Origin of the sequence: Cytobacillus sp. IB215665, assembly GCF_033963835.1 — a bacterium.
In the GTDB taxonomy this organism is placed as follows: domain Bacteria; phylum Bacillota; class Bacilli; order Bacillales; family SM2101; genus Nanhaiella.
Genome location: NZ_JAXBME010000010.1, coordinates 1 through 115343, shown reverse-complemented (window position 1 = coordinate 115343; position 115343 = coordinate 1). Strand labels below are relative to the sequence as shown.

At 33.0% G+C, this 115343-nt stretch carries 106 protein-coding genes and 1 pseudogene (1 of these 107 running past the window's edge); 26 read left to right on the top strand and 81 right to left on the bottom strand.

Annotated elements, in window-relative coordinates:
* From SLH52_RS13240 to gshAB, 8 genes are all read right to left on the bottom strand, one after another.
* On the bottom strand, positions 1-217 hold the 5' end (the start) of the coding sequence (locus SLH52_RS13240; protein WP_320209751.1) for a carbohydrate ABC transporter permease. 632 nt of this gene lie to the left of the window's left edge; 217 of the gene's 849 nt are visible here — the first part of the coding sequence; the start codon lies at positions 215-217; its stop codon lies beyond the left edge, outside the window.
* Positions 218-226: 9 nt separating this feature from the next.
* A complete protein-coding gene (locus SLH52_RS13235) occupies positions 227-1135 on the bottom strand; it encodes a sugar ABC transporter permease (protein WP_320209750.1) in 909 nt (302 codons plus the stop codon).
* Between the two features lie 394 nt (positions 1136-1529).
* Positions 1530-2783: an ABC transporter substrate-binding protein gene (locus tag SLH52_RS13230; RefSeq protein WP_320209749.1), complete on the bottom strand. Its 1254-nt coding sequence runs from the start codon at positions 2781-2783 to the stop codon at positions 1530-1532.
* Between the two features lie 230 nt (positions 2784-3013).
* Complete coding sequence (locus tag SLH52_RS13225; protein ID WP_320209748.1) at positions 3014-3991, bottom strand: LacI family DNA-binding transcriptional regulator; 978 nt, start codon at positions 3989-3991, stop codon at positions 3014-3016.
* A 141-nt stretch (positions 3992-4132) separates the two neighbouring features.
* Entirely contained in the window at positions 4133-5662 is a 1530-nt protein-coding gene (locus tag SLH52_RS13220) for a glycoside hydrolase family 30 protein (protein ID WP_320209747.1), read from the bottom strand.
* Positions 5663-5911: 249 nt separating this feature from the next.
* On the bottom strand, positions 5912-7594 hold the full coding sequence (locus SLH52_RS13215) for an AMP-binding protein (protein ID WP_320209746.1): 1683 nt from the start codon (positions 7592-7594) through the stop codon (positions 5912-5914).
* A gap of 148 nt (positions 7595-7742) precedes the next feature.
* On the bottom strand, positions 7743-9431 hold the full coding sequence (locus SLH52_RS13210) for an AMP-binding protein (protein WP_320209816.1): 1689 nt from the start codon (positions 9429-9431) through the stop codon (positions 7743-7745).
* A gap of 171 nt (positions 9432-9602) precedes the next feature.
* Positions 9603-11924: a bifunctional glutamate--cysteine ligase GshA/glutathione synthetase GshB gene (gene gshAB, locus SLH52_RS13205; protein WP_320209745.1), complete on the bottom strand. Its 2322-nt coding sequence runs from the start codon at positions 11922-11924 to the stop codon at positions 9603-9605.
* Between the two features lie 886 nt (positions 11925-12810).
* Here gshAB and SLH52_RS13200 point away from each other — a divergent pair.
* Both SLH52_RS13200 and SLH52_RS13195 read left to right on the top strand, forming a co-directional pair.
* The gene (locus tag SLH52_RS13200; RefSeq protein WP_320209744.1) at positions 12811-14184 is read left to right on the top strand and encodes a tryptophanase; all 1374 of its coding nucleotides are present in this window, start codon (positions 12811-12813) and stop codon (positions 14182-14184) included.
* A 1401-nt stretch (positions 14185-15585) separates the two neighbouring features.
* Positions 15586-15843, top strand: a complete 258-nt coding sequence (locus SLH52_RS13195) for a DUF3006 domain-containing protein (protein ID WP_320209743.1) — start codon at positions 15586-15588, stop codon at positions 15841-15843.
* An 82-nt stretch (positions 15844-15925) separates the two neighbouring features.
* On the opposite strand, the gene bioC is transcribed toward SLH52_RS13195, so the two are convergent.
* The 8 genes from bioC to SLH52_RS13155 all read right to left on the bottom strand — a co-directional run bounded on the left by bioC (position 15926) and on the right by SLH52_RS13155 (position 25107).
* The gene (bioC, locus tag SLH52_RS13190; RefSeq protein ID WP_320209742.1) at positions 15926-16768 is read right to left on the bottom strand and encodes a malonyl-ACP O-methyltransferase BioC; all 843 of its coding nucleotides are present in this window, start codon (positions 16766-16768) and stop codon (positions 15926-15928) included.
* Positions 16765-17502 (bottom strand): alpha/beta hydrolase, encoded by a 738-nt coding sequence (locus SLH52_RS13185; RefSeq protein WP_320209741.1) that lies wholly within the window; start codon positions 17500-17502, stop codon positions 16765-16767. Before SLH52_RS13185 ends, bioC begins: the two co-directional genes overlap by 4 nt.
* A gap of 1 nt (position 17503) precedes the next feature.
* On the bottom strand, positions 17504-18691 hold the full coding sequence (gene bioF, locus SLH52_RS13180; RefSeq protein WP_413785530.1) for an 8-amino-7-oxononanoate synthase: 1188 nt from the start codon (positions 18689-18691) through the stop codon (positions 17504-17506).
* 88 nt (positions 18692-18779) lie between these two features.
* Positions 18780-19778: a biotin synthase BioB gene (gene bioB, locus SLH52_RS13175; RefSeq protein ID WP_320209740.1), complete on the bottom strand. Its 999-nt coding sequence runs from the start codon at positions 19776-19778 to the stop codon at positions 18780-18782.
* Between the two features lie 198 nt (positions 19779-19976).
* Positions 19977-20678 carry a dethiobiotin synthase gene (gene bioD, locus SLH52_RS13170; RefSeq protein WP_320209739.1) on the bottom strand — a complete coding sequence of 234 codons (702 nt, stop codon included), beginning with the start codon at positions 20676-20678 and terminating at the stop codon, positions 19977-19979.
* A 4-nt stretch (positions 20679-20682) separates the two neighbouring features.
* Positions 20683-22032 carry an adenosylmethionine--8-amino-7-oxononanoate transaminase gene (gene bioA, locus SLH52_RS13165; RefSeq protein ID WP_320209738.1) on the bottom strand — a complete coding sequence of 450 codons (1350 nt, stop codon included), beginning with the start codon at positions 22030-22032 and terminating at the stop codon, positions 20683-20685.
* 882 nt (positions 22033-22914) lie between these two features.
* Positions 22915-23325: a thiol-disulfide oxidoreductase DCC family protein gene (locus SLH52_RS13160; protein WP_320209737.1), complete on the bottom strand. Its 411-nt coding sequence runs from the start codon at positions 23323-23325 to the stop codon at positions 22915-22917.
* 816 nt (positions 23326-24141) lie between these two features.
* The gene (locus tag SLH52_RS13155) at positions 24142-25107 is read right to left on the bottom strand and encodes a nitronate monooxygenase (protein WP_320209736.1); all 966 of its coding nucleotides are present in this window, start codon (positions 25105-25107) and stop codon (positions 24142-24144) included.
* 391 nt (positions 25108-25498) lie between these two features.
* On the opposite strand from SLH52_RS13155, the gene SLH52_RS13150 reads away from it, so the two are divergent.
* A complete protein-coding gene (locus SLH52_RS13150; RefSeq protein WP_320209735.1) occupies positions 25499-26086 on the top strand; it encodes a TetR/AcrR family transcriptional regulator in 588 nt (195 codons plus the stop codon).
* Between the two features lie 20 nt (positions 26087-26106).
* Positions 26107-27375 carry an S-layer homology domain-containing protein gene (locus tag SLH52_RS13145; RefSeq protein WP_320209734.1) on the top strand — a complete coding sequence of 423 codons (1269 nt, stop codon included), beginning with the start codon at positions 26107-26109 and terminating at the stop codon, positions 27373-27375.
* 150 nt (positions 27376-27525) lie between these two features.
* Here SLH52_RS13145 and SLH52_RS13140 read toward each other — a convergent pair whose 3' ends face one another.
* The gene (locus SLH52_RS13140) at positions 27526-28197 is read right to left on the bottom strand and encodes a hypothetical protein (RefSeq protein ID WP_320209733.1); all 672 of its coding nucleotides are present in this window, start codon (positions 28195-28197) and stop codon (positions 27526-27528) included.
* Positions 28198-28618: 421 nt separating this feature from the next.
* A complete protein-coding gene (locus SLH52_RS13135) occupies positions 28619-29323 on the bottom strand; it encodes a MerR family transcriptional regulator (protein ID WP_320209732.1) in 705 nt (234 codons plus the stop codon).
* A gap of 107 nt (positions 29324-29430) precedes the next feature.
* Between SLH52_RS13135 and SLH52_RS13130 the strand changes: the two genes are divergently transcribed.
* Both SLH52_RS13130 and SLH52_RS13125 read left to right on the top strand, forming a co-directional pair.
* Positions 29431-30744 carry an MATE family efflux transporter gene (locus tag SLH52_RS13130; RefSeq protein ID WP_320209731.1) on the top strand — a complete coding sequence of 438 codons (1314 nt, stop codon included), beginning with the start codon at positions 29431-29433 and terminating at the stop codon, positions 30742-30744.
* Positions 30745-30962: 218 nt separating this feature from the next.
* Positions 30963-31409: a GNAT family N-acetyltransferase gene (locus SLH52_RS13125; RefSeq protein ID WP_320209730.1), complete on the top strand. Its 447-nt coding sequence runs from the start codon at positions 30963-30965 to the stop codon at positions 31407-31409.
* Between the two features lie 590 nt (positions 31410-31999).
* On the opposite strand, the gene SLH52_RS13120 is transcribed toward SLH52_RS13125, so the two are convergent.
* From SLH52_RS13120 to SLH52_RS13050, 17 genes are all read right to left on the bottom strand, one after another.
* Positions 32000-32884 (bottom strand): metal ABC transporter permease, encoded by an 885-nt coding sequence (locus SLH52_RS13120; RefSeq protein ID WP_320209729.1) that lies wholly within the window; start codon positions 32882-32884, stop codon positions 32000-32002.
* Positions 32881-34263 carry an iron chelate uptake ABC transporter family permease subunit gene (locus SLH52_RS13115; protein WP_320209728.1) on the bottom strand — a complete coding sequence of 461 codons (1383 nt, stop codon included), beginning with the start codon at positions 34261-34263 and terminating at the stop codon, positions 32881-32883. The genes SLH52_RS13120 and SLH52_RS13115 overlap by 4 nt, the downstream gene beginning before the upstream one ends.
* Before the next feature lie 12 nt (positions 34264-34275).
* Positions 34276-35022 (bottom strand): metal ABC transporter ATP-binding protein, encoded by a 747-nt coding sequence (locus SLH52_RS13110; protein WP_320209727.1) that lies wholly within the window; start codon positions 35020-35022, stop codon positions 34276-34278.
* A gap of 20 nt (positions 35023-35042) precedes the next feature.
* Positions 35043-35978, bottom strand: coding sequence for a metal ABC transporter solute-binding protein, Zn/Mn family (locus SLH52_RS13105; RefSeq protein ID WP_320209726.1), 936 nt, complete (start codon positions 35976-35978; stop codon positions 35043-35045).
* A gap of 767 nt (positions 35979-36745) precedes the next feature.
* On the bottom strand, positions 36746-37312 hold the full coding sequence (locus SLH52_RS13100) for an AAA family ATPase (RefSeq protein WP_320209725.1): 567 nt from the start codon (positions 37310-37312) through the stop codon (positions 36746-36748).
* A 27-nt stretch (positions 37313-37339) separates the two neighbouring features.
* Positions 37340-37534, bottom strand: coding sequence for a hypothetical protein (locus SLH52_RS13095; protein ID WP_320209724.1), 195 nt, complete (start codon positions 37532-37534; stop codon positions 37340-37342).
* Between the two features lie 248 nt (positions 37535-37782).
* The gene (locus tag SLH52_RS13090) at positions 37783-38184 is read right to left on the bottom strand and encodes a hypothetical protein (protein ID WP_320209723.1); all 402 of its coding nucleotides are present in this window, start codon (positions 38182-38184) and stop codon (positions 37783-37785) included.
* A 121-nt stretch (positions 38185-38305) separates the two neighbouring features.
* A complete protein-coding gene (locus SLH52_RS13085) occupies positions 38306-38434 on the bottom strand; it encodes a hypothetical protein (RefSeq protein ID WP_320209722.1) in 129 nt (42 codons plus the stop codon).
* A gap of 69 nt (positions 38435-38503) precedes the next feature.
* The gene (gene proC, locus SLH52_RS13080; protein WP_320209721.1) at positions 38504-39328 is read right to left on the bottom strand and encodes a pyrroline-5-carboxylate reductase; all 825 of its coding nucleotides are present in this window, start codon (positions 39326-39328) and stop codon (positions 38504-38506) included.
* A 609-nt stretch (positions 39329-39937) separates the two neighbouring features.
* The gene (locus SLH52_RS13075; RefSeq protein WP_320209720.1) at positions 39938-40972 is read right to left on the bottom strand and encodes an alpha/beta hydrolase; all 1035 of its coding nucleotides are present in this window, start codon (positions 40970-40972) and stop codon (positions 39938-39940) included.
* A 490-nt stretch (positions 40973-41462) separates the two neighbouring features.
* Positions 41463-41723, bottom strand: coding sequence for a hypothetical protein (locus tag SLH52_RS13070; RefSeq protein ID WP_320209719.1), 261 nt, complete (start codon positions 41721-41723; stop codon positions 41463-41465).
* A 40-nt stretch (positions 41724-41763) separates the two neighbouring features.
* Positions 41764-41952: a hypothetical protein gene (locus tag SLH52_RS23400; protein ID WP_413785524.1), complete on the bottom strand. Its 189-nt coding sequence runs from the start codon at positions 41950-41952 to the stop codon at positions 41764-41766.
* Between the two features lie 445 nt (positions 41953-42397).
* Positions 42398-42598: a hypothetical protein gene (locus SLH52_RS13065; RefSeq protein WP_320209718.1), complete on the bottom strand. Its 201-nt coding sequence runs from the start codon at positions 42596-42598 to the stop codon at positions 42398-42400.
* A 210-nt stretch (positions 42599-42808) separates the two neighbouring features.
* Positions 42809-43264, bottom strand: coding sequence for a nucleoside deaminase (locus SLH52_RS13060; protein ID WP_320209717.1), 456 nt, complete (start codon positions 43262-43264; stop codon positions 42809-42811).
* Between the two features lie 733 nt (positions 43265-43997).
* Complete coding sequence (locus SLH52_RS23395) at positions 43998-44201, bottom strand: hypothetical protein (protein WP_413785529.1); 204 nt, start codon at positions 44199-44201, stop codon at positions 43998-44000.
* 1223 nt (positions 44202-45424) lie between these two features.
* Positions 45425-45949, bottom strand: a complete 525-nt coding sequence (locus SLH52_RS13055; protein WP_320209716.1) for a hypothetical protein — start codon at positions 45947-45949, stop codon at positions 45425-45427.
* A gap of 761 nt (positions 45950-46710) precedes the next feature.
* The gene (locus tag SLH52_RS13050) at positions 46711-47253 is read right to left on the bottom strand and encodes a hypothetical protein (RefSeq protein WP_320209715.1); all 543 of its coding nucleotides are present in this window, start codon (positions 47251-47253) and stop codon (positions 46711-46713) included.
* A gap of 421 nt (positions 47254-47674) precedes the next feature.
* Here SLH52_RS13050 and SLH52_RS13045 point away from each other — a divergent pair, with 421 nt between their 5' ends.
* Positions 47675-48751, top strand: a complete 1077-nt coding sequence (locus tag SLH52_RS13045; RefSeq protein ID WP_320209714.1) for a glycosyltransferase — start codon at positions 47675-47677, stop codon at positions 48749-48751.
* Positions 48752-49620: 869 nt separating this feature from the next.
* On the top strand, positions 49621-50655 hold the full coding sequence (locus SLH52_RS13040; protein ID WP_320209713.1) for a beta-propeller fold lactonase family protein: 1035 nt from the start codon (positions 49621-49623) through the stop codon (positions 50653-50655).
* 213 nt (positions 50656-50868) lie between these two features.
* Here SLH52_RS13040 and SLH52_RS13035 read toward each other — a convergent pair whose 3' ends face one another.
* Positions 50869-51231, bottom strand: a complete 363-nt coding sequence (locus SLH52_RS13035; protein ID WP_320209712.1) for a hypothetical protein — start codon at positions 51229-51231, stop codon at positions 50869-50871.
* A 387-nt stretch (positions 51232-51618) separates the two neighbouring features.
* On the opposite strand from SLH52_RS13035, the gene SLH52_RS13030 reads away from it, so the two are divergent.
* Both SLH52_RS13030 and SLH52_RS13025 read left to right on the top strand, forming a co-directional pair.
* Positions 51619-52647 carry a YncE family protein gene (locus tag SLH52_RS13030; RefSeq protein ID WP_320209711.1) on the top strand — a complete coding sequence of 343 codons (1029 nt, stop codon included), beginning with the start codon at positions 51619-51621 and terminating at the stop codon, positions 52645-52647.
* A 510-nt stretch (positions 52648-53157) separates the two neighbouring features.
* Positions 53158-53295, top strand: coding sequence for a hypothetical protein (locus tag SLH52_RS13025; protein ID WP_320209710.1), 138 nt, complete (start codon positions 53158-53160; stop codon positions 53293-53295).
* A 110-nt stretch (positions 53296-53405) separates the two neighbouring features.
* Here the strand turns inward: SLH52_RS13025 and SLH52_RS13020 are convergent, their stop codons facing one another.
* The 7 genes from SLH52_RS13020 to SLH52_RS12990 all read right to left on the bottom strand — a co-directional run bounded on the left by SLH52_RS13020 (position 53406) and on the right by SLH52_RS12990 (position 63340).
* Positions 53406-53540, bottom strand: coding sequence for a hypothetical protein (locus SLH52_RS13020; protein WP_320209709.1), 135 nt, complete (start codon positions 53538-53540; stop codon positions 53406-53408).
* A 700-nt stretch (positions 53541-54240) separates the two neighbouring features.
* On the bottom strand, positions 54241-56208 hold the full coding sequence (locus tag SLH52_RS13015) for a translation factor GTPase family protein (protein WP_320209708.1): 1968 nt from the start codon (positions 56206-56208) through the stop codon (positions 54241-54243).
* A 285-nt stretch (positions 56209-56493) separates the two neighbouring features.
* Positions 56494-57978, bottom strand: coding sequence for an amidase (locus SLH52_RS13010; protein WP_320209707.1), 1485 nt, complete (start codon positions 57976-57978; stop codon positions 56494-56496).
* Between the two features lie 101 nt (positions 57979-58079).
* Positions 58080-58931 (bottom strand): AraC family transcriptional regulator, encoded by an 852-nt coding sequence (locus SLH52_RS13005; RefSeq protein WP_320209706.1) that lies wholly within the window; start codon positions 58929-58931, stop codon positions 58080-58082.
* Positions 58932-59201: 270 nt separating this feature from the next.
* Entirely contained in the window at positions 59202-60821 is a 1620-nt protein-coding gene (locus SLH52_RS13000) for an ABC-F family ATP-binding cassette domain-containing protein (protein WP_320209705.1), read from the bottom strand.
* 118 nt (positions 60822-60939) lie between these two features.
* On the bottom strand, positions 60940-62403 hold the full coding sequence (locus tag SLH52_RS12995) for a methyl-accepting chemotaxis protein (RefSeq protein ID WP_320209704.1): 1464 nt from the start codon (positions 62401-62403) through the stop codon (positions 60940-60942).
* 235 nt (positions 62404-62638) lie between these two features.
* The gene (locus SLH52_RS12990; RefSeq protein WP_320209703.1) at positions 62639-63340 is read right to left on the bottom strand and encodes a hypothetical protein; all 702 of its coding nucleotides are present in this window, start codon (positions 63338-63340) and stop codon (positions 62639-62641) included.
* 452 nt (positions 63341-63792) lie between these two features.
* Here SLH52_RS12990 and SLH52_RS12985 point away from each other — a divergent pair, with 452 nt between their 5' ends.
* Entirely contained in the window at positions 63793-64629 is an 837-nt protein-coding gene (locus tag SLH52_RS12985) for a putative glycoside hydrolase (protein ID WP_320209702.1), read from the top strand.
* Positions 64630-64813: 184 nt separating this feature from the next.
* Here the strand turns inward: SLH52_RS12985 and SLH52_RS12980 are convergent, their stop codons facing one another.
* From SLH52_RS12980 to SLH52_RS12930, 11 genes are all read right to left on the bottom strand, one after another.
* Positions 64814-65494 carry a DUF4956 domain-containing protein gene (locus SLH52_RS12980; protein ID WP_320209701.1) on the bottom strand — a complete coding sequence of 227 codons (681 nt, stop codon included), beginning with the start codon at positions 65492-65494 and terminating at the stop codon, positions 64814-64816.
* 17 nt (positions 65495-65511) lie between these two features.
* Positions 65512-66210, bottom strand: a complete 699-nt coding sequence (locus SLH52_RS12975; RefSeq protein WP_320209700.1) for a polyphosphate polymerase domain-containing protein — start codon at positions 66208-66210, stop codon at positions 65512-65514.
* Between the two features lie 122 nt (positions 66211-66332).
* Positions 66333-68036: a CotH kinase family protein gene (locus SLH52_RS12970; RefSeq protein WP_320209699.1), complete on the bottom strand. Its 1704-nt coding sequence runs from the start codon at positions 68034-68036 to the stop codon at positions 66333-66335.
* A 27-nt stretch (positions 68037-68063) separates the two neighbouring features.
* Positions 68064-69500 carry an exopolysaccharide Pel transporter PelG gene (gene pelG / locus SLH52_RS12965; protein WP_320209698.1) on the bottom strand — a complete coding sequence of 479 codons (1437 nt, stop codon included), beginning with the start codon at positions 69498-69500 and terminating at the stop codon, positions 68064-68066.
* Positions 69500-70915, bottom strand: a complete 1416-nt coding sequence (pelF, locus tag SLH52_RS12960; RefSeq protein WP_320209697.1) for a GT4 family glycosyltransferase PelF — start codon at positions 70913-70915, stop codon at positions 69500-69502. Before pelF ends, pelG begins: the two co-directional genes overlap by 1 nt.
* A 1-nt stretch (position 70916) precedes the next feature.
* On the bottom strand, positions 70917-72749 hold the full coding sequence (locus tag SLH52_RS12955) for a DUF2194 domain-containing protein (RefSeq protein WP_320209696.1): 1833 nt from the start codon (positions 72747-72749) through the stop codon (positions 70917-70919).
* A gap of 1 nt (position 72750) precedes the next feature.
* Positions 72751-73641 (bottom strand): hypothetical protein, encoded by an 891-nt coding sequence (locus SLH52_RS12950; RefSeq protein ID WP_320209695.1) that lies wholly within the window; start codon positions 73639-73641, stop codon positions 72751-72753.
* Entirely contained in the window at positions 73634-75811 is a 2178-nt protein-coding gene (locus SLH52_RS12945) for an NAD-dependent epimerase/dehydratase family protein (protein ID WP_320209694.1), read from the bottom strand. The genes SLH52_RS12950 and SLH52_RS12945 overlap by 8 nt, the downstream gene beginning before the upstream one ends.
* A 405-nt stretch (positions 75812-76216) precedes the next feature.
* The gene (locus SLH52_RS12940) at positions 76217-77341 is read right to left on the bottom strand and encodes a response regulator (protein WP_320209693.1); all 1125 of its coding nucleotides are present in this window, start codon (positions 77339-77341) and stop codon (positions 76217-76219) included.
* A gap of 41 nt (positions 77342-77382) precedes the next feature.
* Positions 77383-80466, bottom strand: coding sequence for an ATP-binding protein (locus tag SLH52_RS12935; RefSeq protein WP_320209692.1), 3084 nt, complete (start codon positions 80464-80466; stop codon positions 77383-77385).
* 666 nt (positions 80467-81132) lie between these two features.
* Positions 81133-82773: a lamin tail domain-containing protein gene (locus SLH52_RS12930; RefSeq protein ID WP_320209691.1), complete on the bottom strand. Its 1641-nt coding sequence runs from the start codon at positions 82771-82773 to the stop codon at positions 81133-81135.
* Positions 82774-83288: 515 nt separating this feature from the next.
* On the opposite strand from SLH52_RS12930, the gene SLH52_RS12925 reads away from it, so the two are divergent.
* A complete protein-coding gene (locus tag SLH52_RS12925) occupies positions 83289-84179 on the top strand; it encodes a GNAT family N-acetyltransferase (protein ID WP_320209690.1) in 891 nt (296 codons plus the stop codon).
* Between the two features lie 199 nt (positions 84180-84378).
* Here SLH52_RS12925 and rraA read toward each other — a convergent pair whose 3' ends face one another.
* Entirely contained in the window at positions 84379-84861 is a 483-nt protein-coding gene (gene rraA / locus SLH52_RS12920; protein ID WP_320209689.1) for a ribonuclease E activity regulator RraA, read from the bottom strand.
* 340 nt (positions 84862-85201) lie between these two features.
* Positions 85202-85939 carry a metallophosphoesterase family protein gene (locus SLH52_RS12915; RefSeq protein WP_320209688.1) on the bottom strand — a complete coding sequence of 246 codons (738 nt, stop codon included), beginning with the start codon at positions 85937-85939 and terminating at the stop codon, positions 85202-85204.
* Between the two features lie 381 nt (positions 85940-86320).
* Here SLH52_RS12915 and SLH52_RS12910 point away from each other — a divergent pair, with 381 nt between their 5' ends.
* The 3 genes from SLH52_RS12910 (at position 86321) to SLH52_RS12900 (ending at position 88394) form a co-directional block, all read left to right on the top strand.
* On the top strand, positions 86321-87247 hold the full coding sequence (locus SLH52_RS12910; protein ID WP_320209687.1) for a GTP-binding protein: 927 nt from the start codon (positions 86321-86323) through the stop codon (positions 87245-87247).
* Positions 87248-87432: 185 nt separating this feature from the next.
* A complete protein-coding gene (locus SLH52_RS12905) occupies positions 87433-87573 on the top strand; it encodes a hypothetical protein (RefSeq protein ID WP_214482237.1) in 141 nt (46 codons plus the stop codon).
* A gap of 320 nt (positions 87574-87893) precedes the next feature.
* A complete protein-coding gene (locus tag SLH52_RS12900; protein ID WP_320209686.1) occupies positions 87894-88394 on the top strand; it encodes a sigma-70 family RNA polymerase sigma factor in 501 nt (166 codons plus the stop codon).
* 227 nt (positions 88395-88621) lie between these two features.
* Here SLH52_RS12900 and SLH52_RS12895 read toward each other — a convergent pair whose 3' ends face one another.
* Positions 88622-88816 (bottom strand): hypothetical protein, encoded by a 195-nt coding sequence (locus SLH52_RS12895; RefSeq protein ID WP_320209685.1) that lies wholly within the window; start codon positions 88814-88816, stop codon positions 88622-88624.
* A 360-nt stretch (positions 88817-89176) separates the two neighbouring features.
* Between SLH52_RS12895 and SLH52_RS12890 the strand changes: the two genes are divergently transcribed.
* On the top strand, positions 89177-89365 hold the full coding sequence (locus SLH52_RS12890) for a YkvS family protein (RefSeq protein WP_214482234.1): 189 nt from the start codon (positions 89177-89179) through the stop codon (positions 89363-89365).
* 472 nt (positions 89366-89837) lie between these two features.
* On the opposite strand, the gene SLH52_RS12885 is transcribed toward SLH52_RS12890, so the two are convergent.
* From SLH52_RS12885 to SLH52_RS12870, 4 genes are all read right to left on the bottom strand, one after another.
* Positions 89838-90011 (bottom strand): hypothetical protein, encoded by a 174-nt coding sequence (locus SLH52_RS12885; protein WP_320209684.1) that lies wholly within the window; start codon positions 90009-90011, stop codon positions 89838-89840.
* Positions 90012-90154: 143 nt separating this feature from the next.
* Positions 90155-90307: a hypothetical protein gene (locus SLH52_RS12880; protein WP_320209683.1), complete on the bottom strand. Its 153-nt coding sequence runs from the start codon at positions 90305-90307 to the stop codon at positions 90155-90157.
* The gene (locus tag SLH52_RS12875; protein ID WP_320209682.1) at positions 90304-91452 is read right to left on the bottom strand and encodes an AimR family lysis-lysogeny pheromone receptor; all 1149 of its coding nucleotides are present in this window, start codon (positions 91450-91452) and stop codon (positions 90304-90306) included. Before SLH52_RS12875 ends, SLH52_RS12880 begins: the two co-directional genes overlap by 4 nt.
* Before the next feature lie 246 nt (positions 91453-91698).
* Positions 91699-91869, bottom strand: a complete 171-nt coding sequence (locus tag SLH52_RS12870) for a hypothetical protein (RefSeq protein WP_320209681.1) — start codon at positions 91867-91869, stop codon at positions 91699-91701.
* 385 nt (positions 91870-92254) lie between these two features.
* Here SLH52_RS12870 and cspD point away from each other — a divergent pair, with 385 nt between their 5' ends.
* Complete coding sequence (gene cspD, locus SLH52_RS12865; RefSeq protein WP_320209680.1) at positions 92255-92455, top strand: cold-shock protein CspD; 201 nt, start codon at positions 92255-92257, stop codon at positions 92453-92455.
* 142 nt (positions 92456-92597) lie between these two features.
* Here cspD and SLH52_RS12860 read toward each other — a convergent pair whose 3' ends face one another.
* The 3 genes from SLH52_RS12860 to SLH52_RS12850 all read right to left on the bottom strand — a co-directional run bounded on the left by SLH52_RS12860 (position 92598) and on the right by SLH52_RS12850 (position 94613).
* Complete coding sequence (locus tag SLH52_RS12860) at positions 92598-92849, bottom strand: hypothetical protein (protein ID WP_320209679.1); 252 nt, start codon at positions 92847-92849, stop codon at positions 92598-92600.
* Complete coding sequence (locus SLH52_RS12855) at positions 92804-93214, bottom strand: histidine phosphatase family protein (RefSeq protein ID WP_320209678.1); 411 nt, start codon at positions 93212-93214, stop codon at positions 92804-92806. The genes SLH52_RS12860 and SLH52_RS12855 overlap by 46 nt, the downstream gene beginning before the upstream one ends.
* Before the next feature lie 316 nt (positions 93215-93530).
* Entirely contained in the window at positions 93531-94613 is a 1083-nt protein-coding gene (locus SLH52_RS12850) for a transposase (RefSeq protein ID WP_320209677.1), read from the bottom strand.
* Positions 94614-94920: 307 nt separating this feature from the next.
* Between SLH52_RS12850 and SLH52_RS23390 the strand changes: the two genes are divergently transcribed.
* The 3 genes from SLH52_RS23390 to SLH52_RS12840 all read left to right on the top strand — a co-directional run bounded on the left by SLH52_RS23390 (position 94921) and on the right by SLH52_RS12840 (position 97269).
* Positions 94921-95004, top strand: a complete 84-nt coding sequence (locus tag SLH52_RS23390) for a hypothetical protein (RefSeq protein ID WP_413785528.1) — start codon at positions 94921-94923, stop codon at positions 95002-95004.
* Positions 95005-95029: 25 nt separating this feature from the next.
* Complete coding sequence (locus SLH52_RS12845) at positions 95030-95095, top strand: hypothetical protein (RefSeq protein ID WP_320209814.1); 66 nt, start codon at positions 95030-95032, stop codon at positions 95093-95095.
* 530 nt (positions 95096-95625) lie between these two features.
* The gene (locus SLH52_RS12840) at positions 95626-97269 is read left to right on the top strand and encodes a hypothetical protein (RefSeq protein ID WP_320209676.1); all 1644 of its coding nucleotides are present in this window, start codon (positions 95626-95628) and stop codon (positions 97267-97269) included.
* 683 nt (positions 97270-97952) lie between these two features.
* Here SLH52_RS12840 and SLH52_RS12835 read toward each other — a convergent pair.
* The 3 genes from SLH52_RS12835 to SLH52_RS12825 all read right to left on the bottom strand — a co-directional run bounded on the left by SLH52_RS12835 (position 97953) and on the right by SLH52_RS12825 (position 99880).
* Positions 97953-98825: a GNAT family N-acetyltransferase gene (locus SLH52_RS12835; protein ID WP_320209675.1), complete on the bottom strand. Its 873-nt coding sequence runs from the start codon at positions 98823-98825 to the stop codon at positions 97953-97955.
* Between the two features lie 53 nt (positions 98826-98878).
* Positions 98879-99217 (bottom strand): NIPSNAP family protein, encoded by a 339-nt coding sequence (locus tag SLH52_RS12830; protein WP_320209674.1) that lies wholly within the window; start codon positions 99215-99217, stop codon positions 98879-98881.
* A 264-nt stretch (positions 99218-99481) separates the two neighbouring features.
* Positions 99482-99880 carry a VOC family protein gene (locus tag SLH52_RS12825; protein ID WP_320209673.1) on the bottom strand — a complete coding sequence of 133 codons (399 nt, stop codon included), beginning with the start codon at positions 99878-99880 and terminating at the stop codon, positions 99482-99484.
* Positions 99881-100043: 163 nt separating this feature from the next.
* Between SLH52_RS12825 and SLH52_RS12820 the strand changes: the two genes are divergently transcribed.
* Entirely contained in the window at positions 100044-100511 is a 468-nt protein-coding gene (locus SLH52_RS12820; RefSeq protein ID WP_320209672.1) for an immunoglobulin-like domain-containing protein, read from the top strand.
* 122 nt (positions 100512-100633) lie between these two features.
* Here SLH52_RS12820 and SLH52_RS12815 read toward each other — a convergent pair whose 3' ends face one another.
* From SLH52_RS12815 to SLH52_RS12805, 3 genes are all read right to left on the bottom strand, one after another.
* Positions 100634-100906: an HU family DNA-binding protein gene (locus SLH52_RS12815; RefSeq protein ID WP_214482222.1), complete on the bottom strand. Its 273-nt coding sequence runs from the start codon at positions 100904-100906 to the stop codon at positions 100634-100636.
* Between the two features lie 184 nt (positions 100907-101090).
* The gene (locus SLH52_RS12810; RefSeq protein ID WP_320209671.1) at positions 101091-101675 is read right to left on the bottom strand and encodes a TetR/AcrR family transcriptional regulator; all 585 of its coding nucleotides are present in this window, start codon (positions 101673-101675) and stop codon (positions 101091-101093) included.
* Entirely contained in the window at positions 101650-102438 is a 789-nt protein-coding gene (locus SLH52_RS12805; RefSeq protein ID WP_320209670.1) for an alpha/beta hydrolase, read from the bottom strand. Before SLH52_RS12805 ends, SLH52_RS12810 begins: the two co-directional genes overlap by 26 nt.
* 445 nt (positions 102439-102883) lie before the next feature.
* Between SLH52_RS12805 and SLH52_RS12800 the strand changes: the two genes are divergently transcribed.
* Positions 102884-103219 (top strand): hypothetical protein, encoded by a 336-nt coding sequence (locus tag SLH52_RS12800; RefSeq protein ID WP_320209669.1) that lies wholly within the window; start codon positions 102884-102886, stop codon positions 103217-103219.
* On the opposite strand, the gene SLH52_RS12795 is transcribed toward SLH52_RS12800, so the two are convergent.
* Entirely contained in the window at positions 103216-103401 is a 186-nt protein-coding gene (locus tag SLH52_RS12795; protein WP_320209668.1) for a hypothetical protein, read from the bottom strand. The two genes, SLH52_RS12800 and SLH52_RS12795, sit on opposite strands and share 4 nt — an antisense overlap.
* A 357-nt stretch (positions 103402-103758) precedes the next feature.
* Between SLH52_RS12795 and SLH52_RS12790 the strand changes: the two genes are divergently transcribed.
* Together SLH52_RS12790 and SLH52_RS12785 are read left to right on the top strand one after the other, a co-directional pair.
* Positions 103759-103866 (top strand): putative holin-like toxin, encoded by a 108-nt coding sequence (locus SLH52_RS12790; RefSeq protein ID WP_320209667.1) that lies wholly within the window; start codon positions 103759-103761, stop codon positions 103864-103866.
* Positions 103867-104859: 993 nt separating this feature from the next.
* On the top strand, positions 104860-105213 hold the full coding sequence (locus SLH52_RS12785; RefSeq protein WP_320209666.1) for a hypothetical protein: 354 nt from the start codon (positions 104860-104862) through the stop codon (positions 105211-105213).
* Between the two features lie 65 nt (positions 105214-105278).
* Here the strand turns inward: SLH52_RS12785 and SLH52_RS12780 are convergent, their stop codons facing one another.
* The 7 genes and pseudogenes from SLH52_RS12780 to SLH52_RS12750 form a co-directional block, all read right to left on the bottom strand.
* Positions 105279-105554, bottom strand: a complete 276-nt coding sequence (locus SLH52_RS12780; RefSeq protein ID WP_320209665.1) for an HU family DNA-binding protein — start codon at positions 105552-105554, stop codon at positions 105279-105281.
* A 237-nt stretch (positions 105555-105791) separates the two neighbouring features.
* Positions 105792-106379, bottom strand: coding sequence for a TetR/AcrR family transcriptional regulator (locus tag SLH52_RS12775; RefSeq protein WP_320209664.1), 588 nt, complete (start codon positions 106377-106379; stop codon positions 105792-105794).
* Between the two features lie 15 nt (positions 106380-106394).
* Complete coding sequence (locus tag SLH52_RS12770) at positions 106395-106709, bottom strand: multidrug efflux SMR transporter (protein ID WP_320209663.1); 315 nt, start codon at positions 106707-106709, stop codon at positions 106395-106397.
* Position 106710: 1 nt separating this feature from the next.
* On the bottom strand, positions 106711-107049 hold the full coding sequence (locus tag SLH52_RS12765; RefSeq protein WP_320209662.1) for a multidrug efflux SMR transporter: 339 nt from the start codon (positions 107047-107049) through the stop codon (positions 106711-106713).
* Between the two features lie 249 nt (positions 107050-107298).
* A pseudogene (locus SLH52_RS12760) lies at positions 107299-107508 on the bottom strand (helix-turn-helix domain-containing protein); the annotation flags it as partial.
* A 34-nt stretch (positions 107509-107542) separates the two neighbouring features.
* On the bottom strand, positions 107543-107746 hold the full coding sequence (locus tag SLH52_RS12755; RefSeq protein ID WP_320209661.1) for a hypothetical protein: 204 nt from the start codon (positions 107744-107746) through the stop codon (positions 107543-107545).
* A 266-nt stretch (positions 107747-108012) separates the two neighbouring features.
* Positions 108013-108729, bottom strand: a complete 717-nt coding sequence (locus tag SLH52_RS12750; RefSeq protein ID WP_320209660.1) for an endonuclease/exonuclease/phosphatase family protein — start codon at positions 108727-108729, stop codon at positions 108013-108015.
* Between the two features lie 492 nt (positions 108730-109221).
* Here SLH52_RS12750 and SLH52_RS12745 point away from each other — a divergent pair, with 492 nt between their 5' ends.
* Positions 109222-109506: a hypothetical protein gene (locus tag SLH52_RS12745; protein WP_413785523.1), complete on the top strand. Its 285-nt coding sequence runs from the start codon at positions 109222-109224 to the stop codon at positions 109504-109506.
* Positions 109507-109951: 445 nt separating this feature from the next.
* The gene (locus SLH52_RS12740; RefSeq protein WP_320209659.1) at positions 109952-111763 is read left to right on the top strand and encodes a family 16 glycosylhydrolase; all 1812 of its coding nucleotides are present in this window, start codon (positions 109952-109954) and stop codon (positions 111761-111763) included.
* Between the two features lie 326 nt (positions 111764-112089).
* On the opposite strand, the gene SLH52_RS12735 is transcribed toward SLH52_RS12740, so the two are convergent.
* From SLH52_RS12735 to SLH52_RS12725, 3 genes are all read right to left on the bottom strand, one after another.
* Positions 112090-112557, bottom strand: a complete 468-nt coding sequence (locus SLH52_RS12735) for a hypothetical protein (RefSeq protein WP_320209658.1) — start codon at positions 112555-112557, stop codon at positions 112090-112092.
* Between the two features lie 1266 nt (positions 112558-113823).
* Entirely contained in the window at positions 113824-114402 is a 579-nt protein-coding gene (locus SLH52_RS12730; RefSeq protein WP_320209657.1) for a hypothetical protein, read from the bottom strand.
* Positions 114386-114919 carry an RNA polymerase sigma factor gene (locus tag SLH52_RS12725; protein WP_320209656.1) on the bottom strand — a complete coding sequence of 178 codons (534 nt, stop codon included), beginning with the start codon at positions 114917-114919 and terminating at the stop codon, positions 114386-114388. The genes SLH52_RS12730 and SLH52_RS12725 overlap by 17 nt, the downstream gene beginning before the upstream one ends.
* Positions 114920-115343 lie beyond the last annotated feature (424 nt).

Sequence of the window (115343 nt, the reverse complement as noted above, 5' to 3'; positions counted from 1 at the left end):
TACCTAAATTTAAATATTCAAAGGCGTACTTGTAGTTATCAAAACTGAAATATATACTGCCATCATCGTGTCTTGGCAAAAGAGAAAAAGTAGTTGAAAATATATCTTTACTTTCTTTAAAAGACGAAGAGGCTAACCAAATAAATGGTCCTACAAGAATCACTGCGAATATTGACAAGAAAATATATAAAAATATTCTATCCAATTTAATCTTCATCACATTCACCTACTCATCCATCTTTTCTGGAACAAACTTAAAGTTAATCCAAGTAACGATTAATATGATAACTAACAAAATGTAAGACATAGCCGATGCAGTTCCCATTTCAAAATAACGGAATGCATGGTTGTATAAACTCAACATGTACGACATCGTTGACCCATCAGGACCACCCTTTGTCATTAAATACATTGGGTCGAAAACTTGAAAGCTTGCTATTAGTCCTGTAACGAGTAAAAAGAATATCGTCGGTTGAATCATAGGTAATGTAATATAGATGAAGCGTTGAATTGGATTAGCTCCATCGATTTTGGCCGCTTCATAAACACTATCTGGAATTCCCTTCATCGCTGAAATAATAATCAAGATGTTATAACCTAATCCTGTCCAAATACCCATCACCGCTAATGCAGGTAACGCAGTTGTTACACTACCCAGCCAACTATGATTGATTCCCAATAGTTGATTAACCATCCCAATGAGGGGATCTAATAAAAACACCCACATAGCTGCGACAGCAACAAATGAAGTTACATTTGGAACGTAATATGCTGTTTTAAAGAAACCTTCTCCTTTTACATTTGCATTTAATGCAGATGCCAAAATAAGTGCAAGAAGTATCCCAACTGGTAAACTAAAGAGAATATATTTTAACGTTACCAATAATGAAGGCCAAAAATTTGGATATTTCACCGAATCAAAAAGTAAATTCGTATAGTTTTCAAAGCCAACAAACTTAGGTGTGCTTCTCATGTTCCATTCTGTGAAACTTAGCACAAATGATAATAAAATAGGTAGTAATAAAAATATACTAAAATAAATGATCATTGGTAAAATGAATAAATAACCAATCTTAGTTTGATCATTAAGGGAACCTTTTTTGATGCTTTTACCTTTTTTTCTAGACATACTCATACTCTAGATTCACCTCTTTTTCCCCGCAAATTAATTATTAATTGTCTTATGTTCACATGAATCTCATTTGCAATTTAGGAAAATGCCAAGATCTTTTCCTAAATTGTGAACAAATCATACAAACAATTTGATTATTTACATGACTAAATTTTGTTAAGTATAACTATAACGCTTTAGCATTGATTGTTTTCGCCACATCACCACAACAAACAAATTTAACTTACCCTCGATGATAGTAAAATATCAAGCCAATTTACAAAAATGAGCCTTTTGAAAAGAAGGGGATGTCCAAAAAGTCAATTCACGACTTTTAGACGCCCCTAGTTGAAAGTGTAGAACATTGATATATCAGTGTCTTTATCAAACGGTATATTCTACCAACAAACACTTTAGATTATTCACTAAATAAAATATCGTTTGCTCTATCTTGTGCTGCACCTAATGTTTCTTTTGCATCTTTACCACTTAATGTTATTTCTTCTAAAGCAGTACCAATAACCTCATCATTAACTTTTAACCAATCTGTTAAGCGTGGACGTGCAACAGCTGTTTCCATTTGTTGTAAAAATACTGATAGATTTTCATCTTCTGCATATTTAGGATCTTCAGCTGCTTCTAATTGAACAGGGAAATTACCTGTAATATCAGCAACTGCAATTGAATTTTCTTTAGATGTTAAAAATTTAACTAATCCCCATGCCGCTTCAGGACTATCACTATTTTCATATACTACGATGTTATCTCCACCGATATTTGAATAAGATTGAACACCTTCTTTAGAAGGAATTAATGCAACACCAAAGTTTAAGTCAGGGAAGTTGTTTTTGAATGCGTCAATTTCCCATGGGCCACTAATTTTCGTTGCAAGTTTACCATTTCCGAAAGCATCTTGGCTGTCACGAACTGCTAAATCCGAGTATTTGTATAAGCTGTTCAACAATTCTGCAGCTTCAACTCCTGCCTCTTCACCAAATGTCGCTTCAGTCTCATCTGCATTTACCATACTTCCGCCTCCACTATGAACAAAAGCAGGGAATAACCAAGCTGCCCAGCCACCAGTACCGACTCCTTCATAAGCACCGATTTGATCCTTCACATACACCTCTTCTGCCATTGCTACCCAATCATTCCAAGTTGCTGGTGGTGTAGGTACTAAATCTTTATTATAGAAAAGAGCTACAGTCGTTTGATTAAGTGGTAATCCAAATAAGTTTCCATCTACTACATTCGTATCGAATGCGCCTGTGAAATATTGCGTACGATCAATACCATTTTCACCATCTGCATATTCATCTAGTTGTAGTAACGTACCATCTTCAGCAAACTTTGGCACTAACGGTTGGTCTAAATATGAAACGTCAGGGTTTTTCCCAACAGCAATTGCACTATTTAACTTCGTATTAAAATCATCCTTTGGAATATATGAAGTTTTTACTGTTACGTCATTTGCTTCTTCATACTCGTCAATTAGTGCATTTAAAGAGTCTTTATGTTCTTTTGAACCTGGCTCATAAGCCCAAAATTCAATTTCATTGCCCCCTTCGGCACCTCCAGCTTTATCTCCTTCATCAGCAGTACCACAACCGGCTAAACCAATTGTTAGAGCAACAGCTGACGCAAATGGCATGAATTTTTTCATGTTAATCATTGTTAAGTTCCTCCTTATAGTTCAATATTTTCTATTAGTTTGTAGAGATTTCACTAATGGTATTCAAAAATATGACAATCATCTTTAATAGGACGTCCTACTAAAATATGAGTTAATCCACCTCCTTAAGGTGTTAACGTTAACATTTAATTGAAAAACTTTATAGACCCATAGCATGAATCCAAAAGTTTTTTTCAGTATCTAATAAGCATACTACTAATGATGTATCACTAATCTAACTGACTCTGGTTAATGCTGCTAACAGAATTTCGTTTAACTAATGACGGCTTCATCATCTGTTGAACGACTGCACCTTCTGGGTTCTCAATTCTTTCTAAGACCATTCTAGCTAGCTGTTTCCCAGCATCATAAACAGGTTGCTCAATCGTAGTTAGTGATGGATAAGATAATAAATCTATGCCTAACCCATCAAACCCTGAAATCGATATTTCTTCAGGAACTTTCCTTCTTAATGTCCTAGCTGCTCTCATCGCACCTAATGCGAGTACATCGCTTGAACAAAAGAGTGCGGTTACATTTTCTTTTGTTAGTAAATCAAGTGTTTTTTCATATCCGCAATTTTCTTCATTTGCTGTAAATCTCATAAATTTATTCTCGACTCTAATTTCATGATCATGGAGTGCTTCACAAAAACCGTGCAATCGATCAGTTGCAAAACGTTTGTTTTCATTAATACCAATGAAACCAATCCGTTGATGACCTTGCTTAATAATATGGTCAGTCATTAAATAAGACCCTTTTTTGTTGTCAACATCTAACCAATCAATATTTAGGTCGGTGTGTCCGAATAACACAATAGGTATATCCATTAAACTAGCCAGCCAATCGTCATCTGTCTTATCTAAACCCATTGCAATAATACCATCACATTTCAAAGGGATGTCACGATCTCTTCTCAAAAGGAATGAATAGTAAGATTTACTTAACTCCTCACTAATACCGGCAATCACATTCATTACGAATGGATTAGCAGCTTCAAGCCTAATTGGAATGTATACGTGAATCACCTTTGTTCGATTAGAAACAAGAGCCTTCGCAGCATGATTCGGTTTAAAGTCAAGTTCTTTCATATATTTCATTATTTTTTCTCTCGTCTCTAGCTTCACCTTCTCAGGTGTATTAATCACCCTTGAAACGGTTATTATCGAGACACCAGCGGCTTTCGCCACATCCTTCATTGTGGCCATGTTTTCCCCCTATGCGACTGTTAACGTTTACATTGATATTATACTCCCGACGATAATTAACGTCAATAAGTTTCACTTGTTTTTTTCATACAATTATATGAATTGAATTATCTTTTCACCTGATCGACATTTATATAACTATCATTTCCATTTTAACGTAACAACACTTGCAGGTGGAACTGTGTATTCTCCTATGTTTCCTCTCCAACGAATTGATATATTTTGATCGTTTTCTGAATTCTTATTTGCAATTGAAACTACGATTGATTGATCAGGATTCATAAAGGCAACTACATCTAATTGTGAATTATCATTTTTTGCGTCTATTCGAATAGGGTTTTCATCATTTATCGGATGAACAAATTTACTTACTTGCCCAAGCGCATAATATTCGACTTCTTTTCTAACTATATTCTCATCATTATCAACTGTATACACACCACGGCAATTACCACAGCCTCCTAAATGAGGCCCAGATTGCTCATCTAATGCTAGGTTCCATAATAATACCATACTTGAATTATGTAATGGAGTACCTAGAATGATATTTTCCATATTCCACAGAAGATTGTCTTTAAAATTCGTAGCCCAACCTCCACCTGTTATTTCTGTCATATATAGTTCAGCATTAGGAAATTGTTCACTTATTTTATCAAACGCTTTACCGAAATCCTTAATCCCATCAGCTTCGTAACCATGAAATGCTATGCCTGAAATATACTTTGAAGCATAATCATCTTCAAGGAGAACCGAACCATAATTAGCGATGTCTTCTTCAGCTCTAGTATTGTTATCTGTAAAATTGTGATCCCAGCCCATAATTTTTGTTTCAATCCCATTTGCTTCAAAGGCTGGACCTAAAAAATTCCCAACAAAATCAGCCTGTTCAAAATGCTCCATATACATAGTTGGGTAATCTCCATGCATAAAATGAGGTTCATTTTGAACAGAGACATAATCGATCGTAAGTCCCTCATTTTCATATGCCTTAATATATTTGACAAAATAATTTGCATAAACATCATTAAATTCTGTCAAATAAGCTCCACCTAATAACGAATGCGTTGTTTTCATCCAAGCAGGGGCACTCCATGGAACAGATACTATCTTTACATTAGGATTGATTTCTTTAATTTGTTTGAGAACTGGAATGATAAATTCTTTGTCTGGTTCAATTGAAAAATTTGTTAATTCATTGTCAGTTTCATATGAATCCTCTAGGTCATTATAAGTATAATGCTTTCTTTCTCCAAATACAGGTCCCACAAAATCACTTGAGCCCATAGGCACTCTGACAACTGAAAGTCCTATTCCATTTTCTGTTGAAAATAAACTTTCTAATATTTCATTACGCTCGGGGGAATTGACTATATTGTACGCTGAGCTATGTGATACAGCAGCACCGTATCCGTAAAATTCTTGATATTGATTTTTACCATCAACAAGAATTTCTGTGTAATCATCATCCTCCTTTGATAAACCTTTACCCCACACAAGGTCTTCTTGACGTTCTAATAGAATGCTTTCATCACCTTTTGTAACCCAAACTTCAGCAGGTTCCGCTTTTTTATTACTTAATATATTATTACCCGATACAATCACTACTCCTATACCAACAATAATACAAGTAAGTAGGATCGTTATAAACAAACCTCTCTTCTCCTCTAGCATCAATAACCCTCCCTCGATTCTTTTTATGATAACGTTATCATAATAAAATAAGTGTGTATGTAAAACACGATATTAAATTACATTAGAATTTTATAAAATGGATGTCACAACGTCAATACATATTTTTTCTTAATTCTTTTCTGACTATAGAATTCAATATTTCTAAGTTTCACTTTCATTTTTATAAATATACATACTGAGTTAAAAAAATCGGTACTACCAAAACTAATGGTAGACCGACTTTAATAATTAGGCTTGCAGCTTTGCTTTATCTTCGTCCACTAACGCTCTACGTAAGATTTTTCCAACTGCTGTTTTTGGAAGTTCATCACGGAAGTCATAAATTCTAGGAACTTTATAAGCTGCCAAGTGCTTTCTACAATAGGCATCCAGCTCTTCTTCTGTACAATGTTGACCCTCTTTAATTACTACATATGCTTTTACGGTTTCACCACGATAAGGATCTGGTATACCAGCTACAATCGCTTCTTGGATCTTTTCATTTTCATATAGAACCTCTTCTATTTCTCTAGGGTATATATTATAGCCGCCTGCAATGATCATGTCCTTTTTACGATCGACAATGAAGAAAAATCCATCTTCGTCCATATAGCCTAAGTCTCCAGTATATAACCAGCCATCTTTAAGAGTTGCTTCAGTTTCTTCTGGTCGATTCCAATACCCTTTCATGACTTGTGGTCCTTTAACTAAAATTTCACCAATTTCATTTACTTCAGCAGACTTGCCAGTTTCCATGGAAAGTATCATTGCATCAGTATCTGGCCAAGGCACACCAATACTCCCAACTTTCCTCTTATCCCATACCATGTTAGCAATAACAGCAGGTGATGTTTCAGTAAGTCCATACCCCTCTACTAGACGTCCTCCACTAATTTTTTCAAATTGTTCCTGAACCTCTACAGGTAAAGGTGCCGAACCACTTATACATGCTTCAATGGACGATAGGTCATACTCATTGATTTTTGGGTGGTTTAATAAAGCTATATAAATTGTTGGAGCACCTGGAAAGATTGTAGGCTTGTGTTTATCAATAGCTTTAAGTGTATCTTGAGCATCAAACTTTGGTAATAATATCATTTTAGCTGCATACATAATCGAATAATTCATAACCGTTGTCATTCCATAAACGTGAAAGAAGGGTAGTAAACCTAAAACGCTTTCATTTCCTTTTTTGGATTTATATATCCAGTAATTACACATTGTTGTTTCAGACACTAAGTTCATATGTGTTAGCATTACTCCTTTGGATAAACCGGTAGTTCCTCCTGTATATTGTAGTAATGCCAAGTCTTCGTAAGGGCTGAATTTAATATGGATTTCTTTTGGGTCATAATTTTTCAACACGTTCTTAAATAAATGTGTCTTACTATTTTCTTCAATTTTAACTACAATACCTGATTGCTTTTTTTGTATATAAGGAAAAATCATGTTTTTTGGAAATGGAAGATAATCTTTGATGGAAGTTACAATGACGTGGTCTATATTTGATTTCCCTTTTACGTTCATTACTTTTGGATATAATAAATCAAGACACAAAATGAACGTTGCACCTGAATCAATAAGCTGATGTTCTAGTTCTCTTTCCATATATAAAGGATTTGTTTGAACTACTACTCCCCCTGCAAGTAGTACTCCATAATATCCAATAACCGCTTGGGGACAGTTCGGAAGCATAATTGAAACTCGATCCCCTTTTTTTAACCCCTTGTCGACTAAAAAATTTGCAAATGATAATGACTGGTCATAGACTTGACGAAATGTCATTTCTTTCCCAAGAAAATGAAGCGCTTTCTTTTCTGGGTACTCTAATGCCGATTCCTTCAAATACTGGTGTAATGTTTTTTCCTCATATGCAATAGAAGTCGGAATTTCCTTCGGATAATGCTGAAACCAGACTTTTTCTTTTCCCATCTTTTTTCCCCTTTCGACATTACAAGACATATACACATTACTAGTATAAAACAAAATTGTTAGTTTTTTAATATATTTTTGAATTTTTTTAATATAATAGGTTTGACCCCCAGCACTTTATTACATTAACGTACTGGGGGTCAAACTCCTAATTAGCTTTTTTCTGTTTTTCTTTTTCTTCGTCAACTAAAGCACGACGCAGTATTTTTCCTACTGCTGTTTTCGGTAATTCCTCCCGGAACTCATAGATTTTCGGTACTTTATAAGCAGCCAAGTGCTTGCGGCAAAAAGCATCTAGTTCTTCTTCGGTACACTCTTCTCCCTCTTTAAGTACAATGTATGCTTTCACGGTTTCACCACGATAAGCGTCTGGAACTCCTGCGGCAACTGCCTCTAGTATTTTGCTATTTTCATATAGCACCTCTTCTATTTCACGAGGATAAATATTATAGCCACCAGCAATAATCATATCTTTTTTGCGGTCGACTATGTAGAAAAATCCTTCTTCATCGACATATCCTAAATCTCCTGTTAAAAACCATCCATCTTTGAAAGAAGCCTCATTTTCTTCCGGACGATTCCAATAACCTTGAGTAACTTGCGGTCCTTTAATAGCGATCTCACCAATTTCATTTACTTTTGCAGGTTCTCCTGTCTCCATAGAAAAGATGATGCCATCTGTATCAGGAAATGGGATACCAATACTTCCTAATTTGCGCTTTTCCCACACGGTATTTGCTAGAGCAACCGCTGATGTTTCAGTCAGTCCATAACCTTCAACAAGCCTTCCACCACTTACTTTTTCAAATTGTTCTTGTACTTCTAATGGCAGAGGTGCTGAACCCGATATACATGCTTGAATCGAAGTCAAATCATAATCCTTAATTTTTGGATGATTCAATAATGCAATAAATATTGTCGGTGCCCCTGGAAATACAGTTGGCTTATGTTTATCAATTGCTTTTAATGCATCACCAGCGTCGAATTTAGGTAACAAAATCATTTTTGCTCCATATAATGCTGAGAAATTTAAGACTGTGGATAAGCCATAAACATGAAAAAATGGTAAAATACCTAAAACTATATTTTCTTTATCATTATTTTTATATAACCAATGATGGCACATAGTTGTAACTGATGTTAAATTATTATGTGTGAGCATTACTCCTTTTGATAAACCAGTTGTACCACCCGTATATTGTAGTAAAGCGATTTCATCTGGAGATACTTCGATGCTCAACTCATTGGCTTCATAGTTCTTGAGAATACTCTTTAATTTATGGGTATTACTATCTTCTTCTATAGTAACTACAATTCCATGTTGTTTTTTCTGAATGTAAGGATAGATGAGGTTTTTCGGAAATGGCAGGTAATCTTTGATGGAAGTTACAATGATGTGTTCAATTTTTGTCTTACCTTTTACATTCATTACTTTGGGATATAGTAAGTCAAGGCATAAAATAAAAGTTGCACTAGAATCTACTAGCTGATGCTCTAGCTCTCTTTCCATATATAAAGGATTTGTTTGGACAACTACTCCACCTGCCAAAAATACTCCAAAATAACCAATAACAGATTGAGGACAATTAGGTAGCATTATGGAAGCTGTGTCACCCTTCTTAAAGCCCTTTTCTTTTAAGAAATTAGCAAACTTAAGCGCTTGTTCATACAGTTCAGCAAATGTCATTTCTTTCCCTAGAAAGTGAAGCGCTTTCTTTTCTGGCATTTTGTTAGCAGTTTCCTTCAAAAATTCCTGCATCGTTTTTTCTTCATATTTAAGTGATTTTGGTACTTCCTTAGGGTAATGCTCAGTCCAAATCTTTTCTACTTGTTCTATATTCTCCACATTTCATCCCCCTTTTTACCTATTTTCAATTAGGCTCTTATTTTAAGTATAAATGAAATTTGAAAGTTGTCTATTATATTTTGAATTTTTTAATTATTTAGTAATTAACATCCCCCCATCTCACTAATGCGTAACATCTTAGTGGGATGAGGGACTATCCCTTTAGAACCCGAGAGCTTTTATAATTTTTTGTCCAGGCATTCTATTCCTCCCTTTATACGGGAAGCTATGGATGTGTATAGCAGGATTAAAGTTCAATTCTATGATTGCATAGTTTTCTTCAATATTTTTTTTAGTTATATCAGGAATCACCATGTCTACACCACAAATAGTTGCGCCAGCTGCTTTAGCCGCCTTTATTGCAACCATTTTATACTCGACTGGAATCTCATCAGTGTAGTCAATACTGTCACCACCCGTGCTAATATTAGAATTTTCTCTTAAAAATATTCGTTCACCATGCTTAGGTATATACATAAAGTCTTTTCCTTGTTCTCGTAAAAACAACTTTTCAGGCTCCCCTAAATCTATTCTTTCCAATGGAGTCTTATATCCCTTTCCTCTCAAGGGGTCTTTGTTTTTTTCTACGACTAATTTCGTTATGTTACTATATCCATCTCCAATGACATTAGCAGGAACTCTATTAAGTATCCCAACAACATCATCACCGATAACAAGAAATCTATATTCTTTTCCATCAACAAATTCTTCAATAAGGATAGAAGCGTCATGTGTAAAAGCTATTTCTACTGCTTTTTCAAATAAGTGTTGCGAGAACCCGTTTTTTAAAATTGTAATTCCTATTCCAAAGTTTGTTGACTTTGGTTTAATAACTATATCCTGATTGCAAAACAAATGATAAGCGTTTTTTGCCTCATTTATATTATTATAGTATTCACCATTAGGAACCTTTATCCCCGCATGGTTTAGTACTTTCTTAGTTACTAGTTTGTTCTCCATAATTAAGACTGTGCTATATGAATCCAAAGACGTTTTGGTTGCTTGCTTCACATACTCTTGTTGAATTCCATTGTCCAATAATACAAAATTTTCCTGTCTGTCTAAAATCTCAAATTTCACGCCCGATTTAATCGCATTCATTAGTAGTATTTGTGTTGATAATTCAAGATCTTCATGGTGTAATAAGTTAAATTTCTTTTTTTTACTTTCCTTCAAATGAAGTTCTGCTAAATTTAAGTGATAATCAATATACGAGTCCTCCTTTACCCCCTTCGATATCACAGAAGAAATAGTTATTTCTGGATTATCAATCTTCTCTTTGGCACTTCTAATGATTTCTTTATACATATTTTCTTTTATTCCAAGTTGGCGGGCTAGATCTAACATCTTATCCAATATGTTATGTCCCCAATCATGCATACTTATTTTTTCGTGTTCATTTTTTAGCAACATTAACTGTGGCTTTCTACCTAAACTTGCAACGAGATTATGATTCTTTAACGCTATATTTTGATCAATGCTCTTCGTTTCCTTTTCATTGATAAAGAATGTGTACAGGATAAAAAGATGGAAAAATTCTAGTGTATTTAGATCTATTCCCACTTTTTGCAATGGGTTAAGATCTAAAATCCTAAATTCTACATAAGCAATGCCATCTTTACTTAATGAGCTTAAATAATTCTTTTTATCATGAGGTTTTAATTTAACTGGGCTGTAATATTCTTCAACTCCACTGATCTCTCCCGTTTTAATTAACGTGTTAAGATCACGTAAGTACTCTTCAACATTACGGTGAGAAATATGAAAGTTTGTTTTATTTCTATAACCACAAAGCCCATTTCTGAAAGAGCTTCCATATTCTAAGTTATTATGTGAACGATCATTACATGTCGAATCAAAACATTTTTCAGACACACTAGCCCCAAATAAATAGATAAGAAGCCATCTATATTTCAAGAAATTTCTACTGACTTTTAGATAAACCTCATTTTTAAACTCTTTAAATGAGGGCCCATTGCTTAATTGTTGATGTATCATTTGTAGAAAATGGTCTGTAAAAGAAAAGTTAAAATGGATACCAGAAATGAGCTGTTTTTTCTTCCCATATTTTTCAGCCAACTTCATTCTATACTCTTCAGCTCGGTGACCTTTTGCAGATGAATCATATCGAGCTATAGGAATCGATTCTTCATTAGGTAATAGAGGAGGAGCGCTTTGAGGCCATAAATATTCATCCTCAAGCTCAAGTGAGACGATATGGTTAATATTTTCAAGAAAGTTATAGCTTTCTTGTAATGTGTTACATGTAGGTGTAATCATTTCTATTTGACTTTCAGAAAAATCAGTTGTGATAAAAGGGTTTTGAAGCTTGTTTCCAAATCCTACTGGATGAGGTGATAAAGCTAATTTACCTGTACGATCGACTCTGACATTTTCCTTTTCTAATCCAAAATTCCCTTCAAATACTTCTTTTTCAAGCCCTAATGTTTTTATTGTATTTAACAAGTTTATTGTTTCCAACATCCTCATACTCCTTCTGATGTTTATTTCATCTAAATATGTTGCTCTTTTTGTAAGACTGTTTTCGCATTGATTGTTGTTTTTCGTACTAAAAAATAAATACGAAGAAGCGAAGCGTTCGTTGCATCTTATTAGGATAATTGCATAAATTAGTTTTTGTTTCCTAAATAAACGCAATCACAACAAAGTTTACGAAAATAGTCTTTTATAAACAATGTTACTATTGTTACCAAATAATAACTGTCAATAGATGTTTTATGTGGTGACATCATTGTAACGAAGAAAAATGCCACGTGAAGCTTATTTATAGTAAAAAACAATCCATGTACAGCAGCTTTAATACAAATTATTGTACATTAATCAAAAATATTTGATGATTATCTCAAAACTTAAAGTTCCCGGAAGTTTAGTACACTTATTTATCAAAGTCGATTATGATCATTAAAAACGTCTGTTAGATGTATAAATGAAAGCTTAATGCCGAGGATTCAAGTTCAAAATTCGTAACCACTTCATATGTATGAACAACATTACTAGACATTGCACTCTTTAATTAGTATTAATCAAATATTTTTGATATATGTACTCATCTTATTATGATAACCTCTAATAGTCAACTATAATTCAACTTAAATTATCAGATGTACTTTAACACACTACCGTACTGGTGTTCTGACGTTGATACATATTTCAAATTGTAGGGCATACAATCTAGTGTTATCTATCTATTGGCTGTTTTCGAATGAATTGTTTTCTCCCACCTAGCAAGCATTTCATTCTACCTTTCTACGTATAATACTCTCTGTAGCCTGACCTAGTATTTTACTTTTTATAAATGTACCATTTATCGAAAGGAGCCTAACTATCTTAAAAGGGGGATAATTTCCTTATGAGTAGATTACCTGAACCATACAAAATAAAAATGATAGAGCCAATTCGGTTGATTTCTAGAGAAGAAAGAAAACAAAAGTTAATAGAAGCCGGTTACAATCCTTTTTTATTAAAAAGTGAAGATGTATATATAGACCTGTTGACAGATAGTGGAACAGGTGCTATGAGTGACAGACAATGGTCTGGACTCATGCTTGGGGATGAATCATATGCTGGAAGTCGTAGCTTCTATTACTTAAAGGAAACAGTCCAACAATTGACAGATTATCAATATGTCATCCCCACTCATCAAGGTCGTGGTTCAGAGCAAGTTCTATTCTCACAATTAATTAAGCAAGGTCAAGCTGTGTTAGGAAATATGCATTTTGATACAACAAAAGCACATATAGAGTTGAATGGTGGAACCCCAGTGAACCTCGTTATTTCTCAAGCATACGATACATCAAATCAGCATCCTTTTAAGGGGAATTTTGATACAAATAAATTAGAATCTTATATACAACAGCACGGTGAGGAAAATATTGCTTTTATTAATGTGACGATTACGTGTAATAGTGCTGGGGGACAACCTGTTTCTATGGAAAACATAAAGGCTGTTTCCAAAATCGCCAATAAATATCACATACCTGTCATTTTCGATGCAGCCCGCTTTGCAGAGAATGCATATTTTATCAAAATGAGAGAAGATGGCTATAAAGACAAAGATATACGTACCATTGTAAGAGAAATGTTTGCCTACGGAGACGGTTTAACGATGAGTGGCAAAAAGGACGGACTTGTAAATATTGGTGGACTCATTGTAATTAAGGAAGATGAGAAATTATTTCAACAGTGTACTTCAACAATTGTACCATTAGAAGGTTTTCCGACGTATGGAGGGTTAACTGGTAGAGATATGCAAGCTCTTGCTGTTGGATTAAATGAAGTTGTTGAAATTGATTATTTACACCATCGCATAAGCCAAGTACAGTTATTAGGAAAACTATTAGTAAATTATGATATCCCCATTCAAGAGCCTATCGGAGGCCATGCCGTTTTTGTTGATGCAAAAAAGCTGTTACCACACATTGAACCTAGCGAATTCCCAGCTCATGCGTTGGCATGTGAATTATACATTGAAAGTGGTATTAGAGGTGTTGAAATCGGTTCTCTTTTATTTGGAAGAGATAATAAATCTGGAAAAGACGGATTGTCAAAGTTAGAATTACTTAGATTAACTATACCGAGAAGAGTATATACTGACAATCACATTCAATATGTTGCAGAATCGTTAGGAAAATTAGCTCGTAAGCGTTCACAAATTACTGGAGTTAATTTTACTTATGAACCAACTATACTTCGTCACTTTACAGCTCGCTTTAAACCTATCTAGCCACAAAATACACAATAATCGCCTTTTTCTATGAATGATCCATTTCATTAGAAAAAGGTTTTTTCATGGGCTGTTTTCGAATTAATTGTTCCTTTCCGTAACAATATCTAAATACAAATATAACTAACATTCTTGGCATCTCTCTCTTTTATAAAGAATATAAAAATCATATAATAGACTTCAGTATCTCAAATGTCAGTGAGAAAAGCAGCAGAGTTTTCGAAAAGAGCTTTTTCATTTATCCCCTCCTTTCAACAAAGGCAGAGCACCCTCTCTTCACGCACACAACTAATGAAAGTTGACCTGCTTAAGCACAGCTAACATTATTTTTCATCTAAGCATGAAAACTGTTCCTGTTGTTAACCACCCTGTACAGTATTTATAATAACAATTCACTGTTTTCATATTAAGTTGACCCTATTTCCCAAAGGAGGATGAAAAGTCCCAGTTACACTCATTGTGTAAGTGACTACCCTTAGTAAGAAAACATCAAATAATCATAGAGTTTTAACATTAAATGGTTACTGATTAAAATAGTTTAAATTGTTAGAAAAGTAGAAATATTTAAAATAGTTATAAAAACCTAAGGATTTATGAGCAATCTTTGCTATTTATTCATAAAATGAGGAAATTGTAGTGTTGACTCTCAACCGTTAGAATGATAAATTTTAAGAAAATTACAAAATAAAGTAAATCCAAGGATACCTTCATGTGAATGAGATCTCTTTATTTATGCTGGATGAATGATTGTATTCCTTCAACGCATTGTGAATAAATATTATTTCAGTGAAATAAGCTTCTCTGTAACGAAATACAAGCTTGTAATGACTTTACGTCGTATTACAATTAAAGTACAGAGAATTATGATGAAATATCAGAGTTTGAAGAAATAAGTACAAATTTAAAGAATTAAGTTTAACTTAACAAATATAGAACGAACATCATTCTTGTTCTATATATGAAATAAGTATGCGAACAAAAGAATCTAGTGAACTTGGTCACAAGTAACGTAGATCATGTCGACAATCTTTCCGTGGGGATTTTGAAGCAATCAACGGATATTTAATCTTTTGAAAATGCTGACCCATTGATTGTTGTGTTACGTATTAAGAAATTAACACGGATACGACTCTAGTTTCGTTGCATCTTTTGTTATGTAAAACGGTGGCAATTGTATAAAGCTTTGTTTTTTTTGTGGAATTTTTGCGTTATTAACTTGTCTTTGATAAAGCATCAAATAAATATGTTATAAATCCATTTCTTTTGTTATTTTCTCATAAAGTTTGTATTTCGAATAGCTAAACAAAATTATAGCCCTTATCCAACGTATTTAAATAATTAGTAACAAAGTATACGAAAAGAGACTCATTATTTTACTCTTAACGAATGGAGATGTTATGTATGCTTTTTAATGACAAACCTTGTGGAAATTATACGATTGATCGAATCGAAGGTGCGATCGCTGTCCTATTGTATAGGGAAGATACTTCTAAAGAAATAAATTTACCGTGTACGATGTTACCTGTTGATGCAGTGGAAGGAAGCTTGTTGGAATTATCTCTTGATAACCAAGATCATGTGCAAATTAAATTATTTCTCGAAGAGACAGAAAATGCAAGAAAGAGTGTAGAAGCATTACTACAGAAGTTAAGAGGTTGAATAAAAGCAAGCTAGCATCGTAAAGAATTTCATGCTAGCTTCAAGAAATACATGGAAAAACCCAATATATTTTTCTTATTTTTTAAACTATCTCCAAATTGCCTTCAGATTTTTTATATGTTACAAATAAACATTGATACGTAGCTCTTACTCCATGCTCATCTCGATAATTATTATCATATTGTTTAATTACTTCTTTAAAAAACGATGGTTTCTGACAAGATTTTCCTACATTACTATTATTAGCTCCTATTTTCTTTATTGCAGTAAAAAATTCATGTACTGTCTGAAAGTATTCTATTTGAATGTCTTGTTCGACCTGAAAATTTTCACTAGGTATCTTATGTTTAGTACTAAATGCTCCCTTACTCACGTTTGATAGCTCTACCATCGAGAAAAATGATTGCCCTGGTGCAGTTTCCATTCGAAGATTCAATTTCTGTTTTGCGTTCTCGTAACTTGAATGAAGCTCTCTGAAAGTAAGATTTCCAAAGGTGGAAAATGTGATTACTCCTCCTTTATTTAATGCTTTTCTTAGCTTTGTTAGCACAAGTGGCAAATTATTTAACCATTGGAAGGTTGCATTCGAAATAATTATATCGTAACCTTCTTGAAGCTCTATGTCTTCGATATCTTCGCATAGAAATGTGACGTCCTTGCCATTCAATCGCTTTCTCGCTATGTCAATCATTCCTGGAGCTAGGTCTACAGCTGTAATTTGTGCATGAGGAAAATTGGTAAATATTAAATTTGTTAAATAGCCAGTTCCGCAACCAATTTCTAAAATATTTAAACTATCCCCATGTGTAAATGATGAAAGCTTATTAATTAATTTTTGCGCCATCTTTTTCTGTACGATTGCGTAATTATCATAGGTTTCTGCTCGTTGACTAAAGCGCTTTTTTAATAGCTTCTTATCAATCATCGTCTTTCCCTTTCTTCTATAAATTCCTTAATTAAATGTGCACATGTTTCTATATTGGTAAAAAATGGCATATGGCCAGAATGATGAAGAATGTGTAGAGTTGAGTTTGCTAACTTTGTGTGAATATACTCGGAAGCTTCGACTGGGCATATATTATCTTCCACCCCATGAATTAATAAACTCGGGACATCAATGCTTGCTAATTCTCCCCGAACATCTTGCTCAATGAGGTAATCTAAACCTTTTATGAGAGAATTTAAGTCGTTATCAAGACCACCCGCTGTACACAATCGTAAAAATTTATCATAATCTCCCATTTCATGCTCATGAACAGAAAACATTGAGTGATAAAACGTCTGTAATGTTCTGCCTTTATCTCTTCTCAGTTGCTTCTTCATACGTTCTACAATTCGTGGATTCCATCCCAAGAGATAATTGTCCATAATCGTAAAACGACTCGTTCCTCCTACTAAAATTAAACCATCAATATTTTTATGTTTAGTAGCAATATTTATTGCAGCTATTGAACCCATTGACCATCCAAGAAGATAAACCTCTTTAGTTTTATCATTTTTTAAAGAGTCCACTCTTTCTTCCAGGCTTGCTCCAGAGATGATATCTTGCCAGTCAATAAAATTGAAATGAAACAATGGCTCTAGATGATTAGTCAACGAAAAAAATACTTCTTTTTCCATCCCCCAACCTGGTAACAAAACAATATGTTTTTTCGACATATTAAATCACCCCTAGACTTTTCCCAACATAAATTATCCTATCCAAAGCCCAATTAATATCTTCTCGTGCTTGAGCTGAAGTAATTGTAAAACGGACTCTCGACTCCTTCTCAGGAACTGTAGGGGGTCGAACCGGGATTGCAGCAATACCTTCTTGTTGAAGTAACTTAGCAAATTGTATTGACCGGTCATTTTCTCCTACAAGTATCGGTACAATCTGTGTTTCACTACTACATATATTAAATCCATTTCGTAATAATTCGCTACGAAAATAATAAGTTAGGTCATGTAACGACTGTCGCTCCTTACCTGCTTGTTGAACAATTTCAATTGACTTAATTATCGAGCCTAGGACAGCAGGTGGTAATGCAGTTGTATAAATCAAACTACGCATTCGGTTAATTAAATAGTCAATTAACCACTTTTCACCAACAACATATGCACCATATGAACCTAGTGCCTTGCTAAAAGTACCCATTTGGATATCCACCTTACTTTGCAGGTGCTCCATTTCTGCATAACCTGTGCCATTTTCCCCATAAACACCTGTTGCATGCGCTTCATCAACCATTAACAATGCATTATAGCGTTCTTTTAATTCGACAAGTCCTTTGAGGTCTGCAATATCTCCATCCATACTAAACACCGTATCTGTAACTATTAATTTTCTTTTCTCTATTGGTTCCCTCTGTAATAAAGCTTCTAAGTGATTTAAGTTTTTATGTCGATAACGTCTATGCTTTGCTCGACTTAAAACAATTCCATCGACTATACTGGCATGGTTTAATTTATCACTAAACACTACATCATCTCGACCGGTTAAGGCTGAAATAACCCCGACATTTGCTACATATCCACTATTAACAATTATTCCCGCTTCTGCGTGTTTCCATTTTATGAGTTCTTTTTCGGCCTTATCGTAAAGGGGGTGACTTCCAACAATTAATCGTGACGATGTAGATCCTACACCATAGTGTTGAATAGCTTCAATCATAGCATGTTTTAAACGTTCGTCTCCTGCCAACCCTAGATAGTTATTTGAGGCAAGGTTTAACATTCTTTGCCCTTCTATCGTTAACCATGTTTGATCAGCATTTTCTGTCAATACGAGAGACCTTCTCGCGGATTGGTTTTCTAATGCTAATAATTCATCTGTAATGTCTTTTTCCCATCTACTTACGTGTTCGATCGTTATTCTACCTCCTACACCATATACGTAAAGAGGCTAACTCTGAACGTCTGAGCTCGCCTCTTTTTTCTAGTATTTTATATGACTACTAAAGGGAACCTTCCTCAATTTCAAAGCCTAGGTCTTCGATCATTTGATGATCAATTGTTGCTGACTGCCCTTCTGTCGTTAGATAATCACCTACAAAGATTGAATTCGCTGCATACAATCCCATTACTTGAAGAGAACGTAAATTAATTTCTCTTCCACCTGACATTCTTATTTCTTTTGACGGATTTATCAAACGGAACAAGGCAAGAACTTTTAAGCAAAAGCGTGGATTTAGTTCATCCATTTTTTCTAGCGGCGTTCCTTCAATAGCATTTAAGAAATTTACTGGTATTGAATCAGCATCAATATTACGAAGCTCAACAGCTATGTCATATAAATCATCATGTGATTCTCCCATACCAATAATACAACCAGAACATGGCGAAATGCCGGCTCTTTTGACATTTTCCACGGTCTCAACTCGATCATCATATGAATGAGTCGTTGTTATTTTTTCATGATGTCCAGCACTAGTATTCAAATTATGGTTGTATCGATCTACTCCTGCTTCCTTTAATTGGTCCACTTTATCATTAGAAACAATACCTAAGCAGGCACATATCTTTAATGGCATATCTTCCTTAATTTCCTTTACCGCAGCAACTACTTGTTCTACTTCTTTATCTGTTGCACCACGTCCGCTTGCGACGATACAATATGTTCCTGCTTTCCTTGCCATAGCTTCACGAGCTCCACTTAAAAGCGTATCCTTATCAAGAAGTGTATATTTTTCGACTGGTGCATTAGAAACAATAGATTGAGAGCAATAACCACAATCTTCTGGGCATAACCCACTTTTAGCATTAATAATCATATTTAACTTCACTTTATTACCGTAAAAGTGCTTTCTAACTTTGTATGCTGACTGTAAAATAGGTAATAGTTCTTCATCTGGAGCTGACAGTACACTTAGTGCCTCATCTCTTGTAATTAACTCCCCTGCTAACGATTTTTCTGCTAACTTATCCCACTGTGAAACATGAATTAGATTTTCCATATAATGTCCTCCTATTTACCCTTATCTTTTATCGTAATTAATATTGTTATAGGCTTTTTTACATGTATTGCTATTAAGACTAATTTAGGAAATTAAATTTATGCAATTGACTTTATTTAAAATGAGAAAAGATATATAACTTTTTCTACAAACGGACAATCGAATGAATTTACTTACGGTTTTATTATTTTGAACTAATTACGAATTTATTGCCTTTAATAAACTAGTAATCTTTATTTTTTCATTTACCATGTCCACGACTTGTTCTCGAGTGGCCCTCTCCATCCAAGGCATAACTCCTAGTACAGGAACATCAGTAAACTCTTCAATTAAAGCTGGGTTCGTTTCTTCAGCAAGCCCGTATTCGTCTTCTTTCAAACCATTTATAATTACACCTAAAACATGAAGCCCAGATCTTTTGGCAAATTCAATTGTTAGTAACGTATGGTTAACAGTACCTAGGTTTGGTCGTGCGACGATTAATAATGGCAGACCAATCTCTTTTGCAACATCAGACACTAGATAGTTTTTGCCAAGAGGAACTGCCAAACCACCAGCACCTTCTATTAAAAAAGTACTATGTGTTTTTTTTACGCGATGCCATGATGCAATTACATCATCTAGCGATACATGTCTTCCTTCTCTCCTTGCAGCAACATATGGTGCAAGTGGTTCTTCGAATTGATATGGATTAATATCTTCTAATGAATTGCCATCAAGTGACATCTGCTTTAAACATGCTGCGTCACTTTGTGGATCTTCACGACTCATTCCACTAAGCATTGGTTTAAACACACCGACGTCATGACCTCTATCTTTTAATACAGCTGCTAAAGCCCCCGTAACGAAAGTTTTTCCTATTTCTGTATCTGTTCCCGTTACAAAAATACCGCTACTCATTATATTAAGACCCCTCAGTTATTGTATAAATTGCTTCTTTCATAATTGACATCATCGCTTGAAGATCGTCATTAGTACTCGCCAATGGTGGCATAAACACGATAACATCTCCTAGTGGTCTCGTAAGCATTCCTAGTTCCCTCATTTTCAATGTTACGTTGTAGCCAATACGCTTTTCCCACTGAAACGGCTCTTTTGTTTGTTTGTCTTTTACAAGTTCTATTCCTGTCATCAAGCCCACTTGCCTAATATCTCCAACATGTTTTAACTCATGAAATTCTTCAAATATTTGATGGACATCTGCTGACTTCTTTTTAACATTGCCAACTATATTTTCATGCTCAAATAACTTAAGGTTAGCTAAAGCTACAGCACATCCTAATTGATTTCCTGTATAAGAATGACCATGAAAGAATGCTTTCATTTTCGTATAATCATCATAGAAAGCCTCATAAATTTTCTCGCTCGTCATCGTAATTGCAATTGGAAGATATCCCCCTGTCAGCCCTTTACCAGCTGTCATAATATCTGGTACGACCCCTTCATGATTACAAGCAAACATCTCCCCAGTTCTACCGAAGCCAGTGGCAACTTCATCAGTAATGAGGAGTACATCATATGATTTACAAAGCCTTTCGACTCCTGATAAGAAACCCTTTGGCATGTTAATCATGCCTCCGGCACCTTGCATCATTGGTTCTAATATTAAGGCAGCAATCTCGTTATGACGCTCTTCAAGTAGTAATTGCAATTTGTTTAAGCATTCGTCACGACAAACATCAGCATTACCAGATGGGTGTCGATATATGTATGGATACGGTGTTTTATAGCTGTCAAACATTAATGGTTTATACACTTTATGAAATATATCTATGTCGCCAACACTTACAGCACCAACAGTATCACCATGATATCCGTTGTTCATTGTAATAAACTTTTGCTTTGATGTTTTACCAATGTTTCTCCAATATTGGAAAGCCATTTTTAGCGCAATTTCAACTGATGTTGCACCACTATCTGAATAAAATACTCTATCAAGTCCAGTAGGTGTTAGGTTAACGAGCTGTTCAGCAAGCTCCGTTGCTGGTACATTTGTCATTCCTAGTAAGGTTGAATGTGCTATTTTGTCAAGCTGCGAACGAACCGCATCATCTAGCTCTTTTTTTCTATGTCCATGAACGTTTAACCATACAGAAGAAAAGCCATCATAATAGACCTTTCCTTCAGTATCTTTTAATGTAACCCCCTCTCCACTTTCAATAATGAGAGGATCCCTTTCATAGTCTTTCATTTGTGTAAAAGGTAGCCACAAATGCTTTTTACTTTTTTCAATTAATTGCTCATGATCATTCATTAACAATACCCACCCCTTTTGTTAACCAAAATTAAAAATTAGTTAACATATAGCTATTTTAATCTAACCATGTCGCTATTAATCTGTCAAGATTACTTACAATATTATGTAGGCAACGTACATTTATAGCCTAAGATTATTTCAACTGAACAACCTAAGAATCTAAGTAAACATTAACCAGCTGACATTCTATTGCTTTGTGGCTAATGTTAATATTTGTGATATAGTAGAACATTTTTGGTATGACGCAATTCAAAGTTGAATTAATTTCTTATGGAGATTAAAACAATTATTGCTCAAAAAAGTATTGTTGTTAGTAGCAAAACGAAGAGAATTGCAAGAGGATGGATATTAATGTTAGTATCGTAGTCATCTGCATGGCTTCATCTATATTAATGAAGGACAAAGGGATAAAAGACATAATGATGATCCAAAAATGACCATTTTTAGAATGAGAAATGTAGTTTAACGAGTTATACATAGCTACAAGTAGGAAAAGTAGAATTACACCTCCCATTGTGGTTGAATGATGAAATGGTCGTAACTGATTTTCTAAGACATTTTCTTTTTCATTACGACTTTGTGAAAGATATAAAAAATCACCTCAAAGCGTACACCAAATTTTAGACGTGGAATTCTTGAAAGTAATATAATAATTTATCTCCATTTAGATAAAAGTATGTATTGAATCGAGCTAAAAAATATTCAAACCGTTTCATTAATTATGATACATATTGCATGAAATTGATATAAACACCCTAGGACAGAGATACATACTAATAAAAATGCTTGGCATATAATATAACATCTCCTTTCATTTTAAGACCTTCCTTAATTTTTCATCATTTTTTTCTGGGGAGGTCTTTTTATTTGTTCATCAAATTAATTTAGGAATTTCTTTTTGATTTCTGGCGTAGGTAACATACATTCTGTTCTACGCCCAAACCATTTAAAGCGGTTTTTTGCTACCCAATCGTATATATAATCACGAATTGGGACAGGTATGATCATACACAGATAGAACACCTTCCATAAACCTGACAAATATTTAGACACTTGAAGTGCTGCGGTTGACTTTATATAATATTTATTCCCATCTATAAAAACGAAGCTATCAACATTCGTTGGAATTTGATATGTGACTAACAATTCCTTTGCAGCTTCTGACTGCATAGCTGTAAAACGCAATGCATCTCTCTTATCTCTCTTTAATAAAAACTGGACAGCTCCGTTACATAAATTGCAAACCCCATCAAAAACAATAATCGGAGTGGTGTTGTCTTTATTCATCATTCATCTCCACCTTGTTGTTTATTATGTTGAACTTATTCGACTTTAGATTAAATAACGGTACCATTATCAAATGGTAAGTTCTAGTTAGCACATAAAATTTAATACTAATGCCAAGAGTATTGATCTTTTTCAGTCAATTCCTGAAACAGATTGTTTTCACTATGGTTGTTATGTATTTCGTATGAAGATATACACAATAATAGAACTAGCTCATAGTGGCGTTTTTTCACATGAAATTGTTCAACCTTTTATTAAGTACTTTTCGTAAACTTTGTTGGTATTTTCAAAATAGGCATTATGATAAGTTTTAATAGAGCTCCATAATTGTAAGAGAAGACCTGATATCACGAACGCTAGTTGTTTACGTGCTGATGTTAGAACGTATTCAACAATCAATACGAAAACCACCTTAAAATAACTACTATCGCAAAAAAGGATTAATGTCTACAATACATACTTTATACATTAAATGTAATATATGTCCATACACTAAATACTACTTCTACAACTTAGACTGATGCTTGTGGAAGATTTATTAAAATTTGGAGGGAAAATTGTGACGAAGAATACGGTAAGCTTGATCGTTACTATTGTTGTTGTAATTATCATTGTTATTTTACTTCGATAATGCTTAAACATAATGTATTATCATTCGATTTATATACGTAATTAATAACACCTATAATATATATACTCATAAAACGTAAAAAAGGGTATTCCTTATGTCGATTATGAACGACTAGGATACCCCTTTTCATTTATATACTTGTCAATAATCTTCTGTACTGAAAATCATCTTCGTAATAGTTTCTTTGGCTATCTTTTACTTAATTCAGAAATGGTGTTTTGGGCATCGACATATTCTTTGTACATATTGTTTACAATTGTATCTACTGATTCAACAGCTTTAATTGACCCTACACCATGACCTGACGACCAAATATCCTTCCATGCTTTTTTATCAGATTGTGGGTTATTAAAGTCAACACTTGCTTTTGCTGTTAGTTTTTCCGGATCGAGACCTGCTAATTTAATGCTAGGTGTAAGCATATTTGCAGGGATACCTGTAAAAGCATCAGTACAAATTATATCCTCACACGAAGAGGAGACTAACATGTCCTTATAATCTTCTGTCGCCATGCTTTCGCTAGCAGAAATAAACCTTGTCCCCATATAAGCGAGGTCAGCCCCAAGAGCCTGTGATGCTAAAATTGCCCGTCCATTTGAGATTGATCCTGCTAGTACTAAAATACCATCAAAAAATTCACGAACCGCTTGAACAAAAGCGAATCCAGAAATTGCCCCAGTATGTCCTCCAGCACCAGAGCTTACAAGTACAAGTCCATCTACATTAAGAGAAGCTGCTTTCTTAGCATGTTTTATAGAATTAACATCCGCAAAAACTTTACCTCCATATGAATGTACAACTTCAATTACTGCAGCTGGATTACCAAGCGCCGTAATAACTATTTGTGGTTTATATGTTTTAATTAATTGTAATTCTTGATGCAACCGTTCGTATGTCGAATGGACAACTAAATTCGCTGCCCAAGGCGCAACTTTTTTATTAGGATTTGCAGTCTTATAGTCACTTAACTCTTTTGTAATGGTAGCCATCCATTTCTCTAATATGTCAATTGTACGAGCATTAGGTGCTGGAAATGATCCAATTATTCCTGCTTTACACTGTGCTAAAACTAGCTCAGGTCCAGAAACTAAAAACATTGGTGCACCAATTACAGGTAGTGTTAGTTGTGAGCTAATTTCGTTAGGTAATTTCATTTCAATCACTCCTTAATCATTTACTTACTTGTAAGTAAATATTGTTATTATTCAGAAGATTAACATAATAATTATTATTGTGCAATTATTGGTGCTTCATATTGAAGAATCATACAAAATTTTTACTAGCTACAATTAATACTAGATCATTGAGATATTCGAATGGTAATTAGGTCGAAATTGTGCTAAATCGGACAAATTCCATGAAATTTTCTGTCCTATTTTTATTAATCTCATGTACAATAGGAATAAAAGTATTTTTCAATAGAATTTGTGTAAATGGGTTGTGTATAATCTAGCCTACTTCGTTAATTACCCTTTTAAAGTTATTAATTTTACAGTTCTTCACGTAAACACCGTAGAAGAGAAATTATAAAGAAGGATGAGAAATTTGAAAAGAGGATCAAAAGACGTAACTCCTGAAAAAATTATAGATGTAGCAAAAGAATTATTCTTTAGAAATGGATATAAAACAACTAGTTTAAAAGAAGTAGCTGATGCTCTCAATGTGACTCGACCAGCAATTTATCATTATTTTAAAAGTAAAGATGAAATTATTTTTTCAATTATTGATAAAGTTACTTGGAAAATTACTGATTTTGCAAAAATCACTTTAGCAAGAGAAGATATCAAGGATCATGAAAAATTTCATTTGCTCGTGAAACAGCATATTTTATTAATCTTGGAAAACAAAATGGACATTGGCTTGTTTTTTGATGAAAAAAAGAATTTATCAAATGATTTAATTAATAACTCATTACAGCATATCCGTTTGTATTATAAACATGCTACTGAACTATATAAAAAGGCTGTAGCATCAGGTGATTTCGTAGATATTCCACCGTCTATCGCAGTGCAAACGATTTTCGGATCATGTAATTGGGCTTATCAATGGTACGATGCTAACGGTCACCTTTCAAAAGAAGAAATTGCAGAAATGATGTCTTCATTGCTATTAAACGGTTATAGAAGTAAATAAAAATATGAAGGAGGCGGACAATGAACAAATCGGTACTAATGGCTTTCTTTTTCATGTTGATTTCAACTTTGATTTGGAACGATAGTGTTCATGCTCAAAGTAATAATAGAGTTGAAAATGCAGAAGACATTACTTTAAATAGTGAAATTGAAACTATTCATGAATTAGATGGTTCAGTATACTATTATTCATTTTCAATTGAACGACATGGAAAATTCATACTGGAGCTACTAACTGAGACAGAAATAATAGATACATATACCATCCTAGATAAAAATAAAGAAGAAATACTATCAAACCCTGCATCCTCAACGTGGATTTTAGGATTACCAAAGGGATCATATTATTTAGCAGTTTCTACAAAACAAGATCCAGCTGTAAATGCCGAATCATTTACTTTACAAATTAATTTCGAGATAGACAAATATTTCAAAAACTCTTTAGGGACAAACGAAATAGCAAGTGCAACACCTATTGCATTAAATACAACCTATCAAGGTTTTCATTATGCAAATGAGAATGACTACTTCACATTTCAACTCACTCAAAAGAAACGAGTTGGTATAAAAGGAACTTACGCTAATGCAACCTTGTATGATTCTTTAACGTTTAAGTTACTAGATGAAGAAATTAATGTTATCAATTATACTCTAGCTACACCTGAAGGAGGCTTTTTTGAAGCTGAATTAAGTGAAGGAACATATGTTATTGATGTGTGGGGTTCTTCTCCAGAAGGATATTATGACCTTGAGGTAACAACTAGTGATTTTAAAGATGTAGCTTTAAATCATTGGGCAGTAAAGGAAGTTCAATTTTTATCAGATTTTGATATTATTAAAGGTTATCAAAATGGTAACTTTGGTCCTGATGATGAGGTTAGACGTGGACAGGCTTCACTTATGTTCGTAAGAGCTCTGAATCTTGACCTGGATAACAGGCCTAATCCAGGATTTGAAGATATAACAACTGATCATATTTATTATAAAGAAATCGCAGCAGTAGTTGATGAAGGAATCTTCCCTAAAGGAGAAACATTCAATGCTTTCGATCCACTGAAACGTAGTGACATGGCCTTTGCTCTAGTAAATGCCTATCATTTACAAGGTACTTATAACGGGGACATTGTTGATGTTGATAAGGAAGAACCAAATTACCCCTATATCAATACATTAGCTGCTAATCAAGTTACTAACTTATATAGTGATGGCACATTTAAACCAGAAAGTGTAGTCAATAGAGCACAGTTTTCAGTGTTTTTCGCTAGAATTCTTGACGAAAGATTTAAGTAAGAATGTGATTAAACATGAACTTGTATACGTCAAAACAACATTTCGATCATAATTATGTGAATGAATTGTAGTTGTAGCAACAATCCCCTGGAAGCAACTGCTTGCACAGAACAAGCATCTAATGAAAAAGATAATTTTTCATTAGATGCTTTATTTTTTAGAAGCCCAATCGTACACAGCCCCTTCCTTATCTATCCCTTTTTCTACTTTTATTTTCAATAACATGACAAAAGTTTCTTCTTCGATCATTTCGTTAATTCCAGCCTGAGTATAGTAGTCATACGTGCGTAAAACTGCTTCATCATTATGTCGGAAGATTGCTAATACCCTTGTTTCTCCTGATTGTAATTGAATCGTTTCGTCTAAAAAAGCATAATCGAATTGTATTGCACCTGTAGAAAAATATGACTCATTTACATCTAGGACTTGTGGAATTTGATAAACTCCGGGACCATATAAAAAGAACAATTCGTGATCTGCAGAATCAATCGTACCAAACCCTATTGAGCCTGTTGAAGTTTTACTTGGAGCTCTTCCATAGGATAACTGTATTAGCGGAGAAGCTTTTAGCTGTTCTCCATCTTCATATCCTTCAACCCAAATATTAACCCAGCTCTGATCTGCATATGGAAGTTCAAGACTAAAATCAAGTAGCCACCCTATGTTTAATTCTCTAAAGGTTTTCTGATGAGATGAATCTTCCTTTTTTGAAACATATGCGACGTAGTCGACATTTTCCTCAGTTGTTGTTTCCTTTGAACATGAAGATACAGCCATTATAGATAAAAATAGTAATATTAAAAATATGTTACGAGGAATCAACCGTCAGTCACCTCCCTAACAAGATGTATCAACAGATATTTTTAAATGATATGTTCATTAATATGATAAATCCTTATAAATGATATTTTCATTTTCGACGAATAAAACGTGTGATAATGAAGGGTTTTAATATTTAGTACTATGAGCTACTATATCTCAATTTTGATCTAGTCATTGTATGAACTTTAAATTTCATCATGATTACTATATTACTAGTAATATTTCACACAAGAATAACTAAGCCCTTTATTTTATAAAAGCTACCTATAAATTCAATAGAACTTTCAATTTCTCTTAAATACACATTACTTATGTTAAAATCTATACTTCCTAGATTTATATTATTGTTAAATTCTGCTCTTATTGAAATTAATCGTTTGTCATAAATGTGCCCCACTTACGATTATCAAAATGGGATCAATTAACCTTTTACTTCAACATAAAATTCTATATAATCATCATCACTAATTAGAAGCTGTTTTAGGTCGTGTACCTCAATAATTTTTCCCATTAATTGAAGCTTGTTTTTCAGCGCAAACATCTTAATACGCTCCGTAAATTTGCTACTCTCCTCAAGCTTTTCTCTAGGATAGTAAAAATGGATAAAAGTAGAATCAACATAAACAACATCTGCATTGTTAGGAACTTCAATATAAATATCATGATTCTCTAAAGACTTTGTGCCAAAATCGGTTATGAAGATTTGCTTATCCTTCAAAAAATCTCCATCAGAGAAATTTGCGGGAGTATTTGTATGAACCTTCTTCAATTTAAATGTCTTATTAATAACTTCAAAGTGATCATTTCTAGTAGTTGGCAAGTCTTTTGCCCTCTTTAACACATTTCTTTGATTAATCAATTTTTCTATTTCATTATCTATTTCTTTAATATAATGACTAATGATGTCTTTTTTTTCATCAATATCTTCTTTATTCAATAGTTCTTTAATATTTGAAATACTCATACCTAATTCTCGATATAAATTAATTTTAAAGGTTTTGAAAAAGTCCTCATCTGTAAATACATTGTAATTATTGTCATCCTTGTTAATATCAAGAATCCCTTTTTTCTGCCAATGTCTTATAGTATCTTTACTAATGCCTACGTATTTACTTATTTGACCCATTCTATATCTATTATTCAGAAGATCGACCTCCATGAAAAATTATAATATATTTTTTTGTTGACTGTTGACTTGGTCAACACCTTAAGGTTTTACTTGAGGTGAAAAAAATGAATAAAAAAGAATTCACAAAAATTTACAAGGAATATTCACATAGGGTTATAACGACAAAATTGGTTATGGCTCTTGCATCAAGCGCTGACCACATTATAGCAGCAACTTTTATCAGTTCAGCGGTTCTCGCTTCGATAACATTAATAAACCCAATGTTATTTTTCATATTTGCCTTTGCATTTATGTTTACATCTGGATTAGGTTCCTACATTGGATTACTCATAGGAAAGCAAGAGATTCATAAAGCTAACCAAACCGCAAGCTTTATAATCATCATTTTCTCTGTCTTAGCAGCATTATTATCCATTTTCACATCTACTAATGCCAGTAAGGTTGCAAGTTTATTGGGGGCATCAGGCGATTATCACCTAATCGCTACACAATATTTGAAATATTTATCTATTGCCTTTTTTCCACAAATGGTGTCATTAGTTTTAGACAGTCTGGTAATGAATGATGGAAGTCCTAAGTTTAATTTTAAAGTAAATATTGTAACATTAGTCATGAATGTTGTTTTAAATATTATCTTTGTAGTAGTTTTCAATCAAGGTGTAATTGGACTAGCTATAGCTACACTTATTAGTCACAGTTACCATTTAATTGCAGATATATTTTATCTCTTATTTAAATCAAAAACAATAAATATTAGTTTTCCTAAGATGAACTTCAAAGCACTTAAGAGAGTGTTATACAACGGAAGTAGTGACTTTTTCAGTGTCTTTATCGAATCAATCATGATTTTTATTATAAATATTTCGATCTTAAAATTCCTTCCTAACGAATATCTTGAGGCATATGCAGCGTCATCAATATTTACACTATTTATAACAAAGATATATTTAGGCTCACAAACTGGATTACAGCCTATAACCTCAAGGTTGATGGGAGAAAAAAAATACATTGATTTAAAAAGACTTTTTGTTTTCTCTTTGAAAAGAAGTACAATATATGCATTTGTGTTCTATATAGCACTTATTCCTATCGTATGGTTTGGACTACCTTTTCTATTAAATGATGTTCAGTTAAATAAAGTTGCTTTCACTTTATATTTAGGAGTTGGTTTTGCAGCTGTACTATCCAATGTAGGAATACAATCGTCCATTTATTTCACATCAATAAATCGCCCTTTAGAGTCATTAGCTGTTGCTGTTTTAAGAACATTAATTTTAATTCCTCTATTGAGTTATACTATGATTTGTATATTTAAGGTGGCCGGAATTACACTTGGGTTATTAATTCCAGAAATATTGTTAACTATAGGGTTTATCTATTACTTTAAAAAGTTAGATCTATCACAATTAAAGGTGTAACTGGAATTTTATTTAAAATATAACCCTTTTTAAATTAGAGCAATTCCAAATACTCTTAATGAAGGTCAAAAGCAAGGAATAGGAACACTGATATTAAATAATTAAAAGCTAGAGGGAACCTTATCGTAGAATGGGACTTTTATATAAAAACAAAGCAAATTCAAAGTTTTTTTGTAGCAAATGCTGAAACAAACATATTATAGTTGGGAGATAAGAATATGATTAGTAATAAGTGGAAAATAAGAAAAGCGAAGGTTAGTGATGCAAAGGATCTTAAAAACTGTATGGATGCATCTTACTCGGTGTACATGAATAGATTCAAAGAGAAACTTCCACCGATGAATGTTGATTATGAAGAGGAGATAGCATTATATCCGGTATGGGTAGCAGAATCTGATAAAGACGTAATTGGTGGTCTGATTTTGTTGTTTGAGGATGAATATTCTACTATAGCTAATGTGGCAGTACATCCTAACTATCAAGGAATAGGTTTAGGAAGAAGTCTTTTACAATTTGCGGAAACAGAAGCAAGAAGCAGAGGGTATATGGAAATACGGTTAGCAACTCATGTATTATTGACAGAGAATATTTCTTATTATCTACATTTAGGTTGGATTGAGTTTGATCGGGACGCTAAGCGTGTTTATATGAAAAAAAATATATAAAGTTAAAGTATATCACGATCTACTTAGCATGCCTTAACCTAATAAGTGAATCTATTTTCGTTCTACAAGTTTTAATTCTTAACCGACAAATACATATAACCAAGCGCAAAATTTGGTTATATGTATTTGTAAAATTGTAGAACATTCTTTTTCACAATACTAATATATATAAATAAAATTGTTTTAATTATGTATACTTCAAATCTCACTTAAATGTTGAATAGTCAGTGTTTTAAAAAATGGAGATTATCAATAATTTTGTAGTTTACTGTTTAATTTTTTCAAGTTCATCTTTTATTCTTAAACATTTATTCATACGTAAGAAATTATATCTTGATACTAGCATAAGAAAAAGCCCCGTTATTTTCTTATACCCCCAATAACCTGAACCTTCGTTAAATAATGCTTCATCAAACAATCTTTGAATTTCGATTTTCAAACCCTTTCTGTTTAAGTCGATTTTAAGGTCTACCTCACCTTTCACATCTTTTAATAAAGGATGTATATGTGAGATGGTATACTAATCAGTGAAATTTAAAAAAGTGTCTCTTGCTTCACACACTATATAGTGAAAGCTAGAGACACTGACATTATAATTCGTTAATGGTAACTTTTCTTCTAGCTAACCACCTGGACAGTAATCCATGCTTGGGTGATAAGAAAAATGTAATAGCGAAGATGATCCCAGCAGCTGTTGCCATTGCTCCAGCGATTGATACATTCCATAAGACGGCTGCATAGTAGCCAAGAACAGCTGCTAACACCCCGATAATAGCACTTATGACGAGCATGATGCTAAGCCTTTCTGTTAATAAATAGGCTGTTGCACCAGGTACGATGAGCATTGCAACAACAAGAATTGCCCCTACACTATCGAAGGATGCAACAGTCGAAATGGATACCATCCCCATAAGTAAATAGTGTATAAACATAACTGGAATTCCTAATGCTAACGCCATTTCTGGATCGAAGGAAGCTATTTTTATTTCCTTATAAAATAAAATAATCAAAATGAGGTTTATGACAAGTACAGAACCTAACATCCATACTGCCTTTGGACCTAAATCGTAGCCCGCAATTTCAATTGTATCCCATGGGATAAATGTGATCTCACCCATCAACGCATGATCAACATCTAGATGTACATTATCAGCGTATAATGAGAGTAGAATAACACCGACTGCAAACAACGAAGTAAAGACTACACCTATAGCTGCATCTGATTGTACTCCACTTGAATCAAGAAGCTGAACAAAAAAAGCAGTAAGTAAGCCTACGATAACAGCCCCTATTAGCATGTTTATCCCGTCTAAGCTATTGCTTATTAAATAAGCTCCAACAATCCCTAATAAAACTGTGTGGCTAATTGCATCTGCAAGCATCGCCATTTTACGCAATATTAAAAAACATCCGATCATGCCACAAGTAATACCTACAAGTGAACCAGTAATGATTATCCAAGCTGCATAACTCATGAGCTTGCCCCTCCATGTCCTTTTACCTTTTGTCGATGCGTTTCAGTTGTTGTAGGGCTAAAAACAGTGTGTAAGCTGCCTTCCGAACTAGGCACAAGCTTTGGTTGCCTTCCGTGTTGAATTAATAATTGCTTCAACTCGTCAACTACATTTTTCGGTAAATCTAATATTGATGAATGATTATCATGTTTTACATGAAGTGCTGCAAATTTCATCTCGTGCATTAAATAAATTTCCATTAATCTATGTTTTAATACTACATTATAAGCTTCATATAAACCTTTTTCGGTTAAACGCCATGAAAGATTATGTTCTTTTTTCACAATACCTTCTTTTGAAAATTTCAATAATACTTTGTTTAACTGCCGACTCGATAGAGGCCGTTTTTTGTTAATCTCTCTTGCTTCAATTGCACGGAGATAATGACTATTGTCAGTATTAATCATTTCTTCAGCAATATCATATAAAGATAGTAATATATTTTCCTTCGCTACGAGTTTTCTAAGCTTTAGCAAACGAATTCCTTTCATTAATAAGCCGCGATTTGGTGCAAAAATCATCGAAACAAGAAAGATGATAGTTGCTGCAACGATGATTAACGGGCCTGTAGGCATACCTGTTGTTGTCGTACTAATTAAAGTGCCTAATATTCCTGAAACTGCACCTATTGTACCAGAAATGATGACCATGTAATCAAGCCTCTCTGTCCAATATCGCGCCGCTATGGCTGGTGTAATAAGCATAGCTGCCATGAGGACAACTCCAACTGCTTGTAAGCCAATGACAACTGCCCCAACTATTAGTACCATTAGTAATGCATTTAATACACCCGTTGGTAATCCAATCCCCTTTGCAAACTGAGGGTCAAATGTTAGAAGCTTAAATTCTTTAAACAATAGTAATGTAATAACGAGCATCGTTATAGCTACACCAGATATAACTTTTACATCCGTACCTATTAGCGATGCAGCTTGCCCAAAGATAAAGTCGTCTAAACCGCTTTGATTCCCGGAACTGTTTTGTGCAATAAATGTTAATAAAACAATTCCAAAACCAAAAAACACAGATAGAATTAAGCCAATCGCTGTATCTTCCTTAATTCTCGTAAAGGATATTATAGACTGAATAAAATAAGTTGCTATTAAGCCTGAAATTGCTGCACCGATTAGAAATAACACAATTGACTTTGAACCGTAAAGTAAAAAAGCAATACATATCCCAGGTAAAGCAGCATGTGCCATCGCATCTCCTAGTAAACTCTGCTTTCGAAGTAATGCAAAGCTCCCTAACACACCACTAGCAATCCCTAATAAAACGGTTCCTATTAACACCCATTGAGTATTTGCATCTGATAACGTGCTAATGAGTGTAGCCCACATAATATTTCACTCCTATTGTTCAACTAATGCATTTCCGTGTTCAAGAAATGCCAATCGTCCACCGTATGTTTTTTGTAAATTATCAATTGTAAATACTTCTTCTGTAGGACCAATTGCGATTTTCCTCATGTTTAAAAGCAGCACCCAATCAAAATATTCCTTTACTGTTTGTAAATCATGATGTACAACGAGCACTGTTTTTCCTTGTGATTTTAATTCTGTCAATAAAGCAACGATTGCTTTTTCAGTAGCTGCGTCGACACCAACAAAAGGTTCATCCATAAAATATACTGTAGCATCTTGTGCCAATGCTCTTGCAAGAAATACACGTTGCTGTTGTCCACCTGATAACTGACTAATTTGTCTATTAGCAAACTCCTTCATCCCAACTTTATCTAGACAAGAAAGAGCAAACTCTACATCCTTCTTATGCGGCCTGCGAAACCATCCAACGTGACCGTATCTCCCCATTAAAACTACATCTAATGCATTTGTTGGGAAATCCCAATCAACAGAGCCTCTTTGTGGTACGTACCCTACAAGCTGTCGTTGAGCTTTATACGGCTTTCCATAAATTTGAACATCTCCACTTGCCTTAGGAATTAACCCCAGTATTGCTTTAATTAACGTCGACTTCCCAGCTCCATTAGGACCGATTACACCTATAAGCTTTCCCTCTGGAACAGTGAAGCTCACTTCTTGTAATACGGGCTTGCGATGATATGCAACTGTGACGTTTTCTACTTGTACTGGATTCATCATTTATACTCCTTTACACATTATTTCAACGCTGAAACAATCGTATCAATATTATGCATATACATTCCTTCATACGTACCTTCTTCAGTTCCTTGTTCCCCCATTGCATCTGAATACAATGATCCCCCAATTGTTACTTCATGTTCTTGTTCTTTTGCACCTTCAACGACAGCATTAATTGATTTTTCGGAAATACTACTCTCAATAAATACTGCTTTAATTTTTCTATCAACTAATAAATCTACTAAATTTTGAACATCTTTTAGACCATACTCTGCATCAGTACTTAACCCTTGTAAACCCATTACCTCAATACCATATGCATCCCCAAAATAGCCAAATGCATCATGAGCTGTAACAAGGACACGACTTTCTTCTGGTATTTGAGCAAGCTGTTCTTCAGCGTACGCCTTTATTTCTTTTAAAGTGTCAATATACTTTTCAGCATTGGCATGATAAGTATCCGCATTGTCAGGGTCCAACTGTGCTAACCCCTCACTAACGGCTTTTACAGAATATGCCCAAAGGTCAGTGTCAAACCAAACATGTGGATCTACAGCTTTTGTATCTCCTTGTTTTGCTATCAACATATCTTCAGGAACTGTCTCACTTACAGCATACGTAGGCTTTTCAGCTCTCATTTTTTCAAATATTTCGTTCATTTTTCCTTCTAAATGTAGTCCGTTATAAAAAATAATATCTGCTTCACTCAATTTCTTAATATCCCCTTGAGAAGCTTGAAATAAATGAGGATCTATCCCAGGCCCCATAAGTGGCGTTACTTCCACATACTCACCGCCTACATTTTCAACAATATCTGCGATTTGACCGATTGTCGTCGTAACCGTAATCAGGCCATCTGATTTATTAGTTTGTGTTGTATCATCACTACATCCAGTAGCTAAGATGATAAAAGTTAACAAACTAGTAAGCAATAACATTAGTTTTTTCTTCATATTAAACCCTCCGCTTTATCTGTTTTTGATTAACGCTATTTTATTGGACTAGTGCAACTTTCGAACAAAAAAATAATGTTCTATAGCTATTTTTATTAAATTAGCCCAATAATATAGGAAGTTTAAAATACATTTTCATTACCGCCAATTAAATAGTCAAAGACAATTGTTTTTCCCTAAGGAAACTTTATCAAAAGATATGCCCATTTGTCAATAATGAAATTCATTATTAATCAGTTAACAACATATATCCAACTGTATCATATGATTATTACAGATTAATTGTCAAATCCTCATAAATGTTCATTGAAGCCTATAGTCTTGTTAAGACATTTGTTGATTTCCTTTATATTGTTTTGTCTTTCCACTAACGAACTTTAGAAACTTTTTCATCCTATTCTTTTCAATACAGAAACGTATGTTTCAGTGAGTCCTGTTTATCAAATATTTCTCCCATTATTGTTGTCACTCGAAGTTATGTTTTTCTTTTAATTGAAATGATAGGTTATCTACATTTATAAGTTGAAACTTTTCCATTCAACTTCTCAATTGCTCTCTTCCCAAAATGAAGCATATAAACAGTATGATTATTAGACTTTCTAGATTTCAAACTTCCATAATATTGAGCTATAATAGAAAAATTCGCTAATCTTATTTTAGATTAGCGTCATATTGCAGAAGACTCGAATTATAATAATCTTAAAAGAGAGAATAAAAATAGTCTTCAAGAAAAGCCCCCGTTTGCTGAATGCTAAAATGGAAACAACTCATAAAGATTTAGAAATATGAACGATTTCTTTAATAACAGAATCAACTTCCTTGTTATCTTTAATTATAAATAAATGATCTGCATCTCCCTCTTCTGGATCAACAACACCATCTAATTGTGATTCAGCCTGTTGTCTCAAGAGCACTTCCTTAAAATTTGAATAAGGTCCCCTGAATATATTTGTACTTCGTTGACTATGAATAACACGGTCATAGAGAATTTCATCTGGAATATCAAAATGAACCAATATACGTACAAACTCATCTTTATCATATATTTCCTCCAGCAAAAACTTTCTCCCTTTTCTAGTTCGATTTGCACTGCAAGAAATAATATGAAAGTCCGTGTGTTCTTTGGCATAATTAACAATTAAGGTTGAGATAGAATGCTTTAGAATGTTAGGTCCTTGTTTTGGTTGTAGCTTCTCGTAATATGTATTTATAAATTCAGCATGGTTATCTTGATCCATTACAAAAGAATTATTTAACTTTTTCTCTAAAGCTTTTGCAAATGTAGTTTTTCCACTATGAGTTTTACCTACTGTGATAATAGCTAATCTTTTCATAATTCCCCTTACGTTCTTTACTTTTTATTAGGCTCTTTTCTTCTCCATAAATACCTTTAGCACTTCCCTAATGTATGGATCCCAACTGTCTGTATGAACTTCACCACATATTACATCAGGATTAAATTCATTTATTAATTTTTCTATTAGAGATAACGGTAAATGATATTTCTCTTGCCATTCTCCATCAAGTGTCATCCCTAACATTCCTACAGCAGTCATCACTTAAGCCTCCATAAACTAGTTTTCCTTTGTTATAATGCTCCCTGATTACACATTATTTCAAATATTAAATATTTTAACAACTCCTTATTCCACAATTTGTCCTAAAAAGAAAAAAACGCCTATCTAGATTGCAGATTTGCGCCTATAGTTGAATAGTATTTTCATGTTGTCATTCCATTAGTAGCTAAGCCTCTATTACCACTTACCATCTCATGTTATTTTATTATGTTGAAAAAAATTTCAAGTTAATGTGTTTTACAAGGAACTGTCATCCCATCAATAATCAATTCCCCCATACACATATCATCTGGCCCTTGCACTTTACATGTCGCTTCTACTTTCGTTACGTTTTCAAAGGAAAAAAGTTTGTTAAAACTAACTGTATCTAGCGTTACGGTTTGTACTATACCGTTTGTAGTAAAATTTACGTCTAATTCTCCTCCTTGTACTACATTGCCTACCAAATTGATACAGACTTCGCCATGAAGATCTACTGCCCTACCATCGTAAAATTGAGCTGTTTGCCCTTGTTGTAGCATGTACATTATAACTGCATCTTCCACGATTAATTGACACGGACAATCACACTTATTTTCTTTTTGAATTGAACTTCCACAACAAGAACTAACTTTCTTATATTGACTCATCATTTAACCTCCAACTTCCCAGATTATTATGATATCTTATGTCGATATTCATAACTTGACTGGGTGTATGATGCTTCAATACTTTTTCATGTTTTATCATTGAACACAGTTTTTAATATGTTTACTTAATAAGAGTCACAATAATCCACAATGCAATTACGATTACAAGGTATGATAAGATTCTTAATCCTCTAATATATCCTCGTTTTTCTGAGTCGGATAATTCATCCCATTTCTTTTTAAATGCCATCTATTCACCTCAGTATCACTTTTTTTAATTTGCGAACCATGTTTATGAAAAGATGAACTGCTCCTACATTTATAGATACTCTTTATTAATTTCCTTTGATCGTTTTGCAGCTGTTTTGACTGCTTGCTTAATTGCCTTGCCTCCGCCAAATTTTTGTAACGCATCTAACCCAGCTTGTGTTGTTCCATTTGGAGATGTTACATTTTCTCTTAACTTTGATGGAGATTCGTCTCGTTCCATAATCATTTTAGATGCACCTAGCATTGTTTGAACACTAATTTTTCGTGCTGTTTCTTCTTCTATACCCCCGTCAACTGCTGCTCGTTCAATTTGTTCTATTAAATAGTAAAAATAAGCTGGACCACTGCCGGCAATTCCAGTAAATAGATCCATTTTCTCTTCCTCAATAAAGTAAACTTCACCAAAGCACTCTAATATTTGCTTTACTATCATTACTTTGTCCATTTCAACATTAGATCCAGTAGACACCCCAGTTGCCGATTCTCTTACCATACTAGAAGTATTTGGCATTACTCTTATTACTTGCTGTCCTTCATTTAATCGTTCCTCTATAAAAGTTGTTGTGATACCTGCCATTACTGATAAAATAACTTGATTCGGTTTTATTTTATTCTTTAAAAATGTTAGAGCTGATTCCGCATCTTTTGGCTTCATAGCTAAAACAAAAAAATCTATTTCAGAAAAATTGATATCATCCTTTGTATCTCCACGAATCCCGTATCTATCCTCAAGTGTGCGTAGTCTTTCCATATTACTTTGATTACTTACAATGATATGGCTATTTGGAATCTTCTTTGTATAAATCAGCCCTGATATCATAGCTTCTGCCATTGAACCAGCACCTAAAAATGCAACCTTTTCGTTTTGTAACATCTACTCTTACCACTCCAGTTTTTATTAAAAATGTTTATTTTAGGTCTCTTTCTAAAGATACAGTTAATAGTCTACAGAACTACTTAAGTTTGCGAAAACACCATTTACACGCCTCACTAGCAACCTCATTGAATTGAATACGATCATTAATACTCATATGAGCGATTCTTACAATTGCTAGCAAATGCTTCAACATCCTACCAAACATATATTGTAAACGCTCTATATCACCTACATGCCATATAAATGTATTAAATTTCTATATAAATTAAGGTTCTTTTCGTAAACTTTATAGATAAAAACGTCGTTTTACTCATCAGTCATCGTTTTATAAAAGTAAAGATGCCCCGAAACCTAGTTGTATACGTGTTTATTTTTTTGTATAAAAAACAACATTCTATAAGAAAACAGGCTAAAATAAAAAACAGATCTTCAAAATTTAAAGTCTACCAATGATATTTCTTTTTATTAACAACTCAACAGAATTTACGGAATGAAAAAGCCATCCCTATATGGAACGGCTACTTTTATTAACCTATTAAAGAGAGCTGTTACGGAGTATATCACATTAAATCTGTGTATTTAATTAAGCTCACTCCTTTGTAGTGTTTATAATTCACCAGCCATTTTCAAAATAGCTTCAATAATTGCATCAGGTTGGTCAAACATCATATTGTGACCGCTATTTGGGACTAAAATAAGCTCACTATTGTTGGTTATATCGGCTTGTTGTTTTTGAGCATCTTTCCATTGCTGATCGATGAAAATTGCCTCTTCTTCTGAAAATCCTAATCCCATTGTACCTAATATCATTTCTCTATCAGTATCACTTAGTGTAATAATTAGTAGGGGCTTATCATCTAGGTGTTGAGTATCCTTCAATAGCTTCTCTAATGATCTTAATTGTTTGAATTCTTCATCGGTTATTTTGAAAAAATCAGAGTCATATTGAACATTGACCTGCTTTTCTGCTGAAAGGTAATCGGGAATTGCATCGCCAAGCATTCCCTCCCCAAATAGGCGTATAATTCCAAATTGCGATAATATACGATATATTGCTTGGTCTTGTGACTCAAAATACACATCATTAAATGTAGTAGCTTTTTCTGTAAAATATTCATTTCGTGCATCAACAAGAACTAAGCCTGAAACCTTATCTGGATACTTATCTGTAAAGAGACGAGTATAAAGTCCTCCAAGGGAATGCCCCACTAATATTACAGGGGTGTCAATATTAGAATATTCGAGAATTTTACTTAAATCATTAATTGTGGTATCGATACTATATCCATTTGGAGGTGGCTCACTCCACCCAAGCCCTGCTCGGTCATAAGTAATTACTTCGGTATGCTTTGATAGCTCTTTCTGGACGTATGACCAATCATCGGACCATGAACCAGCTCCTGCTTCAATAACAACAGGTGGCAGATTCGTTTTTTCCCCTTGAATATTCACATGTATATCTCGACCTCCGACATCTATCATTTTTCCATCTGGAGGAAAGTTGGTTTTAACATTTTTGTAACTGATATGTTCATACAAAAAACCAGACACCAATGTAAGTAGAATAATAGTAATCAAAGCTATACCTATTAATTTTAACCTTCTAAAATTCTTAGTAACATTACTATATTTAATTTCCAAATTTATTACATCTCCCTTAACTAATCTACTATTTTTCTATAGCTTATTATTACTTTTCTGAACCTGATTTGTTTCACAATCCGTTAAGAAAAAGCTCCTATGTACAATTTCAAAAAATACTAATAAGTAATTTTTTCCTTATAACACTCTTCTTTCGATGGCTAATACTTATTTCTTCGATTACAGAATCATATAGTTCCAAATTATCATAATACTTGTAACTCCCCAATCAATATTCCCACTCCACTCCTTAATATTGATACTAAAAAGAATAACTAGCATTGCATACAAAACAGAATTTTCAGTTAATTTTATTTTGTTTTTTGACCTAGACTGCCCTGCTATTTCCTAGTATTATCTCCCTTAAAATACTAATGAGCTCTTTTATTCGATAAGCTTTGACGTTGGGCGTAACAGTATGTATTATTTGATTTCCTATAAAATTTAATATTATTGTATATAAAAAAGGCTACCAAGGAATTATATAGACTCATAAACTCGGCGTTGGTTTATATTTTCTTTCAATGCCCGTTGGAGCATCTAGTCCCAACCAAGCTCTAAACCCTCTTACTGCATTTATATCACTAATAGGGTTTGTTGTGAACGGTAAGAATTGAGCATCCTCACACACTACAAAACCTAACCTTGACCAACTCTCAATAAATTCAATGACATTATCAGCTAGCTTATAACCATGCCCTTCTCCATCTTCATGCCCTGAGATAAATGATTCATCAATATCGTCTTTCATATCAAATGCTAAATAATCACCATTTCCGACCTCCAGAATGCTAATTTATTATGCCATACAGCATCATATCATCCTCAGGATCAGGAGACAAAAATTCTAAACTCCAGTTAGGTGTTCTACAAAAAATATCCATAAATTCACATGGTTGTTCCATATCGTCTCGTAAAAACCAACGTAAGCTATAATTACCTAAACACTCCATAAGAACTTTCTTAAAGCTTCTAGGCAATTTAACACCAAGCTGCTCCTCTGTTTGGATAATTTGTTCAAGAGAAGATGGTTCATCTATAACAACACCTGAACTTCTCCACCTGTCTGTTTAATGCAAGAAATGATCGTTTCAACCCTTTCTTTTAGTAATTCGGTATCCATCTTTTCACCTCTTTTATACTATTGTTAATAATTATCTATTCTAGAATCTTCCATGTTTCCCTGCATTAATAGTTATCTTCTTTACATAGTAATCGAAATATAGTTGCTACATACTATGAGTAGGGTCAGGAAAAGTGGCTATACAACGTTAAGAAAATTACAATATTAAAAAGCCCAACCTCTCAGTATAAAAAAAGAGAAAATGGACTTTTTTCGTTATAAAGAAGAAGCTCAGTTATTTTTAGTTGACGTATTTTAAATGGGTTTTTATGAAGTGATTTAGAAGAATTAATTATTTATAACTAAGATAGCTTTATTCTTTCATAGCAGGTTTTACAATGTACTTTATTTGAATGCTTACTTAACACTTTATCCAAAACTCCAATAGGCATCTTACGCTCATTTGGTAATGTGAGACTAATAAATATCTCATCACCTGAACTAAGAGTACGATCACAGTTTGTACATTGTAATTCTTTATCAAAAAATTCTTTTAAGAACATAACAAATTCCCCTTTATCAAGGAAGGATTATAATACATTGCTGTAATTTTTTACAAACAGCTGCCCTAACAATAAGATTGTCATTTGCCACCCATAATCCCTAGTATCAGTAAAGTCATACAACAACAAACCAATAATGCAATTGTGTAGAAAACAAATCCATATTTTGAGGTCGGTCACTCTAATATCTTCCTTCTAGATGTTTCTGATTTAAAATTTATATCCTTCAAATACTTTTAATCCCTCTTCATTTAGTACTTTCTCTACCACTACTGGTTTTTGAGGACTTTTTTCAAATACTTCTTTGCATGATATCATAATGTTACTACCTGCTATTTTTGCTAATTGATCGTGAGATACACTGTATACTATTTTTCCGAGATTGGACCAAACCATAGCTCCTGAGCACATTACACAAGGTTCACAACTAGTATAAAGACTATATTGACTTAGTTCAAAAATATTATGTTCAGAACAAAATTTTCTAATAAGTCCAATTTCAGCATGGTAAGTTGGATCACACAAAGTATTAATTTTGTTTTCCCCAATCATCACTACTTCATCACCTTTTACTAATATAGCTCCAAAAGGTTCATTTCCTGCCGTTCTAGCTTGAAAAGCGATATCCAGTGCTTGTTTCATAAAATATTCATCATTTCTCGTCATTTTATTAAACCTCCATACAAATGAATAGAACTTATTGTTTTTATTATGCTTACTAACTTCAATGTTTACTTAAGATTTATTGAAAGAAATTTTAAAGTAACTAAGTATTGATACAAAGATTAGAATTATATATTTCTTCAAGCTCTTGTCTTTTCACCAATTTCACACACTCCACTTCCCTTATTTAGGGTTTCTGTAATATGAAAGCTATGAATCATTATAAATATCATTATTAGCATCTATGGTCCCTTCCAAAAGACAAGAATTTAAATGCACCAGATTGCGGAAGATCAACCCACGAATTGTACAGCACTTTTTTTAGAAAAGCACATTTAATGATTAAATGTAACTACAAAACAATGTGGGTTTTTGTATTACAATCAACTTTGTATCACACTATTTCCCCTTTACAATCGATTACGTTTATATTTGGCGTTTTACTATTAATCAACTCAGAAAAAGAAGTATCTTTACAACTTAAAAATTCTTTAAAGAAAGCAATAATTATATCATTTATTGTATCGTGAAGCACTTTTATTGACTCATCTAGATTATCCATTATTGCTAAAAATTATTGGTACATCAGTAAATGACATGTGATCTGAACCTTTTCTTTAAGAAATAATTTATTTCCTGATTATGCACCATATAATAATTGTTGCCCATTACTATATGCTTCTGCAACCTCTTTACTCCACATTTGTTTCATCTGCTCATAGGATGAGTTTTCATGTCAAATTGATATGAAGGGTTTACCCATTTTATAATGAGAGATTAAATGCAAACGACCACCCAGTATTATTCCTGCTTTAATTCGTGCATCTCTACTAGCCAGGTCATATATTGTTGCTCCGCCCAATGAGTGTCCTATAACTCCAATCTTATTTAAATCAAATCTCCTTCTAAAAAAGGAATCCGTTTTGTTCCATACAGACAAAGAATCTAACAATAAAGAGATATCATCTACTCTTATATCAATTAGTTGTTTTAGAAACGTAAAATTAGTTCATCATACCACCACAATATATACACTTTAAATATTTCATTTTTTCCTATTTACACACATTTCTCCTACTAATTTTACACTATAGAATTAAGAGCGAGGAAAGAAGTTAACAAATAAAGACGCTTTTCAGTATCATTACTGAAAAGCGTCTCATCGCATTATGAGGTCAGGCGGTCATTTCTGGTTATCTATTTTTTATGCAATTAGTTTACAATAGTTAAAATAGTACTACATTCTTGAGCCCGATTGTTGAATAGATCTACCTTATGATAAAGAAATCATTAAACATAATATAAATGCAATACTCGATAAAGGTGTCATTACATATCTTTCTTTTTTACTTTTGGATATTAGATTTTTTATCGTATTTAAGCCCAAATAAACTGTTATTACCCAAACTAAAATATTTGTAGGTAAAAAATTAAATATATTTAAGAAGTTAGTATGCTGTAAAAAAACAACTCCCATAAACAAAAGAATAATAGCATTTATGAAACTTATAATACGTAATTTTTTAGGTAGAACTTTATAATATCCACCCATCGCAAATTCGCCTAACGGTACCCCTAGTGCAAGTAACACCTGAAAAACAGCAATAAAAGCAAACATTATAGTAACAATAAACAATAATGGATAATATGTAGAAAATATCCCCGTCCATAAAATTCGCCTCCTCCAAATATTATACTTCCTATAATACTCCGAATCTTCAGCCCGCAGACTAAAATAATACAAATTACAGTAACAATTCAGGTTTATTAAGTTGAATCGACCCTTTTTGAAAAGAAAGGACACGTCTCTTTTTACAGACACCCTCCATAGTATTGAATAACATTTAATTATTAAACACAACACAACTTGTGTTAAATACTACCCAATTTAACAATAACGTTTTTATACAAGAAAACGAGGAAATAAGTTTATTTGTTATAAAAGGAATCATGATATATAAACAATATACACAACCATTCATATTACATAAATTCCAACTTTAAATGAGTGCTATTATATCAACATTTGTATAAATTGATTGGTTCTAGCTGCTATTATGTAAACTAGATTTGAATTTTATATTCATTAATATACAAAAAGCAAAAAACTCACGCCTCAAGAAAAGACATGAGTAGTATGTGTGTGAATTACTTCTCAGCTTACTAAATAGTAACTTGGATTTCTGATTCAGGAATTGCCATACCGTTTTGACGTATTACAAATTCTACTGATTGACCTGATTGCAACATTACCTGTGTTGAAAATGAAAGCTGATAATTGTTGCCCGGGTTTTCTATAGAAATTACACCAGCAGGACCATTTACGGAGACCATTCCAGCGAATACGCCTGGAGTGTTATAATTCATAATAACACCATTTGCAGCAAGCCTAGGGGCACCATTATCTGATAAGAAACCATAATTTGCACCATCTAACTGTATTACTGAGAAGTTAAAAAATTGAAACATGGGGGTTCCCATAACATTCCTGATTTCCACATCAAAAGGAAAAGGTATAGGTGCAGTTGGTAATTCGAAGCCTACACACTGCTTAACGGTAGTAATTAAACTAGTTGATCCAGGTGGTCCTGGGGGCCCTGGAGGTCCTGGTTTTCCAGGAGGTCCCTGTGGCCCTTGAGGTGGTGGTGGAACTACCCTACATTTACAATCCTTGTCCTTACCATACATCTTTTTCACCTCCAATATATTATTCTATTTATTTTTATGATATTTTGTTAATATTTGCTTGGACTAGCGTTTATAGTTAGTCACAACTTTAAACATTGTATGTAAAATATAACAAGTCCCTTCAACCCTTGCGACTAGAGCGTTAGTTTTTGTTCTATTACAGACACTGAGTCCAAATTTATATTAGGTAAGCAAATATATTTCCCATCAGGGGTAATAGTCATACTTTGATGGGATCCTATACAGGTATTTGTGAAAAATGTTTTCCTAAGTTGGTGGTGCATTCAATAAAAAAATTGGTTATTCATCACAATTCCAATAACGTTTACTTTATAAGAGCCACAATAATCCACAATATAATTGCAATCAGAAAACTTAAAATGTTCGATTCACCTTCTAATAATTCCTTCTCTTATTCAATAAAGCGATTCTAAAATGAAAAAGACGCATATCTATGATATATGCGTAAATTGTTGAAGAATAAGCAGTATTTTTAGTGATTATTCTCTATTATTTGTCTGACAAATAGGTTAGCTATATATTAATGATTTTATATTAATAAGTTTGATTTTGTAATGAAACACCAATGATCACCGTTCTTGTATTAAAACCGATTCTCTTTAGGTTAAAAGACTTGTTGAAAGATTTTGGTTCCAATAGCTTCTATTATCTAAACTAGATGAATTTCATATACATAGTATACAAAAATTCAAAAGCACATAAAGTAGAAACAGATGGACTACCCCTACTTTATGTGCTTTTTATGGGATTGTAAGACGAATGGTGGCTGCAACACCATTTTCTAGTGTTTGATTACTATCGGTGGCAGTAATCCTTACAGCTAATAGGTCACATTCGGAAACAGAGAAACTACCCGTTGCAGTGCCGCAACAATTTAGTGATCCTGGACTTGGACCACTTACCGTTGCTACAATATTTGAACCTTCTGGTGAGGCACCACAAAGACTACTTGTAACAATCTCACACATTACTGACTGTTGACTTGATATACTATTATCCCGGGTACTAAAAATCAAATCGGTAATGGTTGCATCCTGTAGTATCACCACATTATTTTGATCTAAATTACCAGAGGTGCCTCGCCCTACAAAATTGTTTTCGGTAGTAAGATCAACACTTTGTGCACCTAAATAGATCTTCATTACTTCCTGTCCGGGTATTCCTGTTGGTCCTTGCATCCCCATCGGTCCTGCTGGCCCCTGTGGTCCAGGTTTTCCAGGAGGTCCTTGTGGTCCCTTTGGTGGTAGTGGGACAACTCTACATTTACACTCTTTTTCTTTCATTAGTAAGATCATCCCCTATAATTGTTTATTTTATATATATGTTTCTTTTCTTTAGAAGGTGAGACAATCATATATTTCTTGACTAAAATATACAGTTGTCTATGATAATTGTACATTTCCAAGAATTTAATATCCTCTATTAAACCAAGTTTGAAAATGGTTTATACGTTTCAATTAAATCCTTAATTCAATAGTTTGAATTTCTAATATTAAAGTTAAATTAAACTATTTCACTCTGTATATATGTTTGTTTGCTTAAAACTTTCTAAGCGTACGTACGAATGTACGTGAGGTTTAGAGAAGTCCACTTTCATTCTCGATTTAACTCCATTTTTGTAACTCTTTCTTATGTAAACCATAAGTTAATAAGAAGTATCATTTAAGTTACAACTTTACCATAAGGTCTAAATTGAGGTGGGGTATGGAAATTAGTCTTTGTATGATTGTTAAAAATGAAGAAGAAGTATTAGATAATTGTTTATCCTCAATAGCTAAATTAATGGATGAAATTATTATTATTGATACTGGGTCATCAGATCGAACGAAGGAAATAGCAAAGATGTATACTGATAAAGTATATGACTTTGAATGGATAGATGATTTTTCAAAAGCTAGAAATTACTCGTTCTCCAAAGCTACTAAGGATTACATTATGTGGCTTGATGCGGATGATATCGTACCAATTGATAGTCAACGCAAGATTGCTGAGGTAAAGCAGAACCTTCTTGATCTTAATCCTGATGCAATCATGATGCCTTACGAATATAACTTTGACAAAGACGGGAGACCTCTCTTAACACTCTATCGAAATCGTATAGTGAAGAAGGAATGTAAATTTAAATGGCATGGATACGTTCATGAGGAACTTAAAGTTTCAGGTAAAGTCTTCAAAACAGATATAGTCATAAAGCATAAAAGAGTTCGACCAAGGTCTGAACGAAACATAAAAATTTATGAAAAAGTACTTGCCGCACAAAAGACGTTGCCTCCAAGGGATATATTCCTTTATGCAAATGAGTGCTTTGATCATAAAAATTATGAGAAAGCTATTGAATTGTATGACACCTTTTTAACTTTGAAAAACCAAGATAAAGAATTTCGTAACTTTGCCATTTGGAGGCTTGTAGATACCTATATTAATCTTAAACAATATGATAAAGCAATTGAGTATTGTTTAACATCTTTTAAGATGGGTTCTCCAAGAGCTGAAATTTGTTGTAGGTTAGCATATTGCTTTAAAGAAAACAAGCAAATTACACAAGCAATCAGTTGGTATAAAGTAGCCACCAAGCTTGAGATGACAGATTTGGATGATAATATTACTTTTTTTCAAGAACCTTGTTACACATGGGCTCCTCACCTTGAGTTATGCAGCTGTTATATTTTTTTGAAAGATTATTCAAAAGCAAAGTTCCATAACGATTTAGCAGCAAAATATACTCCTGATAGTTCTGTAGTAAAATCAAACAATCAGTTCTTTCATGACTTGAATATGTAAAGGGGTATGCCAACGATTGTTCTTTTTTTCGGAGAAAGAACAAATTTCACTTTTAAGGTAAGGGATCAAAACTAGTATTAATCGCAAAGTAGATGTCTCATTGTGATAATTAAAAAAGTTTCAATTTTTCACACTGAAGAACTGGAACTAATCGACTCACTAATCATTGAGTCAACCAAACTGGAGAGCTACTAATTTCCTGGATGTTCACTTTTTGTTTGTATCTATTTCTGGCCGGTTGACATTTAGGTCTCTCATTTCAATTATTAATGATCTTTCTATTAACAAAAGTAATGGAAAAAAGAAAAATCCCGCTAACACTAAAAAATCTTTTCTATGATACTTTATGTCATCTCTCCCTATTGATTCTACTGTTACACGTTTTTTCTATAGTGTTTTTTTAATAATTCTATTTTTACAATTCAATTAATTCTCCTGATTGTATAACCGTTAGCACTTTATTTTTTACATTCAAAAGAATAACTACTTGTTATGTATTCGTGTATCTCTAGTACCACCTCTCCACCAGATTCATAGCACTTTGAAGTCAGTAAACTTATTTCCTTACTATTAAAATAACCTAATGAAATAATTAGAAAAGATACTACCAATATTAGAATTACTAGTATTATTAATAACCCTATAAAGTGTCTACTATGTAAAATTAACATTTAAATCCCTCTTTTACGATAAAATAATGGATCAATATTTTTGTTTATTGAAGCGGTAATTCATGCACATTCCAATGCACCTTTAATGGCTATCTTGTATGTTGGCACCACCGAGTTTACTATTCATAAAAAGTATCACCCACACTAACTTTTTCATATCTATATAGAAAGTATACTCGATGAGAAAGAGGCGGTTTTTTGACGACAACGGTAATTGATGTCAAAACACATAACGTGATCACTACTATACCCGTTGGAGATAATGTTGTATCTGCCCAACCTATCTTTACTCCTGATGGAAAACTGGCTTATATAGCTAATAATGATGTAGAAACTGTTTCTGTCATTGATGTGAAAACACATAGTGTAATTGCTACTGTACAGGTTGGAGAAAATCCAGAACTAGTCGACTTTTCACCTGATGGAAAACTGGCTTATGTAATTAATGAGAGGGGAAACTCTGTTTCTGTCATTGATGTGAAAACACATAGTGTGATTGCTACTGTACAGGTTGGAGAAGACCCTAGAGATGTCGCCTTCACTCCTGATGGAAAACTGGCTTATGTGGCTAACTTAGGCGCGGACTCTGTTTCTGTCATTGATGTCAAAACTCACAGCGTGATTGCAACTATAACTGTGAAGAACGATCCAAGAACTGTCACCTTTACACCTGATGGAAAACTCATTTTTGTGACTAACCGTCGAGAAGATCCTGGGCTTATTTCAGTCATTGATGTGAATACGCATAGGGTAATTGCTACTGTACAGGTTGGAGGAGACCCTAGAGATTTAGTCTTCACGCCCGATGGAAAACTGGCTTATGTGACAAGCAGGGATGAGAACTCTGTTTCAGTCATTGATGTAAAAAACCAAAGTGTAATTGCTACTGTGCTAGTGGGAGAAGAACCTAGAACTGTCACCCTTACGCCCGACGGTAAACTGGCTTATGTGGCCAATCGAGAGGATGAACCTGGCTCTGTGTCTGTCATTGATGTGAAAACTCATAGTGTGATTGCTACAGTGAGGGTAGGGGATGAACCTGGTGTTATCGCTTTTACACCCGACGGTAAACTTGCTTATATAATCAACCGGGACGATGATCCTGGTACTGTGTCGGTCATTGATGTAACAACGCATAGTGTGATTACTACTATTCAGGTTGGAGAAAATCCAGGTGTTGTCGCCTTTACTCCCGATGGAAAACTGGCTTATGTAGTTGAGGGTTCCTCTTAATTAAATGCTATTGTTTTTTCCACTTGATTTTTTAAAAACAAAATACAAAATAAGACTTATGACTAATAATCATTCACGTCTTTATCCACAAGGCCTTAGCTAATTCTTATAGCACGTGGCTGGTTATCCTTAGTATAGAATTTTAAAAATCCCACTTCTGTAGAAGATGGGATTTCATTATTTTTCAGTATAAACAGGAGAAGTCAAACCGTCTCATATGATACAATAAGAATCGATTCTTTGCAGTTCATTTTTCTCATTAAAAATATAGACATCACAGGCTGAAACAAAAGATAATTGTTCACCATTACGAATAAATTCAGCTGTTCCATTCACTGCAACGCAATTTTTTTCGAAAATTACATTTAATGTAGTGAATTTAGTGGTAATCGTTTTGAAATAATTTGAAGTTTGCTTGCATTCTTCTATTACAGCTTCCCTACCTACCAAGGTTTTGTCACCTACGATATTCCATTCAATTACTTTTGATAGAAATGGAAAAGTAGGCTCAAAATTACCATTAGAAAACGACTCTGCAATTTGTTTTTGCGTCAGAACATGACTTTCTGAACTCATAGTTCAATTCCTCCTTTAATAATTAGTTTACTAACTCATTTAGCTGTTTTATAACTTCCATAAATTCATCATAATTACCTTTATTTATAAAATAATTGTTGTTTTCCTCCTTTTGATGAATCCCCTAATAAACAGTTTATCGCTTTTTACAAAACCCTTACTTCAGTATAGCTATAAACAAATTTTATTCGCCGATATCCGAATCTTTTATTACTTTAAAGTGTATGTACATGATGGACATTTAGCTTGATAAACTTCACCTTCTTTTATCATCTGAACATCCCCTTATCAAACACAATAATCTTTAGTTTATTAAAAACGTTGTATCAAACGAGTTATTTTTACATATTTTTGTTATACGAATTAATTTATTGAGGTGATTTTATTTTGACAACCGCTGTAATTGATGTAAAAACCCATAGTTTGATAACTACAATACCAACGGGGTTTAATTCTTCATCTGCCTTTACACCTGACGGTAAAAATTTTTATGTGGCTAATGGCTCTAATTCAAATTCTGTTTCAGCTATAGATACAAACACTCATTCTATTATTGCTTCCATTGCAATCGGTAGTATACCTGTAGAAGTAGCTATCACTACAGATGGAAAACTGGTTTATGTTATTAATCGTGACGATAATACTCTTTCTGTTATTAACTTGAAAACTCATTCTCTTATTTCTACAGTTTTAACCGATGAACTACCTGAAGGTATTGTTTTCTCTCCAGATGGGAAATTAGCTTACATTGTTAACTCTAATCCTGCCGGCACCATTACTGTCATGGATGTTAGCACACATTCTATTATTTCTTCTGTATCTATTGGTGACATTCCTATTGATGTTACTTTCACTCCTGATGGAAAACTAGCATACGTGACTATTCGTGATTCTAATACAGTTTCCGTTATTAATGTAACTACTCATTCTGTTATTGCTACTACCACTGTTGGTGTGCAACCGAATGTAGTTGCTTTTACTCCCAATGGAAAAATAGCTTATATTGCTATTTCTAACATTAATAAAAATCTTTATGTCATTGATGTTAAAACTCATTCTGTTATTGCTACTGTTCAAATCGATGGTGATCAAACCGATGTTGCTTTTACTCCTGATGGCAATTTTGCTTATGTTGTAAGTAAATTTACTGGTATTGTTTCTGTTATTAGTGTCAAAACTCATTCTGTTATTGCTACAATACCTGTTGGTACCGAACCGATATTTGTCGTCTTTACTTCTGATGGCAAGTTAGCCTACGTAAGTAATAGTAGAGGTAAATCCGTTTCTGTTATTGATACTAAGACACATGCAATTATTGCCACCATTGACATGCCTTTTAATGAATTATCTGGTTTTATTTCCTTCACACCTGACGATAAATTAGCCTACGTCGTCGAGCTATCCGATGAAGCATAGTTAATAAATAACAGGTATAAGTTACATTATGTTTACTAACCATCAACAAATTAGAAATAACTTATAATTACTAAGTGTTATTAAACATGTTATAAATATCCATATAGCGGTGTATTATGTCAGAAAAACCTTCTAACAAAGAAATTTAGAACCTTAACATAGAGGAACTTACAAACGCTCAGTCTATTTCCTATGTTTTCATTCTAGTTTTTTCCTTTTTATTAATTTTTTTGCTCCTTTTGAGTGACTAGGTTTATTTAAAGATTAACCATTAGTGTTTTTTTGTATTTGGAAGCATAGCTTTTTTGTATGGATCAGTATGGCTTTCATCAACAATTGGCTTAGTTCATGTTAGAGAGTAGATAATTTCATAATTATTCAAATAATAGTTTTATATACAATATTATCGTGGTTGAATACTCAATCTACACCTTTTCAAGTGTCCTTTTGTTATAATAGACAATATGTTTATTTTTCACATCAACTTTTTTAACAGGAGCGTGTTTTAAAATGAGATTTGATGCATTTACACCATTGATGGGGTTATTTTTTAATTTCCTTTCTTTTATAGTCGGAATGGTTATTTTATATTGGGTGATTAAACTTGCTGTTAAGAACGCCATCAATGAATCAAAAATGAATAAATAGCAAACATGTATCGTTTTTTTCACCTTCAGATTTTTTATAGGTGTTATTAGCAAACGTTTTTGCTATTAAGTCTTATAAAACTTGTGTGTTTCATCTAGTACATACATAAGTTATTTTCTCGAACCTGTTTTTAATACATCGTTTGATATCTCTAAAATACTATGCTTATTAAGTTCGTCTCCACTGTTTGTAGAAACATTAATTTTATCAGTTGCCATTAAATTATCATTGATCTCAGTGATCATACCTATTAATCCAATCCTTCATTAAAGCTAAATATTTTAAAGGAATTTCTTAACATTTAAAGAATTATATAGTGATGAATGTAAAGAAAGGACTTTATTAAATGTTTAATTCTCTCGAAAAAGTAACCACCCTTTTTCTTAGCGTGTGGGGAATTGTTATCATTATTGAATTTATTTTTAATCTAGGTATAACAAATTATCCTATATTTGATAACCCCATATTTGGTTTAGTTTCATTATTTTTTCTTTCGGTTTTTATATTTTCAAAAATAAAAAAGTTGTTAGTTAAAAAAGATAAGGAACTAAAAAAGCCCATAATTTGATTTTATGGGCTTAATTCAAGCGGTCATTTATTAACATCTCCTTATCAATGCGTTGTTCATCACATTTCGATACTACTCATTGACTTTGTTAATAAAGTTTTTACCCCACCTAAATGGTGGGCGCTTGAAATACATCTTACAAACAAAAGTAAGTAACAAAGCCTAATTGCCATGTTGTAACTGTTATTTATAAGAAGGTTATTTTTCGTTCTATGAGGATATTAAGTATTCAATAGAGATTGAGGCATTTTTCCTTCTCTTAAAACTATAGAAATCATATAAACATACTTCCACTCATATTTAACGTTGTTTACAAAAAGATCCTTACGATAAAATTCTTTAAGTAAAACAAATTATCGGAAACCTACTTTTCCGTGCTACGACAATGCCTTCCTTACACTTAAAATATACTTGGACTGATCTAATGGGTTTACTCCTCTTCGTATTCTTGTAGCCAATACTCCTTCGGGACATTCTTGATAACTATGAAAATTGGTCGTAATTGTCCCTTGGCCTTTTGTATAAGACGCTAATTGAACCGCATATTCCATAGAAGTCGCCAATGGTATTATTCCCTCTATGATCATTCGATCTTCAAATTGATTTGGTGAATCAAATGTTGCCCGCATTAATGATAGATCATGAAGCACCTTCCCTCCAAATTGTTCAGGCACAGATATTCTAAAGTTCAACATAGGTTCTAGTAACTTCGTACCTGTATTACTTAACCCTTGCATGATACCCATAGGTGTCGCGACAGCAAAATCAAGAGGGTGTGTATGGACAACGTGATGTTCTCCTTCAATTAAGGTAATTTTTAGATCCACTACATTCCAACCACATAACCCTTGTTCCAAAGCTTCTGGAATTCTTCTAGCCACCTCATTTTGATAGCGTTCTAATAATTCTTCTTTGCGCACAACAGAATGATAGATAACCCCACTTCCTCTTTCGCCTGGCTCTATTTTAAAACGTAATACAGCCCAGCATGGTTTAGGCATCGTATAGCGGATAAGTCCTTCACCTGATTTTCTTGGTGTCTCCTGATAAATAACAGCAGGTTGTCCAAATCCAACTTTCAGCTGATATCGGTTTTCCATAATAGATTTAAGAATCTCGAGCTGAATTTTCCCCATCACTTTAATATGAAGCTCTCTATCCTCTTGTTGCCACTGTAGATCTAATAAAGGATCCTCATCAACAAGCTCCTGAAACGCCTTTACAACAGCAGGATAATCCCCTTCTTTTTCCCATTCAACTTTTACAGTCAGAAGAGGTACCGCCATATGAGGGTGCTGTGGAATCCCTTTTGTACCGCCTAATATATCACCTATCATCACATGATTCAATCCAGTCAGCGCAGCTATATCACCTGCTTGAAGCTCTCGTAAATCTTCACTTTTGTTACCTTTGACTTTACGAATTTGAGTCACTTTCTCCTCAATATTTTGAGTAACATTTGTGATCGTATTCCGATTTTGTATGCTTCCTTCAAAAAGCCTAACGTACGCTAGCCTGCCCAATTTCTTATCTCTTTCTATTTTAAATACCACCCCAGCTAAAGGGGCATTCTTTGATCCTTTTGGCTGAGGCAGGTAATCGACCATGGCATCCATAAGTTCTTTTATCCCAATACCTTTATTTGATGCACCAAACAAAATAGGAAATAAATCACAGCTTGCAGCTAACAAATTGATTTTCTCTTTTAAAAGGTCGTTTGTTATTCCTTCTCCTTCTAAAAATTTATGTAAGATCGAATCATCATGTTCTGATACAGCTTCAACAAGCTGCTCATAGAAATCATGTTCATCGTTCATTAACAAAGAGGTGACACCTGTAAAAGTGTGTTCATACCCTTGCGCAAATTGTATAGGCACACAAGAATTAGTTAAGTTACGTTGAATTTCAGCCATAACTCGACGGGGATTTGCTCCAATTCTATCAAGTTTGTTAACATAAATTAATGTTGGAATGTTAAGCTTACGAAGTGCATGCCAAACAACTTCTGTTTGAGGTTGAACACCTTCTACTGCACAGATGATAAGTATTGCTCCATCCATGACTCGTAGGCTACGTTCAACCTCTGACAAAAAATCAACGTGACCTGGAGTATCAACAATATTTATAACCGTATCTTTCCAAGTCAATTCAGTTGCTGCAGCAGTAACTGATATACCTCTTGCTTTTTCAACTTCTAGCCAGTCAGTTTGGGTCGTGCCTGTATCAACATTACCTAAGGAACGTATTTGACCACTTTGATATAACATCTGTTCTGTTGTAGTTGTTTTCCCAGCATCAATGTGTGCAAAAATACCGATATTTCTTCTTTTCTGAGAGGTTAACAATTCTAGATCACCTATTTCATCATCTTATTACTTGGCTTTTATCACATGTATCGTTGTTCTTAAAAGAAAATTAATGTATAAAGCGCATTTTATAATAGAACAACTTGCATTAAATATTATAATTTAGAAACAAGAGTAACAAAGTTTACAAAAAGAGCCCTTCACTAATATCTTCATTTCATATTGTATCAGCTGTTAGTAGACAATGTCATTGTGAAACAACTTCATATCGGTATTATTTTCTCATCTAAACTTCCTATTAACTTAACCTGTGTACCCCTTGTTCTAAAATGAAACTCTAGGAATATCTATATTTAATTCCATGATAACCTGCTTTATGATGTGCAATAATTGATAATCATGCCACCTTTTCCCCACACATTGTACACCAATCGGTAGGTTTTCATCAATTAGCTGAATTGGAATCGTCACTACTGGATTTGCTAAAACATTAAATAAATTCGTATATGCAGTTGTTGCTTGCCAATAATCCATCGGCTTTTCATCAACATACACAGGTTTTTTATATATTGGTTGATACCCGATCATTTTTTCTTTTGTGATATGCTGGAATGCTGGTGTAACACTAACAGGTAAAATAAACATATCATAAGGGTCAAGAAACATATCAAATGATGAAATGAGATCTTCCCTTTGAGTTAACGTTCTCATATAGTTTTTAAAGGTTAGTGGCATCAACTTACTAGATGTCGGGTATTTCCGTTGAATATTTTTAGTAATTAAGTGTTCAAGTTTCCTTAATAAGGCAGGTTGATTTGAGTTCAATTCCGCATCAATGATTTTGCCCCACGTTTCCCAAACTTTATTAGTACTCACTGGAAACTGCTCTATTTTAACAGTTTGTATGCCTACGGATTCTAGCTTTTTCACATATTGATGGATGGAAGTTTTCATTTGCTTACTGACAGGAACATCTGGTAGCTCATCCATCCAGGCTATCTTAACGTTTGCTAGTTTTACTTCAATCTGTTTTTCAGTAACTAAGCTGGGTACCTTCATGTCATTACTGTCTGTCCCAGCAATGATACCATAAGATAAAATTAAATCATCAATAGACCTAGCTATAGGTCCGTAGCAAGCTAAATGCCTTGATGAACGATAGTTTGCTTGTGTTGCATTCTCCATAGGTAAGTGACCGAAGGATGACACTGAGTGCTCTGTCGGTTTTAAGCTATACACTCCACAATAATGTGCAGGCACTCTTAAAGACCCTCCTATATCACTCCCAATATCTAAAAAGGTAAAACTAGCTGCTACTGCCGCAGCCCCACCACCACTACTTCCACCAGGGGTACGTTTCAAGTCCCAAGGGTTATTGGTCCTTCCGTATATGTCGTTATCTGTTTGTAAATCCATTAGTAAAGGTGGGACATTAGTTTTACCTATAATAATGGCTCCAGCTTCTTTTAACCGGCGTACAACAGTAGCATCAAAATTTGTCTCATAATCTTTGAGTGGCATAAAGCCACTTGTTGTTTTCATTCCTTTGACTGCATACGATTCTTTTAATGTTACCGGAACCCCATGTAAAGGACCAAGCTTCGTACCTTCTTTCAAAAGTTGATCTGCTTTTTTTGCATTATTTATCAGCTGATCAACATCTACATTTACAACTGCATTTACACTCACATCAAATTGTTGAATTCTTCGAACGATCTCTCGTGCCACCTGCTCAGAAGTCAACTCCCCATTTGCAATTAATTTAGCAATCTTATTTGCTGAAAAAAATAAAAAATCATCTCGTGTCATGTTCCTCTCTCCCTTCATATTAAAGATAAAGGTAAAAAGAAACAAAAACTTGATGATTAATGCTAAAGTGACCCATATTTAAGCATAAGGTATAAGACACATTACTTACTTGTAATTGGAATACATATTTGTATCGTTTGTTTTGTACCTTCCTCAAAAGAACGATACCTCTCAAAATCAAATAAGCCATTAGCAAGATATTTAGACTTTGGTAACCATACCCCATAAATGTATTCATACGATAGTGGTAACTCTTTTGCCAATCCTTGGTGAGTAAAAATGAGATAATTATTTTTAGGCAATATAACTTCCTTTAATTCTTGATTAGGAAGTTGTACAATTTCAGCTTTCTCAACAGCAGCTATATATTTAAAATCAATTTCTAATCCAAATGACTCAGGATAATGCAAAACGCCATAAACATACATATCTCTTTTATCATATATATCGATATCCCTACGTAGTTTAGACCAGCTTGCATATATTTCTTCATGTGATGTATTTGATGCCATATAGCCTGTAAGTCGAAGCTCTTCCAACATAACTTCCTCAATATCTCCTAATATATTATTATTTTTATTTGTAAGATATTGTACATCAATTGGATTTTTGTAGATAAATTCTGTTGTTACTCCAGTTTGTCTAAATTGATATGGGCTCATTTTATACCTTTTATTGAAAGCCCTAGTGAAAACTTCATGTGATTCATACCCGAGCTGTAAAGCAATTTGTAAAATACTCATAGAATCGTTCACTAAAAGGGTAGCCGCTTCAGCTAATCTTCTATTCATTATATATTGACCTACAGTTTCCCCAACCACTTGATGAAATAGTCTTTGAAAATGAAACTTTGAGTAACCGCTAAAACGGCTAATATCTTCTATCGTCAATTTGTTTGTTAAATTATTTTCTATGTAATTAATAGTTTTTGAAAGGTTTTCTATATATTCCATAAACAATCCCTTCATGTAAAATTTTTTTCATATGAATTGATCAGCACAGAAAGAAAGGTTGGTTAATACTATTAATTTTTGTTTTTTCGAAAGACATTAAACAAGTATTCATTTGACGTTCACGGTATCTTTTTAATAATGGTAACCGCTAAAATCACAATAAGCTGTTTCCAATTTAGTTTCAATTACGACAAGGCTTATGACAAGAACCTAAAGAAAAAAGGATAGACGTGTATACTTTATCTATCCTTTCCACTTCCACTTATATAATTATTTATACATAGTTGCAATTTGACGTTGCAACTCATCATCTTCAATATATTCATCAAAAGTAATTTGTTTATCAATAACTCCGCTCGGTGTAACTTCAATGATGCGATTGGCAATCGATTGAACAAATTGATGATCATGTGACGTGAACAACATGGATCCTTTAAAGGCGATGAGACCATTATTGACTGCTGTAATAGATTCTAAGTCAAGATGGTTCGTTGGCTCATCAAGAATTAATACATTTGCACTGCTAAGCATCATTTTTGACAACATACAGCGAACCTTTTCTCCTCCAGATAAAACGCTAGCCTTTTTCAATACTTCTTCACCAGAGAATAGCATTCTACCTAAAAAACCGCGTAGGAAACTTTCACTTTCATCTTGTGGTGAAAACTGACGTAGCCATTCAACTAAATTAAGATCACTATTTTCAAAAAATGCTGAGTTATCCTTAGGAAAATAAGCTTGTGAAGTAGTTACTCCCCATTTAAACGAGCCGCTATCAGGCTCCATTTCACCCATCAGAATTTTAAGTAACGTCGTGTTCGCAACTTCATTACGACCTACTAGCGCAATTTTATCATCTTTGTTCATTGTAAAGCTAACGTTATTAAGTACTTTTTCACCATCAAGTGTCTTTGTCAAGCCTTCTACTCGTAGGAGGTCGTTGCCTATCTCTCTTTCTGGCGAAAAGCCGACAAACGGATATCTTCTAGATGAAGGTTTAATATCATCAAGAGAAATTTTGTCTAATAGCTTTTTCCTAGAGGTAGCTTGTTTTGATTTAGATGCATTTGCACTAAAACGTGCAATAAAGCTTTGTAATTCTTTAATTTTTTCTTCTTTTTTCTTATTAGCATCCTGAGCCATTTTTAAGGCAAGTTGACTAGATTCATACCAAAAATCATAGTTCCCTACATAGATTTGGATTTTCCCAAAGTCTAAATCTGCCATATGTGTACAAACCTTATTTAAAAAGTGACGGTCATGTGAGACAACAATCACGGTATTTTCAAAATTAATTAAGAATTCTTCTAACCATTGGATCGCTTTCATATCAAGGTGGTTAGTAGGCTCATCTAGTAATAGAACATCAGGTTTACCAAAAAGTGCTTGCGCTAATAAAACCTTTACTTTTTCTCCACCTGCTAAATCACTCATTTTCTTCGCATGAAGGTCTTCACCAATACCTAGTCCATTTAATAATGTTGCTGCTTCTGACTCTGCTTCCCAACCATTTAGTTCAGCAAACTCACCTTCAAGCTCTGCCGCCTTGATACCATCTTCATCTGAAAAATCAGCCTTCATATAGATAGCATCCTTCTCCTGCATCACTTCATACAATCGTTCATGCCCCATAATAACAACTTTTAAAACTTCATGTTCTTCATACTCGAAGTGATTTTGCTTTAACACCGCTAGACGTTCACCTGGTGTCATGTGTATATCACCAGTTTGCGCTTCAACTTCTCCAGATAATATCTTCAAAAAGGTTGATTTACCTGCACCATTTGCTCCAATTAAGCCATAGCAATTACCAGGCGTGAATTTTATATTAACATCCTCAAATAGCTTACGGTCACCGTAACGTAAGCTTACATTTGTAACTGTAATCATTTACGTTCCTCCATTTTATAATACATCCTTACTATTATATCATCGTCAGTTATAAACTACTAGGAGTGATATTAAAAAAGACGATAACGCCATAAAATTGGCGTTATCTACGTATTTCTCATTTAAACGTATTTTTGATCTTTTCCGCATTAAGTGTTGTATCTTTCATGATAGCAGCAATCTTTTGATTATCTGTAGTTAATGTTTCAATCGTAGCACTCATTTCCTCTAAGCTAGCTGTTGACTGTTCGATAATAGCTGCTAACTCATTTGTTGAAAGCTCCACATCGGTTGTTTTTTCTTTCATATCATTAGCAAAACGAGTAACCTCAATAAATTCATCAGTACGTTTTTCTAATGTATCTTTTACGTCTCTAAAAATATTAGAAACAACTTGAGTAGATTCAACACCTTGATTAATACTAGTACTACTTTCATGCATTTTACCTACAGCACTATCGTTACTTTCGTTGAGTTTTGTAAGGTTTATATTAATTTTTTCAGTCGTCTCTTTCGTTACATCTGCTAATTTACGAATTTCTGATGCTACTACCGAAAATCCCTTTCCTGCTTCCCCTGCTCTAGCAGCTTCAATAGATGCATTTAGTGCCAATAAACCAATTTGTCCAGTTATCCCATCAATGGTTGAGGTTAAATCATTGGTTTCTGAAATCGTTTCAGAAAGAACATGAAAGGTTTGCTGTAAATCAGTAATCGTCTCCTTTAAACGATCCATTTCCTGTTGGAAGTTTTCAATTGTGGAATAGCCGTCAGTCACAGTTACACTAGTTTGCTCTGTTTCAGATTGTAAATTCGCCGTTAAACGATGCAACTGATCCATAGATTGCATCGTTGCTAATGAAATATGAGCAACATCGCTAATTTGTTCAGATTGTGATTGACTTCCTGCAGAAACTTCTTGAATTGCTATCTTCATTTCGTTGTGCGAAGTTAAACTCGTTTGAATTTGGTTATTTACTGTAGAAATAGCATCTACAATTTGAGCCACATTTGTCTCCATATGCTGTTTCTGAATACTCCTATGCTCAGCTTCTTTCTCAACTTGTGTAAGAACTTGTTGTAAATGATAAAACAGTTTGTTATTTAAATGAATAATCACTCCAAGAGCAATCCCGCTTAAAATATGTACTAATAATATGGTTACTAAACCTTGTTCAGCTGGAGATATGATTAACGTGGTAATTAAACCAATTCCACCTAAAATAAAACCTAAAATATAATACAACTTATTTAAGTGAATAGCTGAAACCAAATTTAGAAATAACAGCACAACAATGACATCTATATTAATACCAAACAAGAAAATGTAACCAATAGTAAATGAATAAGTAATGATTAAGGCTATAGCTGGGAATAGGTTATGTTTCTTAATTAATAAATGGATAACCACAAACAATAGGATGAGCAAGATTAGCTCAAGCCCAAAATAGATGGTCTTTGGCATTTGCTGTGTTGATAAGGCTTTCCCTATGGTTGCTAGTAAAGAAATTGCAATTACTATTAACATTAAGGCATTTTTCTTTTTCAAATCAGTATTTCGTAATTGTTCTAAAGCAATCATTAAATGTCCCCCATTAAATAGCTTGATATAGGTATATTTTACTATATGACTGAACTCTAGTAAACGTTTGTAATGATATCCAAAGGATAACAGAGGAAATCCACTCAACAAATGAATTCTGTACTACATCGTATCTACTATTTAATTAATCAGCTTTTTAACTAAAACAAAACATTACTAACACAAGCTAGGTCAATACCTCTCATAGCCTCTAACTTTGGACAGTAAGTAATTATTAACTATCCTTCTTGGAACGAGAGGTTTCTACTAATAATCCGTTTTGAAAAACAGCTTCATCATCGGAATATTCAAAGAGCATTTCACACATTATTTTAATAATAACTTTCTCGAAATTACTAATAGGGTCAGTAATATCCATTCTACTATTATCTACAAAATTAATTAATTCCAAATAGGCAACATCAACTCGACCATATCTAGCATTCTCAATAAATTTCTCAAAAGTTTTTATATGACTTGGATAAATCATAGCGTTACTATAGTACTCTTTGTCACTTTCTTGTTGTTCATTAATGCCATCAAGCTGGATTAAGTTTAATTCAGTATATAACCATCGAACACTATCAATTTTCTTTTGTTTATCAAGTTTAATCGCTTTTCTCATTTGATCTAGTATTTTCACTCGTTGTTCATTTACAGTATATTTTGTCATAATTTCTAATATTTTTTCTTTTATATCTTTGTTTAACGAAGAGATCTCTTTTGAATCTAACATCGTATATGTCAAAGTATCATTAATAACGTAATAACTAATTTCAGCAGCTCTTAATTGTTCTCTTATATCATCTATAGCTAATACTCCTATGTTATTTTCTATCGTTTTTATTTTCTGATAGATCGATCGTAATAAATGAGCATAACCAGATTCAAATTCTTTTTGAAGCTGTATATCTTTCTTTGTTAATTTAAATTTCACTTTCTAATCTCCTTTGTTAAAACAAAATGGCTATATTGTTATACACTTATTAACTTTGTTAAGGATTAAGCTATAATTGTATGGCTAAATCATCCATATTAAAATGCTTTAAAAAAAGCGATCTGGTCCGTTGTCACTTGTTCCTAGTTACAACCAGATGATGCTATATAGAACTGTTATCTTTTAAAAATAAAAAAGATGCTACGGACACTAATTAAATATTGCGATAACATTTACATTTCTTATACAAAATATAACCTTATTTTCCTATACATGATAAAAATTCTATCAAATAACACTCACAAAAATCTCACAATCTTCTTGACGTTTATGTACTTTCCTAATACTGGTGACATATCCTATATTTATGTTGATTTCTTGTTACTATAAAAGTACTATATTAGATAAATAGCATAACCTCAGAAAGATACTTTTCCCCAAGGAGAACTAGAATGTTGAAAAAAGTTATATTTGTTGCCATTTTCATTATTGTAAGTTTCATAACACTATACTTTCCTCTAAGCGCAAAGCATAAAAACGCTTTAATGAATGTTGAAGATTATGTCATATATTATGGCCATGTAAACGACAAGCTTGTTAAGGAACTTAGTTCATACGATTTAATCATCATAGAACCTCACCAAATGACAACAGAACAAGTTCAAACAATTAAAGATAGCGGAACAATCGTTTTAGGTTATATTAGCATGATGGAATTAGCAACATGGAATGAAGATTTTGTAACAAAAGTACAACAGGATGACTACCTAATCATTAATAATGAGAGAGTATACGTTGAAGATTGGGATACATATTTAATGGATATTTCAAAACCACATTATCAGCAGTTATTAATAGACGAAATACATATTGAGATCATCCAAAAAAACCTTGATGGTATTTTTATAGATACAATTGGTGATATCGATGACTTTTTTTATGATCAACCACATATTGCTAATAAGCTTCGTGATAGCTATGTAGAGCTGCTGAATACCGTCAATGAACAACATTCAGACCTGCTGTTGTTACAAAATTGGGGATTTGAAACGTTTAAAGAAGCCTCAAAGGATTATGTGGATGGAATCATGTGGGAAGACTTTGACAAAAGGAAGTTAGAGAATAGTTCCTGGGGGCAACAATGGATTGCATTTTTTAAAGATATAAAAAAGAATGAAAAAGTTGCAGTTTTTACAGTTGCACCTGATAATAAAGGCGTTAAATATAGCAAGCAACAACAGTTTGTTCCTTTCAAAAATGAAAGTAGTATATACGATGAAATGAACTAAAGATGACCTTAATACTCTACATTGCAATTGTTACCTGATTAACACTACAAGAAATAGTTTTATACAATCGTCATTAATTAAAGATGGAACAAACTTTAGATGTGTCCGTATTTATTTCCTAGTTAGAACAATTAATAAAGGTGTCAAGTCATATATTTCTTATGACTTGACACCTTTATATAAATTAAGAAGCATAATCTCCACTATACTGTACGAGTGACACATCACCCACACCATCAATACTTGCTAGTTTATGGACAAAGGATGTATTGTCTACTTTAAGCTTTATTTTCACTGTTAGTTCAGTGCGCTGCTTCCTTACAATCTTTGATTTAAGAGAATAGTTCAATTTGTTCAGCTGTTCCTTAATCAAATCATTTGCCTGTTCATCATAATGAACAACTAATAAATACGTGACATGTTTCCATTTCTTCTTGGAAAGAACATATACGACTATAGCTACGAAAAGAGAGCCAAATATTGCAACTGTATATACACCTGCTCCTATTGCTATTCCACAAGTAATCGCCCAAAACATAAATACAATGTCAAGTGGATCTTTTATTGCTGTACGGAAACGAACAATACTCAATGCGCCAACCATACCTAATGATAGAACAATATTTGTACTAATTGTCATAATGACTAATGATGTAATCATAGTCATCAATACGAGTGTCACATTAAAATTATTGCTATAAACGACACTTTTAAACGTCTTCAAGTATACGAAATATATGAATAATCCTAGTAGTGTAGAACATACTATACCGATCAAGATAGTCATAATCGATACATTCCCAAAGCTATCTAGTTTTAATACGCTATTTTTTAAAATATCATTAAAATTAAATTGTCCTTCCATATACTATACTCCTTTATTTATTGATGATAATATTGAATACGATTCTCTCTGCAAATGACATATTTAGATATTGCTGATCTATGGTGACTGTCAAGCTGTAATATATCACGAATATAATCTGGCAAATATGAATTATATTTCACTTCCATAATCATTAGAGGGTACTTTAATACTTCATAAGTTACCAAATCTGGATTAAACAGATCTGTAGAATTGTTACTCGTACTCAAATATTTATCAAACGTAATTCTCACATCTTCAATATGCTCTATATAAGCTTCTCTTACATAATCGACAATAACTTTTGGTGACATATGTTCACTTCTTAAATACAAGTAAAAGTCCTTCGCAAGCGTACTTTCCTTACTTCTCAAAAAGTCATAATCCCAACCGAGCAGTTTATCAAATTCATTTTTTGTTAACTTTAAAGATTCCTTACAAACATACTCACCGTATCGACTTTTCTTTTCCAGTTTAATAATTTTATCACTGTAATTATAAATACGAATACGAAACTTCTTTCTTTTATATATACCATACGTCTTTTCAAAAAGGTCATTATCAACACAGTTATCAAAATATAAGCTCCGAATATGGTAGCCTTCTTCATCAATTGCGTTATGATCTCTCTGTAAAATTGTTTGAAGCTTTTCTCTTAAAATATTGTATTCTGACACATTAATATAAAATTTCAATTCATGACGTAACTTTTTCATACAACCTTCCTTTTATATACCAATTAATCTTTATTTGTATGCTTCCACATTTGCTGGTGGTACTTCCGATAAGATGAGAATAGAATATCCTGATTATTGGAAGTAAGTTCTTTCAAGCTATATCATTGAACATGAAAAGCTAGTATTCCGAAATACTTTACACCATCGGAATCTTCATATTGATCAAATGCATATTGTACATTTCCTTTACTATCGATAGCAGTCACTCTCAAAAAATATTGGCCTGGGTCTAATTGATCAATACTAGATTTTGTATCTATCATATCTTTCTTTTCATAAACGATATCTAGGAAGGAGGGATCACGACTAACTTGAACAACATAAGAAATATCATCGCCTTGAACATCATATGAGGGATCCCAAGTTAATAAATAACTACCGTTACCTTCATGAGTAACCCCTAGAAAAAAAGGCATTGGTTTCTCAAGATTAGTAAAATAGCTTTTCATATTTTGTTCAGTAACATTCACCATTGAATAATAACTATCATCAAAATTAGCTATATTCACACGTAAATAAGATAAATCTGGAGCACTATTTACAAATTTATAAACTGTATTGTAATATTCGTCTAACATTTTCCTTGTTTGATTCGGATTTATAGTTTGAGAGAGTTCCTCAATCTTCTTAGTTAGTGCGTCTACATTAGTTGGGTCCTTAAAAAAACGATTATGTAATACTGACCCCCAATAATTCGATAATCCAGTATGCCATTCTGGATATTGTCTTACTTCACCCTCTTCAATAGGCTCTCGCCAAGCACCATCATAATCCCACGGGAGAAAATACCATTTTTTTGAATTGATTGGGCTGTACAAATAGTAATTTTGTGTCATAATATCTGTGTTTCCTACTAGTATATTTGCAGCTACCCATGTCAAATAATTTTCTTTATCGAAATGTTCATTGACAACATCATTTATGTTCAATGTTTTATTATTCACATCATCAAGCATGTCTAATAGTTGTTGATGATCTTTACTGCCCTTGTTTTCTAAAATACTCTCAAATTGACCCTTATCAAATAATGGATCAGATTCAAGCCTTAACTGTTCTGGATAACGGTAAAATTCAAAATTTGAAGCTTTATATAAATTGCCATTCGGATCAAGGCCATGTGATGCTAAGAAACGTTCATTTACTTGCTCTACATGGGTAAATAATCCATAGTCTTCAAATTGTTCATTTGTTCTTCCTGAAGTTAGGTCCTTTACATATAACTGAACAAATTGTGTTCTCACACTCGTCAAATTAGCTATTTCAGTAAAATAATCAAAAGAAAGTTTGTTGCGAACTCTCGTAGGGTCATACGGATGTTTATTTAGATTGAGTGTTTTTTGACCTCTCCAAAGTCCTGCTCGATCATGCAAGTTTATCTTATAAGATTTTTGTGGTGCAATTCTAGTAGATTTCCCTCTTATACTAATTGATGCATTCGCATCTGATGTTCCTGTATGATTGAAGCTACCATTTATCGGCCCATCATCATTTCCTTCTTGAATAATAATATCTAACTTAGGAGATTCTGTTTGGCTATTATAGATGCTGTACCAATTATTTAGCTCGTAAAATGAAACCGGATCATTACTCTGGTTGTCTCCTAGTATTGTAACGTAGAGCGTTACAACTGAGTCTCGCTCATAAAAATCATAAAGACGATTATCTTCACTTATCCCGCTAGATATTACTACTTCTTGTGTATTTTCCTTAGTTTGTGCTTCATTGATGCTATCATTACTACAACTTGCAACAACAAATATTGTTGCAATACTGTAAATAATGACTATAAATTTATTACTTATCATGCCATCCCCCACCACTCGATACAATCTCTATTCATACTGTTTTCTCATACGTTTGAATAAGTTCCCAACCTTTTTAGGTTTTTCTTTATTTAATATAGGTTGCGAACAGAAAGTATAGTAATCTATATTATTTAAGTAGCTTGTGAGCTTCCATAATCCAAAGATTAATGCACCACATGCGACGATAAAAACAGCATACCCATAAATGTCATAACGATTTAAAACAGCTGTCAAAACCATACTTCCCACAGTGTAAACAACCGTGGTTAAGCAAGCCCCTTTTTGATCGTCGAAATATAATAGTATTAAAACAACAGTATACATCATGATAAAAAATAAATTTCCAAGTACTAAAATAGTAAAAATATGCATTTGTTCAAACGTAAAACCGAGTGTTGGTAAATACTTCAAACCTAATGCAATCGAACATATGACTACAAGCAATTGTATTTCTGTAATAAATGTCAGCTCTAACGATAAAGTTTTAAACATCGTTTTTTTTGCCGATAAAATATCCTTTAACGGAAATGAATTTAAAATCCGATCATAGTATGAGCGATAAGTTTTGTAAAATGATGTTTCTAATGAAACGACAAATAGTACCATAGCTGGGAGAACACTTAAATAAGCAAAGAAAACAGGTACATCATAATAAGGTGCAACTGTGAACGTTTCTTCCACCGTATATTGAACCTTACTATGCCATATTATTAAAGTATGCCCATACAGACCTAGTGTATAAAGCAACCCACATACGAACAAATAGGGATATAGCCTCATGTATGAAAAGAATAAGAAGTATTTTTCATTATTAACGTGAAAAAATGCTCGAATATAATGTGTAAACCGAATAACCATAATAGCAAAACCAATATCGAGGCAAATAAACATCGCTGTTGCACTATATATTTTCAAAGCATATATGCAAATACTAATTAAAGCTATAGAGACAACTACTCCTACTACAAAGCTCCTCACTATCTTCATATAGTCCTTTAATGCAGATACATACATACACTGAATCCAAATGATGATCAGTTCCACGAAAAAAATATAGGATACAACCTTAAATGTAAAATTCATTGGCGAAAATAAATAAAACAAGAATGCACTGACAGCACCAATCGTTACGCAAATGCAAATGACTCCATACATTGATGACAAAATGTAATCATACTTCTTCAAAAAGATATGGTCAGCAACATACCTAGAAATAATCAAGTTAAATCCACCTGTGATAATCTGTGAAAAAATGAGTGCATATTGTGCTGCAGCTAAAAACTTCTCTCTTTCTACAAATGGGGTATCAGCATATATTAATAATTGTTGCGCAAAGGTTAATAACAATATACATAAAGCAAGAGGGCCAACAGTTACGATTGTTGAATAACTATAAGCCTTAACTTGATTCAAAATACCTTGTTCATTAAAAAGCTTCTTTAATTGAAAACCTATTCCTGCCATTAATTTATCACCGTTTTATTATAAAGTTGTTTATAATTATCGATAAATGTTTCTTTTTGGTAAAAAGTTCTCACACGTTTTTTACCATTTTCTCCATAGCTTTTTCTAAGCTTAGCATTTTCACATAGTTTAATAATTGCTTGTCCCATCATGACATATTGCATCATAGGAACGATAATACCTGCAGCCCCCAGATCATCAGCTTCACCCATTAACAGCCCTTTACAATTACCTACATCAGTGGCTACAAATGGCTTACCACAAGCCATTCCTTCTAAAATAGCTAATGGTTGTCCTTCGCTTATGCTTGATAAAACAAGGATATCTAATTGCATTATATAATCTTTGATATTTACTTCACCTGTAAATATCACATCTTTAAGGTGCAAACTATTTACGAGCTGTACACATTCCTCGTAATATTCCTTATCTTCATCAAGCGGTCCTAAAATATAGAACTTTGCATTCGGCACTGAAGCCTTTACTATGGAGAAACTTTGAAGCATCGTTTTTATATCTTTAATTGGAACAACTCGAACAATCGCACCTATAAAAATGTCATCTTTAGACTTCTCTTGCTTTAATGATAATGCTTCGAAATTTTTTATATCAATTCCATTTGGTATAATTGATATTTTATTTTCTGCACAACCTAGTTCAATTTGAATTTCTTTGTTTTTATTAAATAAAGTAACAATGTTATTCGCGTAGGAATACGTACAATTTGACATATTATAAAAATATTGAATCCATAAATCTTTAAAATACCCTTTTACCCATTTCGCTTTAATAATTTCCTCCTCTCTTTCTCTTGTATAAATGCCATGCTCTGTTAAAACTAATGGTTTATCATATAAAAAACTTCCTAAACTGCCAATTACTCCTGCGTATCCGGTAGATACACTATGGTATATGTCAGCCTCTGGCAAAGAATTTTTAATCGCCAAAAACAAAGGTAAAACCATTGAGCGTAATGTCCAAAACATTTCAGTAAAAGGGATTTCACTATATTTTTCCAAACAAATTTCTTGAACAATCTCAAAAAAGTCTCTACTCTTTAGAAAACTAGTAACAGATTTAATTCTATGACTAGAAAATAATGAAAAAAGGACATCCCACTTAGTTGTTCTACTATCAAGTAAAGATCTGATAGCTGCTTTTTCCTCTAAAGAAAGATTATAGCGACCTCCCCATTGATCTCCGTTCTCATCAAATTCATCGAGAAAAGTCTCTACTACATGACTTACATTATTCGGCAAGCTATACTTAAATTTCCCTTTTAATTTTTTTTCTGCTCCGATCGTATAAACGATAAATTCGTGCTCTGATATATTTGATATTAACGATTGAATCCAACTCGATACTCCGCCTGTAATATAAGGGTATGAACCTTCAGCAACCAAACAAATTTTCATATTAATCTACCAACCCAATCTCTATTATCATATCTTTTGTCGATACGACATAAATATCGTCATCCACTTTTGTAACTGTACAATTTTTCAAACTAGTAATTTTCTTGTTTGTACGTAATAAGAATTTCATTTCTTGTGCAAAACGATCAACATAAGCAATGATACGATCACTATCTTGCTTAATAAATACTTCGGCATTTAAGTAATTTGCCATTTGAATACTAGCATTTGATGCAGTTCTACTCTGTAACCAAGGATAATCAGCATGTAAATCGCTTAACATTCCATTATACTCTTTTGAAAGTGTTGACCAACTTTTAGAAAAAGAACGATTTTCATCAAAAATATCGTCAGGGTGAATAAAATGTGAAAAAACGCCGATTGATGTAATGGCATTAGCGATCGCCCATTTATTTTTCTCGGAATATTCATATCCTGAAGTAATCCTTGGTAGGTTGTTATGTGTGCTTGTCGCTTCAAATTCTTGTATCTTTGAATATCCTACATCATCCTCTAAATACAATGATGAAATTGTGTTGATAGTGGGTATCGATTCTAGTAGTGCTTGCACACCCTCATCGCTGATCCTATTAGACGGAGGCACGTATGTTGTAAGCGGATAATTTGGAAAACTCTGCTTTACAAAGCTCTCGACCGTTTGTAATGCTAACACCATATCACCCATTGAATTCCAAGCGTTGTACCCCAAATCTACTACAGCGGCTGGATCTGTAGTTAAAGACTGGTGATTATATCCGTGAACACCTAATTCTCCTCCCATTTTCAATAATTCTCTACCGTACCGAATAAGTGTACTACGATCGGATCCAATATCATTAAATGGAGCTTTCACGACGTCATTATATGTTTCAATTAATACACCAGTATATACTACATCATACTTTGCTGCTCCACTTAAAATATCAGGCCACCAAATGTCTTCAAAAAAGCTTTTTATATCCCTTCGATATTCTTCAAATATTCCCTCATGGTACCCAGCTTGGATTGGAGCAGGAAAATCATCTAAGTATAGGACTTTCATATCCAAAATAGGATAAATAAAATCATCATTTAGCATACTTAATGCACCAGAAATCAACCCTCTATTTTCTTTTGTACTTAGCATCGTGCCATTAAAAACGATGAATTTTCCGTTATTAAATGACATACTCCACATAAGAGGAGTATCATCATCAGACGTTGCAAGAACGTCTGCTTTGCTTTCCAAGCCAACAGCTAAGGAAGAATTTTTCGCAATATTTTCTGCTCCAATCGTTAACTCTCGCTGATTAATAAGGATGTTAGAAGTAAGTTTTATTCCCTCTAGAGTAATAAAATCTCCTACTTCATATATTCCAAGTTTTCGGTAAACATTATAAAGTGAATTGTCTATTTCAGGGCGCATTGCAAACAATATTTTCCCACCATTTGAGGTATATTCCATTAATTGATCCAAAGTAGGAATCTTGCTAATTTCTTCTAATGCTATAATGACATTCTTGTATTGATCAATTTGCTCAGGGACAAGTGAATGAGGTATGACTTCCACCTTTTTCTTCATATATAATAAAGTTTGTTGGATATTATCCTTTAACAACACACTCTCACGGCTACCTTCATTATATATAAGTAAATATTCTTCAGCTTGTATTTCATTTAAAACATCTACAGGCAATCGTTCATAACTCATCTGCCCACTATTCTTTAGTTGTGAACTACCCGGTACAATTGTAAGGATAAGATCTGAACGAACTATTCCTAAAAATATTCCTGCTAAAAAAACAGACAAGATAATTAAATGAACTGTTTTCCCAATTCGAAACTTATAATTCATCTCAGCCTACACTCCCTTTCAACCAATACCTCATTTTATTCAAACCTAAAGGAGTTAGCCTGACAGGTGAATTTCTAAGCATATTCAATATTTCGTTAAATTTTTCTTGATCTTTTAAGATATAATATAGTTTCATTGTAATAAAATACGCTTCTTCTTCATTAAAGCAGTAGTTCATAAACAGTTCACAATACTTTTCTGCAACTTTTAACTCTCCAAGCTGTAAATCACATTCTATTTTTTCAATGTAATTTTCCTTATTATTTGGCTCTATATCAATGATCTTTTCCAACACTTGAGAGTATTGATACAGATATTGCAATTCCGCCCGCTCATCTAAGATTCCAAGATCAATATACTGTCTTAGTACTTGTGCATAGTTCTTCAATATTGATACATCCGTAGGAGTTATTTCTAATTGTAGCTCCAGCTTTTGAAGAGAGTTTAACAAGGAGCTATTGACTTCTAAAATGGCTGACGCTGCGTAATGTGAAGTTTCAGTATCATCATTCTTTATCGCGGCTTGTAATATATCTCCTTGTATTAATGAATCTGTTTTTAAAACATCGAGGAGCATTTTCCTTTTCGTTTTATTATCATTTAAAATCAACACATCCTTAATGGGTACAACATTTATCTCTTTTTCTTTATTTACACTTGTTAGTATATCCTTATCAATTTTTTCTCTGTGAATAATTGATTCGAATTTTCGATTACTTATGTTACCATCGTGTCGTTCTTTTTTGTTCATCATATGGATGAGGATTATGCCAACAAAGGGACAGCATAAGAGAATAGTTAGGTTAACTATTGTTCCTCTCTTTTTCCACCTAAAAAAACAAGAAAAATATATTAAAGAAGCGACATAGTACGCAAACAGTGCACTAAGCATACATTTCTTCCTCTTTAATTTGAATTTCACCTAATAATGGTTTAATTCGTTTCATAACCGTTAAAGCATCCTCTTTATTAGTATTTGAAAGTAGGATCCAATAATTATCATCGTTATCAATTCCAATAAAGTCTGTCTCACGAAGACTATTAGCTACTTTTATAGCTGCCTGTTGTACTATTTCAGTATTTGATTCAAGCTTTAATAAAGTGAAAGGGATATTTAATTGCTCCTTTGCTTTCCTCTTACTAATCATCGCTTTAGTTAAGTATTCTGGTTTTAATACTCTAGTATTTAGAATATATCTCTCTAATTTAGTGGCATTGACATAATCAAAGGCTCGTGTTATTGAAGATGAAATTAAATTAATGACAACTTGAAACAAGTTTTCATAGTATAATGTTAAGTTATTAAAATCCGTATCATTTATACAAATAATTGCAACTGGCTTGTTATCTTTCATAATGGGCGCAATCATCAAAGGTGTATGTGGATCTAAACTTCGATTTATATAAATCTGCTTCTTTTTCATCACATCAGTAATTGCACTCGAATCCTTCACCTTGATCGAGGAGGGGAATGTTAAGTGGGGGTGACTCGACTTTGATATTAATCGCAAGTATTCTTCACTATTTCCAACTAAATAAATAGCAGCTTCCTCAGTTTTCATAATGGTCTCAAGTACACTGATCACACCATTAAAAATTTCATCAGGCTCTAAACTATCAATTTTTTTAATAATTTGATAGATTTCACCTACACTTTGCTCTGAATGTAAAATTTGAGTTTGTAATTGTTCTTTAATATTTTTAGTTTCAGTATATATTCCATTTAGCAATTGATATTTTTCCTCAAACAATTTTAATTCTGATATTGCATGTTGTTCCCTAACATTCTTTTTTTCAATAACATATCCGATAATGAGTCCTACAAAAATATAAACTGCAAATTGAATGAGCGTGCTATTATCAGTAAATAAAGCAACTATTTCTCTTCCATTTTGCAGGCCTTCCCAAATATATATCATAATTGAAAGAGCACAGGCTATCATGACCTGATTTTTGCCTAATACAACCCCAACGATTAATATATATAATAGAAGAATATCGATTTGACCAAATAATAAATCGAATTTGATATAAGCTAATGCACTTACTATAAACAAAATCAAATTTTCTATAATGGGGAATATAGTTGTTTCAGACATTTTTTGAAATAAACTTTTTTTCCTTACTGCTTTGTTATTTACACTTTGTTTCTTCTTATCTTTAAACCAATGGTATGTCTTTTCAAGTCCTTCTTCTAGCTGATATTTCGGTAGCCAATCGAACTCTCTTTTAATACGTTCATTTTCTAACCTAGAATTTTTTATATCTCCCTCTCTAGCTTTTTTATGAACAAGGCCAGTTAGTGTCTCCAATTGTTCTAGGGCTGCTACAAGTTGATTAATGCTATTCTCCGTATTTGTAGATAAATTATATATGCCAGTTGTATCACTCATAACCCCACGATAAATGGCTTCAGAGACATCTTCAACGTAAATGAAATCCCGTGTTTGACTACCATCACCAAAAACTTCAATCGTCTGCTTATTTATTAACTTATTTAAAAAAATAGAGACAACTCCACCTTCACCATCATTGTTTTGTTTTGGGCCATAAACATTTGAAAAACGTAAACACAAAGTGTTTATACCATAATTTCCTGACCAAAATTGACAATATGATTCACCCATCAGTTTGCTCATTCCATAAGGTGAAGAAGGATTACATTTTTCGTCTTCAGTTAAGGGTAGTGCAGGATTATTACCGTATACTGCAGCTGAAGAAGCAAATACAAATGAAGATACTTTATACTTCTTTGCTAGTTGCAACATATTTATAACACCTAAGACATTCACCTTTGAATCATAAGTCGGACTTTCAACTGATGTCTTAACATCTACTTGAGCAGCTAAATGAATGACAACATCAAAATGATTTGCTCTAAAAACCTCTTCGCATTTTTCATCTTCAATATGTAATAAATAAGATTGATGTCTAAAATGAATATTTTCTTTATGACCAGTAGACAAATTGTCAAGTATATGAACCTCGTGTCCTTCTCTATAAAATTTTTCAGCTACAAAAGACCCGATAAACCCATAGCCACCTGTAATCAATACCTTCATACTATGCCTCCATGCCTAAAAACGAAATTCATTTGCTACTATTGTAACATTTACATTTAATGGTTTAATACATTTTTCCCATTTTCAAATAATAACAGAATGACCTCACAAAATACTCACAGGTTTTAATGACGTATAACATACAAGTAAAAAAAACAGATCGATGGCGTGTGTTCTTGCTCTCTAACTGTTTTTATGGATCTTTTCGTAAACTTTGTTGCTATAGTTCCTAAAATCGAATATAAAAATGTCGTTTTATTCAACAGTCATCGTTTTATAGGAGAAAAGAGAAACCTAGTTGTATACGTCTTTATTTTGTAATACAAAAACAACATTATATTCGAAAGCAGTCTTACTAATAGGAGGCAATCGTACAGCCTACAGCATGTACTAAATCATGATCATTCATTGTTTCACGAGTAATTGTGCCTCTATAGGTGGGGCTACTCCCATTTCATTATGTAGCATTTTTGCGTAGTAATCATAATAATCTATCAACAGGTTGTGATCATTCAGCGCATATAAGTTTAGGAGAGCAAGGTTTATTTTTTCATGCAAAGGATAGTATGACAAAAAGGTTTTCAGCCGTTCCTCGGCTAAGTGAAATTCTCCATTCGAACCATAATGAAGAGCTAATTGAAGAGTTAGTGAACTATATTTTTCTACCAACTCTTCTTGAACACCTATACTCCATATGTAATCTTTCCTGCCGAATAAGCTTCCTTTGTATTGATGAAACACACGTTCACTTTCCTTTAAGTTTGCACTTGATACATTTTTGTGTGTTTCGAAATAATGAAGAAAATCGTCAAAATCACTATTCATGTTATTCATATCTAATAAATAACCTTCATTCACTTTTTTGATCGATAGCAAAATATCGTTTTCTTTGAGAACTTTTTTTAGTCGATAAATTGTTGTGTACAAATTATGTACGGCACGATCATCTTCCATATTTCCCCATAACAATTCTGTGAATATCCATTTATCTATTATTTGATTAGGTTTAGTAAGGAAGTAAGCAAACAGTTCTTCTGTTTTTTTTGTTGGCCATTTAATAATTTCACCAGAGCCATTTCTCACCTCAAGTGTACCTAAACATAAGATTGTTTCATTCCACTCCTCTTCAACTACTTTTCTAGTTTCACTTAATTGAGTTCCCATAAACTTTTGGTTCTTCCTTAGCCTAGTTGTCACTTTTTCTATTTCTTGAATCGTCACAGGTTTTAATAAATAATCAACTGCATACACTTTGAATGCATCTAAAGCATATTGCCCATACGCTGTTGTAAATACAATTTGGATATCCTCATTTATAATAAGCATTTTTTTTGCTAGCTCTATGCCAGTCATTTTGGGCATTTCTATATCAAGGAATACAACATCTGGCTTAATAATAGGAAACTGCTTAAGTGCTTCAAGAGGCTTGGTAAAAGTCCCAGCAATTGATAAATGAGCATTTTGACCTATAACTATCTTCATCAAATCTAAAATCGGTTTCTCATCCTCTACGATCATAACCTTAAGCATTAGCATTCTACCTCTTTCCTAAGAACTTTATTAGTCCATAATCAATTATCAGTACATTTAGGAAGCTGAATATTAACTCTCGTACCTTCATTTTCTCTTGAATGCACCTCAATATAACTACCATTGATGGATTCTAACCTCTTCTTTATGTTCGTCATACCAATACCTGCATTCTTTATTTTACCTGCACGAAACTGTTGAAGAACGTCATTTGTCATTCCAACTCCATTATCTTCTATTTGTACTAAGATATGTTTGCCATATTCTTTAATAGTTAATGAAACATAACCACGTCCTTCTTTTTCGAATAAACCATGTCGTATCGCATTTTCCACAAGCGGTTGGATACATAATGAAGGAATATGGACTGAGTCTAACCCTTCGCCTATTTCACACCTAAATTCAAATTGTTCAAACCTAGCTTTTTCAATTTCAACGAATGCATTTACTAAATCTAACTCTTGTTGAAGTGGAACAAGCATTGTCTTATGATCAGAGCTGTAAATAATTCGTAAATATTGACTTAACATCGTTAACAAATGTGCAGCCTTTTGCCCGTCTGTAAAGCAAAATGAGATGATATTACTAATGGCATTATATAAGAAGTGAGGTTTAATCTGAGCTTGCAAAAATGCCATTTCATTATGAAATGCTTCTTCCATTGATGTTTTCATAGATAGTAATGTTTGAATTCTAGCTATAATGGTGTTTGCTTCAAACGGTTTTGTTACATAGTCGTTCGCTCCAGCTTTGAAGCCTAATTCAATATCTTCTGGCAAATCATTTACAGTTGAGAATAAAATAGGCAATTCTAATAATGAATGTGTCTCTCTTATTTTTTGACATAATTCAATCCCTGACATAACTGGCATCATCACATCTAATATGACTAAGTCAATATTTTTATATTGCTCTAACTTCCTTAAAGCATCCTTAGCTGAATATGCAGTAATCACATTATAATGATGACTAGATAATAAGTTGTGTAATATCGTTATGTTTGATGGTTCATCATCCACAACTAAAATCGTGTTTTCATATTCATCTATTTTGTCAAAGTTTTGTTTTGACAAGATAATTGAGTTAGAAGGTATGACTGTTTGTTCAACTGATTCTTCATTATTTTCATGTTCAGAGCATGTGGCAATAGGTAATTTAAAAGCAAATCTCGTACCTTTTCCAACTTCGGACCAATCGACCCATATGTCACCGCCCATTTTTTCAATAAGTTGTTTGCTTATATACAACCCTAACCCCATACTTTGATAGCCATTTTGTGGCGACAGCTTATCAAGCTGTTCAAAATACCCAAAGATCTCTTCAAATTTCTCTTCAGGTATGCCGATTCCTGTATCCTCGACATATATATATAGTTGTTGGTCTAATGACTTAGCTGAAACAATGATTTCCCCATGCTCAGTATGTTTTATTGCGTTTTGTATTAAATTATATAAAATTTGCCTTAGCCTATTCTCATCAGCAACGGCGAATAAAGATTCATCAATCCCGTTTATCAAGTGTATTTGTTTCCCTTGAATTTCAAAGGCCAATACGTCAAACACGATTTGTGTAGACACTTTTATATCTACTTTCGTTGTGTTTAACCTGAATTCTCCATTCTTCAAACGTGTTACGTCGATTAAGTCGTTTACTAAATTTGAAAGTTTAATAGACGTGTCATGTATAAGCGACAGATTGTCCTTATATTTTTGTGATTTATGTTGATCCTCATTTTCAAGTAAAAAGGATGATATATTTATAATACCGTGAAGAGGTGTTTTAAATTCATGTGAAGTCTTAGCTAGAAATTCATCCTTCACTTTATCCACTCGAAGCAGCTCTTCTGATAACTGTTCATTTCTTTTAAAGGCATTTGAAAACCGTAGTGACATTAATAAAGCAAGCATTAATAATAATATAAAAGGTTCAAACGGAAATAAGGCAATAGGGTTATCAATTGCAATAAAGCTATCAATTACAATAAAATACTTAAACATATGTACACTCATTGCAATTGAGCCTAATATTAAATAGATACTACCCTCCATTTTTTGTAAAAAAGCTAAAATCATTACATACACAGCGAAAACCATAGCAAAAATACTATACAAAGACGTTGTATTTCTCACCCAAAAAGGAATATACGCAGGAAAAATAAGTTCATACAATGTTAGCAACAAACCTATTGACGCTACGAACCAAACAAACTTTTTACTAACTACATTTTTAAATGCTGCATATATATATAAAACTAATGAAAGGTTTGACAACATAAACGACACGTACTGCAGTCTTAAAACAATCCAGTGAGGAGTATTTGGAAAAACTGTATACCATACTAACTCTCCATGAACAGCTTTGAATATACCAGTAGCTAGGCAATAAATAGAGAAAAGTAAAAGAAAGTAATCCTTCTTCCTTTGAGAATACAGGCCAATAAAATACAGCCCCATGATGAGGAACACACTAATTGGAACCCAATCATTCATAAGTGATCGGTCTCTTAATTTCGAGATTTGTTGCTGATCACCAAAATATATAGAAGTAAATATACCTCCTCCAACCGAATAATCGTAGTTAGCTACTTGTAAAATAATTTCATTCATGCCTTTATTCAAAGTAAAGTATGTAACGTATGTTGCAGTCCCTGGAGTATAAAGCGACTCATCGTTTGGTTCCCCACTTGATCCCAACAATTCTCCATTCAAGAACAATTTATTCGACATAATTATAAATGAAGGTGTCTTTATACCATAAATATGTTGATCATCTTGTACGTTTACTTTTAAACGATAAGTTGCTTTGCCATACGGACTCATTGCTTGATTACCATTTTCATAGCTTGTCCAAGTTATGTTAGGCACTTTTACAAATTGAGGTATAAATTTTTGACTGGAGTTTGTTTTAAAATCATTTGCATTTAATAGTTTATTAGGATAAAACTCCCATTCCCCATCAAGTCGAATAACTCCATCATTTTCATGATCCCATTGCGATAAATCTAACACCCCATCTTCTATTGAAGGTGATGCTAATTCGTGATGTGTTGCAATATAGTATAATGTACCTGCTACGATCAGAGTGATCAATAATAATAACTGTATAGCGACTAACTTAGTTTTCATCTTGCACCTCAAGTAAAATACTCAAAAAAATTATTAATTAAATAGGTATAATTAACTATCATTTCCCAATAAATGTTTATAGAACTTAATAACGAACTAAAAGATAACACTACCAAAAGATTCTCACAAAAATCTCACAAAGTATTTTCTAGTCTCTTTAACTATTAAAATACTCTAACAAAAACTACTCAAAAACAATACATTGTTATTACCTATTGTGGAACATAAAGGAATTAGCTTTTAACAAAAGCCTTTTGTCCTAAACTATGTTGCTATTAATCGGAAACTAGAAGATTCAGCCATCGTTTTAGTATTAATAGGTATCGCTAAATCTAATCGTATATACGTAAAAATATAAGTACGATAAACAACATTCTATGCGAAAACAGCCAAACAAAAAAATAGCTTTTTCGTATACTTTGTTCCATCGTTAAATAAAGTGAACAATTGCGCAAATATAGTACTATTATAATAGTACTTATTGAGTATAAGCTACTCTATTTTTTACCTTAGCAAAAGTACAGCATAGAATAAAATGCAATGTAGCCTTCATACAAAGTTTTCACAAAAAAATAACTACTTAACCCCATATATAAGAAAGGTAAGTAGTTATATCTATTAAACTTGTTTTTTATTTTAAAATCATCGTTATTTCACAATGCTTGATTAATGACTTCCTATATAATCAAACGTATTTGAAGGGTAGAATGTCCAGTCGTTGCTATTATAAGTAGCTGCACCAGATGTAATATCACTATTCCTTAACAAGGTTTTATCTTTAGCAAAGCTAGTGCCTTCAACACCGATTACATCAATAATAACACCATTATGCTTCAAGACAATTGAATCATCACCATTAAAAACCATGTTTGTTTCAGTCATATCTGCTTCTACTAAAATAGTTTGGTCCGCGTTAGGATTTGCAATAACAAAAACTTCACCACTGTTTATTGTACCACTTAATGAAATACTACTAGAAAGGTTGGATAGCTCAATTGTATATTGTGATAGATCAACAGATACACTTGTTCCATTATAAATTTCTAGTGCTTTATTATAACTGCTTCCTTCAATATATTCAGAGAAAAATATATTGGATGTATGATTTTGACCATCTTCCACATAACCAAATGACCCTTCCGCAAAAGTCGTTTGATCCCACCACTTATAACCTGGGTCAGGTGAAGACCATGGCTCAAATTCAGGCTCTGTGGAATTTTGTGGTGTTTCAAAATGCAATAATGAAGTAGGTTGATCTAGCTCAAGTCCAGGTATATCAGCGAAGCTTGTATAGCTTTCTTGAACCGTTAGCCAATTTACCATATTCACAAGAAGTCTAGCGTCATCAACTTCAAGAAAACCGTCATAGGTTCTTTTGGATGATCCATTTTCCTCACGTGCATATTTAGGTGTTGCATCTTCTACCGGAGATGAATCCCCGATAAATGCTGTTTTTCCTAACCCATGCTTCCCAATCGCTGCATAAGGGCCTTCTTCGATTCCACCGCCATTATATACGCCCTGATCTACTGCATAAGACCATTTTTGGTTTGTGCTTGGTAAATATACGATCCCCTTAGCTTTTGTTGGATCTACTATAGCCAAGGTTGATCCAGCATGCATAGCCACGTTGTTTACCCCTTCTGTAATTCCGAAGGATTGATTTGGTGTTACAATTTGATTAGCCGTAACATCTCCTATCGCATTATAACGAAAACGAATCCCAAAATTTTCTGAGAGCCAATCAGAGCTTGTTACATCCTCCATCGCTGTTGAATTGCGCTCTTCAGTACTCATGCCTTTTGTTGGATCAGTCCACGCACCACGTCGATAACCGTTAAAAATTTCTGATGAATCCCAACGGTTTTTATTTCGGTCAGCATTATAATGGTCAGATATGAAAAAAATACTTCCTCCATTTTCTACATACTGTAACATGACCGCTTGCTCAGAACTTTTATAAGGTATATTTGCCTCAGGTATTATAAAAGCATCATATGTCGCTAAGTCTTCATATGTAATTGGGATAGATTGTCTAAGTTCTTTAACGTAATAGCCATTATCTGCGAGTGCATTTGCAAAATCTGAAAATCCCCCGTCTATTACCCAATCAGCTGCACCTGCAGTTTGTCCATGAGTATTGTCAAATAAAATCCTCTTTTCATTTACATTACCTCTTGCTTCAATTTCTGGTGCAGGATCTCCTACTCCTTCTGCAAAAATAGCAACATCTACTTGTAAATAAGCAACGAGGGTCAATAAAGCGATTACACTAATACAAATCCTTTTTCCTACTTTTAATATCATAAACAAACCTCCTACCTTAATTATTCTCCCTTTTCTAGATTATCATATTAATATGAAATTTAAGTTAAGAATCGTAATAATATTAATAAAACTATTTAATTACTTTTCCAAACTTACATTGTAGAGATTTAAAATAACAGCTTTAATGCTCATATACTAACAGGAGGCTTTTGTCCATATCCTTCTCTATATAATATTAAAATGCAATATGAAAAAGGAATTTGTCCTTACTTGTCGAATAACAATGATGAATGTCATACTTTCACCAGTGCTGTTTTCAAAAACTTATGATGAGATCTTCTTGGACTTCAATCTTTTTATTAAAAAAGACGCTATGAGTACTATATTGTACCTTGTTTAAGTCTCACTACATATAGCAACATTCACCTATCTATGAAAAGAAGTTTTACAAAGAAGAAATATATACACACTGCCGTATGCGTCAAGTATATGCACCTACCATAACCTCATATAGGATTGTTACTTACATCTAAACTAAGGAGCATGAATACAATATGAATACATTACAACTAATTAGTGACTATAAAAATAATTCCACGTATAGAGAGAGTTTTATTAAGCTAGCTAAAGATGTTTTTGGGATAGATTTTCAACAATGGTATGACTTAGGGTATTGGGATGATAATTATATATGTTATTCATTTGTTGATCAAAAACAAGTTATTGCCAATGCTTCAATAAATAAAATGAGCATCGTGCACATGGGGAAAGTGCTTAACGCGATTCAAGTTGGCACAGTTATGACACATCCTGAATATCGAAACAAAGGCTTAGCTGCGAAACTGATGAAACATATCATTGCAACATATGAAAACGATTGTGATTTCATATATTTATTTGCAAATGATTCTGTTTTAGATTTTTATCCTAAATTTGGATTCAGTAAAGTCTTAGAAAGTAGCTTTACTATACAGCGCTCTGACTTAAGTCTTAAACAGACAAATCCTTTAACGATAAAAAAATTAGATGTTAATAAACAATCACATCTAACAATTATTGAAAGATTAGCTAACACAAGAGTTCCTGTATCAAACATCTTTGGGGTAAAAGATTGTAAACACCTGCTAATGTTTTATATTATTACAGCATTTAAAGATGCTACTTACTATATTGAAGAGGAAGATAGCATTATTATTTTTGACCAAACTGATGGCGTGTTAAATCTTTACGATATGATTAGCAATGATAAGATCGATGCTGTGAACATTCTTAGTAATTTGATAACAGATGAAAAAACTATTCATTTTCATTTTACTCCGGACTTCCTGCAAGGTCTGTTAAAAACTGAACTCATATCAACCATTGGTAATGATACGTTGTTTATACGTCCTTTAGCAAAGGATTTCCCTAGCCATTTCTTATTTCCACTTACATCTCATGCGTAACATTGCTATTAAGATTTGTACAGTAATTGTTTAATCTACATGAACAGCACTTATCAAGGTGGAAGTTATACTCCTCCTGTTGATTAGCCCTAAAAATAGAAGTATGGTCTAGAAAAAAACAGAGTTGATCCAACAAAAAAAGTGTGTTCCCTAAGTCATATAAATGAATAGGAAACACACTTTTTCAGCTTAAATGATTTTAAAGCTGAATTTGCTGCAGACTAACTACAACCCCGTCCTCATCAGCGTAAACAAAATAGCCTGGCTTCCAGTCTATTCCACCAAAGTGTAATCGTTCATTCCTTTTCCCCTTCCCTTGCTTTTTACTTTTCAAAGGATGGGTTCCTATAGCTAAAATACCGATATTAAGTGTAGCAAGTTCTGCCGAGTCACGGACACACCCATTAATAATAATCCCACTTAAATTACGCGACATAGCAATACCACCTAGTCGATCCCCGAGCAAAGCACAATTTCTAGAGCCCGCACCATCTACTACTAATACCGACCCTTCTGGTACTGTCTCCAATGCTTCTCTAACTAAAACATTGTCCTCAAATACTTCTACCGTTGTGATTGGCCCAGAAAACATGTGTTTTTTTCCAAAAGAACGAAAGTCTGTTTGACAAATTGATAATTCTGCTCCAAATTCGTCACATAAGTCTGCAGTTTTTAACTCCATAATTACATCTCCTTTTTCACACTTGTTTTCTGGTTATTCGACAAATTGCATGTAAAATCCTGTAATGGGGCATCATTATTATGCTTAGTTAATTGATGGCACTTTTTCTGCGTAAGTGAAAGTGGAGAATTACACCTCTACACTCGGGATAGTGGCATCTTCTCTACTTTTACAATTTTGTGATCTCTCATAAAAGTACATCATAATGCTCATTTTTAATTAATAAATTTTACGAAAAGACTCATATTTAATAAGCAATTAAAAGCATATAAAAAACTGTGATCCATCATTTGATGAATCACAGTTTCTCTACTCTAACTTCAAATACTTGTTATTTCATTTATTTTTTCAAACCTCTATATGTTGCTGTTCTTAGCTCATCAATATAAGGCTCAAGCTCTGGCATTCCTTCTTCTCTTGCTTGGCGAATAGCAAGTTCAATATCGTATGGTACTCGAACTAACTGAATCGCAAAGGAGCTTACTACATCAGAACCGTAGTCCCCTTCTAGGATGATATAAGATGCCTGTGTCATATCTAAAGGATTACCTACACTTCCAACGTTTAAAAGCACCTTCTCTTGTATATGGTGGATAAAGGCATAATGAATATCTCCATAACAAACAACGTCTGGCTTACGTCCATTTATTCCACCAGTTTTTTCAGTATTCGCAAACATTTCCTTCCGCTTGTCTAGCGAGTCCCAAGGATAGACTCGGTGATGAACGCTCGTATGTGAAGCATGAAACAGCCGTATTTTACGACCACTCATCATAAAATCATACGAAAATGGTAAAGATTTTAAATACGAAAGTTGTTCTGAACTTAAACGATGCTGATACCACTGAATATATGTATTATTTGTTTCATTTGGAAGAAAGTCATCCCAATTACCTTGTACTACGATATCACAGGTGTCACGGATGATGTCTATACTTTTCTCTGGATGTGGTCCCTTCCCAACCAAATCACCTAAACAATAAATTTTTTCAATGCCTCGTTGTTTAATATCTAGCAGTACCGCTTCTAGCGCCGGAATATTCCCATGTATATCCGAAATAAGTGCAATCCTCTCCACCAACATCCCTCCATAAAGCTCATTATGGTTAAAGCCCAATTATGTTGAGCGAGTTTAATTGAAATTGTACTATAAATTTCCCACAAGTACCTAACAAAAACAATTTCTAGTTAAATTAGAGCTCATTTATAAAGGCTGTTTACGCATTGGTTGTTGCTTTTCGTATTATAAAATACACATATGTAACTATCATTTTCGGCATCATTTCTTCTATCTGAATATGAGTATGACTTTAATCGCCTTTTGTTAAGGTAATTTCATCTAAATAACAATATTACGAAACAAGCCTTTGTCAACATTTATACAAAGCATAAATCATTGACGAACTGAATTTGAATAAGCTACGATAGAATGTACGTGACCTTAAGGAGAGAAAAAACAGTGAAGAAAAAAATAGATATTATCATTTTGTCTGGATTTCTTGGCAGTGGCAAAACGACACTACTTACAAATTTGCTAAAACAAGAAAAACAACTTGACCGTAAAGTTGCCGTAATCATGAATGAATTAGGCAAAATATCAATTGACTCACAAGTAGTTCCTGATAACACAACTTTGAAAGAACTGTTAAATGGCTGTGTTTGCTGTACGATGCAAGGCCAACTAGAAGCACAACTTCAAGAACTATTATTAACCCAAAACATAGATGTTATTTATATAGAAACAACTGGGGTTGCACATCCAATAGAAGTGGTTGATGCGTGTATGTCACCTATTTTTGCTGATAAATTAGCAATACAAGGTATTATTACAATTGTTGATTCAAAAAGATGGTTTGACCGTGACAAGCTTTCTCCACAGATGCAACAATTATTATACGAACAAATTCGTCATGCTGATACATTACTTTTAAATAAAACTGACCATTTAACAGATGGAGAACAAGCAAATCTAATATTTTCAATTCAATCCTACAATTCTCATGCGACTTGTTTGTTAACTACTTTTGCAAATATCTCATTACAGCAAGTTCAAGCAGTTCCAAAAAACAGTCGTATTTCAAAACAAAGCACTCATGTTCAACATGATTTAAAAGTAAAATCATACGTACACCAGTTCATGCACCCCTTGGACATAGATACTTTTGAAAACTGGCTTCGGGAGATGCCTGAAACTATTTTGCGAATTAAAGGCTACTTGAAATTTACTCATTCTGAATCGATGTTCTTATTTCAGTACTCGTATGGGATGCCGATTTATATGAAAGAACCAGTACAAATGCCGATGAATGTCGTCTTTATAGGTGAAAATTTAAACACGTCATGGCTTGAGAACGAAATGATTAAACTTGAGCAAAAGAATCTATAGTATTTATGTTTAAAAATTCTATATTTTCAGAAATTAACAATAGTTATTTTCGCACATACCCTTTATAATAAAATTACAAAGCTTTAATATTTGCTCAAAACAAATGGAGGTGGGGCGCTAAAGCGATTAATGTAGACTTCAAATCGTATGTTGCTTGTTTATCTTTGTAAAAAGGAAGTGATTGTATGCGATTATTTAAAACGTTGAAAATACTTCTGTTAGCAAACGTAGCGATTATCGTAGTTTTTATCTTCCTTCCTGCTTTATTAATAAGTGACATTAGTGTCCTAGAATCAATTCTTGAAACATTAAATAACAATGACTAACACTAAGAAATTTTAAGAAGCCTGTACACAATATTTTTGTGACAGGTTTTTTTATTTTATATTTGTTACATATAGTTTCTTTGGTGCATGGACTTGTCAGAAAGCTCTTCACTTTTACACATATGAAATCTTGTGAATTTAAAATTTCACCTAGCCTTACTTATTGCATATATATAATCTGCTAATATGATACTTTATTTTCTATGAACTCATATAGCATAATAACCTTCATTCAAGCATTTGAACATTTAAGCCGTTGTCAAGTATGTTGGTGTTACCGCGGAATAATAGTCAAAGCGCGCTTTCGATAGGAAAATTCGATGAGCGATGATAAACTGTTTGAACAAATGATCCATCAATACCGACCGATGATACTAACAATAATGAGAAAACTTCATCTATATAAAAACTTTGATCACTATTATCAAAGTGCCTTAATTGCTTTATGGCAAGCTAATGACAAATTCGATAGTGAAAAAGGAATTTTTTCAACTTATGCTTATGCAACAATTCAAGGAAAATTATTATCTGAATTGACCAAAGAGAACCGTGTAGAGAGTCGTTTCCTCTGTATGAGTGATGAAAATCTTCAGTTTCTTGCTGGTTCTTACGTGGATATAGAAACAGAGCATGAAAGTTTGCTCATGTATTGTGAAGTATTAACAACGAATCAACAAAAATGGCTGTTAGGTACTTTTTTGTATGGTAAAAAACTACAACATATTGCTAGTGAAGAGGGTGTCTCAATTGCTGCCGTTAAATCATGGCGAAGACATGCTTTAGCAAAATTAAGAAAGACTTTCACTCCACCTTCCACTTAACCTTTCATATTAGTTTTCAAGTGGACATCTTTGTTACTTTGTAACAAAGAGCAGATTTTGGCTATATCTCCTGATTATGATCGCATTAACAAACAATCCCTACTCGTTTGCGTTTACGTGAGTAATATCGATTAATTATGATTGCGGTTTGTACGGCATTACAATTGGAACAGTCATTAAATGGTGTGCTCTTAAAAAGGTGCGATTTTTAGGGGCACCCATAGTTTTTAACTACGCTCTTCTGTTAGATAACGATATATTACGTCTCCACCTCTTTGAGCAATTCCATGAAAATGCTTAAAGTCACTGCGACTAACTATTACGTTTCGATAAGTATAGAATTGTTCCTTACTAACTCTAAATTCATTTAATTCTCCATCACGCAGTTTGTCTAATATTTCTGTAATATATTGTTCATCCATATGGACATTCCTCCTCTAGTAATAACTTATTGTTGGACATAAATGATAAAATCTATATAATCATGGGTAATAAAGCTAAAAAGTATGTAAACTAGCCCAATTACATTGTATTAATACTTCAAACTAGATATTTTAGTATTTTACATGTAAAGTTATTTATTGTCTATATGAGAGCGAGCCTAGTAAAAATTAACCTTATTAAAATAGTTATATTGACTCATTCATAGTGGTAAATTAATACATATTTCAGATCAAACGTATGAACTAACGATAATAAATGTCAATTATCCAAAAAATTGCTTTACTGATTATCTATTTTAGGGCAAAATTGGAAGTATAAGTTTTTAAAGGAGAGATAACATGAAAAAAGCAGAAGTGGGGAACATCATCGAGTTCAGAGGTGGGCTACAAGGAATCGTTGAGAAAGTTAATGAAAACTCCGTTATTGTAGACTTAACTTATATGGATAATTTTAATGAACTAGAGCTTGAACACCGTCGAACAGTTATTAACCACAAAAACTATAAAGTTATCGCTGAAACTAACTAACTCTTCATATCTTACTTACATATTCTTCTCCTGTACATACTAGAGCCATTTCACTTGAAGGCTGTTGCCTTTATGTGAAATGGTGCCAATACCTCGGATCATATATGTTCCTTCTTAAGCATCGACAACTACACATCAAAATAAAGATATGCTACACCGTTTAACTCCTTAATCGCTGTGGTCTTCTGATTTTCTTGTATTTCAAAAAAGCTGCTAAAAATTTTTTTCTTCCTTATCTATAAAATTCTCAATCTTCCATCCATTATCATAACGAAGCAAAAAACGCTACAATTCAGTAACGTTCAAAAAATAATGCAACTATTTAACAGGTAGAAATATGTTTTATAATCATCAATAAAAAATCAAAAGTCATAATTTTTTCTTGAGAGGTTAGTTAGAAGAACATTTTTACATTTTACTTATCATTTATTGGTGGTCGTGATTTCGAAAGAATTTATAAATATATTTACATTTATTTATCAAAGGGATCTTTGAGAATCAAAGAATCTGTGATGTGTACGTCTTTTTCTAACGCTATATCTGCTTCCCAGCACGTGTTTAAGAAAGCATCCTCATGAAAGATGTTAAGGGTTTGTTCAATAATATCTTCTACTTCTCTTTCAATTTGTTTTTGACGTTCAGACATGCGACTTCACTCCAATTATTAAACTTATATGTAAATTAATTACATTTTCGCATTTTCTTTTTCTTGTTGTAGTTATTCCGAGCCCCTAAAACGAAGGATGGACAGTGCTCATATAGAACACTGTCCATCCATAATATTATATTTTAATTATCATCTGGGTCTATGATCCCCAACTTAAACGTGATTTTAGATTTCTTTTCTAAATTACTACTTGCTACTTCCTCGCTACCTATACCAGCAGAAGCAGTAACTATAATAACAGCAATTGCTGTAAATGTTAATATGAGTTTCTTCAATTTATTGGTACCTCCTTGTCTAATTGTTTTAATTCAAGCATTGGTAACTGTGCATAATGCATATCACCAATTGCTTCAAATAATATAATCGATTGTCTTAAATGGTCTCTCTTTGAAGACAGATCATTTGCTATTAGACCTTTCATAAAACTAATAAATGGAGCCTCAAAATCTTCATATGTAGCATTTTTGATCAATTGCTCAGATTCATTGATTAAGCCTTTTTGATAATAATAATAAGCACGGTCAAAATCAGATGTGTCACCTGTTGCATTGTCTAAATCAACTTTATGATAACATTTTGCTATAAACAAGTGTGAGTCAACTGCTTGGCTATCTTTAATTCTACCACTTCTCGCATATAAATATGAAGATTTTTTTAAATTTTCTTCACATCCATCATAATCAGAAAAGAACTTGGTCAGCGCCAAAGAAAAATATGCTGATGCTTTAATTCTTTCTCCAGCATTACTGTTAAAAATCACTTTTGATATTTTTTCAACTTCTTCATATTTCAATAATTGCATTTTAGCTCTCATAAGTGATGTAAGGGCTCTTATCGTAAAGCTTTGACGCAAATAATCGTTCTTCACTTTCTTGGCAAGCTTGATTGACAACTCACTTTTTAGTTCTAACTCACTGAAATTACGCGCTTCCAAAACCACTAAACTATCTATTATTGATAATAAATAGACAATGACTGGGTCACTCGACCTAACTAATTTTGCCTCTAAAATGATGCTCGTCCATTTTTTATTTTGGGTCTTTTTTATCCGTAATAAATCATATAATTTAGCAGTTTTTTGTAAATTTTGACTTTTCCCCTTACACCGGTTTATTAAGTCAGTCAAAAAATCAAACAAGCTATTATCATACGCATAATCCATTAATTTTAGTAGATTAGTTGCACCTACATCATTTTTTCCAAAATCTTGGACAATGGCATCAATATTAGTCGAATTGTTTGCATATAGCCTTGCTAGCGAAAGAATATTTTCAAGCTTCGGTTCATTTTGAGACTGATTTTTTAAGTAGTTTTTCATATTTGCTATCGTTTTATCACTTACTTTTATGGCCGCACCAAGCTCAACATTACTACGTTCATCAAAGATCATTTTATCATAGAGATTTTCCAATGTTATCAATAGAAATTACCTCTTTTCGAAAACATTTGTCAATAAACTATCTTTTGTTACAATATTCAATCATTTTCATAGCTAAAAATGTGATGATTTCGTTTAGTTTTACCTAATAATCTCATTTTTTTACATAAAAGTAAATAGGAGCTTATACATAACTACTTCATATTTAATGTAATTTAATATTAATAGTCTCTGTATCAAAAACATCTATACATGACTTAACTACTAGATGTTGAACTAAACAATTGTTTATCTCGTTAAAGCATAATACAACACATAAATCCAGCTTAATAAACCATGTATACAAGCCCAAATAATTGATTTATGAAGACTCCAAGATATTGCAATTGCTAATGCCGATCCAAATGTAATACCCGTTGATACATAATTTGACTTATTCTTCTCTTTCACAATCTTCATATGCATCACCTTTTCTTATCGATTTTTTAATATACCTAGAAAAACATCTTTTTCATTATTTTACCATACTTAGATCATTTACATTGTAATTGTGAATATTTTTGAATTAAGCTAATTACCTACTACATTTGTATTATAAAGTAAGCAAAAATATATCTTGAACCTAAAAGTGTAAACAAAATTGGTGCGAAAATTGATTTTTAACATCAACGAAATAATAAAGCCCTTTCTTCTTGAAACTATATGTGGTACAATTAGTTCTGTTATTGTTGTTCCAATATGATTGTTAAAAGGAAATATCTCAAAGATTTTCATCTTTAATATATATTTGGAGTAAGAATAGTAATATAATGTGGAATTAATAATCCACCCAGGAGGAAGCGAAATGGCACAAGGTAAAGTAAAATGGTTTAATGCAGAAAAAGGTTTTGGATTTATCGAAGTTGACGGTGGAGATGATGTATTTGTACACTTCTCAGCTATTCAAGGTGATGGCTTCAAAACATTAGAAGAAGGTCAAGAAGTTTCATTCGATATCGAAGAAGGTAACCGTGGACCTCAAGCTGCTAACGTACAAAAGTTTTAATAAAAAAAATCGTCTTTTATAGACGATTTTTTTTATTCTTTAATATTCTGTTTGAGCTAGTACTAGCAGAGTACTACACCCTCGATGTAGGAAGTAGGACTTGGCAAATTCCAATATTCTTCATTTTGATTATGTTAATGTACTAAAATTCCTCATACTCATAACAGAATTGTTCAATGTTCTGATTATTTAATTTAAAAAATGTATTTTGCGAAACTCCTAATCTCAATGCTTCCTCCTTATCCATTTGTTTGTATACCCCTCTTAAATCTCTACCCATTAAGCCATATGAAATGACAATTACTTTCTCAACATCCTTAATACTATTAAGCCATTTGGATGCACGCTCTACAACAGCATCATAGCTTTCCCATCTGGAGATTTGAAATACCAATTGTAACTATCTGTATTTTTTATAAGGTTAGGCCATGAAGCTTCTATTTCCTTAGTTGTTAAGCCAGCCCAAGAACCAACAGATACTTCTTTTATCCTATTATCAATAATTACCTTATTAAAATCATACCCTAGAGTTTCACAAATAATTTTTGTACTTTGAATAGTTCTTCCTAGTGGACTAGAATAAATAGTCCATTCATGAGGATCATCGATTACTAGCTTTAATAACCTTGAAATGTTTTTAACCTGGTCAATCCCCTCTATTGTTAAAGGTGAATCAAGCTCACCCTGATATCGTCCTTGAGTATTAAAAACTGTTTCTCCGTGTCGAAGTAGGTAAATAGTATGAGTGAACCTCTCCAACTAATTGTTGTACAATTTGATGGAGCATCCCTTGTCTTAAATAGAGTACAAAACAAGCTATTAAGCCACCTTCGGTGACTCTAATGCCAAGTTAAGACTAATTAATGAAGACAAGTTTTGTTCTGTTCTTTTTGCCAATTCAGGAACTTTTGCCTGAAGGGACAACCATTTCTTTTCAGAAATGGATTTTTGGACTCCTCGAATAAAATATCGAGCTCCGATATTGTAAGAAGCTGATAAATCCGCATGATAAACTTTGCCCGTCGAAAACGTGGCAAGGTCTTTTTTAGGGTTTCTCTCTAATTCTCCCGAACCATCAAAAGCTAAGGCACTTGTATTTCTGCATTCCGAGGTAATGAGCCGCTTGAGTGACTTTGTTTTGAATCCCTTTTTTTCTCCAATAATGGAGCTTGAAACGAAGTTTTTTTGCACCGTAGTAACCCTTTGGGGTTTTCATTTTATCCAGGTACTTAAAGACAATTACATCGCAATTATGCTCGCGAGCGAACTTCACGATTTCGTAAGAAGTATTGTTTACAATGTGTTTTTGAATTCCATTGATTCTACGCCAAAAGTAAGGAGCAGATATCCAGCCGGAAATCACTTGTGCTTTGCGTAATTTGTTCGTCATTGTATACAATCGGTCTTTTTCTTTTGGCTGGTTAATAAACTTTCGAGCCAAGACAGTTCCGGTTGAATCCATAACTGAACAAACCGCAGAGTTTGTGATTCCAAGATCTATGGCACAAATCTTTTGGTCTTTTAATTTTGTTTTAGTTAATGTTACTTTGTGTTCGTATGTAAAATTGAGAAAGTACTTTTTCCCAACCTTAACAAGCTTAGGACTAGATTCTTTCCACTCCCAAACGCCACGTTTATGTAAATCCTGCCCTTTGAATTCTACATCTATCCATACCCAATCATTTTTATGGAAAATCTTGATTTGAGCAGTGTTATCCGATGTTCTTTCGAACATATTACCACGATAAAACACAGGGAACTCTTTATGTTCCAACTGTAATCGAGGTGGTTTTTGGGTGAATTTCTTTCCCTCTAAAAAAGATTGTGCCTGTTCTAACTCCCAATTTTGAGAATTAGAACGAAAACTTTTCACTTTTCCGAATGCAGACGCAATAGCTGCTCTTCTAAAATACGAAGGAAATTTATAAAAACGTGAATTGAATTCTCGGTATTTTGGAAGAGGGTTTGATTTTGTCGTATGAATTAACTTCTCAACAGCTGGAACAATCGATTTCATATTAATGTCATCAACATTAGCAAACTCTTTGTCTATTACATTAATAATGAAAGATAAAGCCTTATTGTAAATATCAACCGTTGCATCGAAGATGCGAGACTGATTGATAACTTTACATCTAAGTGTTTTAGCTATTTTCATTTTCAAACCCTCCTTCCGAAAAAATCTATAATATTATATTTTAATCATATCACTCAAACATTTAGTTGTATATTTAAAGTGGATTGAAATGACTAATTATAACAAGAATAGATATGCATATTATAAGTTAACTTACCATTTAGTTGTAGTTACAAAATACAGACATAAATGTATATAAGAAGATATTATGAAACGATTAAAAGAAATTACCGAGTCCTTGTTTGAAAAATGGAATTGCGAGATTATTGAAATGAACTGAGAAGAGGACCACATTCATATTTTATTTGATGCTCCACCTCAAATAAACTTGGCTAATACGATAAATAGCTATAAAACTGTAACATCAAGATATATAAGAAAAGAGTTCCAAAAGGAACTTTCGAAATACTAAACCTTATTTTTGGAACCGTAGTTATATGGTTTTAACTACAAAAGGAGCTAACATTGACATAATAAAAAAATACATTGAAGAAGGTGAATGAAGACCTTAGCGACTAACCCCCACTAAATCAAATAGATTTTGAAGGGGAATGTGTCTCTATTTTTTTGTTCAATATAATAACCTCCAATGGTTTAAGATATTAATTCAAATTCTTATGTACTAAAAAAAGTATTTTTTCATTGTCACTCTCTACATAGGTAGATAACAGTATTGGAAATATCTACAAGGCTCTCTCTAGAAGTTGTAAATTCCCTTTACATGAATTGCCAAGCATGATAGCCTTAGATGTCGATACCTAGGGGATGATATGTATGCTCTTGGTAGGAGTAACATGACCACGGAGGCACCATATCATGCGCCGTTGCAATACCACCTTAAATTGTGTAGGCGGTTTGTAACATATCTTATTTCTTAGTGTCCGGAGATTTAACATAGATCGACCCATTTCAACATTGTTAAGAAATACATATAATAATTAAAATATACAAATGTTAACAAATAAATATTCAATATAATAATACCAACCAATATTGTTATCTTGTAATTCAATTACATTGGAGGAAATTACTCTTGAAAAGATTAGTGTTTGTAATTATTTTTATTTTTTTTCTAGCATTTTATTTAGAATATGGAAAAGGAAAACAGCTTACAACGACCTCTTCTATTGAATTTTCTGAACAAGACCATATTCAAAATATTATGATTAATGAGGAAAAATATGGATTTGAACAAATTGATACAAAAGAACAGGTTTATTTGAACAGTAAAGATACAATTTATACTTATCAGATACTTACTAGTCCAATTTCGTTTCTTAATATTACAAAAAGAACTTTGGATAATGGGGATTTCTTTATCTTTACTTCGCTCCAAAATAATAGCACAAATCCAATAGATGTGACTGTCACATTTCCCATACCAGAAGTATCACACTATACATTACAGCCATTTGACCAATTTTTGGCAGGGCGAAGATACAATGAAGATATTGGTTTTGACCTAACTACTAATCCACTAGGTTTACTAACCACTTACAATGGGAGTGAATATTACTCAAATGTTATGATTAGTAAAATATATCATTCAAAAGAATTATCTCAAATCTACGAAGATGAAAGAGAAAGTATCGTCAGAGAGCTTATATCTGAGAATCGAGATGTTGATGTGATTGTAAAAAAAGACCATCTACAAATTAAATTAGATATGGAGTCTTTAGGAGAAGACATTGTAGATCATTGGTCCCTTTTTTCTGAAAAACAATTATTTACTTCTGATAATTCTTTTAGCGAATGGATTAAAAAATCAAATTACCAAAAATGGAAAACGAATAGCTGGTATACCGCTAAAGGGCCATACAAAAAACTAGTTACTACTGTTGAGCCTCTGCCAGAGTCTCAGCTTAATTACGGAAGGAATTTGTTGCTCGTAAAAGATTTTTCTGCATTAGAGGAATACAAAGAAACAAAGGAAAGGTACTTTTACGATTTGGTTCTAAATTCTATAGCAAACTTAACAGTTTTCAAAGGAAATAAGGAGTTTTGGGAGACTGAAATTACAAGCACTTGGCTTAAAAAGGAATACGGTATAGAAGCTCCTTATATTGATACACGTCATAATGAAGGGATAGCTCTTTTCCTAGAAGAAACAGGAGATTTATTAGAAATTCCAGAATTAAAAATTGCCTTACTAAATTATGCTGACCTTTTAGTAGACCAAATTGAATCTAGAAAAGTTCTTGAAATTGCACCAGATGCATTTTTGATTAGTGATTATTTTTCATTTTATCAAGATACACTACCTACACACAGTTCACTTAATCATGTCTTAGGGGGATTAAACCTGTTATTAAAAAGCTATATTGAAACAAAAAATGAAGAATATTTAAAATGTGCATACAATATTCAAAATGCAATAGACCTTCTTGGAGAGAAATGGTTAACTGACGAAGGTGATACATGGTATCAAATTGGACCCGATATGACTTTTCAAGGTGAAGATTATACTTTACTTACACTTGAGGATCTTTTACACACTTACGAACTTTGGAAAGAAATTGATTCTAAAAAGATAAACACTATAGAAATGCTTATAACTTCAAAAGCTGCTTATTTGATTAATAAAGAGGTAGGGTTATCACAAGAAATAGTTAAATTATTAATAAACAATGGATTCAGTGAAATTATTAAGAACTATAATAATATCCTTCCATACTAAGAAAATTATTTTTTAAGTAATATAACATTTGTATTTGAAGGTTTGTTGACACTTTTACCTCCATAGAGTCAAGCTGATAACCTTACAATTATACTGAGATTTTTGATAAACTAAAATGCATGCTATTGAGATGTGAGCTCATGTTTATGTATGTCATTCTTCCTAAGTCAATGTATACAAGCATGTTGGGTATTATTCCATAACCCTCAAACAGGTATATTATGTGTGACAAGAACTTATACAATACTAGAGACATATATGTTTGGAAACAGCCCTACAGGATGAGGATTAGGGCTGTTTTTTCGGGGAGTCAATCATGTTGTATATTATGCATTTGTTAATATTTATCACGTGGGCAGTCAACAATAACAACTTGTAAACCAACTGAATTGTCCCAACACTTGACGAGTTTAGGGATTATTAGGAACTCGTTATTAGCCATGTACTTTCCCTTACATTAGCAAAAGCTACCGAAAGTGATCAAACATCCTATTTTCCATTTCCTTTTTGTTAGGACTTCCATATACTTTTCAACTAGAAATACTGGCAGTACAACTATCAAACAAGTATAAAAAGAATTATTTCACTTGTTACCTTTTACATAATCCACAAAACCATACACTATAGAGGCGTCTTCCTTATACAAAGGTGGTTTACTAAGAGTCACAACTTGCAATTTTATCTTAACCAAAAATTTGAGCCGCAATGCCGAATAATGTACTGTTCCTAGGTGGCAAATTTTCAGAGTTAATGACCATAATTGGTGGCTCACTAACTTTGTTAAACCCACTTTGTTCTAGGTACAACATAAATTGATCATTACCCGTTGGCACATCAATTCTTAATTTCCCTTGATGTTCAAATGCTAGCTTATCAAGTATTAAAGCTGCTGTTTCATGATCAGGTGCTACTATAGGCCCTAGTATTAAATTTATGGGTCCTCCTATAGATATACCATAACCCATAATATTTCCGCTGTTATCTCTAGCTTCTATACATTGCTCGGATTGATTTATTCTAACTTTAAGAAAATCACTTCTTTTATCTCCAAAGGCAGCTTTATCTAAGTCAACAATTCTATTCATGTCAATTTCATTGAAAGCTCTAATGGTGACATTACTATTAGTTAATAACTTAAGATTATTAGTATAGCTATCACAAAGATACTTATGAACATAATTTACAGTTCTAAAATCCATTTTTTCATATAAGATTTTCCCATCTTCTGTTGCAATTAGCATAATTGTTTTGTCATTAGAACAAGAATCTATACATTTTTGAGTTACCACTCTCCCTAGACCTAATCCTCTAAATTCTTTAGAAACAATAACCATACCGATAGAAGCTAAATTTGTATCGTACGAGATAATAGCAGCGCAAGAGACTACTTTTCCTAAAGCGTTTTTGTAGCCAAATATTTTTCCAGTTGACAAAACTGTACAGATTTCATATTTATCATAATCCCAGCCAACTGAAGTAGATAATTCGATTAAACTATTGATATCATCAGTATTTAACTCAAATAATTCTAATTTCGTTTCATCGTATGTAGCCATAAAAGCCATCCTTTAAATGCAATTTATAATTACCTTCATCTTAAATTTTATAGTTAGTTTGTTAAAGTTGACTCTAAAGGGTCGTTTTTAATTTCTAATATGTATTCTTTAATACGTTCTCGTCCACCATATTTTGCATACCAATCTGTTATACGCTTAACATGAGCAGCATCACTAGTTACCTTAGATTCAATCTGTAAATAATCTTCATAACTATCGTACTCCCAAATAGCGAAAACCTCTACAGTACCATCATTATTATCCTTCATCCAACGACCTACTAGACGTGAACCGTATTTTAATTGGTTTGGTAAATTTATATTATTGAAAAGATTATTGAAATCTTCGACTATCTCCCTTTTAACAAGATAAGACTTTCTTCTGTAAAACATAAAACCTCCCCTTTAACAGACTTTTAAATATAATTTTCTGTACTATCTTTTCACTCAAGCGATCGGGATGACACATTATACGTCCAACTAAACATTTCATAATTCACATTACCGTAATGTATTACTGTTATTCATGCTTTGTTTAGTAACTTTGTTAGCTGTGCAAATGTACCTTCAAATTCTGTTGAACATTGTTTCATTAATTTTATTGCTATATGAGGTAAAGGAACATCTAACTCCTCGAAGTTCCCTTTCTTACAAGTTTTATATTTCTATTGTTCCTAAGATTGTTTTAATACGTTCTTGCTCTTCTCTTTTATCTAAATATTCAAAAAATCCAAGTCGATTTCCCCACGGGTCAGTGAATGTTCCCCATTTAACTGGAACTTCTGGTCTTGAATGTATTTCAAAGCTATCAATTTTAAGCTCTTCTACAAGTCTATCTCTTTCAGCTTCAATATTAGTAACCCCTAAACGTAATGGTCCGTTACCCTCAGTAAGAGTTCCTTCTGCCACCTGCAACCAACAACCAGGAATTAGCTCCCATTCTGCAAATCCCTCGTGTGGAGTAATATCAGGCTTCTTATTTAGCAATGTTTCATACCACTTTTGCCCTTCATTAATGCTAGAAACTCGAACCTGAGTAGTTATTTCTAGAATCATTTGTAAACCTCCTACATATGTATAATCGAAAATAATTATACATTAATTTAATAATTAATATTGTAAAATTTTCAAGTAGCCCTCAACATCTGAAGTGTTGTATCATTTGAATGTTAGTAGGCAGAAATAATTGTTAAATAATAAGACACAATGTGGTGATTAATTGAAAAGTTATATATGTTTATTAATCTGTATGGTAATAAGCTTGACATTATTATCAGGATGCGGAATTACTAATTCTGACTGGGAACCTACGTTATATGAAACTGTCAACAACGTCGATGGTGTAACTATGGTTTCATTAGAAGAAACCGTCTCCTCTACTGGGTTGACTGTAGCATTAGAGAATACCTCCGACAAGGAATACATCTATGGTGAATATTTTTCGTTGGAAAAGAATATTAACGGAAGATGGTATCAAGTCCCTGTTTCCATTGATGGTAACTATGGATTCAATGATATTGGCTACATATTGGCTTCTTCCGATGTTAAGGAATGGACTGTTGATTGGAGTTGGCTGTACGGTAATTTGAATACTGGTGAATACCGTATAGTGAAAGGCATACTGGATGGTAGAACAGCAGGAGAATATGATAAGTACCATTTGACAGCAGAGTTTACAGTTGATTAACCATCATAATTAGAAAATATATTAGATTGTGAAAGCTAGTCATAGAGCAAAGGTGAGCTTTATGAAATAACAACCAAAGAAAAAGCCTATCATCATGATAAGCTTTTTCTTTTGGCATCTATTTACTTTACAGCTTCCTTTAATTCTTTTCCTGGTTTAAATGCCGGTGCTTTACTTGCAGCGATTTCAATTTCTTCACCAGTTTGTGGATTACGTCCTTTACGCGCTGCTCTTTCACGAACTTCAAACGTTCCGAAACCGAGTAGAGAAACTTTATTCCCATCCTTTAATGAGTCACTAATAGCACTGAATACAGACTCTAGTGCTTTACCAGCGTCCTTTTTACTAAGCTCAGCTTTTTCAGCTATTGAATTAATGAATTCTGTTTTATTCATTTCACTACCACCTTTCTATGTAACAATCTATATTTTACCAAATTCAATGGATAAAGGTAAATAGCTGCACCTAATCTTTTTATACATTTAGTTAATTGGATAACAATTTAATATACTCTATGTCATCCAAGAGGTTTATTATAAATAATTCACTTAAATAACAAGTCATACAATAAAAGCTCATCTAATTACAAAACTCTTGTATTACTTCATTCTTAATTTTTTCTAAAGGATAAAGATTAGGGTATGTTGAATACATGAGCATGATTCCTTGAAGGGTAGATGAAAAATGTAAAGATTTCATCTTGGCATTTGATACGCCAAGCTTTTCGAAGATCTCAGTTTGCACCTCAAATTGCTTCTCATACTCCTTTTGTAAATTCATAGTATATTTTGAAAGTACTTTATCTTGTTTAGCTTGAGTAAGTAAATTAATATAAAATCGAAAAATCAGCGGCTGTTTATGAACATTTTCCAAAGAGCCTTCAATGATAAATAGTAATTGTTCCACAGGCGTCTCTTGTGATACAGCAGTCTCCATAACCTTGATAAGTTCTTCAATTCGTATTTCGACCATTGCATCTATTAGGTTCTCTTTCCCCTTATAATAATGATAAAGAAGACCTTTAGAAATATCAGCTTGCTTTGCTATTTCATCTATAGAAGTAGAATGAAAGCCTTTTGATATAAACAGCTCCATTGCTGTCTGCAAAATTTTTTCACTTGTAAGGCGACGGATTTTTTCATTTGTTTCTCTTGTACGTGGCATCCTTACTTATTCCTTTCTGTAAAAACAACATAATTTCAGAAGCTACTTCTTTTGGGTGAGTTAAGGTTAACATATGATCAGCACCTTTAATCATTAAAAAATAACATGATTTCACTTTTTTGAAGTGATCAGCGATTCGAGATAGGTCACTCCATTCTTTATCTCCTTGGATAAAGAGCAATGGTACCTTAATCTCATGTAATCTATCAATAGCATGTGGATCAGGCCAAATAATTTCAAAGTTCTCCCATTCTGAAAATACTCTCATCATATAGTGGACAGTCATTTCATAGAGAAAATCCTTTTGCTGACTTGACATCGTTATACTGTAATTAGGACCACTTAGGGACAAATTAACAAGCTTTTTGATATTTGGGGCAGCTGCGTTTACCTGCTCTATCCATTCAGTAAATTCACGTGAATATTGAAATCCTGTTAATGAAGGAGCAATTAACACTAGTTGTTTCACTCTTGATGGAAATGTAAGCGTAAAATCAGTTGCAATTTGTCCTCCCATTGAATGACCAACAAGAGTAGCTATATTTATGCCTAAGTGATCAAGTAATTTCCTTAAATCATCTACAAAATTAGATGGTGAAATTGGTGCGGGTGAATTCCCTGCACCCCGCACGTCGAAAATAACGACCTGCTTAGTCTGAGATAAATATGGAACAATATACGTCCATTCTCGCATGTCTACACCAGGGCTATGAATCATCACAATGGGATCTCCGACACCATGAACTTCATAATTCAAATCCATCTGTCACCCTCCTTTTAAATGAAGCTCAATCAATATAATTAATACGGGGCTTTTAATTCTAATGACACTGTTGTTATTAACAATATATCTTTGACTGAACATACAGTTAATAAAAAAGATAAGTTATTTTTCGACAAACTAACACTTTTTACGTGCTCAGTTTGCACAGCATGCAGTGTACGAAATGAATACCTTTTACAAACAATGTCTACTACATATTAATTATTCACATATTATTCAATTTACTACCATTTTTATCAAGGAATCTCATTTTATAATTACTATATAGACTTTTTTTCATTCATAGTTGTTTTTTCCTAAAAAGAATAAACACATACTCAATAGTGCTCTTTACACCTTATCTTCTAAAAAAATCAATTTCTAATCATAGCATCATCTTTTAAGACAGGAGTTTATATATTTCCACGAAAGAGAGGTGAGTACTTTGGACCAAGTAGACTACAGTATCCCACAGTTTTTCTCGGATTACTTGTACAGCTATAATAAAACTACACGTGATTTCGATCTAAAGACAGTCGATTCTAGTGAACTGTATAGTACAAAATTCATTAATAAATATACTAAATTTTCATGCCACGATGAATTTTTTAATAGCTCTCCTTTTGCTAAAAAACCAAGTGTTAACATCAATAATTTAACTGAAGCATTTATAAAAAAGCTTGATAAATTCACACAAGAAAACACGTGCTTTAACTCATTTGAAGATATGCACGATACAGCCGTAAGATATTGGGAGGAACGAATTTATTCGGGTGACTAATTTAAGGTCACCTTTTTATTATTGCGCTTCTTCTGGGGCGAGATAAGTAACTCTTCGATAAATGGTAATTGAAATCCTACTCTTAAAGGTTGAATATCTAGACCACTTGCCATTCTAACTGGATGGATAACTATAAGTAAGCTTAACAACACTAAGAATGTAAATATGATTCTCTTTCTCAAAAAATTATCCTCCACAAAAATTATGTTGTTCTATCTAAGATAGCATGAACTTAGTATTGTTATTTCGCATTTTTTGATGGTACCCCTAACTTTAACCGTACTATGCTATTAGTTAAGAAAACTGGTTAATATATCTATCGATACTCGAGAGATTTTACTACACAAAAAGATTATTGAGGTCACTAATGACTGAAATAAAGTCCTTTTTTGTTGCTGTTTTAAATAGAAAAGGTTCCATGAATCGTATATTCTCAGTAAGCTCTGCACATAGGGCATCTATGGTATAATTGGAATACAATAGCGAATTTCTAAGGGTGGTCGGCTTTGCTTCATTCCCCATGAGAGGGGGTGAGGCGTATGACAGTATTTGAATCATTGATGTTTGCTTTAGCATTTGCTGGGCTAATCATTTCGATGCTGTCCTTCAACAAAAACGACAAAAAAATAGACCGCCCTTACTCCTGATATAGTCGGGGCGGTCTATTTGCTTTATGCAAGCCGATCCACTGAGGGAATCGCCTATTGTGTGACCGTGAGTGCTAACGACACTTGCGGTCTTTCTTATTGTATGCGGTTACTGCTTGTCTATGATTAGAATATCATATATGTTGGAAAATGTACAATTACACTAATACGTATCATGTTGTTTATTGAAAGCAAAAAAATAGTAAAAAAAATAATTTATTTCTCAAATTAAATATAGAAAAAGTTAGGACATATTCTATACAAAATGCATTAGGAGTTAAAAACATTGAAAGGCGACAAAAAAAACATAATTAGTAGCTTAATTATTGTACTTATATTCGTTATTCTTCAAACATATGACCTTTAATTACGTAAATTCATATTATTTCTTCCATTTTATGTAATTTATTATATATACAATTCAATGATTATTCCTTCTGAAACATGTCAATGAAAATCCAAAGTTTCATCCTTTAGGTTAGTTAATTGATCCGAAATAAACGAATTATGTGTTAAGCAAATAGCCTAAATTATAATTTCATACAAATAAATAATCTAGGAAGTCGAAAATGGCTTTGACTCCCTGTTATAGTATGAAGAGCATAACTCTATACTTGCAATGTAACAATTGAAAGCATCTCTAAATACAATTTACACTACGTTTCAAAATTTCACAGATGACTAGAAATAATATGATCCATTAATAAGTGTATTTTTTCATTAACAGTTAAACTATTCCATACTTTTGGACAAATTTTCATGTTGTCAGCCCCCTTTTATCATGATTTTTACTTTTTGACCAAGCAAATGTACCATTAGTGAGCCTCTTAGTTGTTTTTCAATCAATATATATCCGCATTTTCAAAAATTATGCAAAATAAACCGAACTTTTTTAAGTTTACGCATCTTAAGATTATGGACAATCTATTATTAACGTTAATTGCTTATACATATTAGTGAATTACAAAGTAGACTAACAAAGGAGCTAGAAGTATGAAGATTTTATTGATAACCATTGCTGTTGTAGGAATACTTTATTATGCTGGTTTATTAAATGATAAAGGTGAAAAGCTATTTGAGGATTCACGAGATAAAGTGTTTGAAGTTGCAAAAAATGTTAAAATTGACGATCAACGCATCATTGATATGTCTTTAATGGATATTTACCATTCACTAAGTACAAAATTTAAAGATGGCAACATAGAAAGACATAGTGATGGCTCCGTACAAATACAGCTCAATGGAAACGAAGTCATTTATAACAGCACTACAGGAATAGTTGAAATCTTACAAACGGGAGATGAAGAATCTTTACAAGAAATTCTCAATATTTTCAGTAACAATTGAGTTTACAAATAGAGAAAAAAAAGCCTATCATGTTAGATAGGCTTTTTCTATGCCTGAAAATTCCTTTAGTTTTTGACAGCGTCTTTTAATTCTTTTCCTGGTTTGAATGCTGGCACTTTACTTGCGGCAATTTCAATTTCTTCACCAGTTTGAGGGTTACGCCCCTTACGCGCTGCTCTTTCACGTACTTCAAATGTTCCAAAGCCGAGAAGAGAAACTTTGTCACCATCTTTTAGTGTTTCACTAATTGAGTTTGTTACTGCTTCTAATACTTTACTTGCGTCCTTTTTGCTAAGTTCTGCTTTTTCAGCAACTGCGTTAATAAATTCTGTTTTATTCATTTTATTACCACCTTTCTATGTAACGACCTATATCTTATCAGATTTCCTATCAAAAGGTAAATACTATCCTGCAATAAAAAGCAAATAAAGGCTTTTTTCTGTTACTAATGTTACGAAAATAGAACCACAAGAAGTGATTTTATATGGTTTTCATTCGTTTATAGCAAAAAGATGCCACATGTACGTATTAAATTCTAAGTACAAGAAGCACAAAACCATATGAGAGCATCTAAAAAATCAATATTTAAATATACCTCTCCAAAAAACATCCCAAGTATCATTGAGTCTTTTTTCATACTCTTCATAAGAAAGATTTGCTAAATAAAAGAGCATCCCATCTAAAATACAAAGATAAGAGTTTACAATCGTCTCTTCATCAATAAATTTACTTTTGTCTGAATCATTTTTTAGTATAGTGTATAGTAGTTTCCTTATTTCCATTTCGGATTCATTATATCTTTGGTTTAGTAGGTCTTTAAACTTATCTGGCGGAACAATACCATACCTTTTTATAAAAAGACCTAAGCTGTTATTATTAAAATATTCATTTAGTTCATGTAACAAATAATACAGCCTATCTTTCGTAGATAATTTTGCTGTAACTACCTCTTGTTCTTTAATAAAATCGATATACTCTGACATAACATATTCAATTACACTTTTAAATAATTCTTCTTTACCAGAAAAATATGCATAAATGGAAGGCGCTTTAATGTGAATACTAGTCGCTATGTCCTTTAAAGATGTCTCTTCATAGCCCTTTGAGGAAAACAAAATTAAAGCTTGATTTAATATTTTATACTTTGTCTCTTCTCCCTTACTCAATTGATCACCCCGTGATTAAGATACTAGTTTTAGCCCTATAATACTTATGATGATACCACTAACCAGTGCAAGCTTTCTGTAATCTTTAGGATCATTAAACGCAAACATCCCAATTAAAACACTTCCAGCTGCACCTATTCCTGTCCAAATACCATAGCCAATACTAATAGGAATTTCTTTCAGAGACATTGAAAGGAATATAAAACTTAAACCCATGAATAAGACAAAGAACAATGAAGGTTTTAGCTTGGAAAACCCTTCAGACAATTTTAGAAAAGTCACTCCTCCTATTTCCATGAATCCCGCGAGTACTAATAGAATCCAGCTCATATTATGCACTTTCTCCTTTTGTTTGTTCCGGTATTAATTTTAAACCTATGATACAGCTAATTAAGGTTAGTAATAAAATGATTTTTAATACACTAACTGCGTCGTGTAAAAACAGTATCCCAACGATGGATGTACCAAACGCTCCAATTCCTGTAAACACAGCATATGCTGTTGATACAGGCAAATATTTAAGTGACTTTGAGAAAGCCCAAAAGCTAAAAATCATAAGTAAAACCGTCGGTATAACGAAAGGGATATTTGTAAATCCTTCCGAAAACTTCAAACCAAACGCCCAACCTACCTCTGATATACCACCGAGAATAAGATATAACCATGCCATGAAGTATATCCTCCTTATTAACATCTTTAAGCACCTCTAGGATAGTTAGTGTTTCCCATATAACAATACTTATATCAACTCCAAAACGTAAGTCTATATAAACTGAGAAAAATAATCTAACTAACGTTAGTTAGATTTTATAACAAAACTAGTTAATATGCAACTATTTCGTTGATTTATTAATATGCTAAAAGTGTGTATCCTCTCTTATTTAAAGTAAAAAATTTCAACAGATTTATCTTATGAAGACCTAAAATAAAGCAAATCCTTTTTCAACTTTGTTAACTCCGCAGAACAAGCGCCGTATGTTAAACCTTTTCCAGTCTGTTTGTATGTTTCATTCCATGCAGCTAAAAAATGATTGAACACAAAACGACTACAACCAATGGTTTTAGCAATTAATATTTCTTGTTTTTTAGTGGGATAGATACGAAATTTAAAGGCTTTGTTGACTAGCATTTGATTCACCTCACTTATCTATTAATTAGGTTAATTATACCATATTAGAAGTGAGTTTTGGCTTACGCCAACCGCCATTCATCACCCACTTAACCTTCACTTGCTTCGCATTGTTTTGGTTTGAAGTGGAGGTCTTCTGTCTGGGGTTGATAAATTTTGCATTATTTATATTGCTCGTTTCATTGTTACATCCTAATAGCAACACAATAAGAATTATAGTAAATACAAACTTACGCATATTTAACAACTCCTATAATTACTCTTGGTTTAATAGTTTTTTATACAATGTACTTTCTTCATGTTTCGCGGGCAACACAACTGCAAATCTTTGTACCTTCAACCTTCTTAAGCTAGTTTAAGCATCAATTCTCACCATTTTACGCTAATTGTTGAAGTTTTAATATTTCTATTAACAACTATTTCAATGAGTAATTTAAAACTATACGAAGTTAATCATATGCTATGTACCAGATAGCCTTATTGAGGCTATCTTTCGTCAATCGTTCACAAAGTAAACGTTGCAGTAACAGGAAAATGGTCAGAAAATCCCTCAGAGTTATCTACTGTAGCTTCTGTAACTGTTGTGCCTGAAAGAGTAAGAACCCAATCAATCGCCGCTCCACGTTCTGTTGTTGATGGTTTTGGAACACTTTGATTTGCTACATCCCATGTATCTACTAGATTCATTGGATTTGGTGTACCATCTAACGGTATTTGATCTATTAAATATTCCATAATAGCATTATTTCTTGTTGCATTAAAATCTCCTACAACAATAGCATGACGATTGTTATTTCCTACTTGATGTTGATTAATCAGAGAAACTAATTCAATTGCATGATCCTCTTTACTCGAAGTAGGGCTTACACAATAATGATTATTATAAAAATAAAACTCTTCATTCGAATCAACTTCTCTTAACAATAACCAAGTTATATATCGCGTGTTGCCACATTGCGCAGCTTCAACAAAACCAGAGTCTAAAATAATAAATCGATTACTCCTTATTAATATCGGATTACCATAATTAACTGGTATATTAAATCGAATTAAATCATACATGCCAGATAACCCTGCTTCTAAATCTCTTCTTTGTGTTGACATAGCTTCTTGAAGCCCTACTATATCAGGATTAATGTCTATTATTTTATTAATAATACCATCCCTACGATTTCTCCAAGTTCTTCTATCAGCTAGTATATTGAAGCTCATTGTTAACATATTTTCCCCCCTCTCTTACATAGATACAATATTATATGCAATAAGAGAGAAAATGCTTGTACAGGTAACATGTATTTGATCTTTTTTAAAAGCTGACTTAGCCTTAATTTTTTGGAATTAGCTGTTCTCGAATTAATTGGTGATTTTCATAATAATAGCTAAACACGTATGAATCTATTCATATTAACTATTATTTTTATGATCTAATTCAATATAATTCACTATTTCTCAGCTTTTCTATAAAATTATCATCACCATTATTTTTATTTTTGGTAATCCAGTAGATATATTTTACTTTCTTATTCATACCATTCATGATTCTTTACTCCCAACTCTGCTTTTTCTTTATGCGTACAATGATGACAAGAATACGTGTATCACTCTTTAAAAGCCCAATTTTAAATATTACTGTTTTATTAGGCATTTGCCGTTGAGCAAAGATAAATGCCTCATATAGTGTTCTTGAAAGTTATAAATTAGAGGAGTGTTTAAATGTACAATTTTGACCCTCACAGACTTTATTATAGAGATCATCATAACCCACATCATGGTTTCAATAACAATTTAAAGCACATGGTATTAGGTACCGTTGAGCCAATCGTTCAATATGGTTTAAAAGAGGCACAGCATACTTCATACATGCACGCAATGCGCGAAGTCGCAGCCATTGCCTACCTTATGGGAAAAGGCTACGATCAAAAGACTGCATGGCAAACTGTTGAATCTTGGGAAACAAATGAATCATTTTATCCTAGATACCCATGCAAGCACTGTTAAATCAGTGCTTTTTCCCCCTCATATATTAACATCGCACCTCCTCTACGAACCTAGTAATGCTAGAAGTGCATTTAAGATAAAAACTTTCGCAATTCCTTTGTTGATTATCTCTTATCCGTAAGCTTTGTAAAATATTCGATATTTATATAGCTATTAATACATTAAACAATTTTACGAATACTAATATACTTGTTTCTTCAAATTACAGAAAACAATAGCTAACCACATACTAGTTTTATTTGCAATAGCATATAGTGATCGTTTCTTCAACTAAATAGCGAATGTGAAAATTATCAATTTAAATGCTAGTACATTTTTTTATACGAACATATGACAATATTCACAATACAAAAAAATGTAACCGTTTCCAAAATTACATACCTACCTAGTTGAAATTAGTATTATTAAAATAAATAATGTGAAAAACTAATTTAGGAGGTTTCAAATGAAAAAATTACTAACTTTTTTATTATGCTTACTAATTAGTATCCCTACTCTAAGTTCTGCAAGCAGAGCAGAAAGTCAAATTAATGTACAAGCAGCAATCAGCTCTGAATGGAATCTTGTGTGGAGCGACGAATTTAATGGAAATGAGATTGACAGGACGAAATGGACTTATGATTTCGGAAACTATCTTGTTGATGAAAATGGTAATGTCAATACTGACGCACCTGGTTGGGGAAATAATGAAGAGCAATATTATACAGATGCTCCCGGGAATTCATATATTAATAATGGCAATCTAGTTATTGAAGCAAAGCAAGAGCAAATATCTGATGAATATGGTACATATGACTATACATCCGCCAAGCTTAAAACAAAGGGATTATTTGGACAAAAATATGGGAAATTTGAAGCGAGAATAAAATCCCCAAAAGGAAATGGATTGTGGCCAGCGTTTTGGCTTCTTCCAACTGATAATGTCTATGGACCATGGCCTGCTTCTGGTGAAATTGATATAATGGAAGCTTCGGGAGGTAAACCAAATGAAGCTTCAGGTACGATACATTATGGTGGTTTATGGCCAATAAGAGAATACACAGGTAAAGCATATCATTTCCCTGAAGGTGGAGCTATTACAGACTTCCATACTTATTCAGTCGAATGGGAACCTGGAGAAATTCGTTGGTATGTTGACGGGAATTTATATCAAACGTTAAACAACTGGTTTAGCCTAAATGCGGCTGAGGAACTGAATCCATTTCCAGCACCGTTTGACCAAGAATTCTATATCATTCTAAATCTAGCAGTAGGAGGCCAATTTACAGAAAACCCAGATGATCCAACTGCGTTTCCAGGTAAAATGGAGATTGACTATGTGCGCGTATATGAAGCCACGGGCGATAATAGTTGCAGTCCGACTGTAGATGGGAACTTTGACTTTTCTTGTGGTTTAAGCGAATGGTCACCATATGTGCATCATGATACAGTAGCTCAAATATTAGCGGAAAATGAAGAAGCTAAAGTTGTTATTTCTGAGCAAGGTAACGAAGAATGGAGCGTAATATTAGAGAAAAAAGGGTTAAATTTACAACAAGACCAGGATTATCATGTGTCCTTCGATGCAAGATCAACAAGTGATAGGGATATGGTCGTTTCTATAGAGAACTCACAATATAATAGATACTTGAGTGAAACAATTAATTTATCTAGCAATATGAAAAATTACAGCTTTCAAATGACAATGCCACAATCTGATGAAGTCAGTCTAAAATTATTAATGGGGAAATATGGTGCAGGTGCACATAATATTTTCATAGATAATGTAGTTATTGAACCAATCGGAGAAAGCCTTATAAAAAATGGTGACTTTGCTACAAATGATCATTTTTGGACAGCATGGTGGGGAGATCAATGGACGGGTGTTGCAGAAGGAACTAAATCAGTTGCAAATGGTGAATTAGCAATTGAAATGCAAACAGTTGGTAATGTAGCTTATTCTCCACAAGTGTACCAAAATGGTATTGAATTTAAAAACGGTGAATTGTATACGGTTACATTTGATGCTAGAAGTAATACACCAAGAAAGATGAATGTTAATATCGGTAAAGAACTTACAACAGATCCATGGTTTATACCGTATGCCAATACAGAAATTATTGATTTAACAACCGACATGCAGACATTTACCTACTCCTTCCAGATGACAGAACAAACATATACTAACGGAAAGGTAGTATTTGAGCTAGGAAATATCGAGGGAGGAAATGCTCCTACAACAGTTTATATCGATAACGTATCTATCGTACAACAATAAGAACGGTTATGAAATGATTAATAATGTAGAGAAAGGATAACTCGACAGTTATCCTTTCTTTAACTTAATTTGGCGTTTTCGCATAAAGTTGCTGTTTATTAACTACTAGGAATCACGAATACAATTATTGTTCGTGGTTCTTTTCTTCGCTATAAACTTTACGGTTCAAATTTTTTTATTAACGGTTTACAAAAGTAGCTTTCAACTTATCTAATAAGATTTAGAATATTATATTGAACATAAATAGACAATAACTTCTCCCTTTGCATATTAAATTATTTCTTACGAGATTTTTTCCTTTTCTATCATTCGAACATTAAGTTAGCTCAAAACAAAAGAGCATTCATCGATCTAGTATTTACAAAAGCGCCTTCTACACCCCCTTGGGTTTCAGCAACAGAAGCCATAAGCACAAGATCTCCTGCTAGGCAAGGTATCGAAATTGTAAAGTTTGGGTTTGTGTTATGCTCTACTTCAAACTGTGCTGGCTGCTGTACTCCACTTACCGTGTCTAATAATAAAGGTGAAGCCATTGTTAAATTAGCCTCTGCTGATTCAACCATTACTTGATAAGCTAGTTCATATTTATATGGAAAACTAGTAAGTTCAACATCATTCTCAAAGCCCGCTACAACAAAATTCGACTGAAGAAACCCATCAAGTTTCACCTGTCTTCCATATAAATGTTTTGGTATTCTTAACCTTAGCAGCTCTACTCTAGCTCCATCTAATGGTAGTATAGTAGGCTTATCTTCTTGTGTAGAAAGAAATCCGATAGTTTGGTTTTTAGTCAATTATTCTCCCCCCTATCTATTCTAGAATGTCATAAGTTCTGTGAGAATTTGAGTCCTAATCATTAGACTTCAGAATATATTATTCAACTTAAAGCAGCAGTGCTTGGATAAATTTCTTATGCAATACTGAAATGCTATAAAAAACCCTGGAATCTTCATACTATTCCAGAGCATTACAAAACGAATATTAGATAATATACCGTACAATACTACTTATTATTAATTTTACAAAAAGCCTTGTAGTTTCAATGGAGAGAGTTATTAAACCTTCTAATAAAAAGATTTGGTTTTTGTGTAACAATAATTTATACCAGTAGTTAGGAATAATACCTCAATCTCCTTAAATCCCACATTCCCATTATGAGCCACTAAAGGATATTTATGGACCTGTAATCAAGAATTTGATCTACATAACGATAACCAATTAAGAATTATACAAATTATGTATTTATTGTAATTCTTCTTTCCTTTCAATGACGTCGGACAACTAAAAGTTGAAAAAGAAATAAAACGCTACACATAGTAACGTTTTATCTACACAATTAATGCTATATAAGTGCATTAGGGGGAAATTGATTTCTATAATTATTGTATCAAATTTCGTAAAAGTATGATTTTGACCTGAGGAGGGATTTGTTGATGTTTGACTATACATCCTTTGAAAATGCTACGAATTTTAACATTTTATATAAATATATTTATTTTAATAAAAACGTTTACCTTTGTATTAAACACCTTATCTAGAGTAGCGCACGACTGGATAACGATCGATCGGAACATTCATTATATTCGTTAATTACCGCTTTCCAAGTAGGCAATATAATATTTACTACATCTTCTTTGTTCTATTGATATACTTAAGCTCAATCACACAAAAACACATAAATATCCCATAGAATCCACACACAATTTTAGTTTAATATTAATACAGTGTTAATGAACTTTTTCATAACCCACCTCTTTTCCTTTAGGCACACTTACTCTCAAGTGTGTCTTTTTTCTATTCAGTTTTTATTGCTGAATTGAACAATCTTGAAGGAATAGTGAAGACAGATTATGATTTAATTCTCATAGTGCAGGAGTTTTTTCAAAGCTAGGTGATTATTTAATGTTGTCTTATTAACAGGTTGTCCCTTAATCTTTTTAACCTACAAAATACTGATGGCCTATCCCACTATATAGTTTTATTGTTTACACTTATTCTGATAATAACAAGCAAAAGGAATAAATCAGTTTTTCTTATCTTAATTAATGATATAGTAATCCTTAAAAATTTCTCGCTCTCAAATGATATTTACCTCCTATATTACCATTAGGAGTATACACCTTTATTTTATACTCACCTGACCCATATTGATTCAAATCTACTGAATATAATCTTTCCTGCGAGCCAGCAGTTATTGATTCTCCAATCAAACTCCCATCGGGAGCATATACTTTGTACTTATAATTGTAACTATTATGTAAATTGTTTAGCCAAAAATTACATTCTGAGCCTTCATTTATGTCTAAATTCACGTAATATTCTACAGAGTCATTATGAAGTATTTCTTCAACACTTAGTGCTGCAGCAGCTATTTTTTCGACAGGTGCTGAAGCATTTCCCGCTTCATTAATATCGTTTTCTAACACATAAGGAGTTAACAGAATACCTATAATACACATTGCAGTAACAACACCAATTATTGGGAGTAACCGTATTTTGAATGTTTTTCTCTTATTTTTTTTATTAATGTTATACTCTAACTTTTGTCTTAACTCAAATTGTTTTTCTGGATTCCAGTGTATGCTTTCATCCAAATTTTTTGCATGTTTAAATGAATTTTCTTTAGGAAGATTGCTCATATACATATCCACCTGCTTCTAGTTTCTTTTGAAGTTCTTTTAGGGCCCTAGATAATGTAGTTGTCACTTTACTTTCTTTCCATCCTAAAATTTCACTAGTTTCTTTAATTGATAATTCTTCTACCTTTCTAAGAATAATAACTTCACGGTATGATGGTTTCAGCTTAATAAGAGCTTGGTACAATTCTTTAAAATCTTCATTAATAATGATTGTATTCTCTATTGAGGGTGCAACTTCCTTCCCATTTGAAGATAGCCTTATGCGCTCAACTACATTCAATTTCTTCCTTCTAATATAATTAATAGAAATATTATGAGCAATTTGAAATAACCAGGTTTCAACTTTTTCTTGTTTTTTTAACTGATAATATGAGTTATTCACTTTCATAAATGTATCATAGGTTAAGTCTTGTGCAATATAGTAGTCATTAGTAAGTACAAAAATAAATTTAAAAATCCGACCACAGTATAGATCATAAAGATGAAGAATATCTTTAGCGACATTATCTCTCTTCATACTCCTCCTCCTATATTTATTTTACAAAATATTAACACAAATAGTTCAAATATTTATTTGCCGTCTAACAGTATTAGAAGACTGTAATGTAGATAAACCTTTAAAATGCTAATGATATCAATCAAAACCATTAATATTTTGATATTCGCATAAAGTCTCCACTTTTTATATAATTTGTGAAAAAGTTATCCAACACATATATATCTTTTTGACTGAGAATTTTTTTTTAAAAAAAAGAGTGTTTTAAATGAAGTTTTTTGGGGAGATTTACAGCTAGGTAAAATGAAAAACACCATTATTATAATGTTTCGTAATAAATACCTGTATAGTTACAGTGTGAACCTCTCCAACTAATTGTTACACAATTTGATGGAGCATCCCTTGTCTTAAATAGAGTACAAAACAAGCTATTAAGCCACCTTCG

Bases quoted from the DNA above. Each gene is read 5' to 3' on its own strand.
- SLH52_RS13235 (WP_320209750.1), bottom strand. From the start codon at position 1,135: ATGAGTATGTCTAGAAAAAAAGGTAAAAGCATCAAAAAAGGTTCCCTT.
- SLH52_RS13230 (WP_320209749.1), bottom strand. From the start codon at position 2,783: ATGATTAACATGAAAAAATTCATGCCATTTGCGTCAGCTGTTGCTCTA.
- SLH52_RS13225 (WP_320209748.1), bottom strand. From the start codon at position 3,991: ATGGCCACAATGAAGGATGTGGCGAAAGCCGCTGGTGTCTCGATAATA.
- SLH52_RS13220 (WP_320209747.1), bottom strand. From the start codon at position 5,662: ATGCTAGAGGAGAAGAGAGGTTTGTTTATAACGATCCTACTTACTTGT.
- SLH52_RS13215 (WP_320209746.1), bottom strand. From the start codon at position 7,594: ATGGGAAAAGAAAAAGTCTGGTTTCAGCATTATCCGAAGGAAATTCCG.
- gshAB (WP_320209745.1), bottom strand. From the start codon at position 11,924: ATGTTGGAAACAATAAACTTGTTAAATACAATAAAAACATTAGGGCTT.
- SLH52_RS13200 (WP_320209744.1), top strand. From the start codon at position 12,811: ATGAGTAGATTACCTGAACCATACAAAATAAAAATGATAGAGCCAATT.
- SLH52_RS13195 (WP_320209743.1), top strand. From the start codon at position 15,586: ATGCTTTTTAATGACAAACCTTGTGGAAATTATACGATTGATCGAATC.
- bioC (WP_320209742.1), bottom strand. From the start codon at position 16,768: ATGATTGATAAGAAGCTATTAAAAAAGCGCTTTAGTCAACGAGCAGAA.
- SLH52_RS13185 (WP_320209741.1), bottom strand. From the start codon at position 17,502: ATGTCGAAAAAACATATTGTTTTGTTACCAGGTTGGGGGATGGAAAAA.
- bioB (WP_320209740.1), bottom strand. From the start codon at position 19,778: ATGGAAAATCTAATTCATGTTTCACAGTGGGATAAGTTAGCAGAAAAA.
- bioD (WP_320209739.1), bottom strand. From the start codon at position 20,678: ATGAGTAGCGGTATTTTTGTAACGGGAACAGATACAGAAATAGGAAAA.
- bioA (WP_320209738.1), bottom strand. From the start codon at position 22,032: ATGAATGATCATGAGCAATTAATTGAAAAAAGTAAAAAGCATTTGTGG.
- SLH52_RS13160 (WP_320209737.1), bottom strand. From the start codon at position 23,325: ATGATGAATAAAGACAACACCACTCCGATTATTGTTTTTGATGGGGTT.
- SLH52_RS13155 (WP_320209736.1), bottom strand. From the start codon at position 25,107: ATGAAATTACCTAACGAAATTAGCTCACAACTAACACTACCTGTAATT.
- SLH52_RS13145 (WP_320209734.1), top strand. From the start codon at position 26,107: ATGAACAAATCGGTACTAATGGCTTTCTTTTTCATGTTGATTTCAACT.
- SLH52_RS13135 (WP_320209732.1), bottom strand. From the start codon at position 29,323: ATGGGTCAAATAAGTAAATACGTAGGCATTAGTAAAGATACTATAAGA.
- SLH52_RS13130 (WP_320209731.1), top strand. From the start codon at position 29,431: ATGAATAAAAAAGAATTCACAAAAATTTACAAGGAATATTCACATAGG.
- SLH52_RS13125 (WP_320209730.1), top strand. From the start codon at position 30,963: ATGATTAGTAATAAGTGGAAAATAAGAAAAGCGAAGGTTAGTGATGCA.
- SLH52_RS13120 (WP_320209729.1), bottom strand. From the start codon at position 32,884: ATGAGTTATGCAGCTTGGATAATCATTACTGGTTCACTTGTAGGTATT.
- SLH52_RS13115 (WP_320209728.1), bottom strand. From the start codon at position 34,263: ATGTGGGCTACACTCATTAGCACGTTATCAGATGCAAATACTCAATGG.
- SLH52_RS13110 (WP_320209727.1), bottom strand. From the start codon at position 35,022: ATGAATCCAGTACAAGTAGAAAACGTCACAGTTGCATATCATCGCAAG.
- SLH52_RS13105 (WP_320209726.1), bottom strand. From the start codon at position 35,978: ATGAAGAAAAAACTAATGTTATTGCTTACTAGTTTGTTAACTTTTATC.
- SLH52_RS13100 (WP_320209725.1), bottom strand. From the start codon at position 37,312: ATGAAAAGATTAGCTATTATCACAGTAGGTAAAACTCATAGTGGAAAA.
- SLH52_RS13095 (WP_320209724.1), bottom strand. From the start codon at position 37,534: ATGACTGCTGTAGGAATGTTAGGGATGACACTTGATGGAGAATGGCAA.
- SLH52_RS13090 (WP_320209723.1), bottom strand. From the start codon at position 38,184: ATGAGTCAATATAAGAAAGTTAGTTCTTGTTGTGGAAGTTCAATTCAA.
- SLH52_RS13085 (WP_320209722.1), bottom strand. From the start codon at position 38,434: ATGGCATTTAAAAAGAAATGGGATGAATTATCCGACTCAGAAAAACGA.
- proC (WP_320209721.1), bottom strand. From the start codon at position 39,328: ATGTTACAAAACGAAAAGGTTGCATTTTTAGGTGCTGGTTCAATGGCA.
- SLH52_RS13070 (WP_320209719.1), bottom strand. From the start codon at position 41,723: ATGAAAGACGATATTGATGAATCATTTATCTCAGGGCATGAAGATGGA.
- SLH52_RS13065 (WP_320209718.1), bottom strand. From the start codon at position 42,598: ATGTTCTTAAAAGAATTTTTTGATAAAGAATTACAATGTACAAACTGT.
- SLH52_RS13060 (WP_320209717.1), bottom strand. From the start codon at position 43,264: ATGACGAGAAATGATGAATATTTTATGAAACAAGCACTGGATATCGCT.
- SLH52_RS13055 (WP_320209716.1), bottom strand. From the start codon at position 45,949: ATGTATGGTAAGGACAAGGATTGTAAATGTAGGGTAGTTCCACCACCA.
- SLH52_RS13050 (WP_320209715.1), bottom strand. From the start codon at position 47,253: ATGAAAGAAAAAGAGTGTAAATGTAGAGTTGTCCCACTACCACCAAAG.
- SLH52_RS13045 (WP_320209714.1), top strand. From the start codon at position 47,675: ATGGAAATTAGTCTTTGTATGATTGTTAAAAATGAAGAAGAAGTATTA.
- SLH52_RS13035 (WP_320209712.1), bottom strand. From the start codon at position 51,231: ATGAGTTCAGAAAGTCATGTTCTGACGCAAAAACAAATTGCAGAGTCG.
- SLH52_RS13025 (WP_320209710.1), top strand. From the start codon at position 53,158: ATGAGATTTGATGCATTTACACCATTGATGGGGTTATTTTTTAATTTC.
- SLH52_RS13020 (WP_320209709.1), bottom strand. From the start codon at position 53,540: ATGATCACTGAGATCAATGATAATTTAATGGCAACTGATAAAATTAAT.
- SLH52_RS13010 (WP_320209707.1), bottom strand. From the start codon at position 57,978: ATGACACGAGATGATTTTTTATTTTTTTCAGCAAATAAGATTGCTAAA.
- SLH52_RS13005 (WP_320209706.1), bottom strand. From the start codon at position 58,931: ATGGAATATATAGAAAACCTTTCAAAAACTATTAATTACATAGAAAAT.
- SLH52_RS13000 (WP_320209705.1), bottom strand. From the start codon at position 60,821: ATGATTACAGTTACAAATGTAAGCTTACGTTACGGTGACCGTAAGCTA.
- SLH52_RS12995 (WP_320209704.1), bottom strand. From the start codon at position 62,403: ATGATTGCTTTAGAACAATTACGAAATACTGATTTGAAAAAGAAAAAT.
- SLH52_RS12985 (WP_320209702.1), top strand. From the start codon at position 63,793: ATGTTGAAAAAAGTTATATTTGTTGCCATTTTCATTATTGTAAGTTTC.
- SLH52_RS12980 (WP_320209701.1), bottom strand. From the start codon at position 65,494: ATGGAAGGACAATTTAATTTTAATGATATTTTAAAAAATAGCGTATTA.
- SLH52_RS12975 (WP_320209700.1), bottom strand. From the start codon at position 66,210: ATGAAAAAGTTACGTCATGAATTGAAATTTTATATTAATGTGTCAGAA.
- SLH52_RS12970 (WP_320209699.1), bottom strand. From the start codon at position 68,036: ATGATAAGTAATAAATTTATAGTCATTATTTACAGTATTGCAACAATA.
- pelG (WP_320209698.1), bottom strand. From the start codon at position 69,500: ATGGCAGGAATAGGTTTTCAATTAAAGAAGCTTTTTAATGAACAAGGT.
- pelF (WP_320209697.1), bottom strand. From the start codon at position 70,915: ATGAAAATTTGTTTGGTTGCTGAAGGTTCATACCCTTATATTACAGGC.
- SLH52_RS12955 (WP_320209696.1), bottom strand. From the start codon at position 72,749: ATGAATTATAAGTTTCGAATTGGGAAAACAGTTCATTTAATTATCTTG.
- SLH52_RS12950 (WP_320209695.1), bottom strand. From the start codon at position 73,641: ATGCTTAGTGCACTGTTTGCGTACTATGTCGCTTCTTTAATATATTTT.
- SLH52_RS12945 (WP_320209694.1), bottom strand. From the start codon at position 75,811: ATGAAGGTATTGATTACAGGTGGCTATGGGTTTATCGGGTCTTTTGTA.
- SLH52_RS12940 (WP_320209693.1), bottom strand. From the start codon at position 77,341: ATGCTTAAGGTTATGATCGTAGAGGATGAGAAACCGATTTTAGATTTG.
- SLH52_RS12935 (WP_320209692.1), bottom strand. From the start codon at position 80,466: ATGAAAACTAAGTTAGTCGCTATACAGTTATTATTATTGATCACTCTG.
- SLH52_RS12930 (WP_320209691.1), bottom strand. From the start codon at position 82,773: ATGATATTAAAAGTAGGAAAAAGGATTTGTATTAGTGTAATCGCTTTA.
- SLH52_RS12925 (WP_320209690.1), top strand. From the start codon at position 83,289: ATGAATACATTACAACTAATTAGTGACTATAAAAATAATTCCACGTAT.
- rraA (WP_320209689.1), bottom strand. From the start codon at position 84,861: ATGGAGTTAAAAACTGCAGACTTATGTGACGAATTTGGAGCAGAATTA.
- SLH52_RS12905 (WP_214482237.1), top strand. From the start codon at position 87,433: ATGCGATTATTTAAAACGTTGAAAATACTTCTGTTAGCAAACGTAGCG.
- SLH52_RS12900 (WP_320209686.1), top strand. From the start codon at position 87,894: ATGAGCGATGATAAACTGTTTGAACAAATGATCCATCAATACCGACCG.
- SLH52_RS12895 (WP_320209685.1), bottom strand. From the start codon at position 88,816: ATGGATGAACAATATATTACAGAAATATTAGACAAACTGCGTGATGGA.
- SLH52_RS12890 (WP_214482234.1), top strand. From the start codon at position 89,177: ATGAAAAAAGCAGAAGTGGGGAACATCATCGAGTTCAGAGGTGGGCTA.
- SLH52_RS12885 (WP_320209684.1), bottom strand. From the start codon at position 90,011: ATGTCTGAACGTCAAAAACAAATTGAAAGAGAAGTAGAAGATATTATT.
- SLH52_RS12870 (WP_320209681.1), bottom strand. From the start codon at position 91,869: ATGAAGATTGTGAAAGAGAAGAATAAGTCAAATTATGTATCAACGGGT.
- cspD (WP_320209680.1), top strand. From the start codon at position 92,255: ATGGCACAAGGTAAAGTAAAATGGTTTAATGCAGAAAAAGGTTTTGGA.
- SLH52_RS12850 (WP_320209677.1), bottom strand. From the start codon at position 94,613: ATGAAAATAGCTAAAACACTTAGATGTAAAGTTATCAATCAGTCTCGC.
- SLH52_RS12835 (WP_320209675.1), bottom strand. From the start codon at position 98,825: ATGGCTACATACGATGAAACGAAATTAGAATTATTTGAGTTAAATACT.
- SLH52_RS12830 (WP_320209674.1), bottom strand. From the start codon at position 99,217: ATGTTTTACAGAAGAAAGTCTTATCTTGTTAAAAGGGAGATAGTCGAA.
- SLH52_RS12825 (WP_320209673.1), bottom strand. From the start codon at position 99,880: ATGATTCTAGAAATAACTACTCAGGTTCGAGTTTCTAGCATTAATGAA.
- SLH52_RS12815 (WP_214482222.1), bottom strand. From the start codon at position 100,906: ATGAATAAAACAGAATTCATTAATTCAATAGCTGAAAAAGCTGAGCTT.
- SLH52_RS12810 (WP_320209671.1), bottom strand. From the start codon at position 101,675: ATGCCACGTACAAGAGAAACAAATGAAAAAATCCGTCGCCTTACAAGT.
- SLH52_RS12805 (WP_320209670.1), bottom strand. From the start codon at position 102,438: ATGGATTTGAATTATGAAGTTCATGGTGTCGGAGATCCCATTGTGATG.
- SLH52_RS12790 (WP_320209667.1), top strand. From the start codon at position 103,759: ATGACAGTATTTGAATCATTGATGTTTGCTTTAGCATTTGCTGGGCTA.
- SLH52_RS12785 (WP_320209666.1), top strand. From the start codon at position 104,860: ATGAAGATTTTATTGATAACCATTGCTGTTGTAGGAATACTTTATTAT.
- SLH52_RS12780 (WP_320209665.1), bottom strand. From the start codon at position 105,554: ATGAATAAAACAGAATTTATTAACGCAGTTGCTGAAAAAGCAGAACTT.
- SLH52_RS12770 (WP_320209663.1), bottom strand. From the start codon at position 106,709: ATGAGCTGGATTCTATTAGTACTCGCGGGATTCATGGAAATAGGAGGA.
- SLH52_RS12765 (WP_320209662.1), bottom strand. From the start codon at position 107,049: ATGGCATGGTTATATCTTATTCTCGGTGGTATATCAGAGGTAGGTTGG.
- SLH52_RS12755 (WP_320209661.1), bottom strand. From the start codon at position 107,746: ATGCGTAAGTTTGTATTTACTATAATTCTTATTGTGTTGCTATTAGGA.
- SLH52_RS12750 (WP_320209660.1), bottom strand. From the start codon at position 108,729: ATGTTAACAATGAGCTTCAATATACTAGCTGATAGAAGAACTTGGAGA.
- SLH52_RS12745 (WP_413785523.1), top strand. From the start codon at position 109,222: ATGTACAATTTTGACCCTCACAGACTTTATTATAGAGATCATCATAAC.
- SLH52_RS12740 (WP_320209659.1), top strand. From the start codon at position 109,952: ATGAAAAAATTACTAACTTTTTTATTATGCTTACTAATTAGTATCCCT.
- SLH52_RS12730 (WP_320209657.1), bottom strand. From the start codon at position 114,402: ATGAGCAATCTTCCTAAAGAAAATTCATTTAAACATGCAAAAAATTTG.
- SLH52_RS12725 (WP_320209656.1), bottom strand. From the start codon at position 114,919: ATGAAGAGAGATAATGTCGCTAAAGATATTCTTCATCTTTATGATCTA.